The following is a 114372-nucleotide window of genomic DNA, read 5'->3' as shown; positions in this document are numbered from 1 at the left end:
AGGGATGAGGGGATGGCGGTAGCCGCAGCGGCCGGCCACCCAATGGCCGACGGGTTCCCGGGCCGCGTCGAGACCAGGTGGTCCGCGTTTCCTCCGCATGTGAAATCCTCGATGGCAAATGACCTCGAACGTGGGAGACCCATCGAGGTCGCGTGGCTTTCCGGGCGCATGCATCAACTGGGAATTGAGTTGGGTGTCGCCACGCCAGGCCACACGGCGGTTTTTCGGGCGCTGCATCTGCATGCACTGGGGACGCAGCGCCAGAATTCCAATCTCTGATCACGCTCATAGCCGAATCTATTTGGAGGACGTCATGGCAGGTTCCTCGAACGAAACAACGTTAGTCAGGGCAGGCGACGACGCTGTCGGCTCCCAGGACATGTTCAACAAGGAACTGCAAACCTATCGCAAGATCGTTGGCGCGAATCTCATGTTCCATCGGGAGGTCTACGGCGTCCTTCGCGATCTGCTTGTCGAGCATGCGCCGGCGTCATTCCGGTTTCTCGACATTGCCTGTGGAGATGCCAGCGCCTCCGCCGCAATGCTGAAGACGATGGCGATGGAAATTACGTCGGCATCGACTTGTCTGAGGCATCTCTGCGACTGGCGGCACGAGAGCTCGACGGTATGCCATGTCCGGTCGAGTTGCAGTGCAATGATTTCGCCCAGGCCATGGCGAAGTGGTCTGAGCCTGTCGATGTAATCTGGATTGGGATGTCGCTGCATCACCTGCCTGCCACGGGCAAGGCACAGCTGATGCACGACGCCCACCGCTCTCTGGGCGGGAAGGGCATGTTTATAATTTGGGAGCCGGCGCTGTTCGAAGGAGAGGAGCGCTTATCCTGGCTGGCACGATTTTCTTTGCTGCGCGACGAATGGTCGGCAGTTTCAGATGAGGAATTCGCTTCGATGGAAAGGCACATGCGACTTGCCGATTTCCCGGAGACGGTCGGCACATGGCTCGGCATGGGCACGGACGCCGGCTTCTCCCAGGCGGAGGAGATTTTCATGATGCCTAACGAAATGGGTAGGGTGTTTCGATTCTCAAATTGAGTCTGAGCCGAGAATAGCCGCCGTCATCTTCGGCACGACCACACAGAGCTAGGCGACTATTTTGGACGAGATGCGCCGAGCTACCGATCAAAACCTCGAACTCGTCTTGTAAACAGACCGTCGGCTTGCGGCCCCAGCGACATCAGCAGAACATCGCGTGGGGAATGCCACTCGAAGCGCGAGCAGACAACCGATCCAACATCGGCATGCGTCGCACTTTTTCCCGCAAGCCTGCCACAAGCTTGTTCAGTCATGTTGCGGATAACAAAACCGGCAAAGGGCGGACTTTCTTGGCCATTTCCCCACCCAGCGACATCGTCATGGACGTTGCCCGCGCAGCGGAGCCGGCCGATGTCGAAGCCGCGCGCGCGGCGCTCGCAAGAAGGGCGAATGGCACTTCGGCACCGTTCTCTGTCGATCCGTCCGCCACGGTCGATGCCGGCTCCGTGCTCTCGCGCGCCACTGCCGACAAGGTGGAAGCCGCCAATCCCGCGAAGAAGTTCCAGCGCTTCGAGGCGATGGTGCTGACGACCTTCATCCAGAACATGATGCCCAAGGACGCGGAGGGCGTTTACGGCAAGGGCCTTGCCGGCGACATGTGGAAGTCGCAGCTCGCCGAGAAGGTAGCCGATGTCATGGCCGCGCATGGGGGCATCGGCATCGCCCGATCCATGCTTGCCGACCATTATCTGGATGGCAAGCGCAAGGTGCCGGTCGGCCCCGTTGCCGGCGGACCGCAGAAAACCGAGATAGACCAGCAAACCAGGCTTTCGACCTCGATGGTCGAGGAGCTTGAGCGCAAGGCCGCACGGTCGATGACCGGCGACGACACAACCATAAAAATGGACATCAATATCTAGGGACCTACATGGCCGACCAGACGGACCTTTACAACCTTCCCGCTCGCGCCAATGCATCGGACGCGCCTGCCGCCGCACGACCCGGCAACCTCGCCGCCATCATCGGCCGCATCGAGGAAGTCGTGGACGAGGAGACAGCCGGCATCCGCAGTGGAACGGCCTATGACCTCAAGGCCTCGAACGCGCGCAAGAGCCGGTATCTTTACGAGCTCAACCGGGCGCTCAAGGGCGCCAACGAGATCGAGTTCCTCGAGCAGCATCGCGAGGGCCTTTTGCGGCTGCGCCAGAAGCTGGCCAAGAACGAAGCGGCGATCCTTGCCCATCTCAACGCCGTCAACGAGGTCGCCACGCTTCTGAGGAACGCCATCCAGCGCGCCGATACGGACGGCACCTATTCGGCCGCCGAGTTCGGCATGGCCCGAGCCTGATGGAGATGATCTGGGCGCAAGGAAAGACCCGGTGATAAAGTTTGTCGCCGCCGCGCTGTGGATTTGCGCCGTGACGCTGGGCGCGGTCTTCTATTCCTTCCAGGCGGCCAGCCAACGCGGCGCGGCCGAACCGCCGAAGCCGATGCTGGGCGGCCTCGACTACGTCAAGACCGACATGATCTCGGTGCCGCTGCTGCGCGATGGCACGATCGACGGCTATTTCCTCACCAAGCTCGTCTACACGATCGAGCCGGAGCAGATGAAGAAGCTGTCGGTGCCGGCGCAGGCGTTGATGACCGACCAAGTCTATTCCTATCTCTATTCCAATCCGCAGATCGATTTCACGAAGAAGGAATCGATCGATCTCGACGCCTTCCGCAAGTCGATCCGCGATACCATCAACACCCGCATTGGCGTCGAGCTGGTGCACGACGTGCTGATCGACCAGGTCAACTTCCTCTCCAAGGACGATATCCGGGACAACGCGCTGCGCCGTCGCAGGGGCGCCGGGGAAACCGCGGCGGCAATGACCAAGGCGTTCAAGGCCGCGCCGGAACATTGATCGCCCGGCACGGATGCCTAGCCGCGCTTACCCCTGTTGCGACATGACGCATGGTGACCGCGTTGACGTTTACGTCAACTCGAAGCTATATGCGCGGTGACAGGCGACCGCGCAGGCGCGGCGCATCTACCTCGCCCAGCGGCCAAGCGCCGGTGCGCGTCAACGCAACCAACGAGGAGAACAGCCATGGGCGTTCAGGAGATTGCCGACAAGATCAGGTCGCGCGTGGCAAGCGCGGGCTTCGAGCATTCGGTCAAGTTCGACACCGGCGGCGACGGCGTCATCGTCATCGACGGTGCGACCGTCTCGACCACCGATGCGCCGACCGACTGCACCGTGAAGCTGTCGCTCGACGATCTGGATTCGCTGATCGCCGGCGACCTCAACCCGACCATGGCCTTCATGGCCGGCAAGCTAAAGGTCGAAGGCGACATGACGGTCGCCATGGCGCTCAGCCAGCTGCTCGGCTGATCGTTCGCAAGAAACAAGGCCGCCCATCGGGCGGCCTTGTTTCTGTCGAATAGTAGGCGTCAGGCGACAAAGCCCGGCGCCTGCCCCTTGATCTTGCGGCCGGCGGCCTTGATCGTGCCCTTGACGCCATCCAGCGTGCCGTCCTTCAGCTCCAATGCCAGAAGCCGGTGCCGCTCGTAGGGGCCAGGCATGGCAAGCGTTCCGGTGCGGTCGGCCGAGAAGCCGAACCGTCCGTAATAGGGCGCATCGCCGACGAGCAGGATCGCGCCATGGCCGAGCCGCGCGGCCTCGGCGATCGCATGCCGCATCAGCGCCGAGCCGATGCCGCCGCTCTTCAAGCCAGGCTCGACCGCCAGCGGGCCAAGCAGAAGCGCTGCCGGACCGCCCTCGCCCAGCCTCACATCCCAAAGCCGCACCGTGCCGACGACCACGCCCGACGCATCGCGGGCGACGAAGGCCAGTCCCTCCGAGGGCCGGCGGCCGCGCCGCAGCTTTTCGGACGACTTCTTCTTGCGCTTCGGCCCCATGGCGCGGTCGAGCAGCGCTTCGCGCGCCGTGGTGTCGGCCGCGCTTTCGCCGACGATGACGAAGGCAGGCGCCTCGACGGCCCCCTCGTCCGGCGCGCCGCGCGAGCCAGCCTGTGCCCGCAGGGCAAGGGAGGGCGCCAGCGCATTTTCAGGCGAAGTGGAAACCGGTTCGCCGTAAGAAAATGCGCCACGAAGCACTGCCGCAATCGGGCTCTTCTCCCCCGCGGAGAAAAGCTCATCCGACGGTCCGGACGAGGGGGCAATTTCGGTGGCCGCGATGGCCGATTTGATCAGGTATTCCATATCCGCGATCCTTCACGAGCGGAGATCTGTTCCACAAGCGAGCCTGGGCGGGCGACAGGCGCCCGCGCCGGTCGATCTGAGCGGTTCTTGCGAACGGCTCAGATCACGTAGGATCGGAGAGGCTCGAAGCCGTTGAAGGCGACCGCCGAGTAGGTGGTCGTGTAGGCCCCGGTGCCTTCGATCAGCACCTCGTCGCCGATGGTCAGCGACAAGGGCAGCGGATAAGGCGTCTTCTCATACATCACGTCGGCCGAATCGCAGGTCGGGCCGGCGAGCACGCAAGGCGCGGTCTCCGAGCCGTCATGGCGGGTGACCAGCGGATAGCGGATCGCCTCGTCCATCGTCTCGGCGAGACCGCCGAACTTGCCGATGTCGAGGAACACCCAGCGCACATTGTCATTGTCGGCCTTCTTGGAGATCAGCACGACTTCCGACTTGATGACGCCGGCATTGCCGACCATGCCGCGGCCCGGCTCGATGATCGTCTCGGGCAGCGCATTGCCGAAATGCTTGCGCAGCGCCGAGAAGATCGCCTGGCCGTAGGCCTGGGCCACTGGTACGTCCTTCAAGTAACGGGTCGGGAAGCCGCCGCCCATATTGACCATCTTGAGCACGATGCCTTCCTCGGCGAGCGTCGCGAACACCTTCTTGGCGTCGCCCAGCGCGCGGTCCCAGGCCGACAGGTCGGTCTGCTGCGAGCCGACATGGAACGACACGCCATAGGCGTCGAGGCCGAGGCCCTTGGCATGGCGCAGCACGTCGACGGCCATCGCGGGCACGCAGCCGAACTTGCGCGACAGCGGCCACTCGGCGCCCTCGCCGTCGGTCAGCACGCGACAGAACACGCGCGAGCCGGGGGCGACGCGGGCGATCTTCTCCACCTCCTCCACGCAGTCCACGGCGTAGAGGCGAATGCCGAGCTGGTAGGCGCGTGCGATGTCACGCTCCTTCTTGATGGTGTTGCCGAAGGAAATGCGATCGGCCGGCGCGCCGGCATCCATCGCCATCTCGACCTCGGCAACCGATGCGGTGTCGAAGGACGAGCCCATCGCAGCAAGGAGGCGCAGTATCTCCGGCGCCGGGTTTGCTTTCACCGCATAATAGATCTTGGAATCGGGCAGCGCCTTCTCGAAGGCGCGGAAATTGTCGCGCACGACATCGAGGTCGACGACGAGGCAGGGACCGTTCGGACGTCGGGTGGCGAGGAAGTCAAGGATGCGCTGGGTGGCCATCGGGGTCTCTCCATAACGCCTTTCGGCGCGCACAAAGGCTGCGGAACGCGGGCGCTCAGCCTCGCGAACTCGCGGTCAAACAAAGGCGGGACGTCAAATCCATGGAACCAGCCGGTGGAGACCCCGGAACCATGAAATGCCGTCTCGCGGCGATGAACCTTGGCCTTGCCCGGCCTCGGTTCGCTTTGTCTGCCTTGGCTTGGATGGGAGAGCCCCGTCCGCACTGCCGGCAATGAAGGTGTGCCTCTTTAGTAACCCCGGTCTTTGGACAACCGGAAGAGAACCAGAAAGGCCCGCACCGTCGTTGCTTCAAGGTGTCCTCGGTCTTGTGGTTGGCCACTGACCGACTGGAGGGGTTGGCTCCAGTTACCTTACCGATTGCCCTCACCATTCGAGGATCGGCGGACACCCACAGGCACGTGCGACTTTGGGCAAGCGCGATATAGGAGCGAAGGGTTTCACAATCAACAAAAATCGTAAGCCCAGGTTGTAAAATTTCTGGCATCGAACAATGTTGGTCCGACTGTATCCGGAAATCGAACGATGCCAGGAACTCAAGGACCGCTGAACGCCTTCCTCAATCTGCGCCAAATGCCTGTGGAGGATGCGGAATTGGGCCCGCTCGCCGGCCTGCGCCTGGCCGTCAAGGACATCTATGACGTCGCCGGCTACCGCACCGGCTGCGGCAACCCGCAAAAATACGAGGAGGCGCATGCCGCCTCGCGCACGGCGCAAGCGGTGCAGGCCATCCTCGACGCCGGCGCGCGATTCGTCGGCAAGACCCAGACCGACGAGCTGGCCTTCTCGCTGTTCGGCCAGAACGCGCATTTCCCATACCCGGTCAATCCCGCCGCGCCCGATCGCGTCACCGGCGGCTCCTCTTCCGGCTCGGCGGCCGCGGTTGCCGGCGGGCTGGCGAACATCGCCACCGGCTCCGACACCGGCGGCTCGATCCGCGCGCCGGCGAGCTTCTGCGGCCTGATCGGGCTACGCACCACCCATGGCCGCATTTCGCTCGACGGGGCGATGAAGCTGGCATCGAGCTTCGACACGTTCGGCTGGTTCGCCGACGACATCGAGACCTATGAGACGGTCGGCAAGCTGCTGCTCGGCCGCGACCTGCATCAGCACCCGCTCAACCGCCCGCTCTCGATCCGCTGGCTGGACGCCTTCGTCATGGGTCCGGCGGAGGCCGCGCAATATGCGCGCATGAAGGCGCTGGCCGCCGCTGTCATAGGCCAGCCCGTGGAAACCGAATACGCCTTCGCTTCATTCCCCGACGAGCTTTACTGGTGCTTTCGCCGCCTGCAGGCCTTCGAGGCCTGGCGCGAGCATGGCCCGTGGATCTCGGCCGGCGGTCGCCTCAGCCCGGGCGTCGAGGAGCGTTTTGCCTTCGGCCGCACCATAGATGCCAAAACTGCCGCCGCCGAAGCGGCGCGGCGGCTGGCTTTCCGGGCCGAGCTCGGCGCCCTGCTTGGCAATGACGGCTTTCTCGTCCTGCCCACCGTTCCCGGCGCGGCGCCGCTCGCCGCCAGCACCCCGGAACAGTTCCAGGCCTACCGCGAAAGGGCGCTGCATCTCTTATGCCTTTCGGGTCTTTCGGGCTTTCCGCAGATCACCTTGCCGATCGGCTCCGTCGACGGCGCGCCCTTCGGCCTGTCGCTGCTTGGGCCTTCCGGCAGCGACGTTGCCCTGATACGGCTCGGCCGCAAGATTCTCGACGCGGCACGAAAGGTCTGACCATGGATACATTGACCCGCATGCGCGCCTTCATCGACGTGGTCGAGGCGGAGGGCTTTTCGGCCGCGGCGCGCAAGATCGGCCGCTCCAAGGCGCTGTTGTCGAAATATGTGCGCGAGCTGGAGGACGAGCTCGGCGCGCTGCTCTTGAACCGCACCACGCGCCAGTTCTCGCTGACCGAGGCCGGCCACACCTATTATCAGCGCGCCTCGGAGATCGTGCGCGAGGTTGACAGCCTTGCCGAGGCGGTGCGCCAGTCTTCCGGCGACGTCCGCGGCAGGATCAAGCTGTCGGCCGCCCGCACCTTCGCCGACGCGCCGATCGGTCAGTCGCTGGTCGACTTCGCCAGGCAGCATCCCGACATCGTGCTCGACATCCATCTCGACGACCGCTTCGTCGACCTTGTCGAGGAAGGCTTTGACCTTGCCGTGCGCATCTCGCGGCTGGAGAACTCCTCGCTGATCGCCAGGCGGCTGGCGCCGTTCTCGGTCAGGCTGTGCGCGTCGCCGGAGCTGATCGCCAAGCATGGCGCGCCGACGCGCCCGCAGGATCTCGCAAACCTGCCCTGCATCGTCGACACCAACGGCCGCTCGCTGGCCAACTGGCGCTTCAAGGGCGAAGGCGAGGAATCCATCAGCGTCGCCGTTTCCGGGCCTATCGAGGTCAACAGCCCGATCGTGGCGAGAGCCGCCGCGCTCTCCGGCCTGGGCTTTGCCATGCTGCCCGATTTCATCGCCGCCCCCGACCTCGCGTCCGGCAAGCTGGTCACCGCGCTCGACGATCGCATCCTGGCCGGCACCGGCATCTTCGCCGTCTACCCGCACCGCCGCTATTTGCCGGCCAAGGTGAGGGTCTTCGTCGACTTCCTGGTGCACTGGTTCAGGACGCGCGACACGGGCGCCTGAGCGAGCGTCCCAATTTCGCCCCCTTTCTGCTAACTCTGGGCTCGCTCCCGAGAGCAATTCCAGGAAAAGTGCGTAGCGGTTTTCCGTCCGGAATTGCGCAAAACAAATTATTAGAGCGGGTCAGCGTGGAACGCAGAACCGCTCTAAGTCAATGGAATCGCGGCACGGAATGCATCTGAAACGGCAAGCAACCATGCTGGCTTCGGCCCTTGCGGCCATATTGGCCTCGGTAGAGCAGGCTGAAGTCCATCCGCATGTCTTCGCCGAAGCCCGGCTCGACGTCATCCTCAGCCAGGATCACCAAAGTGTGACGGCGCTGCGCCACCTTTGGCGCTTCGACGACCTGTTTTCGAGTACAGTGATGATGGAGTTCGACAAGAACTCCGATCTGAAGCTTGACGACAAAGAGCTCAAGGAAGTGGCCGACACCGTCCATTCCTCGCTGGCCGAGTTCAACTACTTCCAGCTCGTCACCCAGGACGGCAAGGACGTGCCCATGGTGCCGCCGCCGCATCTGATGGCGAATTTCGACAACGATCAGTTGATCATCCTGTTCGAGTCGCAGCCGAAGACGCCGATCAAGCTTGCCGGCAAGGTCGACATCGGTGTCTACGATCCGACCTTCTACACCGCGATCGACTTCACCGACGACGCCAACATGACCGTCGAAGGCCTGCCCTCGACCTGCACCAAGAAGGTCATCCGTCCGGATCCGGACGAGGCGATCAAGGAAAACCAGAAGACCCTGACGGACGCGTTCTTCAACGATCCGACAGGCACGGACATGAGCAAGATCTTCGCCACCAAGCTCGAATTGGACTGCCCGCCGGAAGGATGATTTGGTGATGAAACCGTCGTTACGCGCAAGCAGGTTCCGCAAAAGTGTCGCACGGTTTTGCGATCGGAACCTGCGGCAGACAAGGGAATCCAAGCGGATATTCGTGGGGCATCCCACGAATATCCGCTTGGCGCTTGGCCTGCTGGCCGCCACATTGGTGATCGCCCACCTGCCCGGCGCCGCGCATGCGCAAAGCTCGCTCGGCATCGGCACCAATGACGGCATGGCGCCGACCACCACAGGTCCGTTCGCCCATATCCTGATGTGGATCAATCTCAGGCAGCAGGAATTCTATCACTCGCTGGCGGCGGCCATGAAGGCGATGCGTCAGGACGGCAGCAAGCTCTGGCTGCTGATCGGCCTGTCCTTCGCCTATGGCATCTTCCATGCCGCCGGCCCCGGCCACGGCAAGGCGGTGATCTCTTCCTACATGGTCGCAAACGAAGTGGCGCTGAGGCGCGGCATCCTGCTTTCCTTCGTTTCGGCGCTGCTGCAGGGCCTGACGGCGGTGGTCGTCATGGTGCTTGCCTATTTCGTGCTGCGCGGCACCGCCATCTCGATGACCGACGCCGCCTGGTTCCTCGAAATCTCCAGCTTCGTGCTGGTCACCTTGTTCGGCGCCTGGCTGCTTTGGCGCAAGCTCGGTCCATCGGCGCTGCGCCTGTTCGGCAGAGCGCCCGCCTACAGCCTGTCGGCCGCCCATGCCGGCCATTCGCATGGCGGGCACTCCCGCGCGCACGCTCACGCGCATTCCCACGCTCACGCGCATTCCCATGCCGGCCATGCTCATGCGCACGCGCACGCCGCGCATTCCCATGCCCTCCACGTGCATGACGATCATGATCATGACCATACACATAGCCATGATCACGGCGCGCACGATCTCCATCATCACGACCATGCCGCGCACAGTCACAGTCATGAACATCAGCATCACGACCATGGCCCGGGCGAAGTCTGCGAGACCTGCGGCCATTCGCATGCGCCGGATCCGGCGATGCTGTCAGGCGACCGCTTCGACTGGAAGACCGCCTGGTCGGCGGTGGCCGCCGTGGGCATCCGCCCCTGCTCCGGCGCGCTGATCGTGCTGAGCTTCGCGCTGCTCAACGGACTGTGGCTGGGCGGGCTGCTGTCGGTGCTGGCGATGTCGATCGGCACCGCGATCACCGTCTCGGCACTGGCGACGATCGCCGTGCTGGCGAAGAACTGGGCCGTCTACTTCGCCGGCGACGGCCGCATCGGCAACCATATCCATTCCATCGTCGAGATCGGCGGCGCCGCCTTCATTTTCATCGTCGGCTTGCTGCTTCTGTCGGCCAGCCTGTCGGGCGGCGTCTGAAGTGCCGACGATGGAGGAAGGACGCGCGCGGCCGTCAATGTCAGGCTGGCCGATCCCGAAGCGGTCGCCGGACTGGCGGTAATCGCGTCTATGGCCTGAACAGCTTCGATGTCATCCGGTTGCGCGAGCGGAACAGCTGTCGGTATGCAACGCAATAATGGAGGGGGCGCCTTCGCGCGGCGTCCGGTCCAACTCAGAGCCAGCCCATGCGCACGGCGGCGGCAATTCTTTCATTATCGCCATTGGCCAGAAGGTCGATCAGCAGGCCGCGTATCGTTGCGAGTATACGGGTAGCCCGCGCCTCGGCCTCGGCTCGCGGGAGCTGCGTCTGGGTGTCGATCAGCAGGTCCAGCCAGTCCTGGGCCGCTTCCGCCGCGAATCCCGCCCACGGACCGGGCTTATGGCTGAAAGAAAGCAGGAACGCCTCATAGGTGAGCCTGACCATCGGACGTTGCTCGGGCGCGGACATCCATGCCCACAATCGCCCGGCCGTTTCTTCGAGGCCATGGCTTCGGCCCTCGGCCGCGAGCGCGACAGTCAGTTGCGCGATCTGTTCGGTGCGCGCCCGGACCAGCAGTTCGCGCAGCAGCTTCTCCTTACTGCCGAACAGATAGAGCAGCACACGGGGACTGGAGCCAATGGCGGCCGCCAGCGGGCGCAACGACAATCCATTGAGACCATGGTCGAGCACATAGGCATAGCTGGCATCGAGCAGTTCCGCCCGGCGGAGGGAGGGTTCGGCAGTCACTGCTTCATGCCCGGCCATCTTGCGCTCCTTTCATGCCCGCTGTAATACCTAACTGAAACGGTCGTTTCAGTCGAGGTATTCGATGGCGTGCAGCATGAGCTTCTCGCTTGCCGGCCGAACCGCCCTGGTGACAGGATCGGTGCGTGGGCTCGGGCTCGAGATGGCGCGCGGCCTGGCCGAAGCCGGCGCCCGCGTGATCCTGAACGGGCGCGAGCCCGCCACGCTCGAGGCAGCCATCGCCGGAATGCGGGACCAGGGCCTGGATGCGCATGGCGCGCCGTTCGACGTCACTCGGCGCGACGCCGCGCAGCAGGCGCTTGCCGGGCTGGGCGACATCGACATCCTCGTCAACAATGTCGGCCGTCGCGATCGCCGCGGCTTCGACGCCATGTCGCCGGAGGAATTCGGCGCCATGCTCGACGGCCACCTGGTTTCCGCCTATGCGATGAGCCAAACGGTCGCCCGTGCCTTGATCCGCCGCGGCGCGCCGGGCCGGATCATCAATGTTTCCTCCGTCATCGCGCAACTCGGCCGGGCCGGAGACGTCGCCTATCCCGCGGCCAAGGCCGGTATCGACGGCCTGACCCGGGCGCTCGCCGTCGAACTCGGCGGCCACGGGATCACCGTGAACGCCGTCGCCCCCGGAACCTTCGCGACCGAGGTGAATGCCGGCCTCGCCGAGGATCCGGATTGGGCGCGCTGGCTGAAGACACGCACGGCACTCGGCCGCTGGGGAAAGCCGGAGGAGATCGCCGGCATCGTGGTTTTTCTCGCCAGCGACGCGGCTTCCTTCGTCACTGGCCAGACAATCGCCGTGGACGGTGGCATCACCACGACATTTTGACAACGCAGGTGACTGGGCGTTCCTTCGCCTTCACTCCCTACGATCGAATTAATTGCAGAGAGGCGGGTAAAGGTTATCTCGGGAAAGCTGTGACCCCTTAGAGTTCACCTAAGCGACCGTTTTGCCGAGCTCATCTTCGATATGAGCTTGGATGATCTCGTCGAAGTTCTTCTCGGCGGCAAAGCCGAGCTCCCGCGCCCGCCTTGCCTCGAACCGTGTCGGCCAGCCTTTGACGATTGCCCAGATGGTCTCGTCGGGTTGCTCGCGGATCCGCTTCGCGACTTCGGCGCCGGCAATGCGCTCCAGCGCCTCGATCTGCTCGCCGACGGTGACGGCGACTCCGGGCATGGTGAGGTTGCGACGCGGTCCGACCTTGTCGCCGTCGATTTCGGCCGCATGGATCAGGAAATTGACCGCCGAGCGCGGGCTGGCATGGGTGTGCAGCACTGAGCGCGGCACCGGCAGGATCGCCTCCTGCCCGGCGAGCGGCTCGCGGATGATGCCTGAGAAAAAGCTGGAGGCTGCCTTGTTCGGCTTGCCGGGGCGCACGCAGATCGTCGGCAGCCGGATGCCGATGCCGTCGAAAAAGCCGCGCCGCGTGTAGTCGGCGAGCAGCGCTTCGCTCATCTGCTTCTGCGTGCCGTATGAGGTGAGCGGCGTCGGATGGAACTCGTCCGGAATGACATCCGGAAAGGGCGCGCCGAAGACCGCGATCGACGAGGTGAACACGAGGCGCGGCGCGAAGGCCGCCAGCCGCACCGCGTCGAACAGCGCGCGCGTGCCGTCGAGATTGACCCGGTAGCCGAGATCGAAATTGGCTTCCGCTTCGCCCGAGACGATGCCCGCCAGGTGGAAGATCACGTCCGGGCGCGGAGCCACGAGGGCCGCCATGGCGCCGGGCGCGGATAGATCGCCGGTGTGGATCGAGACATCGACGCCTGTGAGCGCCGGCGGCTGCGGCGCCACGATGTCATGCAGGTCGAGCGCCGTGATCTTGCGCCCGCGCAAGGCGCTGTCCTTGGCCAGCCGCGCTATAAGCTTGCGGCCCACCATGCCGGCCGCGCCCGTGATCAGAATTCTCATCTTCAGAGACCTTTCTTGCGTTGGCTGCGTCCGCGCAGCCATAGGACGACGAACAGCCCGACCATGAAGACCACCGCGATGACGGCCGCCAGCACCGTCGACACCTTGCCCGCGGCCAGCATGATGGCCGGCAGGAAATAGGCGGCGAGACCGAACACGAGCAGTATCACAGCCGCGGCAATCGCCGCGTTGCGTGTGTCACGATCCATCAGCAGACTTTCCTGGCTTCGAGGCTGTTAGGCATAATCCTGATCAGTGATAGTGCCGGCGATCGGCAGGCGCGCCATGCGTATGATCGCGATCATGGTGATGGCCATGCTCGTCATGACTGTCGGCGCATTGCCCGAATTCCGGTTCGACGGTGGCATGATCGATGCCGTGCTTGGCGGCAAGCCGTTTCTTGATGGCGCTCACCGCCACATGCGGATCGACGCCGTCATTCAGGCAGGCATGCAGCGTCGCCATGTTGGAGGTGCCGTCGAGCGACCAGACATGCATATGATGCACCTCGCGCACGCCCTTGACCGCGCCTTCGATGTCCTTGGCGATCATATCGCGATCGAGGCTTGCCGGCACGCCTTCGAGCAGGACATGCGCCGCCTCGCGCATCAGCGACCATGCCGTCGACAGGATGAGCAGCGACACTAGGACGGAGAGGACAGGATCGATCGGCGTCCAGCCGGTTGCCAGGATGATGAGGGCTGCCGCGATTGCCGCGGTGGAGCCGAGCAGGTCGCCCAGCACATGCAGGATCGCGCCGCGCATGTTCAGGCTCTCGCGGTCGCCGCCATGCAGCACGAAGAAGGAGGCGATGTTGACCAGCAGGCCTGCCACCGCCACCACCAGCATCGGCCCGCCAAGCACGGGCGCCGGGTTCATCAGCCGCCCCCAGGCCTCGTAGACGATCCAGAGCGCGATGACGAAGATGGCGATGCCGTTGGTGTAGGCGACCAGCGTCTTCACCCGGCCGAAGCCATAGGTCAGACGGCCGGTGGCCGGGCGTCCGGCGAGATGGAAGGCATACCAGGCAAGACCGAGCGCGATCGAATCGGCAAGCATATGGCCGGCGTCCGCGAGCAGCGCCAGCGATCCGGTGAGCAGCCCGCCGAGCGCCTCGGCGACCATGAAGCCGCCGGTCAGGCAGGCCGCGATCAGCACCCGTTTCTTGTCGGTCGAGCCATGCACATGCCCAGCGCCGTGGCTATGACCGGCGGAACCGTGATCATGCGAACCGTGCGCCATCGTCAAACTCCTGTTACCCTCCGAAGTCGGCGCGAAAATCCTCAAGCCGCCGCTTCTGGCCGCCTTCGTCATCGAAATTCGCTGGATCGAGCCAGCCCTCATAGGCTTTGCGCAAGGCCGGCCACTCCTTGTCGATGATTGAATACCACGCCGTATCGCGGTTTTCACCTTTGACCACAAGGTGCTGGCGGAAGATGCCTTCGAACTTGAAGCCGAAGCGCTCGGCAGCGCGCTTCGAGGGCTCGTTGCGGTTGTTGCACTTCCACTCGTAGCGGCGATAGCCGAGATCGTCGAAGAGATATTTCGCAAACATGAACTGCGCCTCGGTCGCCGCCGGCTTGCGCGAGATCAGTGGACCCCAGTAGATGTTGCCGATTTCCCCGACGCCGTTGGCGACGTCGATGCGCATCAGCGTCTGGCGCCCGGCGATCTTGCCGCTCGCCTTGTCGATGACGGTGAAGAACAGCGGATCCTCGCTCGCTTCCGCCTTGTCGAGCCACGGCTGGAAGGCGGCGCGGGTCTCCGGCGGGTAGTCGGGCAGCCAGGCGAAACGTCCGCCGACATCCGAAACCGACGAGGCCTCGTAGAGGCCGTCGCCGTGCTTTGCCGCGCTCAGCGGCTCGAGCCTGACTGTGCGTCCCTCGATCGCCTTGCGTTCCGGCCGTGGGCGCGGCTGCCAATTCTTCAGATCTTCCGACACCGACCACTCCAATCCGTTGACTTTTCCCAGCGGACGGTCACAAAAACGCTCGCTCACAGAAAGAACCACAGGGACGGGAAAAATGCTCCACACGATCGCGGCCATCGACCGCCTTGGCGAGGAAAATGCCTTCGCGGTGCTGGCCAGGGCCACCGCGCTTGCCCATCAGGGCCGCGACATCATCAATCTCGGCATCGGCCAGCCCGACTTCAAGACGCCGCAGCACATCGTCGAGGCGGCGATCAAGGCGCTGCGCGACGGCCACCACGGCTACACGCCGGCAAACGGGCTGCTCGCCACCCGCGAGGCCGTCGTGCGCCGCACGCTGACCACCACCGGCGTCGAGGTGTCGCCTGAGAATGTGATGATCCTGCCCGGCGGCAAGCCGACCATGTTCGCCGCGATCCTGATGTTCGGCGAACCGGGTACTGAGATCCTCTACCCCGATCCCGGCTTTCCGATCTACCGCTCGATGATCGAGTTCACCGGCGCCACGCCGGTGCCGGTGCCGATCCGCGAGGAGAACGGCTTTGCCTTCTCGGCCGACGAGACGCTGGCGCTGATCACGCCCCGGACCAGGCTGCTCATCCTCAACTCACCCGCCAATCCGACCGGCGGCGTCACGCCGCGCGCCGAGATCGAGAAGCTGGTCAAGGGCCTGGACAAGCATCCTGAGGTCGCCGTCATGTCCGACGAGATCTACGACGTCATGACCTATGATGGCGAGAAGCACTGCTCCCTGCTCAACTTCCCCGAAATCCGCGACAGGCTGATCGTGCTCAACGGCTGGTCGAAGACCTGGGCGATGACCGGCTGGCGCATGGGCTGGTCGATCTGGCCGAACGGCGACAAGGGCGCCCATCTCTACGACAAGGTGCGCAAGCTGGCCGTCAATTGCTGGTCTTGCGTCAACGCGCCGAGCCAGTTTGCCGGCATCGCCGCGATCGACGGTCCGCAGGACGATGTCGAGAAGATGATGCGCGCCTTCGACAACCGCAGGAAAATCGTCGTCGAGGGCCTGAACGCGCTCCCCGGCATCTCCTGCATCACGCCGAAGGGCGCCTTCTACGCCTTCCCCAACGTGTCGAAGACCGGCTGGAAGGCCAAGAAGCTCGCCTCGGCGCTGCTGGAGGATGCCGGCGTGGCGCTGATCGGCGGCCCCGATTTCGGCGTGCTCGGCGAAGGCTATATCCGGCTTTCCTACGCCAATTCCGAGGAGAACATCCTGCGCGCGCTGGAGCGGATCGAGGCATTTCTAAAGAAGTGAGCCGTCAGGCGCTTATCCGCGCCCGACAAACGGCATCTTCGTCGCCATCACCGTCATGAACAGCACGTTGGCGTCGAGCGGCAGGCTGGCCATATGCAGCACCGCGTCGGCGACGCGTTGCACGTCCATCACCGCCTCGGCGGCGATCGAGCCATTGGCCTGCGGCACGCCCACCGTCATCGGCTGCGCCATCTCGGTCAGCGCATTGCCGATATCGATCTGGCCGCAGGCGATGTCGAAGGGCCGGCCGTCGAGCGCCAGCGTCTTGGTGAGACCGGTGATGGCGTGCTTGGTCGCCGTATAGGGCACGGAACCCGGGCGCGGCGCATAGGCCGACACTGAGCCGTTGTTGATGATACGGCCGCCCATCGGCTTCTGCCTCCGCATGGCGCCGAAGGCGGCGCGCGCGCACAGGAACGCGCCGGTGAGGTTGACGCCGACGACATCGTTCCAGACCTCGACCGGGATCTCGTCGATCAGCGTCGACTTGTAGCCCATGCCGGCATTGTTGAAGAGCAGGTCGACGCGGCCGAAGGCCTCGAGCACGGTCTCGAACATGTCGTCGACTTCCGCCGCCTTGCTGATGTCGCAGGCGACTGCCAATGCCTTGGCTTGCGTCTTGCCCGCATCGGCGATCGCCTCTTCCAGCACCGTCTTGCGCCGGCCGCAGAACACCGTGTTCCAGCCTGCCTGGAGCAGCGCGGTGGCGACGCTCTTGCCGATGCCGGTGCCGGCTCCGGTAACGATGGCGGTCTTCTCTGCTATGGCGGTCATCGTCGTCCTCCCGGTCATGCTCGGAAAGACGTGGCATCGCAAATGCCGGGGATCATGGCAAGCCGCTATTGGCGACAAACAAGAGGCCAACAAAAAGGGCGGCCATTGGCGACCGCCCCGATCTGAACCGCGCTTGGGAGGAGGAAAAGCCGGTCCGACTGATTAGAATGATGCGCTTGCTGAGTTAACGAGGGATTAACGACCGGCAAGGCGGTGCGCAGCGGCGTTTACCAACATGGTTCACCACGGCGAGCTAGGCGCGCTGCCGGCCGGCACCTTTGCCGCCGAGACAGTCGCCTCGACATGATCGACCAGGGCATCCGGCAGGCCGAGCCGACCGGCAAGCAGGTCGAGATAGCCGCGCTCGGCGCGCGTGTCGGGATCGATGGTCAGACGCGAGGCGGTGTAGAGTTCCAGCTTCTGCGCATCGGTCTTGGCGCCGGCGACCAGCGTGTCGAGATCGAGTGGCCTTTCGAGCTCGGCAAGCAGGAACTTTTCCGCTTCCGCGCCGATGCCGGCGAGCTTGAGCTTGTCGGCGATCTTCTTGCGCTCTTCGTCGTCGATATGGCCATCGGCCTTCGCCGCCGAGATCATCGCTCGGACCAGCGTCAGCGTGAACTCGGCCTCGCCTTGCGGTGCCTGTGCAGGATCGAAAGCGGTATCGGCCGGCGGCGGGAGCAGTTCAGGCTCGCCGGACGCGGGCGCCTGCGCCGGCTCGTTGCCGGCCTTGTAATTCTGATAGGCCTTGTAGGCGAGGCCGCCGATCGCCGCCAGGCCGCCGAGCTTGATGGCCGCGCCCGTCACCTGCCGTCCGGTGCCGGTGCCGAGCAGCACGGCGGCAAGCGCTCCGGCAGCCAGCGGATTGTCCTTCGCCATCTGCGCCGCCTGCCCCGCCTTGTCGCGAACGGTCGAGCCCGTGCCGGGAATCTGCGATCCGAGAAGGTCGTCGAGCAGCTTCTTGGGGTCGAGCATCAATGCCTCCAGAATTGGCCCGGCCGAATGGGCGGGCATGGTTTCGGACCGGCAACAGGTAGGCCCCGCGGTTTGACATTACAATGACGGAGCAGGTTTTGCGCGTGAGGCTTTAGCTGCCGATATGGCGCTTGCCGCCGCGCGCCTGCGCAAGTTCGACCTGACGGTGGCGTTCGGCGTAGCGCTCGCGGTCCGCATCGGACCGCGTTTCGAAACAATGCGGGCATGAAACGCCGGTCGCGTATTTCGGCGACAGCCGGTCCTCGACCGTCAGCGGATGCCGGCAGGCGCGGCAGAGCTCCGCCTCGCCCTCGGTCAGGCCATGCGAGACGGACACCCGCTCGTCGAACACAAAACACTCGCCCTGCCACAGGCTCTCTTCGGCCGGCACCTCTTCGAGATATTTCAAGATACCGCCCTTGAGATGGAAGACGTTCTTGAGGCCGAGCGACTTCACATAGGCTGTCGCCTTCTCGCAGCGAATGCCGCCGGTGCAGAACATCGCCACTTTGCGGCCTTCGAGCTCTTCACGGTGCTCTTCCACCCAGGCCGGGAACTCGCGGAAGCTGGAGGTCCTCGGGTCGACCGCGCCCGTGAAGGTGCCGAGCGAGACTTCATAGGCGTTGCGCGTGTCGATGACGACGGTGTCGGCGTCCGAGATCAGCGCATTCCAGTTGGCCGGCGCGACATAGGTGCCGGCGCTGGTTGCCGGATCGATATCCTCGACGCCCATGGTGACGATCTCCCGCTTCAGCCGCACCTTCATGCGGTGGAACGGCATCTCGGCGGCGCTGCTGTATTTGACTTCCAGCCCGGCAAGGCCTTCGATGGCCTGCAGATGGTCCACAAGCGCGGCAATCGCTTCCTCGCTGCCGGCAACGGTGCCATTGATGCCTTCATGCGCCAGAAGCAGTGTGCCCTTGATGCCGCGCCCGCAACAGAAGGCGGCGAGCGGCGCGCGCAGGGCCTCGTATCCGTCGAGCCGCGCGAATTTGTAAAGCGCGGCGACCTGGATGGGCTGAAATTCCTTGGTTGTCGTCATGGCCATGCCACTAGACTGTGGTCAAAGCGGTTTCAAGGCAAAGGAAGTTCAGGCGACGCACGATCCGCCGCGCGGCATCGCGACACGCCGGGCTTCGTGGACTTGGACGGACCCTTCTGCTAATCGGTTTAAAACATAGAAACGGAGACCAGCACATGACCAGCAAGACCGAAAAGCTCCTGTCGCTCCTCAACGGTCAGCCGGTCATCCCGGTGCTCAAGATCGCCAATGTCGCCGATGCCGTGCCGCTCGCTCGCGCTTTGTCGCGCGGCGGGTTGCGGGCCATCGAGATCACACTGCGCACCGCCGACGCGCTGGAAGCGATCCGACGCGTCGCGGCCGAGGTCGAGGACGCGATTGTCGGCGCCGGCACCATCCTCGATGCCAGGCAGTTCGAAGAAGCAGCCCGCGCCGGCTCGACATTCATCGTCAGCCCCGGCATCACCAGCCAGCTTCTCGAGGCGGCCAAGGACAGCCCCGTGCCGCTGCTGCCCGGCGCGATCACGCCCGGCGAGATCATGGCCGCGCGCGAAGCCGGCCTGCGCTTCCTGAAGTTCTTCCCGGCCGAGCAGTCCGGCGGCATCGCTTCGCTGAAAGCTTTCGCCTCGCCGCTGGCGGACGTGAAATTCTGCCCGACCGGCGGCATAATGGCCAAGAACGCCGCCGACTATCTGAGCCTGCCCAACGTCATCTGCGTCGGCGGCTCCTGGGTGGCGCCCGACGATCTCATCAAGGCCGGCAAGTGGGACGAGATCGAAGCGCTGGCGCGTGACGCGAGCAAGCTCAAGAAGTAATCAACTTACCAGGGCAGCGGGCCGTTCTCATCGAAGTAACCGCCTGTCGGTCCACCAGGCTCCAGCGTCGCCAGCCGCACGATGATCTCGACCGCCTGCTGCACCGTGCGGCCGCCTCTGTGGGCGTTGAGGTCCGTCGCGGTGTAGCCGGGAGCGGCGGCATTGACCATGATGCCGTGCGGCGCAAGTTCCCTGGCGAAGGCGAGCGAAATGGCGTTGAGCGCGGTCTTCGAGCTGCCATAACCCATGACGTTGGGCGACTGGCTGTTGCCGGACGCGCGCGCCAGCGATCCGAGATAGCTGCTCACCATGACGATGCGGGCGGCGGGAGATGCCAGGAGCAGCGGCAGGAATGCCTGGGTGACCCGCACCGACCCGAAGACGTTGACGTCATAGGTAGCTTTCATGTCCGCGATGTGCTCCTGGCTCGGCGGTGGCTGATAGCGACCGTCCGGGGCCAGCGCCTCGACATAGCCGGGTGCGATGCCGGCATTGTTGACCAGCACATCCAGGCCGGGCGCCCGCGCTGCGACAGTCTTGGCCGCGGCCGCCACGCTGTCGTCGATGGCGACATCGAGCGCGAGCCACTCGACATCAAACCCCTCATCACGCAATGCCTGCGCCGCGGTCTCGCCACGTTCGGCGTCGCGCGCGCCGAGCCACACCTTGTAATCCAGTGCCGCCAGCCGCCGGACGGTCTCACGACCGATGCCCTTGTTGGCGCCGGTCACCAGCGCGTTCTTTCTCGTCGTCATGTCCATGTCTCCTTCGATGACCCAGAGATGACGTGAACCGGCTCGCTTCGCGCGCCAAAAGCTCTCAGCCTCTTGCCTAATCCTCTCAGGTTCGTGTCTTCGCGGGCGCGTCAGCGCCTCGCTTGGTTGCTTGGCCGCGATGGATCGGCAATGCTGGAAAGATGAGTGACATATTGCAGGAATTGGTCGCCATGGCCGGGCGCCACGCGCGGGGGCGGCGGACGAAGACGGCCATTCCGCGCGTCACCATCGGCCGCAGCGAGCTTCCGACGCCGCCGCTGCCCGAGCTCTGCCAGCCGACCGCGCTTCTGGTCCTGCAGGGGACCAAAACGGTGCTGATCGGCGACCGCACGCTTGCCTACAGCGCCGGCAGCTATTTCGTCTACGCGGTGGAGGCGCCCGCCACCAGCCAGTTGATCGAAGCCAGCAGAGCCTGTCCCTACATGGCTCTCGCCTTCGCCATCGATATCGAGCTGATCGCCGGGCTGCTTATCGACCATCGACCGGCGATAGACGGCGACAGCTTCGTCACCAACCCGGCCGATGACGACTTGCTCGACGCCTGGCGACGGCTGCTGCGGCTGCTCGATCGGCCGGAAGAGATTCCGGTTCTCGCGCCCATGCTCGAACGCGAGATCGCGTTCAGGCTCTTGCAAGGCCCGCAGGGCGAAAAGCTGCGCCAGCTCGCGCGCGCCGATGGCCGCCTGTCGCAGATCCGCCGCGCCACCGCCTGGATCCGGTCGCATTACAACGAGCCGATCGATGTGACGCAGCTGGCCGAGCTCTCGCATATGAGCAACGCCGCCTTTCATCGCCATTTCAAGGCGGCGACCGCGATGAGCCCGATCCAGTATCAGAAGCAGCTCCGCCTTTTGGAAGCGCGCCATCTGCTGATTGCCCAACCGGGCAGCGCGGCGCAGGTTGCTTTCACCGTCGGCTACGAAAGCGCCTCCCAGTTCAGCCGCGAATATGCGCGCCAGTTCGGGCTGCCTCCGGCGCGTGACGCCGCGCGGCTTCTGGCCATGGGCGAAGCGGCCGCGCTGGAAATCGACTGAACATTAAAATACGGCCGGCTGGGCGCCCACCTCCTCACGGGAAGTTCAAGCCGATGCAGCTTGCGCAATGCCAGATAACGCCAACCGATGACTGGTTCCCGCTCATGGATTCGAACCACGATTCACGCCTTCAAAGGGCGCTGTCCTACCATTAGACGAAGCGGGAGGCTGACGGTCTGGGCGCGACATGAAAAACAAAAGCCGCGCTTCAAGTCCAGCGCGGCTTCTCTTCGGTGTCTCTCAAATGGCTACTTCGTCTGGAAACGGGCGACCGAGAGGAACTTCACCGCATTGCCGCTGAAACGGCTGGCATCTTGCATCTCGCCACTCGTTTGGAAGCCGGCGGTGTACACTTCGCTCGGTGGCGTATGCACGATGTTGTAGGCATAGCGCGGCGCCGTCGTCGGATCGGAAACCGAAGCAATGTTCACGCCGCTGCCCAGCGCCCAGCGCGCGGCCTGCGGCGCTGCCGCCACCACCACGGCCTTCGGTCCCGGCTTGAGGTCGCGCGACGACGCTCTGCCTTCCTTGGCCGTCGTCTTCACGCCGGCGCCGATCGCATTCGTGGGATCGCTGCCTGCCGGAAGGGCGGCGATGGCCTGGCGTGGCGAGGCAGCATCGGCCCTCGACGGATCGTTGAACGCCGAGCGCGGCTCCGGCTGCGTCAGCGACGCAAGCTGGTATTCGGCGCCGGCGCCGCCAGCCTCGACGGTCGCGTTGGCCTGTTCGAGAAGGGCCTTGACCTCATCCTGCTTGCCGGGCTGCGGCCGGGCGGTCGGCAGCACGGAGAACGCGTCGGTCGCGCTCTTGTCCTGCGAAGCCGTTTCGGCCAGCGCCAGAAGCACGTTCTTATCCTTCGACGCCAATTCGGCCGGCGTCGAGCGATCTGGGCGCCAGGTCGGAAGCGGGATGTTGTTGACCGCCACCTGCGCCGGATCGGTGCCAGCGGCCTCGGCCGCGCTGGCGGCGCCGAACGGAACCTTGTCAGGCAAGGGCGTCTGCGCCGTCGAAACCACCTGCTCGGTCGTCGCCGAGGCATCCGCCACGGCAAACGGCACATTCTGTGGCGCCTGCTGGCCGACATCGACCTTCGGACGCGGCGCGAAGTCGGGCAGCGGGACTTCCTTGGGCGGCAGCGCCGCGATGATCGTCTCGGGCGTATCCTGCTGCGGCTGCTGCTGATCGTCGGCGCTGTCATCCGCGATCTGCGGGACGTTGGCGCGCTTGGCATCCTTCGGCGAAACGATCGCGATACCCGGGAGGTTGCTGTTGCGGGCCGTCGCGGCGCTCGCGACCTGAACCTGCTTCACGGCTTTCTGCTGAGGCGCCGGAGCGCTTTCATCGGCCGCGTCATCGGCCTCGTCGGCGCCACCGCCGAACAAGGCGGCAAGCAATCCGCCGGACCGCTTGGTCGAGCCGCCGGCGCTGGCCAGTTCGATGTTCGGGGTGCCGGCGCCCTTGCGCGCCTGATAGGCGGCCAGCGCCTGCTCATAGCCAGGCAGCGGACGCCCGTCGCTCGGCACATGCAGCGTCTTGCCGTTCGGGAACAGGCTGACCAGTTCCTGGCGGCTGATGCCCGGCCAGTGGCGCACATTGCCGACATCCATATGGACGAAGGGTGAGCCGGAGGTCGGGTAGTAGCCGACGCCGCCGCCCTGCATCTTGAGGCCAATGTTGCGCAGCTTCTTCAAAGGCACGCCGGGAATGTAGAAGTCCATCGCCTTGCCGAGCATGTGCTGGCTTTTCTCGGCGACGCCGCGGCTGCGCGAACGCAGCATCGCGTTGGTCGACGGCGAACGATAGCCGCAGACGACCTGGATGTAGTCGGTCGCGCCGGCTTCGCGATAAGCTTCCCAGACGAGGTCGAGCAGCCGCGGGTCCATCTTCGTCGGCTCGTTGCGGCGCCAGTCACGCAGGATGATGTTGATCTTGCGCAGGCCTTCCGGATCGTAGCGGCCATTGCGCTTGTAGACGATCTCGGCCTTCTCGTGCGTGTGCAGGTGATAGAGCTTGAGCGTACGAACCTCAGCCCTGGCGCCCGACATTGCCGCGGACAGAAACCCGACAGCCAAAATCACAAACGTCAGCCACCTCGGCCAGACGCTCATGTGAAAATGCCGCCCGTTTGTGTGTCGTTCGACTTTGTTCAAATCAACTGGCTTTCAGGCTGCCGTTTGTCCCCGGATTTGACCAAACGGATGCGTCGTTTTCACATCCGAATATCGATCCTAATGGTTAATCATCGTTTATTGAAGCCGAAATGCGGTAACACCGTGGCGATATCCCGTCAAAAATGATGCACAGCATTTCGTGGTAAACCGCTGGTTTAGATCAAGAATCCGGCCCCGGCCAGAACACGATCTGTTACCGTTAGCGTTAATGCGTGATCCTCGGCAACGCCAACCGCTGAAAACCCTGCGTTTTCACGTCAAAAGCGACAATTTGACTCGGATTTTAGGCGCGCAAGCTGTTCGAGGCCTGCCTGTCACGAGGCAAGCCGGTCCACGCGACCAGCTTCGGGATCAATGCCATATTCCTTCAACTTGCGGTAGAGGGTTGAACGGCCGATGCCCAAACGGCGCGCGACTTCGCTCATCTGGCCATTATAATGATCGATCGCCAGCTTGATCATCTCGAGCTCGACATCGGCCAGCGCCCGTACATTGCCGCGCTCGTCCAGCGCCCGAAGCGTTCCGAACCGCGGCTGCGGCCGCGCCGGTGACTCGCCGTCGGCAAAGGCGGACCCCATTTTCTCGGCAATCGCCTCATCCGCCGGATTGGACGCACCCTCGACCGTTTCGGCGACGGTGGATGTCGTTTCCGCTGCGAGATCGACCGTGCCTTCCACCTGGGCCCGGATCTGCGGGAACTCCTCCTCGGTCAGCACGTCGCCCTCGGCAAGCACCGACGCGCGGAAGACTGCATTCTCCAGTTGGCGGATGTTGCCCGGCCAGTCATAGGCCTGCAGCATCGCAAGCGCTGGCGCCGATATGCCGGCAAGGCGCCGGCGCGGATCGGCCGGCGCGACCTTTTCCATGAAGTGCCGGACCAGATAGGGAATGTCGTCGCGGCGGTCGCGCAGCGGCGGCACGAAGATCGGATAGACGTTCAGCCGGTAGAACAGGTCCTCGCGGAACTTGCCGTCCTTGACCTGCTGCAGAAGGTTGCGGTGCGTGGCCGAGATCAGGCGGATGTCGACCTTGACGGTCGAGCGGCCGCCGACCGGATCGACCTCGCCCTCCTGCACGGCGCGCAGCAGCTTGACCTGGACGTCGAGCGGCAGATCGCCGATCTCGTCGAGGAACAGCGTGCCGGAATTCGCCTCGACGAATTTGCCCGTATGCTTCTCGGTAGCGCCGGTGAAGGACCCCTTCTCGTGGCCGAACAGGATCGATTCGACGAGATTGTCCGGGATGGCGCCGCAATTTACGGTGACGAACGGCTTCGAACGGCGATCGCTGCTGCCCTGAATGGCGCGCGCCACCAGTTCCTTGCCGACGCCGGATTCGCCCTCGATCAGGATCGGGATGTTGGACGCCGCCGCCTTCTGCCCGAGGCGGATCACCCGGTCCATTGCCGGGCTGCGCGTGATCATGTCCTTGAAGGTGAGATGGCCGCCGCCGCGTCGCCGCGACGCGCGCTTCATCTCGTCCTCGACGGCTTCCACCTTGAGCGCGTTGGAGATCGCGGTCTGCAGCCGGTAGGGCGACGCCGGCTTGACGACGAAGTCGAAGGCGCCGTGCCGCATCGCCGAAACGACCGTCTCGATGCCCCCCTGCGCCGTCTGCACGATGACGGGAATGTTGATGCCGCGCTCGCGCATCGCCTTCAGCACACCGATGCCGCCTAGGCCGGGCATGACAAGGTCGAGAATGACGACGGAGACCTCGCGCGCGTTCGGCCCGTCGAGCACGTCGAGGCCGGCCTCGCCGCTATCGGTGACGATCGCGGTGTGCCCGAACTTGGTCAGCGCGGTCTCGACCAGCCTGCGCTGCACCGGATCGTCATCGACTATGAGTATGGAACCTGTCATGACTGTTTGAGTTTTCCGCCCGAGAAAATCCCCATGGATCATCTTGGCACAGGGTTCTAAATAAGGTTTCAAAAAACCCGGTGAACGAATTCCTTAGGATTTGACCGGCTTCCTCCTTCCCTCTGATTTGGCACCGATTCAAAGAAGGTATTGCTGATGCGCATGGAATTTGGTCATCGGCTTGCGGCGCCAGCGTCCGGACACGGCGCGGCGGAGCTTGGCGATCTGCCGGAGTGGAATCTCGCCGATCTCTATTCCGGCATGGAAGCGCCCGAATTGAAGCGCGACATCGCCAAAGCGGCCAGCGACGCCATCGCCTTCGAGACCCGCTGGAAAGGCACGCTGGCCACGGAAGCCGGGCGCGGCGGCGCCGGCCGGCTGGGCGAGGCGCTGCAAGCCTATGAGGCGCTCGAGGAACTGATCGGCCGCATCGTCTCCTATGCCGGCCTCGTCTATGCCGGCAACACCGCCGATCCGCAGCGCGCCAAGCTCTATGGTGACGTCCAGGAAAAGATGACGGACGCGAGCGCCCATCTTCTGTTCTTCGCGCTCGAGCTCAACCTGATCGACGATGCGGCGATCGAAAGCGCTCTGGCCGCCGACAAGGCCTTCGGCCACTACCGGCCCTGGGTGCTCGACCTCAGGAAGGACAAACCCTACCAGCTCGAGGATCGCGTGGAGCAATTGTTCCACGAGAAGTCGGTCACCGGGCGCGGCGCCTGGAACCGCCTGTTCGACGAGACGATGACCGATCTGCGCTTCGACGTCGACGGCGAGGAGCTGACGCTTGAGCCGGCGCTCAACCGGCTGCAGGATTCGAATGGCGAGGTGCGCCGCCGCGCCTCCGAGGCGCTGGCCGCCACGTTCCGCAAGAACCTGCGCACCTTCACCCTCATCACCAACACGCTGGCCAAGGACAAGGAAATCTCCGACCGCTGGCGCGGCTTCCAGGATATCGCCGACTCGCGCCACCTCGCCAACCGCGTCGAGCGCGACGTGGTCGACGCGCTGGCCGCGGCAGTGCGCGAGGCCTATCCGCGGCTGTCGCACCGCTACTATGCGATGAAGGCGCGCTGGCTCGGCATGGAGGTGATGAACCACTGGGACCGCAACGCGCCGCTGCCGGAGACGCCGAAGGCGGTGATCCGCTGGGACGACGCCAGGGACACGGTGCTCTCCGCCTACAAGCGCTTCTCGCCCGACATGGCAGAAATCGCGCGCGGCTTTTTCGATCGCAGATGGATCGACGCGCCGGTGCGGCCGGGCAAGTCGCCCGGCGCCTTCGCCCACCCGACGGTGCCGTCGGCGCATCCTTACGTGCTGCTCAACTATATGGGCAAGCCGCGCGACGTGATGACGCTGGCGCATGAGCTCGGTCATGGCGTGCACCAGGTGCTGGCCGCGGGCCAGGGCGCGCTGATGGCCTCGACGCCGCTGACGCTGGCCGAGACCGCCTCCGTCTTCGGCGAGATGCTGACCTTCCGCTCGCTGCTCGAACAGACCAGTGACAGACGCGAGCGCAAGGCCATGCTCGCTCAGAAGGTCGAGGACATGATCAACACGGTCGTGCGCCAGATCGCCTTCTACGAGTTCGAGCGCAAGGTGCATACCGAGCGCAAGAACGGCGAGCTGACCTCGGACAGGTTGGGCGAATTCTGGCTGGAGGTGCAGGCCGAAAGCCTGGGACCGGCGATCAAGCTGCGCGACGGCTACGAGGTCTTCTGGACCTATATCCCGCACTTCATCCATTCGCCCTTCTATGTCTATGCCTATGCCTTCGGCGACTGCCTGGTGAACTCGCTCTACGCCGTCTACCAGAACGCCGAGCGGGGATTTCAGGAGAAGTATTTCGAGATGCTGCGCGCCGGCGGCACCAAGCATCACTCCGAACTCCTGGCTCCCTTCGGCCTCGACGCCACCGATCCCGCGTTCTGGCAGATCGGCCTTGGCGTGATCGGTTCGCTGATCGACGAGTTGGAGGCGCTGGACAAGTGAACAGCAACGAAGCGTGCATCGATAGCTATAGTTTAGCCGAGACGCATATTAGCCGGACTCTATTCTTGCCCTAAATAGCTGTTCTTGAATAACTCTCCGGCGCATTTTCAACTGGCTTTCGACGAGCCATATGATAGCGTCCGGCCTCAAGCTCAGCTGGACGCATCGCGCAGGCCAGAGATGCCTGCCGCTCCGCTACGGCGAATGCGATGATGGCCGTCGGTCCGGACAAGACCGAACGCCGATGGCTCGATTGAAGCCGGCGGTTCCACCGAACACGGAACCTTTGACGATTCTTGACGGCAAGCGTGCCCTCCCAGCCGCGGCCGACGGACCGGACTGGAGAGGGAAATGAGCACTTTCTTCTACATGCTCCTGGCGTTCGTTGTGGGTATCCTGGCTGGCTGGTTCATCTGGGGCCGCCTGCGCGGCGAGCTCGACAGTCTGCGTGGCGATCTCGACCGCACCCGAAGCGAGCGCGACAGGCTGCGCGCCGATAACGACCGGCTCAAGGGCGAGCTCGATGCCTGCGGCAGTGCCCGCGCCAATCTCGAAAGCCGGCTGCGTAACGCGCCTGCCGCCAAGGCCGGCGCCGACAAGGCCGCCACGCCGGCGCCAGCGGCGCTCGTGTCGACCCCGGTGAGCGCGAAGGCCGCTCCGGCGAAGCCCGCCGCCGCGAAGAAGCCGGCGGCCGCGAAAACCGCGGCAGCGAAGCCCGCGGCCAGGGCAGCCGCGCCGAAGAAGACGGCTCCCGCCAAGAAAGCTGCCGCGCCGAAGGCCGCGGCCGGCAAAGCCGACAATCTGCGTCGCCTCATCGGCATCGGCCCGGTCAACGAAACGCTGCTCAAGGGCCAGGGCGTCACCACCTACGCCCAGATCGCAGCCTGGACCGACGCCGACGTCAAACGCATCGAGGAGGTGCTCAATTTCGACGGCCGCATCGCGCGCGAGAAATGGATCGAGCAGGCGAAATTACTGGCCGCCGGCGACGAGGCCGGGTTCGCGCGCCAGTTCCCGACAGCCGGTACCGTAAGCAACACCTGAATATCCGTCTGGTTGGTACGAGGCGCCCGCATGGGGCGCCGTCTTTATTTTGGCCAGCCGCCTTTGCGTCGCTCGACGCCGTTCCCTCGATTGCGCGTCCCCGGGCCCCCATATAGACCGGTCGACTGAATTGTCCGCTTCCGAGGCTCATGCCCCTGCCCGCAGCCATATTCCGCAATGACGAGAGCGCGCGTCAGCTGGTGTTCGACCGGCCGCACGAGATCATTCTCGCGCGCACTGCGGAGGAGTTCGCGCCGGCGCTCGAGCGAGCCCAGGCTGCTTCCGACGCCGGCAAATGGCTGGCAGGCTATTTCTCCTACGAGGCCGGCTACCTGCTCGAGCCTAAACTGGTGCCGCTGCTGCCCGAAGGCCGCCGCGCGCCGCTGGTCTGTCTCGGCGTCTTCGATGCGCCCGACGAGCAAGAGGTCCCGCAATCGCGGGCGTCCGCCAGCAACGGCCCGATCTTCGATGCCAGGGCAACGTGGTCCGCCGAGGACTATGCCGGCCGCTTCGCGCGCCTTCACAACCACATCCGCAAGGGTGACTGCTATCAGGGCAACCTCACCTTCCCGGTCCGCGCGCAATGGTCCGGCGATCCGCTTGCCGCCTTCGACGCGCTGACCGAGCGCCAGCCGGTCAAATACGGCGCGCTGATCTCGCTCGGCGATCCGATCGTCCTGTCGCGCTCGCCCGAACTGTTCTTCCGGATCGACGCCGACGGCATGATCGAGACGCATCCGATGAAGGGCACCGCGCCGCGCGGCGCGACCAAGGCCGAGGATGCCCGGCTGAAAGCCTTCCTGCGCAACGACGAGAAGAACCAGGCCGAGAACCGGATGATCGTCGATTTGCTGCGCAACGACATCTCGCTGATCAGCGAGGTCGGCACACTGGAGGTGCCGGAACTGTTCCGCATCGAGACCTATCCGACGGTGCACCAGATGGTGAGCCGTGTGCGGGCGAAGCTGCTGCCCGATATCGGCATCCGCCAGGTCTTCGCCGCGCTGTTTCCTTGCGGCTCGATCACCGGCGCGCCGAAAATCCGCGCCATGGAAATCCTGCACGAGCTGGAAGACGCGCCGCGCGACGTCTATTGCGGCGCCATCGGCTGGATCGCGCCGGCCGGCAGGATGCGTTTTTCGGTGGCGATCCGCACCATCTCGCTCTTTGCCGACGGCGAGGCCGTCTACAATGTCGGCGGCGGCGTCGTCTTCGATTCCACAGCCGAGGAGGAGTATCGGGAGTGTCTGTTGAAAGCGCGCTTCGCGACGGGAACGGTGCCGGCTTCGAGCTGATCGAGACCATGCGCTGGGAGCCGGGTTCAGGCTTCCTGCGCTTCGAGCGCCATCTCGCCAGGCTTTATGCGTCCGCCGCCGAGCTCGGCTTCGCCTGCGATCCCGAACGGATCGGCGAAGTGCTGTCGAACACCGTCAACGGACACGGGATTGCCTTGCGCGTGCGCCTTGCCTTGCGGCGCAATGGCGAAGCGACGGCTGCCGCTCAAGCCTATGAACCGCTGCCCGTGGACAAGGTCTGGCGGCTGCAGTTGGCGCGGATCCGTCTCGATTCCACCAACACGATGCTGCGCCACAAGACCAGCCTGCGTCAGGTCTACACGCATGCCCGCGCGGAATATCTCGCCACGCGCGCCGACGAAGTGCTTTTAGCCAACGAGCGCGGCGAGATCTGTGAGGGCACGATCACCAATCTCTTCGCCGATTTGGGCAACGGTCCGCTCGCCACGCCCCGCCTCGACTGCGGCCTTTTGCCTGGAATATTGCGCGGCGAGCTTCTGGACGAAGGCCGCGCCGTGGAAGCGATCTACAGCTTCGACGACCTGAAGGCGGCGAAGGCGATCTTCGTCGGCAACTCGCTGCGCGGACTGATCCCGGCGCGGCTTGGCTGACCACGCTGGAGACACAAACTGGATAACACCCAAACAGGCATCCGCCACCCGACCCATACACCCTATGACGGGTCCTCGAAGCTCTTCAGCATCGGGCTGAAGCCGCTCGACTTCGACCGCTGGATCGAGGTCGACGAGTTCCTGCTGCCCCATCTCGCCGAAAAGCAGCGGCTCTACGCGGAAATTCCGGAAAGGGTCTTTGTCGAGGAAGACTGCACCCGTGACGCTCAGCGCGAAGTGCTCGACCTGCTCGTCGCCCATCTCGAAGCCGCGCATCCCGTAACCCACCACCGCAACGGAGCCGACGTCGAGCCGGTCGGGTTCGAGGGTATGACCGACCGGCTGCCTCCTGCCTTGCGCGAGGCACCGCTGGCAAGGGCCTCGCTGCTTGTCCAGGAAGACCTGATCCTGATGCGCCGCGACGAACGCGGCTGGCGGTTGGCTGCCGGCTCGCTATGCTTCCCTTCATCGTGGTCGCTGCGGGAAAAATTCGGCAAGCCGCTGCAGGAGATCCACGAACCGGTGCCCGGCTTCGGACCAGGCACTCGGCCGGCTGAGCTCATCAACCGCATGTTCGACGGCCTGCAGGGCCAGGCGGTCGAGCGCTTCAACTGGTCGATCCAGGCCGATGACAGGCTCTACCATCCGCTTTCCAATGTCGAGCGCATCGACCGCGCCACGAACCGCCCGAGCCGCTTTCCGGACGGCGACGTCAACGCCCACGCCTTCATCCGCGTCGAACGCCAGACGCTGCGCAAGCTTCCAGTGTCGCGCGACATCCTCTTCACCATCCGCATCCACCTCGATCCGCTCAAGCTGCTCGCTGACCATCCGGACCGGGCGACATTGGCGGCCTCCTTCGCGGAGCAGCTCCTGGCCCTCGACCAGCAACAGCTCGACTACAAGGGCCTGACTGCCGACCGCGACCGGCTGGTTGCACTCCTCGGCCGCATGGCCGGATCGGCTTAACCACACGCCCAGAACGGCCTAGCCGGCGGTTGGCGCTTTTCGCTGGTTTATGACAATGATCTGTGGTGTAGCGCTTGGCCGTCGGGCCAAAGGCGCCCGGTTTTGCGCGTGTTTGAAGGAGTGTGCGAAAAAATGGCGAATGAAAACTGGCCCGTTTACGGTGAAATCACCGGTCCCGTCGTGATGATCGGCTTCGGCTCGATCGGGCGGGGAACGCTGCCGCTGATCGAACGCCATTTCAAGTTCGACAAGTCGCGCATGACGGTCATCGACCCTCTCGACACCGACCGCAAGCTGCTTGACGAGCGCGGCATCGCCTTCATGCAGGACGCTGTGACCGAGAAGAATTACAAGAAGCTGCTGACGCCGCTTCTGACCAATGGCGGCGGCCAGGGCTTTTGCGTCAACCTGTCGGTCGACACCGGTTCGGTCGACCTGATGAAATTGTGCCGCAAGCTCGGCGTGCTTTACATCGACACCGTCGTCGAGCCGTGGCTGGGCTTCTATTTCGACGCCGAGGCCGACAATGCCAGCCGCACCAACTACGCGCTGCGCGAGGCGATGATCAAGGAAAAGCAGGACAAGCCCGGCGGCCCGACGGCGGTCTCCACCTGCGGCGCCAATCCCGGCATGGTCTCGTGGTTCGTCAAGAAGGCGCTGGTCAACCTCGCCACCGATCTCGGGCTCGAGTTTTCGGAGCCCGCCCAGGAAGATCGCGAGGGCTGGGCCAGGCTGATGAAGAAGGCCGGCGTCAAGGGTATCCACATCGCCGAGCGCGACACCCAGCGCACCAAGAAGCCAAAGCCGATGAACGTGTTCTGGAACACCTGGTCGGTCGAAGGCTTCATCTCGGAGGGCCTGCAGCCGGCCGAGCTCGGCTGGGGCACGCATGAAAACTGGATGCCGAAGAATGGCAAGAAGCACAAGCACGGCTCCAAGGCGGCGATCTATCTGGAGCAGCCCGGCGCCAACACGCGCGTTCGCAGCTGGTGCCCGACGCCGGGCGCGCAATACGGCCTGCTGGTGACCCATAACGAGTCGATCTCGATCGCCGACTTCTTCACCGTGCGCTCGAAGAAGGGCAAGGTCCAATACCGTCCGACCTGCCATTACGCCTATCATCCCTGCAACGACGCCTTGCTGTCGCTGGACGAGATGTTCGGCGCCGCCGGCAAGCCGCAGCCGGTCCACCACGTGCTGGACGAGAACGAGCTGGTCGACGGCGTCGACGAGCTCGGCGTGCTGCTCTACGGCCACGACAAGAACGCCTACTGGTACGGTTCGCAGTTGTCGCTGGCCGAGGCGCGCAAGCTCGCCCCTTACCAGAACGCCACCGGCCTGCAGGTCACCTCGGCGGTGCTCGCCGGCATGGTCTGGGCGCTTGAGAACCCGGCGGCCGGCATCGTGGAAGCCGACGAGATGGACTACCGGCGCTGCCTCGAAGTGCAGTCGCCTTATCTCGAGCCGGTCAGGGGCTACTATACCGACTGGACTCCTCTGGACAACCGCCCGGGCCTCTTCCCGGAGGACCTGGACAAGGACGACCCGTGGCAGTTCCGCAACATTCTGGTCCGATAGAGCCGGGACTGACCAGTGGCAGCGCCTTGCAATCGCCCGGAAATCGGGCGATTGAGAGGGTGCGGACTGAGGAGAGGATTTTCAAGAATGACCATTGCGCGCAAACTGCTTTCGGCAGGCGCCGCGGCAAGCCTGCTGGCTGCGGCCGCCTGCACCACCACCGGCCCATCGGAACCACCGGGCGCAGCTGCGCCGAAGGGCGTCGAGGGCAACTGGATCGACGCCAAGGGCACCGGCCTGTCGACCTTCGCGGCTGGCAGCTTCACCACCGTTGCCACTGACACCGGCCAGAAGCTGTCGGAAGGCAGCTACACCTTGACCGGACCGACCTCGGTCGAGATCCACGGCACCTCGCTGATCCGCCAGACGCCGGTCAGCTTCAACTGCCTGATGGTCTCGATCAGCCAGCTCAACTGCACCAGCGCCAGCGGCCAGAATTTCGTGCTGACGCGCCGGGCCTGAGGCTCGCAGACATCCATCCAAAAAGGACGGCGGCGCAAACCGCCGTCCTTTTTTGTGCCGGCAAACATCTCCCCGATTTGTGCTTGCATCGGCCGGGACCCGATGTGAACATGACCCGAGGCTGACTGTTATTTTCCAGTCAAGCGAAGGCGTTAAGCACTGTCGAAGTCAGCTTATCCGGGAGACGAAGATGAAGAAGATTGCCGCCATCCTAGCCCTTTCCGCTTCGACGCTTGGCCTGTCGGCCGGCGTGTCCTTTGCCGACTACACGCTGAACATCCTGCATTTCAACGACTGGCACAGCCGCATCGAAGGCAACAACAAATACGAGTCGACCTGTTCCGCCGAAGAGGAGACCAAGGGCGAATGCATCGGCGGCGCCGGCCGGCTGATCACCGCGATCGCTGGGGAGCGCAAGAAGCTCGAAGGGCAGAACGTGCTGCTGCTCAATGCCGGCGACAGCTTCCAGGGCTCGCTCTTCTACACCACTTACAAGGGTGCAGTAGAGGAGGAGTTCCTCAACCAGATCAAGCCCGACGCGGTGACGCTCGGCAACCACGAATTCGACGACGGCGAGACAGCACTGGTGCCTTACCTCGACAAGGCTAAGTTTCCGATCGTCAGCGCGAATGTCATGCCCAACGACAAGTCCGGCGCGTCGGGCAAGATCAAGTCCTCGATCGTCGTCGAGGTCGGCGGCCAGAAGATCGGCATCATCGGCGCCGTCACCAACGACACGCCGGAACTCGCCTCGCCCGGCCCGAACATCGCCATCGCCGATGACGTCAAATCGATCACGGCCGACGTCGAGAAGCTCAAGGCGCAAGGCATCAACAAGATCATCGCGGTCACCCACATCGGCTACAGGCGAGAACGCGACGTGATCGCCAAGATCCCGGGGATCGACGTGGTGGTCGGCGGCCACAGCCACACGCTCCTGTCCAACACCGACCCGAAGGCCGAAGGCCCCTACCCGACCATGGTCGATAACCCGGACGGTTCCAAGGTGCCGGTGGTGCAGGCGGCGTCCTATTCGAAATATCTCGGCGAGTTCAAGGTCGTGTTCGACGACAACGGCGTGGTCAAGGAAGCCAGCGGCGCCCCGATCTATCTCGACAAGTCGATCACGCCCGATCCCACTGTCCTTGCCCGCATCAAGGAGCTCGGCGCGCCGATCGAGGCGCTGAAGAACAAGGAAGTGGCCGAGACCACCAAGGCGATCGATGGCAGCCGCGAGAATTGCCGCGCGCGCGAATGCGAGATGGGCAATCTCGTCTCCGACGCCATTCTCGACCGCACCAAGGGTCAGGGCGTCGAGATCGTCATCTCGAACGGCGGCGGCCTGCGCGCCTCGATCGACCAGGGCACGGTGACGATGGGCGAGGTGCTGACCGTGCTGCCGTTCCAGAACACGCTGGCGACCTTCAAGATTTCGGGCAAGGACCTGGTCGCGGGCCTCGAAAGCGGCCTCAGCCAGGTCGAGGACGGCGCCGGCCGCTTCCCGCAGGTCGCAGGGCTGAAATATTCCTTCGACAAGTCGGTCGCGCCCAATGCCGGCCGCGTCAAATCGGTCGAAGTGATGGAGAACGGCGCCTGGGCGCCGATCAATCCCGACAAGCAATATCTGGTCGCCACCAACAACTATGTCCGCCAGGGCGGCGACGGCTACAAGGTCTTCGCCGAGGGGGCCAAGGACGCCTATGACTACGGCCCCGGCCTGGAGCAGGTCGTGGCCGACTATCTCGGCGCGCATCGGCCCTACACGCCCAAGCTCGACGGCCGCATCACCGAGATCGCGGCGCCGACGGCGGCGGCTGAGCCGGCCAAGCCCGCGGAACCGCCTGCTGAAACCGCTCCGGCGAACGCCGAGCCTGCCATGCCGGCTATGCCTTCCGGCTCCAGCGACATTGCCGGCACACCTCCGGCCGTTCCGGCTGAAACCGCTCCGGCGGCTCCCGCCGAGACCGCGAAGCCGGCTGAGACGGCGCCGGCGGCGGAACCGGCAAAGCCTGCCGAGGCCGTCCCGGCATCGCCTGCTCCCGCCGCCGAGCCGGCCAAGCCCGCTGAAACCAAGCCGGCGGACACCAGCCATACCATCGCCGCCGGCGATACCTATTGGGACCTGGCCAGGAAAGCCTATGGCGACGCCACCAAGTGGAAGCTCATCTCCGAGGCCAACAAGGACTTCAAGCCGCGTCGCCTGCCGCTTGGCGCGACGCTGACCATTCCGCCGGCGGCGAAGTAAGCGGCAGCCCGGAATTCGTGGCACCCGCCCGGAAACGGGCGGGTGTTCCTTTTCCGGTGCCAAACACGGTAAGGTGCGGCCAGACGCAGCATTGAAAACCGGCAGGGCATCGCTAGTTTCCGCGGCGCTACCGGAGACCGTTGATGACGCTTGCCAGCCCCACCGATGTCAAGACCGCGAAGACCGCTGGTCCGCTGCCTGCCGGCCACCCGGCGGTGAAGCAGGGCAAGGTCGGCGTCATGCTGATCAATCTCGGCACACCCGACGGAATCGAATTCGCGCCGATGTGGCGGTATCTCAGGGAATTCCTCTCCGACCCGCGCGTCATCGAGCTCAACAAGGCGATCTGGTACCCGATCCTTTACGGCCTGGTTTTGACGACCCGGCCGAAAAAGTCCGGCGCCAACTATGCCCGAATCTGGAACCGGGAGAAGAACGAGTCGCCGCTGCGCACTTTCACCCGTTCCCAGGCAGAGAAGCTCGCCAGTGCCCTCGCCGATCAGTCGAACGTCGTGGTCGACTGGGCGATGCGCTACGGCAATCCTTCGACCGCAAGCATCGCGCAAAAACTGGTCGAGCAGGGCTGCGACCGTATCCTGTCCTTCCCGGTATATCCGCAATATTCGGCAACGACGACGGCGACCGCCAACGACCAGTTGTTCCGCGCGCTGATGAAGATCAGAAACGCGCCGGCGATCCGCAGCGTGCCGCCCTATTACGATGAACCGGTCTACATCGAGGCTCTCGCTCACTCGATCGAGCGGCATCTTGAGACGTTGGACTTCAAGCCCGAGGTCGTTATCGCGTCCTATCACGGCATCCCGAAGCCGTATTTCGAGAAGGGCGACCCCTACCATTGCCACTGTCTCAAGACGACGCGGCTGCTGCGGGAAAGGCTCGGCTGGGACGAGAAGAAGCTCATCACCACCTTCCAATCGCGTTTCGGCGCGCAGGAATGGCTGCAGCCCTACACCGATGTCACGGTCGAGAAACTGGCCAAGGACGGCGTGAAATCCATCGCCGTCGTCAATCCGGGCTTCTCCGTCGACTGCATCGAGACCCTGGACGAGATCGGCCGCGAGGCGGCCGAAACCTTCCATCACGCCGGCGGCAAGAACTTCGCCCATATCCCCTGCCTCAATGATAGCGCCGAGGGCATGGCGGTCATCGAGGCGCTGGTCCGGCGCGAGCTTTCCGGCTGGGTGTGACCGGCTTCACCGACAGACTCGAAACGGTGCGCAAAACCCGCCGCTAACCGATATCCGAGCATGATGCCGAAAAGTGTGAGCGGTTTTCGGATCACATCATGCTCTTTCTATTGACCCAGAGCCGGATGATTTCAGGTCGATCCGGCCTGAAATCATCCGGCTCTGGCGATCACCTGATTGTAACGTTGCGGAAACACACTTAAGTGATTCCGTGAGGTCGCCGCCTTTGAGGGAGAAGCGAAATGGGCTTTAGCGGTTTCGATATTGCCATCATTGTTCTTGTTTTCCTGGTCATCATTCTGCTTTTCAAGGGCATCAGGACGGTGCCGCAAGGCTACAACTACACGGTGGAGCGCTTCGGCCGTTACACCAAGACGCTGACACCCGGCCTCAACATCATCAACCCGATCTTCGAGCGCGTCGGCGCCAAGATGAACATGATGGAGCAGGTGCTCGACGTCCCGACGCAGGAGATCATCACCCGCGACAATGCCATCGTCGGGGTCGACGGCGTCGCCTTCTACCAGGTGCTGAACGCCGCCCAGGCGGCCTATCAGGTCGCAGGTCTCCAGAACGCCATCCTCAACCTCACCATGACCAACATCCGTACCGTCATGGGCTCGATGGACCTCGACGAATTGCTTTCCAATCGCGACGCGATCAACGAGCGCCTCCTGCGCGTCGTGGACGAGGCGGCGCATCCGTGGGGCATCAAGATCACCCGCGTCGAGATCAAGGACATCAACCCGCCAGCCAATCTCGTGGAATCGATGGGCCGCCAGATGATGGCCGAGCGCGACAAGCGCGCCCAGATCCTGGCCGCCGAAGGCCTCAAGCAATCGCAGATCCTTGAAGCCGAGGGCCGCAGGGAAGCCGCTTTTCGCGACGCCGAGGCGCGCGAGCGCTCGGCTGAGGCCGAAGCGAAGGCGACGCAGGTCGTGTCGGAAGCCATCGCCAAGGGCGATGTGCAGGCGATCAACTACTTCGTCGCGCAGAAATACACCGAGGCCTTGGCCAAGATCGGTTCGTCGAGCAACAACAAGATCGTGCTGATGCCGTTCGAGGCCTCGTCGCTGATCGGTTCGCTCGGCGGCATCGGCGAGATCGCCCGCGAAGTCTTCAAGGGCGATACCCCATCGGGCACGCCGCGCCAGGGTTCGCGCCCGCCGATCGTGCGGCAGACCGACGGCTGATCATCTAACTCTGTGGGAGACCGTCAATGATCGACCGCATCGTTTCGGAACTCGGCCCGTGGAACTGGATGGTTCTCGGCATCGTGCTCCTGGTGATGGAAGTCGTGGCGCCAGGCGTGTTCATGCTGTGGATCGGCATCGCGGCGCTGATCGTCGGCGCGGTGTCGCTGGCGATCTGGGACGCGGCGTTCTGGACCTGGCAGGTCCAGGTCCTGGCCTTCCTCGTGCTGGCCGTGATCTCCGCCTATGTCGGTCGGCAGATCGCCGTCAGCCGGCAAGGCAGCGTCGACCAGCCGCTGCTCAACCGCCGCGGCGCGCAGATGGTCGGCCGCACGGCAACGTTGGCCGAGCCGATCAAGAACGGCCGCGGCCGCATCCGGCTCGGCGACACGCTGTGGCGCGTCTCCGGTCCCGACCTGCCGGTCGGCGCGCAGGTGCGCGTGACCGGGGCGGCGGATACCGATCTGGAGCTGACTGTCGAGGCAATCTGAGCCGAGACAGATCAAAATATCGGGCCGATTCGGCCTGAAATCTCACGCGTTAAGCTGCGCCGATGCGCAGCAGGTCGTGGAAGTGAACCACGCCCACCGGCATTTTGTTTTTGATCACGACCAGCGCGCCGATATTGTGCTCGTTGAGCATGGCGATCGCCGTGCCCGCTAGCGTCTGCGGATCGATCGTCTTGGGGGTGCGGGTCATCACCTCATCGACGGTGACGTCGGCGAGATTGCGATGCAGATTGCGTGCGACGTCGCCGTCGGTGACGATCCCGACCAGTTTGCCGCTGGCATCGACGATGCAGACACAGCCAACTTTCTTTTGCGAGAGCGTCATCACCGCTTCCGGCATCTTGGTGCCGAGCAAAGCAAGCGGCACCTGATCGCCGGTCCGCATGATCTCCGAAACCAGGGTCAGATTGGCGCCAAGCTGCCCGCCGGGGTGCAAGGTTCGGAAGTGATCGGATGTGAAGCCACGCGCCTCGAGCAGCGCGATCGCCAGCGCATCGCCCATGACGAGTTGCAGAAGCGTCGACGTCGTCGGCGCCAGCCCGTGCGGACAGGCCTCCGGCACGATCGGCAGCAGCAAGACCACGTCCGCCGCTCGCGCCAGTGCAGAGTTCTCGCCCGAGGTGATGGCGATCAGGGGAATGGAAAAGCGCCTGGAATAGGCGACGATGCCCATCAGTTCCTTGGTTTCGCCCGACCACGACATGGCGATGATGGCGTCGTCACGGGCGATCATGCCGAGATCGCCGTGATTGGCCTCCGCCGGATGGACGAAAAAGGCCGGCGTGCCGGTCGAGGCCAGCGTCGCGGCGATCTTGGAGCCGATATGGCCGCTCTTGCCGACGCCGGTGACGATGACGCGGCCCGCGATCCGCGAAATCAGGTCGATGGCCGCCGCGAAGGGCTCGGCCAGCCCATCTGCGAGTGCGGCGGCCAGGGCCGCCATGCCGGCCTGCTCCGTCGCCACCGTTCTCAGCGCCGATTCGATCGCAGCCTGCCTGTCCGGCTGCTTTCTTTCTGGGGACCCCGCATGCATGGCAGAAGCCATTAGCGCCATGTCGCCCGCCTGTCCAACGGAATTGCCGTTTGCCCTCGTTTGCGGGCAACCCAGGCAGTCAGTCTCAACCCTCCGTTAACCATCCGCATTTACGGTTCGGTAAGTATGGCGCAACCGCGCCGCGCAAGCAGTGGTGACGATGTCCGGGGGCCAGCCTGAAACGAAAATCGGTCGAAGGGGCATTGCCGTTGCAGCACTGCTGACGGCAAGCGCGCTTGCCTTGCTGCGCCCGGCGCCTGCATTTTCGCAGGAAACCGAACTGCGCGGCGAGGTTTCCGAATCGGCCATACTTGCCGACCAGCAGCGCAAGGCCAGGCAGTTGCGGGCGCAAGGATCGCAGGATCAGAACGCTCCCGCCGCCGTCCAGGACACGGCGCCGACAACCTATCAGCCGGCAAGCCCAGGCGCGGTTCCGGATGACGACCAGACGGCTGGTGCGTCGGACAGCATCTTCGACCAGCCGCCGGCAGCCAACGACCCGCTGGCCGACACGGCGCCGGCAAAGCCGCGCCGGCCTTCGACGGCAAGGCAGCGCACGCAGGACGCCAAGGCCGACACGAAGGCCAGCACCAAGACTGCCGATAAGAAAAAGACCAAGAAGAAGGCGGGCGAGGCAACCGACAACACGACCACCGCCGCAACCGCCGCCACCGGTGATCAGGCCGATGCTGCAGCGACTGCCGGCGACGGCGGCAACCGCCGCGCCGTCACCATCGACAGCGTCGACAAGCAGAAGCTCGACCCGGGCCAGGAGCGTACCGGATCGATCGATGGACAGAAGGCCAAGCCGGAGGAAGATCCCTTCGCCGCTCCCGGCGTAAGGATCGGCACCTTTGTCTTCCGTCCGACGCTGGAGCAAGGCTTCACCGCCACGTCGAACGCCGATTCCAGCAGCACTGGCAAATCGGCCGTCCTGTCGGAGACAGCGCTGCGTTTCACCGCGACCTCCGACTGGCGCGAGAATTCGGCTCTGATCACCGGTTACGGCCAGTTCCGCAACACCGTCTCGGGCCAAAAGATCAACGATGCGCAGGGCCGCATCGAGGGCCAGCTCAATGTCGATCTCGACAACGAGCTGCGCGCCATCGCCAAGCTCGGCTACGAGGCAGCGCCGGAATCGGCCTCCTCGCCAGATGCGATCGCCGGTGTCACCCAGCAGCCGCTGCGCCAGACTGTGGACGGCAGCCTCGGCATCGAAAAAAGTGTCGGCAAGATGCGTTATGCGCTGACCGGCTCGGTCTCCCATGATTTTTACGGCGACGCCGAGCTCTCGGATGGAACCAGCATTTCGCAGAAGGATCGCGACAACACGCTCTACACGGCCACCTTGCGCACCGGCTATCAGATTTCACCGGCGCTGACGCCCTTCACGGAAGTCGAGGCCGGGCGGCGCATCTATGACCTGCGCGTCGACACCGACGGCTTCGAGCGGTCCTCGACCAGGCTTGGCGCGCGTGCCGGCCTCGAGCTCGACATGGGCGAGAAACTTTCAGGCGAATTCGCCGTCGGCTGGCTGCGCGAGGCGATCGACGACAGCCGCCTGCCGGCGGTGGCAGGGCCGAGCATCAACGCCGACCTCAAATGGTCCCCCGAGCGCGGCACCACCATCGGCCTCACCGGCAAGACCAACGTCGAGACGACAACGACGGCCGGCGAGAGCGGCGATATCCTCTACTCCGGTCGTTTGACCGGCGAGCGTCAGATCCGCGCCAACCTGACGGCGAACTCGGCGCTTGGCCTCGATTGGCGCGATTACACCGGCTCCGACGGCCACGACCTGATCCTGAGCGCCGAAGCCGGACTGACCTGGTGGCTCAACCGCTATGCCGGCCTCACCACGAGGATGCGGACGGAGAAGCTGACCAGCAACCTGCCTGGACGCGACTATACGGCCAACAGCGTCTATCTTGGTCTGAAGGTCCAGCGCTGAAGAGTAGCGGCAATGGCCCAAGCCTATGCCGAGATTCAGGGGTTCCGAGAGGCTAGAACGCGGCGCCGCGGCGCTCCACCGGCCGCACCTCGTCCAGCAGCGTGCGGATGACGCCGGCCATGCTTGCGTTCATGTCGCTGCGCCACAGCGCGAAGGCGACATTGGCCTCGACGAACCCTTCCGGCGAGCCGCAGTCGAAAGTGCGGCCCTTATAGTGGTAGCCGTAGAAGGGCTGCTTCTTCTCTAGCTTCAGCATCGCGTCGGTCAGCTGGATCTCGTTGCCGGCGCCGCGTTCCTGGCTTTCCAGGATGCCGAAGATTTCCGGCTGCAGGATGTAGCGGCCGTTGATGTAAAGATTGGAGGGGGCGGTGCCCTGTTTCGGCTTTTCCACCATGCCGGTGATGCGGAAACCGTGATGCGTGTCCTCGCCGCGCCCGACAATGCCGTATTTGTGCGCTTCCGCTGGGTCGCATTCCTGCACGGCGACGATGTTGTTGCCGGTCTCGGCATAGAGCTCGACCATACTTTTCATGCAGCTCTTTTCCGACTGCATGATCATGTCCGGCAGAAGCAGCGCGAAGGGCTCGTCACCGACCAGCTCGCGGGCGCACCAGACGGCGTGGCCGAGGCCCATCGGCACCTGCTGGCGCGTGAAGCTCGTCTGTCCCGGCGCCGGCTGCAGCCGCTGCAGGCGGGCGAGCTGGTCGTCCTTGCCGCGCTGGGCGAGCGTGTCGTAGAGCTCGAACTGGACGTCGAAATGGTCCTCGATGACCGCCTTGTTGCGCCCGGTCACGAAGATGAAATGCTCGATGCCGGCCTCGCGCGCCTCGTCGACCACATATTGGATGACCGGCCGGTCGACGACGGTCAGCATTTCCTTCGGGATGGCCTTGGTGGCCGGAAGGAACCGCGTGCCGAGGCCGGCGACCGGGAAAACTGCCTTGCGAACGCGCTTCATGCTGACACCCCTGCTTTTCGGCCAATTATCCGCTCGGCGGCACGCTCCGCAATCCCCCCAAACATTTTCACGCCGGAATGTTGGGCTATCGGACGTCCAGGTTGAATGTGAGAGCTAGAAGCCGCGACACCTCTTTTCGTTCCCGGCGGCGCCTATGGTAAACTAAATACTAACCCGGTTCGGCGTTGAATGATCCTTCCTGATTTGACGAAGGAGGAAATGATGTCCGTTCGCAACACCGCGAGGCGCCTGACGGCACTGGCGACCGCAGCCGGCCTGACCTTGGCCCTGCTGATGCCCGCCGGACCCGCTTTCGCCGATGCCGGGTTCCGCCAGTGGGTCGCGGGCTTCCGCGCCACCGCGGTGGCGGGCGGCGTTTCGGGCGCTGTCTACGATCAGTCCATGAGAGGCATCGAGCCCGACCCGGTCGTGCTGGAAAAAGCCCGCACCCAGCCCGAATTCACCGCGCCCGCCTGGGACTATTTCGACAACCGCGTGCACGACCAGGCGGTCGCCAACGGCCAGGCGATGGCACGCAAATGGAAGCCATGGCTCGACCGCATCGAGGCGCGGTTCGGCGTCGACCGCAACATCCTTCTGGCCATCTGGTCGATGGAATCGAATTATGGCGAGACGCTCAAGCGCGACGACATCATGCGCAACGTCATCCGTTCGCTGGCCACCCTTGCCTATGGCGATCCCAAGCGCTCGAAATATGCCAGCACCCAGCTGATCGCGGCGCTGAAAATCCTGCAGAGCGGCGACATCGACGAGAGCCATCTGATGGGCTCCTGGGCCGGCGCGATGGGCCAGACCCAGTTCATCCCGACCAGCTATCAGCGCTATGCGGTCGACATGGACGGCAACGGCAGGCGCGATATCTGGAATTCGATCCCCGACGCGCTGGCGACTTCCGCCAATCTGCTCAAGAAGAACGGCTGGCAAGCCGGCAAGACCTGGGGCTATGAGGTCACCATACCGGCCAGCAAGCTGCCCGGCGGCGCAAAGACGATCGCGCAGTGGCAGGCGCTCGGCGTCGTCAGGGCCAGCGGCAAGCCGTTCAAGAACCTGACCGACAAGGCGACGCTGAAAGTGCCGGACGGCCGGGGCGGCCCCGCCTTCCTGATGATCCGGAATTTCTCGGTGATCAAGGCCTACAACAATGCCGACAAATACGCTTTGGCCGTCGGGCTTCTGGCCGATGAGATCGCCGGCGGCACCGGCCTGGTGCAGGACTGGCAGCGGCCCTTCACCAAGCTCAGCTTCGAGGAGCGGCAGGAGCTGCAGAAGCGGCTTTCCGAGCACGGCTATTACGACGGCAAGTTCGACGGCAAGATCGGCGACGGCTCGAAGGCCGCCATCATGGCCTACCAGGCAAAGGTTGGCCTGACCCAGGATGGCTATCCGAGCCTGGAAGTGCTCAAATGGCTCCGCAAGCGGTAGCAGAGCCGCTCTAATGCATGTCGCCCAAAAGTGCGCAGCGGTTTTGGGGGAACGACATGCATCAAAACAAAGACTTAAAGCGCGTCGACTGAATCCATTTCAGCGCGACGCACTTTAGGGCGCCAGGCATCCTTTCAAAGACGGCAAGGATGCGGTAGCGCTTCGGCTTGCGCATGACTTTCCCGCGTTTGCCTGGTCATGCGCCAAGGGATGGAGAGGTGTTTGGTTTCGGTCGCGCGTATCAGGCAGGGTATTCGCCGGGCGCCGATCCTGATTCTCGCCCTTGCCGTGCTTGTCGTCACCGCCGCCGGCGTGTTCCACGCCCCTGCGTTCGCGCAGGAGGAAAGCCGCGGCTGGTCGCTGCGCGACCTTCTGTTTCCCCGCCGCAGCGAACGCATCGAGCCGCCCGTCGAAGTCCAGCCAAGGCCGAAACCCAAGAAGAAATCCAAGCCACGCCCGCCGGCGGAGCCCGAAACGCCGATCGTCGAGAAGACCAACGATGCTCGCGTCGTCCTGGTGGTCGGCGATTTTCTGGCGAGCGGGCTTGCGGAGGGGCTGGACACGGCCTTTGCCGACAATCCCGCCGTCAGGATCGTCGCCCGCTCCAACGGTTCCTCCGGCTTCGTTCGCGACGACGTCTACAATTGGCCGGCCCAGATAAAATCGCTGATCGAGACCGAGAAACCGGCGGTCGTGATCGTCATGCTGGGCTCCAACGACCGGCAGCAGATGAAGGTCGGCGAAGTGCGCGAGCAGCCGCGCTCGGAGAACTGGACCAAGGAATATGAGCGCCGCACCGATGCGCTGGGCAAGGCTCTTCAGGAGACCAAGGTGCCATTCCTGTGGGTCGGCATGCCGGCTTTCGGTGTGTCGAAGATGAATTCCGACATGCTCGCCTTCAACGACATCTATCACTCGGTCGCCCAAAGCAATGGCGGCGAGTTCGTCGATGTCTGGGACGGCTTCGTCGATGAGAACGGCGCTTTCGTCACCTCCGGCCCCGACATCAACGGCCAGCCGGTGCGCCTGCGCTCCGACGACGGCATCAACGTCACCAAGGCCGGCAAGCGCAAGCTCGCCTTCTACACGGAAAAGCCGCTGGCCAAGATCCTCGGACTGGCGGCGCCGGGAAGCATCACCACCGTGTCGGCGCCGGCCGGCGCTCCGGTCGAGGCGCCGAAGCCGGCCGCCGCGCCCATCATCGTCGACCGCACCGCGCCGATGCTGCTCGGCGATCCCGCGCTCGACGGCGGCACTGAACTGCTGGGTGCCGCGCAGCCTGCCAGGGCCGATCCGAACCTGCCCGGCGAAAAGCTGATCCTGGAAGGCAAGGCGCCGGCCGCCTCACCCGGCCGCGCCGACGATTTTTCCTGGCCGCCGAAGCCGACCGCCGCCGCTCAGCCCGATACGGCGGCGGGCGTCAATCAGTAGCTCATCGGCTCGGAGACCGTTTTAGAAATTCGCTCCTGCGAGTCAGATGGTGGTGTTTTCGAGAACCGGACCGGAGCGTACGTTGACGTACGTGAGCACCGGAAGCGCAGAAAACGCCGGCAGTTGACCGTAGGAGTAGAATTTTAAAACGGTCTCAGCGCGGAAGAACCGTCGATCCCATCAACGCTTCGTCGATCGAGCGCGCCGCCTGGCGGCCCTCGCGGATCGCCCAGACCACCAGCGACTGGCCGCGGCGCACGTCGCCCGCGGCATAGAGCTTGTCGACGCTCGTCCTGTAATCGCTGTCGTTCGCCTCGACATTCTTTGAGCGGCGGCTGTCGGTAACGACCTTGATCTTGCCGTCCAGCTCCTTCATCAGGCTGTCGCCCGCCGGGCCGGCAAAGCCGATGGCGATGAAGGCGAGGTCGGCGCGGATGACGAATTCGCTGCCGGCGATCGGCTTGCGCTTCTCGTCCACCTCACAGCAGCGCACGCCGGTCAACTGGCCGTCCTCGCCGATGAATTCGAGCGTCGCCACCTGGAATTCGCGCTCGGCGCCCTCGGCCTGCGAGGAGGACGTGCGCATCTTGGTCGCCCAATAGGGCCATACTGAGAGCTTGTCTTCCTTCTCCGGCGGCTGCGGACGGATGTCGAGCTGCGTCACGCGCACCGCGCCCTGGCGGAAGGCGGTGCCGATGCAGTCGGACGCGGTGTCGCCGCCACCGACCACGACCACATGCTGGCCGCCGGCGATGATCGGGTGTGAGGGCCAGGCAACCGACTGGATCGGCTCGCCGCCGACGCGGCGGTTCTGCTGCACCAGATAAGGCATGGCGTCGTAGACGCCGCTGAGATCGGCCCCTGGAATGCCGGCCGGACGCGGCGTTTCCGAGCCGCCGCAATAGAGCACGGCGTCATATTCCTCGAGCAGATCGGCCACCTTCGTGTCGACGCCGACATTGACGCCGCAATGGAAGGTCACGCCCTCGCCCTGCATCTGCTCGATGCGCCGGTCGATATAGTGCTTCTCGATCTTGAAGTCGGGGATGCCGTAGCGCATGAGGCCGCCGGGGCGGCTTTCGCGCTCATAGACATGCACGTCGTGCCCGGCGCGGCCGAGCTGCTGGGCGGCCGCCATGCCGGACGGGCCGGAGCCGATCACGGCGACACGCTTGCCGGTCTTCTTCTCGGGCGGATAGGGCCGGATATGGCCGGTCTCATAGGCCTTGTCGGCGATCGCCTGCTCGACCGTCTTGATGGCGACCGGAATGTCTTCGAGGTTCAGCGTGCAGGCTTCCTCGCAGGGCGCCGGGCAGATGCGGCCGGTGAATTCCGGGAAATTGTTGGTCGAATGCAGGTTGCGGATCGCGCTATCCCAGTCGCCATTGTAGACGAGATCGTTCCAGTCCGGGATCTGGTTGTGGATTGGGCAGCCGGTCGGCCCATGGCAGAACGGAATGCCGCAATCCATGCAGCGCGCGGCCTGTTTCTCGACCTCCTTGTCCGACATCGGCAGCGTGAATTCGCGGAAATGCCGGATGCGGTCGGAGGCCGGCTGGTACTTGTGCACCTGCCGGTCGATCTCGAGGAAGCCTGTTACCTTGCCCATAGTCCAGTCCCTGCTGTCCGAAGGCACGCTTTTGTCGCGCACCCGTTAACCCCATAAGGCCGCCATGGCAACCGCACCTTGCTGGAGCATGACCTTCGCCGAGTTCCCACTTTGCGGGGTCATGCTCTCGGGGTCAGGATTGTTGGTGAGGATGCCGGCCGGAAAGTCATCTTTCCGGCCATGCCCGATGCCTATTCCGCCGCCACGCTCATGCGCATGCGTTCCATCTCGATCAGGGCGCGGCGATACTCCACCGGCATGATCTTGCGGAATTTCGGCCGGAAGTTCTGCCAGTCGTCCAGGATCTCGCGGCCGCGCACCGAGCCGGTGTAATGCACGTGGTTCGAGATCAGCTGGTAGAGCCGTTCCTCGTCATGGCTGGTCATGTCGCCCGACACGTCGACGCGGCCCTTGTGGTCGAGGTCGCCGCCGTGATGGAGCAGCTTCTCCATCAAATCGTCCTCTTCCGGGACCGGCTCCAGCTCGACCATCGCCATGTTGCAGCGTTCGGCGAAATCGCCCTTCTCGTCCAGCACATAGGCGACGCCGCCCGACATGCCGGCCGCGAAGTTGCGCCCGGTCTTGCCGAGCACGACGACGATGCCGCCAGTCATGTATTCGCAGCCATGGTCGCCGACGCCCTCGACGACAGCCGCCACGCCCGAATTGCGCACGGCGAAGCGCTCGCCGGCCACGCCGGCGAAGTAAGCCTCGCCCTCGGTGGCGCCATAGAGCACCGTGTTGCCGACGATGATCGATTCCGCTGCGACGATCTTGGCTTCTTCCGGCGGGCGGATGACGATGCGGCCGCCCGACAGGCCCTTGCCGACATAGTCGTTGCCGGCGCCGACCAGCTCGAACGACACGCCGCGCGCGAGAAACGCGCCGAAGGACTGGCCGGCCGTGCCGGTGAGCTTCACCTGGATCGTGTCTTCCCGAAGGCCCTTGTGCTTGAAGCGTTTGGCGACCTCGCCCGACAGCATGGCGCCAGCGGAGCGGTCGACGTTGCGGATCGGCAGCTCGATGGTGACGGGCTGTCTGGCTTCGAGCGCCGGCTTAGCCAGCTCGATCAGCTTGCGGTCGAGCACGTCGTCGATCGGATGCTTCTGCCGCTCGGTCCAGTGCAGCGCCTCATGCGGCGCGTCGGGCTTGAAGAACATCTTCGAGAAGTCGAGCCCGCGCGCCTTCCAGTGCTGGATCACGTCGCGTTTTTCCAGGAGGTCGCTGTCGCCGATGATCTGGTCGAGATGGGTGAAGCCCATTTCGGCGAGCAGTGCACGCACCTCTTCCGCCACATAGAAGAAGAAGTTGATGACATGCTCGGGCGTGCCCTTGAAGCGCTTGCGCAGCACCGGATCCTGCGTCGCCACGCCGACCGGGCAGGTGTTGAGGTGGCACTTGCGCATCATGATGCAGCCCGCCGCGATCAGCGGCGCGGTCGAGAAGCCGAACTCGTCGGCGCCGAGCAGCGCGCCGATGATGACGTCGCGCCCGGTGCGCAACCCGCCATCGACCTGCAGCGCGACTCTGCTGCGCAAGCCGTTGAGCACCAGCGTCTGATGCGTCTCGGCAAGGCCCATTTCCCACGGGCTGCCGGCATGCTTGAGCGAGGTCAGCGGCGAAGCGCCGGTGCCGCCATCATAGCCGGAGATGGTGATGTGGTCGGCGCGCGCCTTGGCGACGCCCGCCGCGACCGTGCCGACGCCGACTTCCGACACCAGCTTGACCGAGACGTCGGCTGCCGGATTGACGTTCTTCAGGTCGTAGATCAGCTGCGCCAGATCCTCGATCGAATAGATGTCGTGATGCGGCGGCGGCGAGATAAGGCCGACGCCCGGCGTCGAGTGCCTGACCTTGGCGATGGTGGCGTCGACCTTGTGACCAGGCAGCTGGCCGCCCTCGCCGGGCTTGGCGCCTTGCGCCACCTTGATCTGCATGACGTCGGAATTGACCAGATACTCCGCCGTGACGCCGAACCGTCCCGAAGCGACCTGCTTGATCGCCGAACGTTCCGGGTTCTTGCCGCCGCCGGGCAGCGGCAGATAGCGGTCGGCCTCTTCGCCACCTTCGCCGGTGTTCGACTTGCCGCCGATCTGGTTCATGGCGCGCGCCAGCGTGGTGTGCGCCTCGCGTGAGATCGATCCGAACGACATCGCCCCGGTCGAGAAGCGCTTCACGATCTCGGCCGCCGGCATGACATCCTCGATCGCGACCTTCTTGCGGCCGGTTTCTTCGGCCAGCTTGATCTTGAACAGGCCGCGGATGGTTTGCGCCCGCGCGGTCGCGCTGTCGATCTGCGCCGAATACTCCTTGAACGTGTCCCAGGACCCCTGCCGCACGGCATGCTGCAAGGTAGCGACTGCATCCGGCGACCACATATGCGCCTCGCCGCGCATGCGGAACATGTATTCGCCGCCGACCTCCAGGCTGTTGCGCAGCACCGGATCGCTGCCGAAGGCGTCCGCATGGCGGCTGAGCGTCTCGGCGGCGACCTCGTCCAGTCCGACGCCTTCGATCAGCGTCGCGGTGCCGGTGAAATACTTCTCGACGAAATCGGACTTCAACCCGATCGCGTCGAAGATCTGCGCGCCGCAATAGGACTGGTAGGTCGAGATGCCCATCTTGGACATCACCTTGAGGATGCCCTTGCCGATCGACTTGATGTAGCGCGAGACCACCTCGTATTTGTCGACCTCGGCCGGCAGCTCGCCGCGCTTGTGCATGTCGAGCAGCGTGTCGAAGGCAAGATAAGGGTTGATCGCCTCGGCGCCATAGCCGGCGAGGCAGCAGAAATGATGCACCTCGCGCGGCTCGCCGGACTCGACGACGAGGCCGACCGACGTGCGCAACCCCTTGCGGATCAGGTGGTGGTGCACCGCCGCCGTGGCCAAAAGGGCTGGAATGGCGATGCGGTCGGGGCCGACCTGACGGTCCGACAGGATGATGATGTTGTAGCCGCCGGCGACCGCCGCCTCCGCGCGCTCGCAGAGCCGGTCGATGGCGCCCTGCATGCCCGCGGCGCCCTCGTTCGAGCCGTAGGTGATGTCGATCGTCTTGGTGTCGAAACGGTCCTCGGTGTGGCCGATGGAGCGGATCTTTTCGAGATCGCCGTTGGTCAGGATCGGCTGGCGCACCTCGAGCCGCTTGCGGCGCGATGTGCCGACCAGGTCGAAGATGTTCGGCCGCGGCCCGATGAAGGACACCAGGCTCATCACCAGCTCCTCACGGATCGGGTCGATCGGCGGGTTGGTGACCTGGGCGAAGTTCTGCTTGAAATAGGTGTAGAGCAGCTTCGACCTGTCCGACATGGCCGAGATCGGCGTGTCGGTGCCCATCGAGCCCACAGCTTCCTGGCCGGTGGTAGCCATCGGCGCCATCAGAAGCTTGGTGTCTTCCTGCGTGTAGCCGAAGGACTGCTGGCGATCGAGCAGGCTGACATCCTTGCGCAGCGCGCGCGGCTCGACCGGCTTGAGGTCTTCCAGGATCAACTGCGTGTTGACGAGCCAGGTCTTGTAGGGATGCCTGGTCGCGATCTCCGACTTGATCTCCTCGTCGGAGATGATGCGGCCCTTGGCGAGGTCGATCAGCAGCATGCGGCCGGGCTGCAGCCGCCACTTCTGCACGATCTTTTCCTCCGGCACCGGCAGCGCGCCGGCTTCCGACGCCATGATGACGCGGTCGTCGTCGGTGACGATGTAGCGCGCCGGGCGCAGGCCGTTGCGGTCGAGCGTGGCGCCGATCTGGCGACCGTCGGTGAACACCACCGCCGCCGGACCATCCCACGGCTCCATCAGCGCCGCATGATACTCGTAGAAAGCCTTGCGGTCGGCATCCATGAGCTTGTTGCCGGCCCAGGCTTCCGGTATCAGCATCATCATGGCGTGGGTGAGCGAATAGCCGCCCTGGAACAGGAACTCCAGCGCGTTGTCGAAGCACGCCGTGTCCGACTGGCCCTCATAGGAGATGGGCCACAGCTTCGAGATGTTGTTGCCGAACAGCTCGGAATCGACCGAGGCCTGGCGCGCCGCCATCCAGTTGTTGTTGCCGCGCACGGTGTTGATCTCGCCGTTATGCGCGACCATGCGATAGGGATGCGCCAGCTTCCACGACGGGAAGGTGTTGGTCGAGAAGCGCTGGTGAACGAGGATCAGCGCCGTTTCGAAGCGCGGATCCTTGAGGTCCTTATAATAGGCGCCGACCTGGTAGGCCAGGAACATGCCCTTGTAGATGATGGTGCGCGCCGACAGCGACACGCAATAGGCGCCGATGTCCTTGTTGTCGTTCTCAGCATAGATGCGGCCCGAGATCACCTTGCGCAGCAAATAGAGCCGCGCCTCGTATTCCTCGTCATCCGGGATGTCGGCCGTACGGCCGATGAACACCTGCCGGTGGAAAGGCTCCGAGGCCTCGATATCGGGCGCCTTCGACAGCGACGAATTGTCGACCGGCACGTCGCGGAAGCCGATGAGCGGCAGCCCCTCCGACTGCGCCGATTCGGCGATGATCTCTTCGATATGGGCGCGAAGCGCCGCGTCCTGCGGCATGAACCAATGGCCGACGCCGTATTGACCTGCAGGCGGCAGTTCGACGCCCTTGGCCGCCATTTCCTCGCGGAAGAAAGCGTCCGGGATCTGCACCAGCACGCCGGCGCCGTCGCCGACCAGCGGGTCAGCGCCGACGGCGCCGCGATGGGTGAGGTTTTCCAGCATCGCCAGACCGTCCTCGACGATCCGGTGCGACTTCACGCCCTTCATATTGGCGATGAAGCCGACGCCGCAGGCGTCATGCTCGTTGCGCGGATCGTAGAGGCCCTGGGCGGCCGGGCCGCCGGAAGTTCGGAGGGCTTGGGTCCGGACGGTGTTTTTAACGGCTGCCGCTTTCGTCTGCGCGGCCTGGCCGTAGATCGCAGATGGCGTCAGTTCCGTCATCGTCCTATCCTCCGTTCTCCACCTTGGCCCCGACTGTCTCAGGGCGCTGGCTTGCCTTGGGAAGCACAAGGCTTCCCCTTGATCCTTGCTGCACGTCTTGCGAAATCCATCGAACCATACGGCTATACGCCCGGTTCGCATCCGGTATCGTACAGGCCAGAGCCGGGCCGTCTACCCGCCGCTCGCGACAATGGCCGGAATGGCAGCAATGATACGCCAGTCCAGCCTGTTTTGTGCGACAAAATAAGACAGCACTACTGTCCTAAATTTTTATGGCAGAAATCAGGGGACCATACAAGACCGATTCACAAAAAACTTGGGCGTGACGCGACACAAAATTTCGTGACGAGTACCGGCAACGCAAGCTTCGATCCGGGTCTTTCGAGGCTAGGCGCTGGCTTCACCGCTTTGCCGGTGATTGGCCCTTGCGCTTCTCCCGCCTAAGCGGTCAAGTCCCGCCGCTTTTGGTAATCACGATACGGATCTCTCGATGTTCTTTGCTTCCGACAACTGGGCGGGCGTCCATCCCGACATTTCGGCCAATCTGTCGCGCCATGCCGACGGATCCGCTGTCGCCTATGGCGACGGCGATCTGGACCGGGCCGTCTATCGCCGCTTCAACGAGATTTTCGAGCGGGAGGTGCAAGTCTTCTTCGCCGCGACCGGCACCGCGGCGAACGCGCTTTCGATGGCCGCGTTGAACCGTATCGGCGGCATCGCGCTTTGCCACTCCGAAGCGCATATGAATGTCGACGAGTTCGGCGCGATGGGTTTCTACACCGGCGGCGCGCGCATGGCGCCGGTTCCCGGGCCGCTGGGGCGCATCAATCCGGAAGCGCTCGACCGGGCTATCAAGCGCTATTCGCAGGATCTGGCTCCCGCCGGTCAGCCGATGGCGGTCACCATCACCCAAGCGACCGAGGTCGGCACGGTCTATAGCGTCGACGACGTCAAGGCGATCGCCGAGGTCAGCCGCCGCCACAAGCTGCCGCTGCACATGGACGGCGCGCGCTTCGCCAATGCGATTGCCGCGACTAGCATCAGCCCGGCCGAAATGACCTGGAAGAGCGGCGTCGACGTCATCTCCTTCGGCGCCACCAAGAATGGCTGCTGGATGGCCGACGCGGTGCTGATCCTCAATCCGGATGTCAGTAAGGACCTGCGCCTGCACCGTCAGCGCGCCGGGCAGACCTTCTCCAAGGCGCGCTTCATCTCGGCCCAGTTCGAAGCCTATTTCACCGACGACCTGTGGCTGAGGATGGCCGGGCACGCCAATCAAATGGCAGCGCGTCTGGCCGAGACGATCGAGGACGCGCCGACGGGCAGGCTCGCCTGGCTGCCGCAAGCCAACGAGGTCTTCGCGGTCCTCGACAGCGCCACGGCTGAAAGGCTGCGGGCGGCTGGCGGCAAATTCCATGAATGGGGCGTGCCTTCAGGATTCGACGGCCATCTCGGCGACAATGAAGCGATCTACCGCTTCGTCGCCAGCTTCGCGACCACGACCGAGGAGATCGACCGCCTGGGCCAATTGCTCGGCTGAGCGTCCTGCCATGACCAAGCCGCCGCTCGGCTCGACGATGAGGCTGGTTCACCAGGGGCCTTCATGCTCCGCCGCAGCTTCAAAAGAGGTCAGAAAGGCCCGTAGGCGGGCGCACCCAATAAAAAGCGGCGCCTCGCAGCGCCGCTTTCGTCTCGGGAGGGAGACGTCGTCTGGAAAAGTCCGCGGATTACGCGGTCGCTTTCGCCTCGATCTGCTTGGCCTTGTCCGAAGACTGGGTAATCGCGATCTTGCGCGGCTTCAGCTCCTCGGGAATGTTGCGCTTGAGGTCGACGAAGAGCAGGCCGTTCTTCAGCGTGGCGCCCTCGACCTCGACATGGTCGGCGAGCTGGAAGCGGCGCTCGAAAGCGCGCGAGGCAATGCCTCGGTAGAGCAGCTCGGAACCCTCGCCATTGCCCTCTTCCTTGCGCTCGCCCTTGACGGTCAGCACGTTGCGGTGGGCTTCAATCGAGATTTCGTCTTCCGAGAAGCCGGCAACGGCCATCGAGATGCGATAGGCGTTCTCGCCGGTGCGCTCGATGTTATAGGGCGGATAGGTCTGCGCGGTCTCGGGCTGGCCGAGCGAATCGAGCATGGTGAACAGCCGGTCGAAGCCGACGGTCGAACGATAAAGTGGGGAAAAATCAACGTGACGCATGAGGTGTTCTCCTGTTGAGCAACATGGTTTGCGTGTGACCCGGTACGAAACCCTCGAAAGGCGTTCCGGATAGGCCAGCGACCCCGACAATCGGCTGCCGCAAACTTCATTTGGGAAGCGGAGAAAGCCATTTCAAGGCTTTTTGATCGACGCAAAACCGCCATGTTGATGAACGGCGGATGAACCGCAGCTTCGGCATCCGTTCAGCCGCTCGGCACTAGGCTTTGGTCAAGTTGGAGCAATTCCAAGAGAAGCGCGAGGCGCTTTCCGACCGGAATTGCGCAAGACAAAGAGACAAGCGGTGCTTTGATCCCGGCGCCGCCGAGGCCGAACCGGGTGCAACGTCCCTTCCTCCCGGATCGACAGAGGCCGGAAGTGCGCCGCAGGCACTTCCGGCCTTCCCATTTCAGGGCGGTTGCGTAAATCCTCGCGGCGCCTTTGCTTTTGCCGCCTGGCCGTCTATCACCATGCCGACGCCTTGCCCGCTCGGGCAAAGAACAACCAGCGACTCGCCGAATGACGGATCTTTTCCATCTGACCGAGGACAATCCCGCGCCGCGGAATGCCGCGGGCGGCTTCTTCACAACGCCCGACGGCAAGAAGATCCGCTACGGCGTCTTTGCCGCCGTCGCCCGCCCGCTGCTGGGCACGGTGGTTCTGCTGACCGGGCGCAACGAGTGCATCGAGAAATATTTCGAGACCATCCGCAATCTCGCCGATCGCGGCTTCGGCGTCGCCATCCTCGATTGGCGCGGCCAGGGCGATTCCAGCCGCCTGCTGCGCGACCGCCAGCGCGGCCATGTCCGCAGCTTCCGCGACTATGCGCGCGACCTGGAGCAATTTTTCGAAGAGATCGTGCTGCCCGACTGCCGCGGCCCCTATTACATCCTCGCCCACTCGACCGGGGCGGTGATTGCGCTGCTTGCCTCGCCGTCCATGGTCAATCGGGTGCGGCGCATGGTGCTGCTGGCGCCTTTTCTGGAGGTGCCGGACATGCCGGTCTCGATCGCCACCGTGCGGCGCGTGTGCGCGATCTTCTGCGCGCTTGGCCTCGGCTGGCTCTACGCGGCGATCGGTCCACGCCCGAAAGTGCCGCCGGCTTTCGAGGTGAACAAGGTGACCTCGGACCCGGCGCGCTACCGCCGCAATGTCGGGATCTATGAGGCCTGGCCGCAGCTCGCGCTCGGCGGCCCGACCATCCGCTGGCTGAAGGCCGCAGCCGCGGCCGCGGAAGCCGTCAGCGATCCGGATTTCATGGCAAGGGTCAAGGTTCCGATGCTGATCGTCGCCGCCGGCGCCGACCGGGTGGTCTCGACCAAGGCCGTGGAAGCCTATGCCAGGAAATTGCGCGTCGGCTCGCTGTTGATGATCGACGGCGCCGAGCACGAAATCCTGCAGGAGAGGGACATCTACCGCGAGCAGTTGCTCGCCGCCTTCGATGCCTTCATTCCAGGCACCGGCGACGCTCCCTGAACGCGCCCGATCAGCCGCGCAGCGCCGCCATTGCCGCGGCGTGCAGCTCCGGCGTCGCCGCAGCCAATATATCGCCGCCCTTCTCCGCCGGGGCCCCTTCGAAAGTGGTGACGACGCCGCCGGCCTTCTCGATGATCGGGATCAGCGCGACGATGTCGTAGGGCTTCAGGCCCGGATCGGCGACGATGTCGACACAGCCCGCCGCCACCATGGCGAAGGCGTAGCAGTCGGTTCCGTAGCGGGCGAGTTGGACTTTCGTTTCGAACTGGTCGTAGCGCTTGCGCGCTTCGCCCTTGAAAAGCGCCGGCGTGGTCGTGAACAGCGTCGCTTGCGCGAGGTCGGTGGTCTTGCGGGTCGAGAGCCTGCGCGGGCCGCCCGGTCCTTCATAGTGCGAGCCGGAGGCGTTGGCATAGAACAGCTCGCCGGTGAAGGGCTGCGACATCATGCCGGCAACCGCGTCGCCGTCGGCGGTCAACCCGACCAGCGTTCCCCAGACCGGAAGGCCGGAAATGAAGGCGCGGGTGCCGTCGATCGGGTCGATCACCCAGACATGCCGGCTGGTGATGTTCTGGCTGCCATGTTCTTCGCCGAGAATGCCGTGCTCGGGATATTCGGCGGAGATCAGCGCCCGGATCGCGCGCTCGGCTTCGCGATCGGCCTCCGTGACTGGGTCGAAGCTTCCCGCCTCCTTGTTGGCGACCACCCCCTGGCTGCGGAAGCGCGGCAAGGTTTCCGCTGCGGCGGCATGCGCTATGCGCCGCATGAAATCGGTGCTGATATCCAAGTCGCTCTCCCCATCGCGGCTCTTGCCAGCCGCTCTTTCTCGCAGAACAGGCGCGCTGAATACCGGTCAGGCGCCCGCTTTATGTTGCCTTAATGCCACAACTGAACCGCCGAAGCGGAATTTCCACATCATATTGAATTAAAAAATCCAGCTGTCGATTGACATTTGTGCGCCGCACAATAATTTTGTCGTCGGACAGGTTTTCCTGTCCATGCCCTCCTTGGGCGTTTCCTCCCTAGACTTCGACCGTGTCGTGAAAACGATGCGGTCTTTTTTTCGAGCAATTCCAGGAAAAGCGTGACGCGGTTTTCCATCCGGAATTGCGTTTATCAAGAACTCGGGCGCGCCGTCATTCGGCCGCGAGCGGCAAATCGACGAAATGATGATCGGGCATCGACATCAGATCGGCCGAGAAGCGGGTCAGGTCGCAAGCCAAGGCATCGAAGCCGGCCGACTTCTGGAACGTCCGCTCGTCCATGTAAAGCCCGCGATTGACCTCGATTTGCAGCGCATGCAGATGCCGCGCCGGTCGGCCGTAATGCTCGGTGATGAAGCCGCCGGCATAGGGCTTGTTGTGCGCGACCGTGTAGCCCATGCCGACAAGCAGGCTGATCGCCATCTCAGTGAGCGCCGGCGAGGCCGAGATGCCGAACCGGTCGCCGATGATGAAGTCGGGCCGAACGCCATTGTCGCCGACGCGGATCGAGGCCGGCATCGAATGGCAGTCGATAAGCACGGCATAGCCGAACCTGGCATGCGTCCTGGTCAAAAGCCGCTTCAGCGTCTCGTGGTAAGGTTTGTACACCGCTTCGATGCGCGCGACGGCCTCGGACAAAGGCAGCCGGCCGGGATAGATGTCGAGCCCCTCGCCGACCAGTTTCGGCACGGTGCCCAGCCCGCCGGCGACACGCGCCGAACGGATATTGCAGAAGGACGGCACCGGCTCCGCGAACATGCGCGGATCGAGTTCCCAAGGCTCGCGGTTGACGTCGAGATAAGCGCGCGGAAAGTTCGCCGCCAGCAGCGGCGCGCCGAGCGGCACGGCGCCGCCGAACAGCTCCTCGACATAGCAGTCCTCCGACCGGCGGATGGCGTTGCGGTCGAGCCGCGCCATGGCCAGGAACCGCTCCGGATAGTGGCGGCCGCTATGCGGCGAGTTGAACAGGAAAGGGACGCGCTGCTCGGCGCCCGATCGGATTTCGAAGGGTGGAACGACCGAAAAATCCTCGGCTGCCGTCTTCAATTTTTATGAACCAGGATGAAGCACTGCGTCATGACGCAAAACTTGCCACCTTGCGTGCGGCATGTCCAGCATTTCAGGCGGCAAAACCGCGCCGCGAACCACATCTGGCATGCCCTTCATTCACTTGATGTTTACCGGCTCCATCTCATATACAGGATGGTTAACGGCCTAGCCCGGCGGCAGGCTTGGGGCGGGTGATTCGGACGGGACATGATGGCACGCATTCTGCTGGCGGAAGACGATGACGATATGCGCCGCTTCCTCGTCAAGGCGCTGGAACGCGCCGGCTACCAGGTAAGCGATTTCGACAATGGCGCCAGCGCCTATGAGCGGCTGCGCGAGGAGCCTTTCTCGCTGCTGCTGACCGACATCGTCATGCCGGAGATGGACGGCATCGAGCTTGCCCGCCGCGCCACCGAGATCGATCCCGACCTCAAGGTGATGTTCATCACCGGCTTCGCTGCCGTCGCGCTCAATCCCGATTCCAAGGCCCCCAAGGACGCCAAGGTGCTGTCGAAGCCCTTCCACCTGCGCGATCTCGTTAACGAGGTCGAGAAGATGCTGCAGGCCGCCTGAGCCGCCTCCAGCCCGGATCGGGCCCTGCATCGGCAGGCGCTTCGCCGATGCGACAAACGGAAGCCGTCTTTCCACATTCCCGCTATTGACGTGCCGGATCAAAAGTGGTGTATGCGCGGCGTCGGATGGGCGTGTAGCTCAGCGGGAGAGCACTGCATTGACATTGCAGGGGTCACAAGTTCAATCCTTGTCACGCCCACCATCCTTTCAATAACTTAGCCGTCTCCGCCACTTTCTGGCACAGGAACCCCGTTTTTCGTTGCGTCCGACGCTCACGGTGTCGGAAGCAATCTCTCGGGACGCATCCACCAGCGCCACTGTTGCCGCTGTGTTACAGCGCACCCCTGAAACCCGTGCTATCAACCCATGGATGCAATGGCGGACCGGAGCGATAGGCGGGTTATGAGGACGGCTCTACTCACATCGGCAATGCTTGTTGGGTTTTGTTCGTCAGCCTTTGCCGCCGACGCATTGTCAGTCGAGCCCTCGTCCTACAATTGGACAGGCGCGTATATTGGCGCAGTGGCCGGGGTCAATTTTCTCAAGGGTGATGTGAGGATTCCCAATGATGATCCCAGCGGATATGATGGCGACAGCACATCGGCATCGATTGGCGGCCAAGTAGGCTACCAGTACCAGTTCGACAACAATTTCGTTGTTGGAGCGGAGGCCCGTCTGGTTGCCGTGTTCAACAAGAAGACCGTGCCGACGATCGACAGTGAAACATTCGAGACCGCTGCCGATTGGCAGGGCGATATCGTCGCCAAGGCCGGATACGCGATGGGCAATTTTCTCCCCTATGTTAAGGGCGGCGTGGCCTTCCTGCACCTGCACGATACCGGATATAGCGTTCTCGGTTTTGGAGATACGAAGTTTGACCGGACTTATACCGGCTGGACGATCGGTGTTGGCGCAGATTACGCGCTCAATGACAAATGGGTTGTCGGCCTTGATTACGCCTACGCGCATTTCTCGGATCATAATTTCGAAGACGACAGCGTGTTGGTTGGCCCAACATTCGTCAAGCCTAGCACCCATACGGTTTCGCTGAGCCTGAACTACCGCTTTTGACCTCACGTGAATCGTTGCGGGCCGCCCATCGGTCGGCATGGCTTTTTTGCCTCAGTGGGAAAAATTCTCTCGCCTGAGCAGCCCGTCGGCCCATCCGCTTTTCTACCCCAGATCCCCTTCGAACATCACCAGCGTACGATTCGACGCCTTCAGCGCGAAGCGCATGGCTTCCTCATAGGCCGGGTCGGCGTAGCAGGCCTTGGCAATGTCCAGCGACGGAAATTCCACAAGCACCATGCGCTTGGCGTCACGCGCCTCGACGAGCAGCGGCGGCTGCTTTGTCGTGTTGGTGCGTGCCTGGTATTTTTCGCCGATCGGCTTCCAGAGCCGGGCATATTCGGCCTGCGCTTCCTGGTCCGAAATCTCGGTTCCGACGATGAGCCAGTATCCCTTCACGCCGACGCGCCCCCTTGCCGATTGCGGTCCTACACCATGAACTCGCCGCCGTTGACGTGCAACAAATGTCCGGTGACGAACTTGCCCATGTCCGATGCGAGATAGAGGCAGGCATTGGCGACGTCCTCGGCGGTCCCCAACGTCCTGAGCGGCACCGTGGCTCTCACATGCTCGTAGGTCTTCTCAAGATCGGGATACCACGCCGCGTTTCGGTCGGTGTCCAGCCATCCAGGCGCGATGCTGTTGGCGGTCACCCCGTCCGGCCCACATTCCAGAGCCACGGCCTTCGCCAGGCCGTGCATGCCGTGCTTCGCGGCGACCACATGCGCCCTGTTTGCCAGCGGGAAAAGGGCGTCCGTGCCCGCCATGTAAAGCAGGCGGCCATACTTCCTCCTGCGCATGTGCGGAAGCACCGCCTGGGTCAGGATGAAAGCCGATCCGAGATTGGTGTTCATCACCTTCTGCCAGTCCTGAAGGGTGATCTCCGCGATCGGCTGATGCGGTCCTATCCCGACGCAGGATACCGCGATGTCGACGCCGCCGAGTTCCGCGACCGCCCATTCGATCAAGGCGTTCATGGCAGTCTCGTCGGTGCCGTCGCAGACGGAGGCCACCGCCTCGACGCCTAAGGATCGCGCCTCATCCGCCACGGCCTCGATCTTGGCCAGATCGCTGCCGCCGGTAATCACGATGTGCGCCCCCGCTCGAGCGAACGCCAGGGCGACGGCCTTGCCGATGTTCTGGCCGGCCGCGGTAATGACCGCCACCCGCCCCCTCAAGCCGCAGGGCTGTCCGGGGAAAGTTAGACATAGTCGAGGCTCATCTGATCGGGAGAGCAGCGGGGGTACCTTCGACTTGGATTGACGGGCGGCGGTTTGTCGATGGCGGCGATGTGGCGCCGCTCGAACAGGCATCGTGTCACCAGGTCGGTGAAGCGCAGGATCGGCAGTGCAACGCGATATGCGCGCGCTGCAATGCGCAACAGCGCATAGGCGATCATGGCGGCGAAGAGCTGCAGGCGGATGGCGTTGTCATTGTTGCCGAGGAACTTACGGATCTTGAGGTGCTGCTTGATCCAGCGGAACAGGAGCTCAATCTGCCAGCGCCCCTTGTAGAGGGCTGCTATGTCGGCGGCCGAGCGCTCGAGATCGTTGGTCAGCAGCGTGATGGTGTCGCCTTCGTCTCGCTTCACGATGATGCGACGCAAGCGGATCGGCAGTTTGGAATCGCCTTTGCTGGCAAAGCTCACCTCGGCATCCTCAAGCACGGTGAAGCCATCGCCGTGCATGGCTGCGAGGGGACGATCGCACACCAGCTTGAGCCCCATGTTGGTTTTGGGCCGGGTGACGAAGAAGGCTTGCGCCGCCGCGATCGCCGTCCACCAGCCGTAGTGGCAGTAACCCTTGTCGAACACGTAGGTCGCACCGTCTTCGATAGAGATGGTGCGGCCGATCTGGGCGTCGTTGACGTTGGCATCGGTGATGTCGAGGACGCGCGGACAGTCGCTGTCTGGATCATAGACGATATGCAGCTTCATGCCGCGGATGCGGCCGTTCGACTTGGCCCAGTCGCAAAGCTTGCCGAGCGGGATGGGCGTGGAATCGATCAGCCGCAGCATGGCACTGCCTTCGCGACGCATCTGCCGGTCGAGTTGGCCTGCAAGCAGGGCGAACGTCTCGGCGAAGACGGCTACAGGGCGGCGCCGGTTGGCGTCCGACAAGGTCGAGCGCCGCAACAGGTCGCTGCCGAGGTGGTAATGGTGCTGGCAGTTGGCGTTCCAGCCGGCTTGCAGGCTGCGAAGGCTCGTCGCGCCGCTGAGCTGAGCATAGATCAACACCACGAGATGGTCCCAGCTCTTGAACGACTTGTCATACGCATCCCCGTCATGGCTATCCACAATCGTCTGGAAGCGGCGACGATTGATCGGTTCAACCAGCTTGCCAAGAATGCTAGGCGTAAAGCGCATGCCCCGTTCCCTTTCTGAGTCTCGACAACCAGAAGGTAGACGGAAAATCCCCGTCTTACGGGGCATGCACATGCGGCATTTCGATTCACCCGAACCTTTCCCCGGACAGCCCTGCTCAAGCCGGGAACTTCCATCTGCTCACCCGTAGTCCGCCTTGGTGCAACGCGATTTTGGCAAGCGAATACAGGTTTGCCGGCGGAACGCAAATCGCCGCCGGGCGATCGGTTCAGATGCCGGCCGTCGCCAGCAGGCTCTTCATCCTGGCGGAGGCAAGATCGGGATCGGCCAGCAGGCCTGCCTGGTCGGCTAGGCGGAACACGTCCGCATAGTGGCATATGCCGCGCGCCGACTGCATGCCGCCGATCATGGTGAAATGGTCCTGATGCCCGTTCAACCAAGCCATGAAGACGATGCCGGCCTTGTAGTATTCGGTCGGCGCTTCGAAGATTTTTCGCGACAGCGGCACGGTCGGCGCCATCAGCGCGTCATAGCCGGCCTTGTCGCCTTCAGCCAGCTTCGCCAGCGCGGCATTGGCCACGGGCGCGATGGCGTCGAAGATGCCGAGCAGCGCGTGCGAATGCCGCCTGCCGTCGCCGGCGATCAGCTCCGGATAGTTGAAGTCGTCGCCGGTGAACATCACGACACCCTCGGGCAGCCGGTCGCGCAACTGCACTTCCTTCTCGGCATCGAGCAGCGATATCTTGATGCCCTCGACCTTGTCTGCATGCCGCTCGATGATGGCGACGACCGTATCCAGTGCCGCGTCGAAATCGCTGCTGCCCCAATAGCCCCTGAGCGCCGGATCGAACATGTCGCCGAGCCAGTGCAGGATGACCTTGCCGGAGGCCTGCGACAGGATGCGGTCGTAGACCCGGGTATAATCGTCCGGCCCTTTTGCCACCGCCGCCAGCGCGCGGCTCGCCATCATGATCGCCTTGCCGCCCTCGCCTTCGATGAAGCCGAACTGCTCCTCATAGGCGCCGATGACGTCGTCGAGCGTTTTGACCGCCGCCGGCGCCAGGTGATCGGTCCCCGCCCCTGAAGCAAGGTCGGCGCCCGGCACTGTTCTGGCCTCGGCGACCGAGCGGCGGATCAACTCCTTGGCGCTCGCCCAATCGAAACCCATGCCGCGCTGAGAGGTGTCCATGGCCTCGGCGATGCGGAAGCCGAGCCGCCACAGATGATGACGGAACGCCATGGTCTTGTCCCAGTCGACCGCTGGCCGCGACCACGGATTGGTCATGGCGATGGGGTCGGCGACGACATGGGCGGCGGCATAGGCGATGCGCGAAAAATGCGCGTTCTTGCTCGGCTCGACCGGCTTGCCGACGAGCCGGTAGCCGATCTGGTCGCCGTTTGCCGCAGGCAAGATGATGTCCATGGAACTCTCCCGTTGCGGCTCCTATAAATGGAACGTTCCAATAAATCAAGAAGCTCTATGATCTTGGGATTCGAGCCGTCAGGGCATAGTCCCGCCGTGGAGAAACGCCCGCATTAATGGGCTTCTGAACCGCACCAATCAATTTTTCAAATCCCGCGGGAATCACGATTGACTCTGATTTGGAACGGTGATTAGAACGTTCCAATAAAATTTGCTCAAAACCGTGGAGGACGGAACGAGGATGGCCAGCCGGGCCAAGGCGACGATCCTGGACATCGCCCGCGAGGCCGGCGTATCCAAATCGACGGTGTCGCTCGTACTGCAGGGCAGCGGGCTGATCCGGCCTGAAACCGCGGTCAAGGTGCGCAAGGCGATCGAGGATGTCGGCTATGTCTACAACCGCGGCGCCGCCAATCTGCGCAAGGCCCATTCCAACGTCATCGGCATGGTGATCAACGATCTCACCAACCCCTTTTTCGCCGAGCTTGCGGTCGGCATGGAGCGCGTGTTTCAGGCGGCAGGCGTCGTCCCCTTCATAGCCAACACGGCGGAGAACCCGGTACGCCAGGAAGAGGTGCTGAAATCGATGATGGAGCAGGGTGTGGCCGGCCTGATCGTCTCGCCGGCGCGCGGCACGACGCCTGGGGCTTTCCGGCGCATCGAAGCGGCTGGCGTGCCCGTGGTGTTCGCCATGCGCAGGCTGCCCGAAAGCCGCATCCCGGCGATCGCCCCCGACAATCGTCGCGGCGCCTGCCTTGCCACCGAGCATCTGATCCGCAAGGGCCATCGCCGCCTCGCCTTCTTCGGCGGTTCGTCCGACCTCGTCGTCTATCAGGAGCGTCTGGGCGGGTTCCTCGAAGCCTGCGAGGCGTTCGCCATCCCCGTTGCAGACCGGACGATCGTCGAGGGCGAGACCAGCCGCAAGGGCGGCATGGCCTGCCTGGAGACGGCGCTGGTCATGCCCGAACCGCCGACGGCGGCCCTTTGCTTCAACGACGCGGTTGCCTTCGGTGTCATGCTGGCATTGCGCAAGCGCGGCCTCGAGGCGGGAGCGGACTTCGCCGTCGTCGGCTTCGACGACGTCGCCGAGGCCGAGCATTACAGCCCGGCGCTGACCAGCGTTGCCGTCGACACCGCGGGGCTGGGCGAGCGCGCCGCCCACGTGATGCTGAAGATGATCCAGTCGCGCACCACGCGCGCCGAGGACCATATCGGCGCCGTCAGCCTGGTCGTGCGGGAAAGCAGCGGGCCAAACCGCAACAGCCAGGTGGGAGACGCGGCATGAGCACGCGATGGGGACTAATCGGCGCCAGCACGATCGCCAAGCAGTTCATGATCAGCGCCATCCGCGCGCAGGCCAATGGCGAGATCGCAGCCGTGATGAGTTCGAACGCGGAGCGCGCGGAGGCCTACGCCCGCGAGAACGGCATTCCGGCCGCCGTCTCGACCCTCGACGCTCTGCTCAACTCGGACATCGACGCCGTCTACATCTCCACCACCAACGAATTGCATCTTGAGCAGGGCATGGCCGCGATCAAGGCGGGCAAGCATGTGCTGTGCGAAAAGCCGCTGGCGCTGACTAGCGCCGATGCTAAGACGATGGTTTCGGCAGCGAAGAACGCCGGCATCGTCTTCGGTACCAATCATCACCTGCGCAACGCCGGCGCTCATCGCGCCATGCGAGAGGCGATCGCCGCCGGCCGCATCGGCAAGCCGATCGCGGCGCGCGTCTTCCACTCGGTCTTTCTGCCGGAGAACCTGCAAGGCTGGCGTATCACCAGGCCCGAGGCCGGCGGCGGCGTGGTGCTCGACATCACGGTGCACGATGCCGACACGCTGCGCTTCGTGCTCGGCGACGATCCGGTCGAGGTTTCGGCCTTCACGCAATCGGCCGGCATGGCTGGAAGCGGGCTGGAGGACGGCGCCATGTGCATCTGGCGCTTCAAGTCCGGCGTCATCGCCCAATCGCATGAGGGCTTCACCACGAAATATGCCGGCACCGGCTTCGAGGTGCACGGGACGGAAGGCTCGCTGATCGCCGCCAATGTGATGACGCAGAAGCCGATCGGCTCGGTGCTGCTGCGCACCGCGAGCGGCGAGGAAGAGCTGAGCTTCGACCGCGAGGACCTCTATACCCGCTCGGTCCGCCAGTTCCACGCCGCGATCCGCGGCGAAGGCCAGCCTTCCGCCACCGGCGAGGACGGCATCTGGTCGCTGGCTTCGGCCGAAGCCGCGCTGCAATCGTCGAAGACCGGCAAGGCTGTGACCATCGACCCGCAACTTGGGAGCCTCGATTGAGCAAGCTCGTCTCGGCGGCATACGCCGCCAGCCTGATCAAGGACGGCATGGTCGTCTCGGTATCGTCGTCGAGCGGCCTCGGCTGCCCCGACGCCGTGCTTGCCGCGATCGGCGAGCGCTTCGACGCGGAAGGCCATCCGAAGGCGATCACGACGCTGCATCCGATCGCCGCCGGCGACATGTATGGCATCAAGGGCATCGACCATCTCGCCAAGCCCGGCCTGTTGAAGCGCACGCTGTGCGGCTCCTATCCGTCCGGCCCCTCCTCCGCCGAGCCGCCACAGATCTGGAAGATGATCGGCGACAATTCAGTCGCGGCCTACAACGTGCCGTCGGGCATCCTGTTCGACATGCATCGCGAGGCTGCCGCCAAGCGCCCCGGCGTGCTGACCAAGGTCGGCCTCGATACGTTCGCCGATCCGCGCCACCAGGGCTGCGCCATGAACGCCGCCGCCAGCGAGCCGATCGTGTCGGTTGAGCAGTTCGACGGCGAGGAATGGCTCTACTTCCGCTCGATCGTGCCGAATATCTCAATCATCCGCGCCACCTCCGCCGACGAGCGCGGCAACCTCACCTACGAGCATGAGGGTGCCTATCTCGGCGGGTTGGAGCAGGCGCTTGCCGCCCGCAACAATGGCGGCATTGTCATTGCGCAGGTGAAGCGCGTCGTCGAGAACGGCACGCTGAAGCCGCACGACGTCCGCGTTCCCGGCGTGCTGGTCGACCATATCGTGGTGGCGCCCGATCAGTTGCAGACGACGCAGACGCCTTACGACCCGGCGATCTCGGGCGAGATCTTCCGGCCACTGTCGAGTTTCCGCACGCCGGAGGTGAACATCCAGAAGGTGATCGCGCGCCGCGTCGCCATGGAATTGCGCGACGGCATGGCCGTCAACATCGGCTTCGGCATCTCCGCCAACGTGCCTCGCATCCTTCTCGAGGAAGGCCAGCACGGCAAGGTCACCTGGGTGATCGAGCAGGGCGCGGTCGGCGGCGTACCGCTGCTCGACTTCAAGTTCGGCTGCGCCTCGAATGCCGAGGCGATCATGCCCTCGCCGCACCAATTCATCTATTTCCAGGCCGGCGGCTTCGACGCCTCGCTGCTCTCCTTCCTGCAGATCGACCGCCACGGCTCGGTCAATGTCTCGAAACTTTCGGCGCGGCCCCATGTCACCGCCGGCGCGGGTGGCTTCGTCGACATCACGGCGCGGGCGAGGAAGATCGTCTTCTCCGGCTTCTTCAATGCCGGCGCGAAACTCTCGCTGGCCAATGGCGCGATCCGCATCGACCAGGAAGGCAAGGTCAAGAAAGTGGTCGAGGAGGTCGAGCACATTTCCTTCTCCGGCAAGAGGGCCGTCGCGCAGGGACAGGACATCACCTATGTCACCGAGCGCTGCGTCATGAAGCTGACGCCCGACGGCTTGATGGTCACGGAGCTTGCCCCTGGCGTGGACCTCGAACGCGATGTGCTGGCGCAGGCCGAGATCCCGCTCTCCGTCGCCAACGACCTCAAGGTCACGCCTGCGGCGCTCTATCAGAACCGGCCGATCGGTCTGTCGCTCAACGGCGGTGCTTCGCTCGGAGGCGCGCATGGCTGAACTCGTAACTTTCGAGCAGGATGGCGCGATCGGCATCGTCACGCTGCGCCGGCCGGAAAAGTTCAACGCGCTCGACATCCCGATGCTGCGTGCCCTGGAAGCAGCGCTCGACGAGGCGGAGCGGGCCGAGGGCGTCCGCGCCGTTCTCATCCGTGGCGAAGGCAAGGGCTTTTGCGCCGGCGGCGACGTCGAAGCCTGGGGCGCGATGAGCGCCGCCGATTTTCAGGTGCAATGGGTGCGCTATGGCCACCGCGTCTTCGACCGGCTGGCGCGGCTCCGGCAACCGACCATCGCGGTTCTGTCCGGCCATGCGCTGGGTGGCGGGCTGGAGCTGGCGGCCGCTTGCGATTTCCGCGTCGCCGAAACGCAGATAAAACTCGGCTTCCCCGAAACCTCTATCGGCGTCGTTCCCGGATGGTCGGGCACGCAACGCGCCGTGCGCCGCTTCGGTGCACAGATCGTGCGCCGGATGGCGATTGGCGGCGAGATTTTCCTGGCGGCCGACGCGCTGGCGGACGGCATCGTCGACCGGCTGGTCGAAACCGGCAAGGCTTTCGACGAAGCCAGAAGCTGGGCCGAAAAGATCGCCGAGCGCGGCCCGCTGGCGACCGAGGCCGCCAAGCTGATGATCGGCGTTGCCGAGGGCGAGGAAGACGCAGCCGCGACCGAGGCGCTGGCCAGCGGCTTCATTGCGCTGACGGGCGACCTCAAAGCCGGCGTCGGCGCCTTCAAGGCCAGGCAGAAGCCGGCCTTTTCGAGATCCTAGAGAAGACATGATGAACGCACCGCTCAACATTGCCATGCCGGCCGAAGCGTCCCAGGCGCCGCAGCCCTACAAGCTCTTGATCGGCGGCAAGCATGTCGACGCCAGCGACGGCCGCAGCATCGAGCGCGCCAGCCCCGGCCATGGTTTTGTCGTGTCCCGCTATGCCCAGGCCGGCGCCGCGGAAGTCGAGGCCGCTGTGCAGGCCGCGCACAGGGCCTTCGAAACCGGACCCTGGCCGCGCATGAAGGCCTCGGAGCGCGCCGCGGTGCTGCTCAAGGCCGCCGACCTGATAGAAAGCCGGCTGGAACAGATCGCCCGGCTCGACGCGCTGGAATCCGGCAAGCCGATCGCCCAGGCGCGCGGCGAGATCGGCGGCGCCGTCGATATCTGGCGCTATGCCGCCTCGCTCGCCCGCACGCTGCATGGCGAAAGCTACGCCAATCTCGGCGACGATATGCTGGGCGTGGTGCTGCGCGAACCGATCGGAGTCGTCTCGATCATCACGCCGTGGAACTTCCCCTTCTTGATCGTCAGCCAGAAACTGCCCTTCGCGCTCGCCGCCGGCTGCACGGCTGTGGTGAAGCCCAGCGAAATGACGTCGGCCTCGACCTTCGTGCTTGGCGACATCCTGCTCGAAGCCGGCTTGCCCCCCGGCGCCGTCAACATCCTCGCCGGCTACGGCTCGGATATCGGCGCGCCGATGGTCAGCCATCCGCTGGTCGAGATGGTCTCCTTCACCGGCTCGACCCGTGTCGGCAAGATGACGATGGCCGCCGCCTCCAATTCGCTTAAGAAGGTCTCGATGGAACTCGGCGGCAAGAACGGCCAGATCGTCTTCCCCGACGCCGACCTCGAAGCGGCGGCGGACGCCGCGGTGTTCGGCGGCTTCTTCAACGCCGGCGAATGCTGCAATGCCGGCAGCCGCCTGATCGTGCATGAGGCGATCGCCGACGACTTCCTTGGCGCAGTCAAGGCGCTGGCTGAAAAGGTCCGCGTCGGCGATCCGCTCGACAACCGCACCAAGGTCGGCGCCATGATCTCGGCCGATCATATGGAAAGGGTAGCCGGCTATGTTGCGGCGGCGCAAACTGACGGCGGCAGCGTTTTCGCCGGCGGCACCCGGCTTCAATCCAACGCCGGCCAATATCTCGATCCGACTATCGTCCGTAACGTCACGGAAGACATGGCGATCGCGCGCGAGGAAGTGTTCGGTCCGGTGCTGTCCGTGCTCACTTTTGAAACGATTGAAAAGGCATTGCACATTGCCAACAACACGCCCTATGGTTTGTCTGCAGGGGTGTGGAGCGCCAGCATCGACACATGCATGTCGGTGGCGCGCGGTGTGCGTTCGGGGACGGTCTGGGTGAACACGTTCATGGAAGGTTACCCAGAGCTGCCTTTCGGGGGTTACAAGCAGTCCGGTCTGGGACGCGAACTCGGCAAACGCGCTGTCGAGGATTATACCGAGGAAAAGACCATCCAGTTTCATCGCGGCCAGCGTACCGGTTGGTGGGTCGGCTGAGTTGGGAGACGCCGGCGGACACCCGCCGGTTATGTGTATGCAACAAGGGAGGTAGTACATGTTGCGCAAACTGTTTATCGGAACGGCTCTTGCGACGAGCTTTGCGTTCTCGGCGCATGCCGCGGACGTCAAGGAAGTGCAGATGCTGCATTGGTGGACCTCGGGCGGCGAAGCGGCAGCTCTGAACGTGCTGAAGCAGGATCTGGCCAAGGAAGGCTTTGCCTGGAAGGACGTGCCGGTGGCCGGCGGCGGCGGCGACGCCGCCATGACCGCGCTGAAGGCGATGGTCGCGGCCGGCAACTACCCGACCGCCTCGCAGATGCTGGGCTACACCGTGCTCGACTATGCCGCCGCCGGCGTCATGGGCGACCTGACCGAGACCGCCAAGAAGGAAGGCTGGGACAAGTCGGTTCCGGCCGCCCTGCAGAAATTCTCGGTCTATGACGGCAAGTGGGTGGCCGCACCGGTCAACGTCCACTCCGTCAACTGGCTGTGGATCAACAAGGCGGTGATGGACAAGATCGGCGGCACCGAGCCGAAGACCTTCGACGACTTCGTGGCGTTGCTCGACAAGGCCAAGGCTGCGGGCGTCATCCCGCTCGCCCTGGGCGGCCAGAACTGGCAGGAGGCCACCATGTTCGACTCCGTCGTGCTGTCGACCGGCGGGCCGGAGTTCTACAAGAAGGCGATGAACGACCTCGATGAGGACTCGCTCAAGTCCGACACGATGAAGAAGTCGTTCGACAACCTCGCCAAGCTCGTCAAATATGTGGACCCGAACTTCTCGGGCCGCGACTGGAACCTCGCCACCGCCATGGTCATCAAGGGCGACGCGCTGGTTCAGGTCATGGGCGACTGGGCCAAGGGCGAGTTCCACGCCGCCAACAAGACCCCTGACACCGACTTCCTCTGCTACCGCTTCCCGGGCACCGACGGCTCGGTGATCTACAACTCCGACATGTTCGGCATGTTCAACGTGCCGGAGGATCGCAAGGCCGCCCAGGTCGCGCTGGCCACCGCCACCTTGTCGAAAAGCTTCCAGTCGGCCTTCAACGTGGTGAAGGGTTCGGTCCCGGCCCGCACCGACGTGCCGGACACCGACTTCGACGCTTGCGGCAAGAAGGGCATCGCCGACCTGAAGAAGGCCAACGAAGGCGGCACGCTGTTCGGCTCGCTGGCGCAGGGCTACGGCGCTCCGCCCGCCGTCGCCAACGCCTACAAGGACGTCGTGTCGAAATTCGTCCATGGTCAGATCAAGAGCTCCGACGAGGCCGTGACCGAGCTGGTCAAGGCGATCGACGACGCCAAGTAAGGATCGCTTGAACTCAGGTCTCCCCCGCTTCGGCGGGGGAGGTCTCCTGTCGACAAAAGGTGTGGGACAACCCTGGTGCGTTTTCGCGCCGGGCGGTTTCCGACCAACCGGAACTGGACAAGCCGATGAGCACAGTTGCCGAAACCCAGATCAAGCTGACACCGGAGCACGACGCCCGTCCCGGCGCGTCGGTACGGTCGCGGCTGCAGGATTTGTTGCCGAAGATCGTTCTGGCGCCGAGCTTCGCGGCGACGATCGTCTTCGTCTACGGCTTCATCCTGTGGACGATCTATCTGTCCTTCACCAATTCCAAGACTTTCCCGTCCTACGCCATCACCGGTCCCCGCGCCTATCAGCGGCTGTGGCGCTGGACCTTCGAGAGCGATCCGCCGTCGAGCTGGTACACCTCGATCACCAATATGGGCATTTTCGGCTTCCTCTATATCCTGATCTGCCTGGCGCTCGGCCTGTTCCTGGCCATCCTTCTCGACCAGAAGATCCGCGGCGAAGGCATGCTGCGGCCGATCTATCTCTACCCCATGGCGCTCTCCTTCATCGTCACCGGCGTCGCCTGGAAATGGTTCCTCGATCCCGGCCTCGGGCTGGAGCAGACGCTGCACCAATGGGGCTGGACGAGCTTCCATTTCGACTGGATCAAGAACAAGGATTTCGTCATCTACACGGTCGTCATCGCCGGCGTCTGGCAGGCTTCCGGCTTCATCATGGCGATGTTCCTGGCTGGCCTGCGCGGCATCGACGGCGAGATCATGAAGGCGGCGCAGATCGACGGCGCATCCACCTTCCAGCTTTACCGCCGCATCGTCATTCCGCTGCTGCGGCCGGTGTTCCTGTCGGCCTTCATCGTGCTCGCGCATCTGGCCATCAAGTCCTATGACTTGGTCGTCGCGCTGACCAGCGGCGGCCCCGGCGGCTCGGCCTGGCTGCCGTCCAATTTCATGTATGAGTTCACCTTCAAGCGCAACGAGATGGCGGTCGGGTCGGCCAGCGCCGTGATCATGCTGATGACCATCACGGCCATCATTGTTCCGTATCTCTATTCCGAGCTCAGGGAGAAGTCGCGATGAGCGCCGTCACTTCACCCGCCCGCCAGGCTTCGAGCGGCCTGAGCAGCAAGGCGATCAATCGCATCGTCATCTACGGCCTGCTGGCCCTGTTCGCGATCTTCTACCTGATGCCGCTCTTCGTCATGCTGGTGACCTCGTTCAAGACCATGGACGAGATCCAGAACGGCAACATGCTATCGCTGCCGCATGCGCCGACTTTCGCACCATGGATAAAGGCGTGGAGTGAAGTTTGCTCGGGTCTGACCTGCGTCGGCATGAAAGGCTATTTCTGGAACTCCATCAAGATGGTCGTGCCGGCAGTGCTGATCTCGACGCTGCTTGGCGCGCTGAATGGCTATGTGTTGACCAAATGGCGCTTCCGCGGCCACACGCTGGTCTTCGCAATGATGCTGTTTGCTTGTTTCATCCCGTTCCAGTCGGTGCTATTGCCGATGGCGACGATCCTCGGCAGCCTCGGACGCTTCGGCGTCACGCTGCAGAACGCGACAGGGTTCAATTTCGGCCTCGGCAATTCGACGGTGAACCTGGTCTTCGTCCACGTCGTCTATGGACTGGGCTTCACCACGCTCTTCTTCCGCAACTATTACGAGGCCTTCCCGACCGAGTTGATCAAGGCGGCGCAGGTCGACGGCGCCTCCTTCTTCCAGATCTTCCGGCGCATCATGCTGCCCAATTCGCTGCCGATCATCGTTGTGACGGTGATCTACCAGTTCACCAACATCTGGAATGACTTCCTGTTCGCTTCCGCCTATGCCGGCTCCGGCGACGTGATGCCGATGACTGTGGCGTTGAACAATGTCGTCAACACCTCGACCGGCGTCGTCGAATACAATGTCAACATGGCGGCGGCGATGATCGCCGCGCTCCCCACCCTGATCGTCTATGTCGTCGCCGGCCGCTATTTCGTGCGCGGGCTGATGGCCGGCGCGGTCAAGGGCTGACCCCATTCGGAAGGAACGACCATGGCTTTTCTGGAAATTGATGGGCTGAAGAAGCGCTTCGGGAGCGTCGAGATCCTGAAGGGCATCAATGTCGAGCTCGAAAAGGGCGGCTTCCTGGTGCTGGTCGGCCCGTCCGGCTGCGGCAAATCCACGCTGCTCAACACCATCGCCGGTCTGGAGCAGATCACCGAGGGCGAGATCCGCGTCGATGGCCGCGCCATCAACGATCTGCACCCTTCGAAGCGCGACATCGCCATGGTGTTCCAGAGCTACGCGCTCTACCCCAACATGACGGTTGCCGGAAACATCGCCTTCGGCATGGAGATGCGCGGCGTGCCGGCGGCGGAGCGCCAGGCGGCGATCGACAAGGTCGCCAAGATCCTGCAGATCGGCCACCTGCTCAACCGCAAGCCCAGCCAGCTTTCCGGCGGCCAGCGCCAGCGCGTCGCCATGGGCCGGGCGCTGGTGCGCGACCCGAAACTCTTCCTGTTCGACGAGCCGCTCTCCAACCTCGACGCCAAGCTGCGTGTCGACATGCGCATCGAGATCAAGCGCCTGCATGCCACCACCGGCACGACCATTGTCTATGTCACGCACGACCAGATCGAGGCGATGACCTTGGCGACCAAGATCGCGGTGATGCGCGACGGCGAGGTGCAGCAATTCGGCACGCCGGCCGAGATCTACAACAACCCGACCAACATCTTCGTCGCCGACTTCATGGGCTCGCCGGCGATGAACCTGATCCCGGCCAAGATCGACGGCAATGGCGCCGGCCTTTCGGTGGTGCTGGACCGCGAGTCGCGCCAGCCGATCGTGCTGCCGATGCCCGGCGCGCCCGCCGGTCTGTCGGCCTTCAAGGACAAGCAGGTCATCTTCGGTGTCCGTCCCGAAGCGCTGACCGATCCGGAAGGCGCGGAACGCAACGGGTCCGCCATCGCCACCGCCGACTGCCATATCGAGGTGGTGGAGCCGGCCGGCTCCGACACCTTCGCCGTCACCAATCTCGGCGGCAAGGGCGTGGTGGCGCGGCTGAGAGCCGATGCCAGGATCCAGCCCGGCACCAGCACGCCCTTGGCCTTCAACCTCAGCAAGGCGGTGTTCTTCGACCCGGCGACCGAGAAGCGCATACTTTAAAAGCTATGACAAACGCGGATATCGTCATCATCGGCTCCGGCATCGGCGGCGCCACGATCGCCTCCGGCTTGGCCGGCAGCGGTGCCTCGATCCTCATCCTGGAGCGCGGCGAGCCGCTGCCCGCGACACCGCATGCGCGCTCGACGCGATCGATTTTCCTGGACGAGCACTACCGGCCGAAGGAGATGTGGCGCGAGGCCGGAGGCGCGCCCTTCAACCCCGGCAATTACTACTATGTCGGCGGCAATTCGAAGTTCTTCGGCGCCGTCCTGATCCGCTACCGCAAGGAGGATTTCTCCGAGCTCGAGCATTTCGGCGGCGTCTCGCCGGCCTGGCCGTTTTCCTATGACGAGTTCGAGCCCTGGTATTCGAAGGCCGAGCAGCTCTTTCGCGTGCGCGGCGCGCTCGGCGAAGACCCGACCGAGCCGTTCCATTCAATCCCCTATCCCTTCAAGCCGGTGCCGGACGAGCCGCCGATCGCCCGCGCCCGCGCCGAGTTGAAAGGTCTCGGTCTGCATCCGGCATCGCTGCCGCTCGGCGTCGACATCGAGACCTGGCTGAAGGAAGGCAAGACCGGCTGGGACGCCTTCCCCAACACCGGCCAGGGCAAGATCGACGCGCAGACCGGCCCGCTGGCCGAGGCGCTGACGGATCCGAACATCCGCCTGGAAACCGGCGCCCATGTCGACTGGCTCGAAACCGCGCCGGACGGCAAGACGATCACCGCCATCCACTATACCCAGAACGGCGCGCAAAAGACGCTGTCGCCGAAGCTCGTCATCCTCTCCGCCGGCGCGATCAACTCGGCCGCCATCCTGCTGCGCTCGCCCTCGGCGAAAGGCAAAGGCCTCGCCAACAGCTCCGACCAGGTCGGACGCAATTTCATGAACCACAATTCGAGCGCCATGCTGGCGATCGATCCGCGCCGCCGCAACAATAGCGTCTACCAGAAGACGCTGATGCTCAACGACTACTATCTGTCGGACGGCAAGGGCGGCAAGCCGCTCGGCAATGTGCAACTGCTCGGCAAGATCGACGGCAACATGCTCAAGGCCAATGTGAAGACGATGCCGAAATTCGTGCTCGACTTCATGGCCGGCCACGCCGTCGACTGGTACCTGATGTGCGAGGACCTGCCCGATCCCGAAAGCCGCATCATGGTCGACGGCAAGGAGATCGTCATGCAGTGGCGGCGCTCCAACATGCAGTCGCTGGAAGGCCTGACCAAGGTGATGCGCGAGAACCTGCGCGCCTGCGGCTATCCAATCGTGCTGTCGCGCCCCTTCGACAAGCGCACGCCCTCGCACCAATGCGGCACGGTGAAGATGGGCAACGACCCGGCCACCTCGCCGCTCGACCCCTTCTGCCGCGCCTGGGATCACCGGAACCTGTTCATCGTCGACGGCGGGTTCCTGCCGACCTCCGCCGCGGTCAATCCGGCGCTGTCGATCGCGGCGCAGGCGCTGCGGGTTGCTGATTACCTTCGAAAGACGGAGCTTGCGGCATGACTCGCCCGGCAGCCATCGTCACCGGCGGCGCGCGCGGCATAGGGCTCGCCTGCGCCGAGGCATTGGCGGATGCCGGCTTCGACATTCTGGTGGCCGACCTTGCCGAGAGACCTGCCGACGGCCTTGCCGACACGATCGTGGGGCGGGGCGCGAATTTCACTTACGCCCAATGCGACATCGCGGATCTCGCCGGCCATTCGAAACTGGTCGAGGCAGCCATGCGCGCCTTCGGTCGCATCGATTGCCTGGTCAACAATGCCGGCATCGGCGCCGTTGTCCGCGGCGACCTGCTGGAGCTTAAGCCGGAGAATTTCGACCGCGCGCTGAATATCAATCTGCGCGGCACGGTGTTCCTCAGCCAGGCCATCGCCAAGGCTATGCTGGCGGCATCTGCCGGCTCAGCCAGATCGATCATCACCATCACTTCAGTCAGCGCCAACATGGCTTCGCCGGAACGAGCCGACTACTGCATTTCCAAAGCCGGCCTTTCAATGTGGGTGAAGAATCTGGCGCTGCGGCTCGCGCCCGAGAACATCGGCGTGTTCGAGGTACGGCCGGGCATCATCCGCACCGATATGACCGCTGGCGTCTCCGCCAAATATGACGCGCTGATCGAGGACGGCCTGGTGCCGGCAAAACGCTGGGGCGAAGCCGCCGACATCGGCGCCGTGGTTGCGGCGCTCGCCTCCGGCAAATTCGGCTTTTCGACCGGATCGGTCATCGATGTCGACGGCGCGCTCTCGGTGCCACGCTTGTGAGGAACAATGGCTGACTACATCATTGTTGGCGCCGGCCCGGCCGGCTGCGTTCTCGCCAACCGGCTGAGCGAGGATCCGGGCAATTCCGTCCTGCTCCTGGAAGCCGGCGGCAAGGATTGGCATCCGCTGATCCACATGCCGGCCGGCTTCGCCAAGATGACAAAGGGCATCGCCTCCTGGGGCTGGTCGACCGTGCCGCAGAGAAACATGAAGGACCGCGTCTTCTGGTACACGCAGGCCAAGGTCGTCGGCGGCGGCTCGTCGATCAACGCCCAGATCTACACGCGCGGCAATGCCCGCGACTACGACGCTTGGGAGAAGGAAGAGGGGGTCGCCGGCTGGGGCTATCGCGACGTGCTGCCCTATTTCAAGCGCGCCGAGAACAACCAGCGCTTCGCCAACGATTTCCATGGCGACCAGGGTCCGCTCGGCGTCTCCAATCCGATCTCGCCGCTGCCGATCTGCGAGGCCTATTTCCGCGCCGGACAGGAAATGGGCATACCCTTCAACCCGGACTTCAATGGCGCTGCCCAAGAAGGCGTCGGTTACTACCAGCTGACCCAAAAGAACGCGCGGCGCTCGTCCGCCTCCGTCGCCTATCTGAAGCCGATCCGCGCCCGCAAGAATTTGACGGTGCGGACGGACGTTCTCGTCACCCGCGTCGTCGTCGAGAAGGGCCGCGCTATCGGAGTCGAGGTCGTCGACAGGCCAGGTGGCGAAAAGACCATCCTGCGCGCCGAACGCGAGGTGATCGTCTCGTCAGGCGCGATCGGCTCGCCCAAGCTCCTGATGCAGTCGGGCATCGGCCCGGCCGATCATCTGAAATCGGTCGGCGTCACGCCGGTGCATGACCTGCCAGGCGTCGGCTCCAACATGCAAGATCATCTCGATCTCTTCGTCATCGCCGAATGCACCGGCGACCACACCTATGACAATTACGCGAAGCTGCACCGCACCCTATGGGCCGGGCTGCAGTACCTCTTACTCAAGAAGGGTCCCGTTGCCTCGAGCCTGTTCGAGACCGGCGGCTTCTGGTACGCCGACCCGACGGCCGCCTCGCCCGACATCCAGTTCCATCTCGGTCTCGGCTCCGGCATCGAGGCCGGCGTCGAGAAGCTGAAGAACCCGGGCGTGACGCTGAACTCCGCCTTCCTGCGTCCCCGCTCGCGCGGCACGGTGCGGCTGAAGAGCGCCGACCCGGCCGACCACCCGCTGATCGATCCGAACTACTGGTCCGACCCGTATGACCGCGACATGTCGATCAAGGGCCTCAGGCTGGCGCGCGAGATCATGCGGCAGAAGGCGCTGCAGCCCTATGTGTTGCGCGAGGTGCTTCCGGGTCCGAACCTGCAGAGCGACGCCGATCTCTTCGATTATGCCTGCCGCACCTCCAAGACCGATCATCATCCTGTCGGCACCTGCCGCATGGGCCATGACGCGATGGCGGTGGTGACACCCGATCTCAGGCTGCGCGGCATCGAGGGCTTGCGCGTCTGCGATGCGTCGGTGATGCCGCGAGTCCCCTCTTCCAACACCAATGCGCCGACCATCATGATCGGCGAAAAGGGTGCCGACCTCATCCTAGGCCGCGAGCCGTTGCCGCCGGCCGTGTTCAAGGGCAATCAGGCGGCTTGAGGCATCAACGATGATCCGCCACTGCGTCTTTGTCCGCTTTCGCGATGACGTTCCTGAAACCGAACGCGCGGCGATCCATGCCGACCTCGAAGCGCTGCGCGCCGTCATCGACGGCATGGGCAAGGTGCATTTCAGCGCCAATGTCAGTCCCGAGCCTTTCGCGCGCGGTCTAACGCACGGTTTCACCATCGACTTTCGCGATGCCGTCGCCCGTGACGCCTATCTCGTGCACGAGGCGCATCAGCGCGCCGGCGCGCGCCTTGTCGCCGCGCTTGAACACGGCACCGAGGGGCTGATGGTCATCGATCTCGAGGTGACGCAAATGTGACCGCTCGCCGGCTTAAAACCGGCAGCTGTCCCGTTCTCCTTTGCCCGCCGTGGAACATATCGCTCCTTTTGGGGACACAAAAGGAGGACCGCCTTGAACCTCACCAGCGAGCGCGGCCAGGTGATGACCGTGTTCGGGTGAATGGCAATCAACCCATTCTCAGCGCGACGACACCGGCGACGATGCCGAGCGCGGCCGTGGCGCGCCAGGCGGTCATCTTCTCGCCCAGCGCCAGCACCGAGATCAGCATGGCGAACAGGATCGAGGTTTCACGCAGCGACGCAACTGACGCGATCGGCGCTTTGGTCATCGCCCACATGACGATCCAGTAGGCCGCGCCGCTGAGCACGCCGGTGAACAGCCCAGCCTTCCAGTCGCGGGCCAGCACCGGAAGCGATTGCGATCCGCGAAAGACGATGCACAGCACCAGCGCCCACGTCGCATCGCAGACGAACAGCCAGGCGGCGTAGCTCGTCGCGGTCGCCGCCAGCCGCGCGCCGCTGCCGTCGGAAAGCGTGTAGCTGGCGATGAAGATCGATGTGCCAAGCGCGAAGCCGACGGCGCGCAGATTGAGCCTTTCCAGATGCGCGCCGCCGCGAAACGACATGACCAGCGTGCCGATCGACAACAGCACGATGCCGAGGATGGCAAGCGGCGCAGGCACCTCCCCGACCAACACAATGCCGCCCAGCGCCGAGAGCAGCGGCGCGGTGCCGCGCGCCAGCGGATAGGTCTGGGCGAAATCGCCGGCCTTGTAAGCGCCGATCAGGAATGTCCGGTAGCCCATGTGGAAGAAGACCGAGGCGAGGATGAATGGCCAGACCTCGGCCTTCGGCATCTCGACAAAGGGCAGCACCACGAGCGCCGCGGCGCCCATGCCGAGCGTCATCAGCGTGATCGACAGGAAGCGGTCGAGATGCACCTTGACCAGCGCGTTCCAGATCGCGTGCATGGCTGCCGCCGAGAGCACAGCCAGGAAGACGAACAGCGTCATGCCCGCCTCACCTGCCCGCCAGACTTGAGCCGATGCCCGGCGTTTCCAGGTCGATCTCGACCCTTAGCGGAAAATGGTCTGATGCCACCGCGCCGATATCCGCTGTCACCGAACGGACGCGCCTGGCCAGCATGCCGCCGACGAAGCAATGGTCGAGCCGGCGTTTCGCCAGCCTGCCGTCGATGATCTTTTCATGCGTGTGGAAATCCGGCCCAGGCTCGCTGGCGACGGCGGCGGCATCGACGAAGCCGTCGATATAGGCCGCGCCGGGATGATACGGCATGCTGCCGGTAATACGCCGGTATTCGGCGCTGCCCGGCTCCATGTTGAAATCGCCAAGCCAGATCGCCGCCTGAGGGTTTGCGGGCTCCGCCTGGCCGTTCGACCAGTTGCGCTGCGGCTCGTCGTCGGCGCCGCTCCACGGGCCGCCATCGGATGGCGCTCGACGATGCTCGGCCAGCAGATAGTCGATCTGCTCCAGCCGCTCCTCGGCGGCGATATGGGCAAGATGCAGGGAAAGCACCCGCACCGGCCCAGCCGGCGTGCGGATCATGCATTCCAGCGCCGCGTTGCGGGTGTTGAGCGGTCTCAGCGTGCGGCGCATCGGCAGTGCATGCAGCCGCGACCAGACGATCGGCAGCTTCGACAGCACCATCGTGCCGAACTGCCGCCGGCGGTTGACGACGCGACCGTCGCGCTTCTCGCTGGCGTCCATGTCGAAGGCGGGGCCATAGACCCAGTAATAGTCGGGCAACAGCCTTGACAGGACCTCGGGCTGGTCGTCCTCATTGGTTCGCAGCCAATGCCGCTCGACCTCCTGCAGCGCGATGATGTCGGCGCCGTCCACCAGCCTGGCGGCGCGGGAAAGATCATAGCGCCCGTCGCTGCCGTAGCCATACTGGATGTTGTAGCTGATCAGCTTCATTGATTAACCGGCTCACTTCTGAGGATCGCAGTAGCCCCTCGCCGTCAGCGTTTCAATGGACCGCGAGGACGAGCGGAATAGTCCAATGCTGCCTGCGAACCACGTTTGCCAAACCGTTTCGCTTTCCCACGGAGGCGATCCGCTCTATCTCCGTGTGCTGATGCAATCCCGGGCAGGCGCTGCGGTGAATCGCCACCGCAAACGCCCACGCTTTCGCTGAAATCCGTCAGGTGGTGAGCGGCTGGAAGCTTCCGGCGGGAGCCGCCGCCAGTTCTGACCAGTCGATCTCCTCTTCCAGCCGGTGATAGGCCTCGTCGCCGATCGTGCCGTTGCTGCGCAGCTCCTCCAGCCTGTCACGCTGCCGCTTGATGGCGTAAAGACGCAATCGGTCGTATTCCGTCGCGGCTTGCGCATCGTCCGGATTTTCGGCGATCCGGCGTTGCGCCTCGTATTGTTCACGTACGACCGCGGCAGCGGACGAGGTCTTGCGGCTCAGCACATCAAGCGCCGCCTGCATGATGGCCACCCGGGCCTCGGCCACTTCGCGGTCGATCGAGGTATCCCGTTCGAAGTTGAGCCGGCGCAGCAGCGGCTTCAGGCTCATGCCCTGCAGCACAAGCGTTCCGAGCACGACGGCGAAGGCCGCCAGCACGATCGGGTCGCGGCCGGGAAAGTCGGCGGGCAAGGCGATGGCCACCACCAGCGTCACCAGCCCGCGCATGCCGCACCAGCCGACAAGCACCGCGCCGCGAAACGTCGGCGCATCCCGCTTCTGCCCTTCGCCGTCGAAACGCTTAAACTGCTTTATCACCGCAACGTAGCCCATCACCCAAACGAGACGCGCAACGATGACGACGGCCAGCACGGTGGCAGCGAAGAGGAAGGCCTCGCCTTGCCCGTCGCCGGAGAGCCGGCCGACGATTGATCGAGCCTGCAGGCCCATCAGCACGAAAGCTAAGACATTGAGCACGAAGACGGCCGACTCCCAGACCGAATAGGTGCTGACGCGCCGCCTCGCGGACATCCGGCGTGGCGCGGTCCGCGCGATGGTGATCGCATAGACGACGATGGTGATGATAGCGGAGAGACCGAGCTTGTCGGCAATGATCCAGACGGCGAAGGTTCCGGCGAACTGCACCACGGTGCTGCTTGCCGCATCCTCGATGCGCGTCAGCGCGAGCAGCGACACTCGGCCGAACACATAGCCGGCGACGACGCTGCCGATCGTCGCAAGCAGGATGACGGGCACTGCGTCCTTAAGCATGACCGAGCCGATGGCCGCCGAAACCGATATCCGGTAGATCAGCAGCGCGGTGGCATCGTTGAGCAGGCTCTCGCCCTGCACAATGGCTGTGATGCGGTGCGGCACCCTGAACTGGCCGAGCACGGCACTCGCCGCGACCGCGTCCGGCGGAGCGACGATGGCGCCTAGCGCGATCGCCGCCGCGATCGGAAGGCCGGCCATCTTCCAGCCTACGAAGGCAACCACCACGGTGGTGAACACGACGGCGCCGAGCGCCAGAAGCAGCAGCGACAGCCGGTAGCGTTTCAGGTCGCGCAGCGAGGTGTCATAGGCGGCGTCGAGCAGCACCGGCGCGATGAACAGCGCCAGCGCCAGTTCCGGATCGATCTCGATCGTTGGTGCGCCCGGCACGAAGGCCAGCGCAACGCCTGCAAGCGCCAGCAGCGACGGATAGGGTATCTCGAGACGGCGCGACAGCGCCGTCAGCGCGACGGCGATCAGAAGCAGGATGAGGGTGAGCTCGAAGAGGGCCATGGCTCATCGTAACGATGAAACACGAGGCTTGGCAGTACCTCGAGCTAGGATACTGTTGATTTGTCAGGCCAGAAGCGCAGGAGACCGCCATTTGCAGGCCGGCCTCACCTGAATATCAACACAGCCTAGTGCAGAACCAGCATATCGCCCGACGAAAACGAAATGTCCGCCTTGTCGCCGACGACCGGCGGCGGCGTCGTCGAATTGTTGAATGTGTCGAGCGACACCGTGTTGCCGCCGATGCCGACGCGCACGCGGATCACAGAGCCGAGGAAATGCACTTCGGCGATTTCGCCGGACAGGCTGGCGTCATGCCCGGGCTGCCGCCCCAGTGAAATCGCTTCCGGCCGCAGCGCGAGCGACAGTGTGTCGCCGGACTTGGAGCCGTTGAGCTTGCCCTTTAGCGAGACTTCCTGGCTGTTGACCTGCACCTTGCCCGAGGCGGCGTCGGTGACCTTGCCTTCCAGCACGTTGAGCGTGCCGACGAAATTGGCGACGAACTTGGTCGCCGGCCGGTTGTAGATCTCGAATGGCGTGCCGACCTGCTCGGCCCTGCCGCCATACATCACCGCGATGCGGTCGGAGATCGACAACGCCTCTTCCTGGTCATGCGTGACGAAGATTGTGGTGATGCCGAGCTTCTTCTGGATCGAGCGGATTTCCTCGCGCAGCGACACGCGCACCTTGGCGTCGAGCGCTGACAGCGGTTCGTCGAGCAGCAGCAGTTTGGGTTTCGGGGCAATCGCCCGCGCGAGCGCGATGCGCTGCTGCTGGCCGCCCGAGAGCTGGTAGGGATAGCGGTCAGCCATCTGCGGCAGCTTGATGATGTCGAGCATCTCGGCCACTCGGGAATCGATGGCCGGCTTCGACATGCCCGCCACCTTGAGGCCGAAGCCGATATTCTGCGCGACCGTCAGGTTCGGGAACAGCGCATAGGCCTGGAACACCATGCCGACATTGCGCTGGTTGGGCTTCAACCGGGTGATGTCCTTGCCGCCGACGACGATCTTACCTCCCGACGGCTCCTCGAAGCCGGCGACCATGCGCAGCACCGTCGTCTTGCCGCAGCCGGACGGGCCGAGGAAGGAGACGAATTCACCCGGCTCGACGTCGAGATTGAAATCCTCGACCACGGTCGTGGCGCCGAAGGATTTTCGCACATGCTGGATGGAGAGGAACGGCTCGGCCATGGCTTTTGCTTTCAGTTCGGTCGGTTCGCCGATTTCGGCGCGAAGCGGGACAGGATCTGGATCAGTGACATACAGCCCCAGGTAATGGCAAAGGCGATGATGGCAAGCGCCGCCGGTTCATAGGCGCGGTTGGCGCCGATGTTCTGCAGATAGGGGCCGAAGGCCGGACGATTGAGCAGGCTGGCCATCGTGAACTCGCCGATGACGATGGCAAAAGTCAGAAAGGCGCCGGAGAGCACGGCGATCAGCACGTTTGGCAGAATCACCCGAGTAATGATAGTGGGCCAACCGGCGCCGAGGATCTGCGCCGCTTCCGTCAGCGTGCGCACATCGATGGTGCGAAGGCCTGTATCGACCGCCCGATACATATACGGCAGCGACAACGTCGCGTAGCCGATCACCAGCAGGGCGTTGGTGGCCGTATCGTTCGCCAGGAACGGCAGCGGCGAATTCGAGCCGTACATCCTGATGTAGCCGAACACGATGACGATCGCCGGGATGACAAGCGGCAGCAGCGTGATGAACTCGACGATCGGCCTGAGCTGCGGCAGGCGCAGCCGGATCCAATAAGCCGCCGGCACCACCACCAGCACGCCGAGGATGATGGTGAATATGGCGGCAACCACCGAGTACATGAATGTCGCCTGGAAGCGGGCGTCGCCAAGCACGATCTGATAGGCGTCGAACGAGTAGGCGCCGCGACGCATGCGCATCGAGAATTCCGCAGTCGCGATCAGCGGGATAAAGAAATAGGCCGCGCCAAGGATGAAGACGACCCAGGCCCAGAAGCGTCCGGTCTTCATTTCAGCCACCTCTCCGAACGCGTCCGGAACCAGATGTAAAAGACATTGGCGAGGCCGGTGATGACAATCATGCCGAAGGCGATCGCATACCCGAGATGCGCGTTGTGAAGCACGTCGCCGCGGATTTGCGCGTAGAGGAGGATGGGCACGATGTTGAGCGACGAGCCGGTCAACGCATAGGCGGTGGCAATCGCTCCGAAGGCGTTGGCGAACAGGAGGATAACGGTGCCGAGGAAGCTCGGCCAGATCACCGGGATCACGACCATCCGCCAGTACTGGGCCGTCGTCGCGCCAAGTGTCGCGGCAGCCTCGCCCCATTCCTTCTTCAGTCCGTCTATCGCTGGCACGATAATGACCACCATCAGCGGAATCTGGAAATAGACGTAGGTCAGCGTGAGGCCCCAGAACGACAAGATGTTGAAGCCATGCGCGTAGATGTTGAGGCCAAACACGGCGTTGAGGATCACCGTGGCGAGGCCGAGGCGTCCAAGCGTTGCGAGGAAGGCAAATGCCAGAGGGACGCCGGCAAAATTGGAGGCTACCCCGGAAAAGGTCAGTGTCGCCGACCGTATCCAATTGGGCAAGCCGCCGCGCACGATGGCAACGGCGATAGCCAGGCCGGCGAAGGCTCCGATGAGCGCCGATGCCAGGCTGACCTTGATCGAAATCAAGTAGGCCGCAACGATATTTGGCTCCGACAGGGCGATGAGATTTTCCAGCGTGAACTCACCAGCCTCATTCTGGAACGCGCCCAGCATCAGGTAGAGCGTGGGCAGGATGAGAAACATGACCGCGAAGATGAAGAAGGGCGCAACGCCGATCCATTGCGTCGGCAGCCGCAACGCGCGCGCTTCGCTGGGCGGTGCGGTCTTTCCCGCAATTGTCTGGTTGGAGAGCGAGAGGTCGGTCATGCGCAGGCTACCGTCTGGGAGAAGCGCCGGGCGGCCAGAGCCGCCCGGCCATTTCATTCCGTTACTTCACGTTGGCGCCGACAGTGGCGTCCCAGTTCTTGGTGATCGCCTCCTTGGCCTTACCCTGCTCGTCGAGGGTCGGGAACACGGCCGACGCGTAGGCTTCGGCCGGCGGCAGCTTGGCCATCACATCGGCCGGAAGCTTGCCGTTCTTGGCGAGGTCGTTGAACCGGATCGGATGGCAGTAACCCTTCAGCCAGCCAATCTGACCTTCGTCGGAGTAAAGGTACTCGAGCCAGAGCTTGGCGGCATTCGGATGCGGCGCGTAAGCGCTGATCGCCTGCACATAGACGCCGGCAACGACGCCGGTCTTAGGCACAACGACGTCGACCGGCGGATTGCCCTTCAGCGTGTCGCGGCCGGCAAGCGCGTTGTAGTCCCAGGTGACCAGGATCGGGGTCTGACCTTGGGCCAGCGTGGCTGGCTTGCCGATGACCGGCACAAAATTGCCAGCGGCATTGAGCTTCTTGAAGAAGTCGAGACCTGCTGTGCCGGCTGCTTCACCAGCAGCGGCACCACCGGACAGGCCGGCGGCGTAGACCGCCTGGATCGCTTGGTTCGAGGCACGCGGATCCCCGGCGAGGGCGACGGTGTTGGCATAATCTGACTTCAGCAGGTCTGCCCAGTCAGCCGGAGCTTCCTTCACAAGATCCTTGTTCACCAAGAACGACAGCACGCCGTAATAGTCGCCCGTCCAAAAACCATCGGCATCCTTGGCGCTGTCCGGGATCGAATCCCAGGTCGATACCTTGTAAGCTTGAATCAGACCGTCTTTCTTGGCGGTCGGACCGAAGGACAGGCCGACGTCGATGACGTCAGGGGCCTGTGGGCCCTTGTTGTCCTTGTTGGCCTTGATCGCCTCGACCTCGTCGCCAGAGCCGGCGTCGGGGTTGAGTTCGTTGATGGTGATTTCCGGATACTTAGCCTTGAAAGCGTCGATCACTGCCCCGTAGCCGCACCAGTCATGCGGAAGCGCGATGACAGTGAGCTGGCCTTCCGCCTTCGCGGCCTTGACGAGATCGTCCATCGAAGCGGCGGACGAAATCACCGTCGACGCGAAGAGCGCCGCGGCCGAGAGGGAAAGCACTTTCCCCATGAACTTGAACATGTGTTCTCTCCGTTGAACTGGCGCGCTAAGCGCCTGCGATGCGGGTATCGTTTTCGTGTGACAGCCAGATGAAGGCTTTTTGAAACCGGAGCCCCACAGCGAAAAAAGTTAACTCTTTTTAACGGACTGTAGCAATTAGCCCGCGCTTAATTTTCCGGCTAATGGTTAGCTGCCTTGATTTTGCCCCTCCTCCCTTTTTCTCGAGTGTTCCCTTATTCAACTCCTCGGCATCGAGGCCGGCTTCTCAGACGGAGCCGGCGATGGCATTTTCGAGCAGCGTCAGCGCTGCTTTCTTGGTGAGCTTCACGGGGTTGCCGCCGGCGGTCGGGTCGACCACCGCCATATCGGCGATCAGGGTCTTGCGCTTCTTGTCCATGTCGAGCCCCTTGATCAGGCCGGGCAGCGCGTGCGGCACCTTGAGCTCCTTACGCAGCTTGATGATGGCCTTGGCGAAGCCGTCGAAGCCGCCCTTGATGCCGCAATAGGCGGCGAGCCGTGCGATACGATCCTCGATCGCCTCGCGGTTGAAGGCCAGCACATAGGGCATGAACACCGCGTTGGTCATGCCGTGATGGGTGTCGTAGAGCGCGCCGATCGGATGCGACAGCGAATGGATGGCCCCAACCCCTTCTGGAAAGCGGTGGCGCCCATGGCCGCCGCGCTCATCATATGGGCGCGCGCAACCAGATCCTTGCCGTTGGCGAAAGCCTTCGGCAGGTTCTCGAACACTAGCCTTATGCCTTCCACCGCGATGCCGTCGGCCATCGGATGATAGCCCGGCGCGCAATAGGCCTCCAGGCAGTGCGCCAGCGCGTCCATGCCGGTGCCGGCCGTGATGAAGGGCGGCATTCCGACCGACAGTTCCGGATCGGCAATGACGATCGCCGGCAGAAGCTTCGGATGGAAGATGACCTTCTTGGTATGGGTCTCCTCATTGGTAATGACGCCGGCGCGGCCAACCTCGGACCCCGTGCCCGCCGTGGTCGGCACCGCGATGATCGGCGCAATCAAGTCCGAATTGGCCCGGGTCCACCAGTCGCCGATATCCTCGAAATCCCAAACGGGCCGTGTCTGCCCGGCCTGGAAGGCGATGAGCTTGCCGAGGTCGAGCGCGGAGCCGCCGCCGAAGGCGATGACGCCGTCATGCTTGCCCTTCTTGAACACCGCGATGCCGGCGGTGAGATTGGACTCCACCGGGTTGGGCCTCACCTCCGAGAAGACGCCGTATGGGATCTTGGCATCGTCGAAGATCTTCAGCGTCGAGGCGACGACGGGCAGTTTCGCAAGGCCCGGATCGGTGACGAAGAGCGGCCGCTTGATGCCCGTCGCATTGAGCACATCAGGCAATTCCTTGATGCGCCCGGCGCCGAAGCGGACGGTGGTGGGGTAGTTCCATTTGGAGATCAGCTTGGACATTTTTGTCTTTCGAAAGGTCAGATCGTTTCGCGCAGGTGATAGGATTTCGGCCGGGTCAGATTGTCGTAACCGATGGCCGAGAGCGCCGCGCCCTTGCCGGTGTCCTTGACGCCGGTCCAGACCAGCGCCGGGTCCAGATAGTCACAGCGGTTCATGAACACGGTGCCGGTCTCGACGCGGTCGCCGATGGCGATCGCGCGCTCGGTGTCGCGTGTCCAGATCGACGCGGTCAGCCCATAGGGGCTGTCGTTCATCAGCGCGATCGCCTCCTCGTCGTTGCGCACCTTCATGATGCCGACGATCGGCCCAAAACTTTCCTCGCGCATGACGCTCATCTGGTGGTCGACTTCTGTCAGCACTTCCGGCGCCAGATAGGGCGAGCCCGCCCTGTCGTTCTCGACCCTCATGTTGATATGTGCGGTCGCGCCTTTGCGCAGCGCCTCGGCCTTCTGCTCGCGGATCAGGTCGGCGAAGCGCGCCTGCGCCATCGGGCCCATCGTGGTCGCCTGTTCCAGCGGATTGCCGACGACATACTTCTTCGTCTCGGCGACGAAACCTTCGACGAACTCGTCATAGACCTTCTCGTGCACATAGACGCGCTCTATGCCGCAACAGCACTGGCCGGAATTGTAGAAGGCGCCGTCGACAAGATTGGCGACCGCATGGTCCAGCTTGGCGTCGGGCAGCACATAGGCCGGATCCTTGCCGCCGAGTTCGAGGCCGAGCGTCATGAAGGTGCCGGCCGCCGCCTCCTCGATGGCGCGGCCGCCGCCGACCGATCCGGTGAAGTTGACATGGTCGATCTTGCCGGAGCCGAGCAGCTTCTCGGTCTGGGCATGGTTCATGACGAGGTTCTGGAACAGCCCCAGGGGCAGCCCCGCTCTGTCGAAAGCCTGCTGGAAGCGTTCGCCGACGAGCAACGTCTGTGCCGCGTGCTTGAGGATGACGGCGCTGCCGGCCATCAGCGCCGGCACGATGGTGTTGACGGCGGTGAGATAGGGATAGTTCCAAGGCGCGATCACCAGCACGACGCCGAGCGGCACCTTCTTCACATAGCGCCGAAAACCCTCCTTCGGATTGGAGGCCATGACCGGCTTGAGTGCCTGTTCAGCGATCTCGACCATGTAGTTGGTGCGTTCCTTGACGCCGCCGAACTCGCCGCCGTAGCGCACCGGCCGCCCCATCTGCCAGGCGATCTCCGGCACGATCTCGTCGGTCATGGCGAACAGCGCCTCGAGCATCGCCAGCATGTATTTGCCGCGCTCGACGACCGGCGTTTCGGCCCATTTCTCCCGCGCCGCCCTGGCGCGCTCGACCGCCGCGTTGATCGCGTGGTCGGTCGCGACCGGCCGCTCGGCATAGATCGAGCCGTCGATGGGGGATTTCAGCTTGACCGTTTCGGTCATTTTATAAGTCCTCGCAGTTTTACAACAATCGATATGCGCATGGCCTGCCCTCATCCGCTTGCCGGCACCTTCTCCCGCATAGTGACGGGGAGAAGGGAAGCGTTCCGACGCCCGCTACCCCTCTCCTCGTCCTCACGGGAGAGGTTAAGGGTGATGGGCAGTGCCGACGCTGACGCGGCAGCTTAATACCGCTCGAAGCCCCGATGCAGTTCCCAATCCGTGATGCGGCGGTCGTATTCGAACTGCTCCCAGCGGGCGGTGTGCACATAGTGCTCGATTACCTCCTCGCCGAAGGCCTGCTTCAGCATCTTCGACTTGGCCAGCGTCTCGGTCGCGTCGCGCAGCGTCTTCGGGATCTCGGGAAGTCGCGAGGCCTGGTAGGCATCGCCGACGAAAGGCTTCTGCAGTTCCAGCTTCTCGTCAATGCCGGCGAGGCCCGACGCGATCAGCGCCGCGAAGGCGAGATAAGGATTGAGGTCGGCGCCGCCGATGCGGCATTCCATGCGGATGCCCTTGGTGCCCTCGCCGCAGAGCCGGAAGCCTGCGGTGCGATTGTCCTCGCTCCACATGATCTTGGTCGGCGCGAAGGTGCCTGCCTGGAAGCGCTTGTAGGAGTTGATGTAGGGCGCCAGGAACCAGGTGAACTCCTTGGCGTATTTGAGCTGGCCGGCCGCCCATTGCTGGCCGAGGCTCGACAGCGTCCACTCGGCCTTCTTGTCGAAGAACAGCGGCGTCTTGCCGTCGGCGCTCCACAGCGAATTGTGGATGTGGCTGGAATTGCCGGCGAGCCCGTAATTGTACTTGGCCATGAAGGAGATGGCCTTGCCTTCGGAATCGGCGATTTCCTTGGCGCCGTTCTTCAGGATGACGTGGCGGTCGGCCATGTCGAGCGCTTCGGCATAGCGCACATTGATCTCTTCCTGGCCGGGGCCCCACTCGCCCTTGGAGTTCTCGATCGGAATGCCGGCCGCCTCCATCTCGTTGCGAAGCCGGCGCATGACGCCTTCTTCCTTGGTGGTGATGCCGATCTGGTAGTCGCCGATATAGGGCGAGGCGCTGTCGAGCCCCTGCCAGTGCTTCTTGCGGGCCGACTCGTAGGTTTCGCTGAACAGGTACAATTCGAGCTCGGAGGCGAAATAGCCGATATAGCCGCGCTCCTGCAGGCGCTTGACTTGTTTCTTGAGGATCGCGCGGGGTGAGTGCCCAAGATCCTCATGCGTGTGATGGTCGAGCACATCGCAAATAACCAGCGCCGTCTTCTCCAGCCACGGAATGCGCCGGAGCGTCGACAGGTCGGGCTTCATGACGAAGTCGCCATAGCCCTTCGACCAGCTCGCCGCCTTGTAGCCCGGTACCGGCTCCATATCGATGTCGCAGGCGAGCAGATAGTTGCAGCCATGCGTCTCGCCATGCGCGGAATCGACGAAATACTGGGCCAGGAAGCGTTTTCCCGAGAGCCGGCCCTGCATATCGACGATGCAGGCCAGCACCGTGTCGATCTCGCCGTTCGAGACCGCCTTCTTCAACTGATCGAACGAGAAATTCCCGGCCATTCCTTTGGCGCTCCAGTGCTGTCGATTTGAAAGGGAAAAAACGAGACCATGGCCGGCATTGCGCCGGCCATGGTCATGAAGCGAAGGTCAGTTGCCGGTCTCGCCGACCGCCTGCTCGGCCGCCTTGATCGCCGCCTGGCGCGCCGCTATCTGCTCACCGATCGGCGGACCCTGGAAGCGGCGGTTCTCGAAGCCGAACCAGAGCACGGCGGTCAAGATGATGAAGCCGATGGTGATGTAGAGCACCTTGTCGTTTGGCGGTTGAACCGCGATGTAGAAGATGATCGCCATGCCGATAATCGACAGAATGCAGAACAGCTTGAAAACGCCACCGCCGAGGTTCCACGGGCCCGGGTTCGGCCACTTCGAAGTTCCGAAAGCCATCATGCCGAGCACGATCGGAATGATGAAGGACAGGAACAGGAAGACCAGCGTCGAATTGACGACGATGGTGTAGATGTTGGTGCCGCCAATCGAGATGAACTGGGCAAGGAAGACATAGATGATCTCGAGGACCGCAGCGGTCCAGATCGCGTTGACCGGCGTGCGCCAGGCTGGGCTGACCTTGGCGAGCCCGGCCGACCCGACCGGCATGCCGCCGTCGCGAGAGAAGGCGAACAACATGCGCGAGGCCGAGGTCACCGTGGCGAGACCGCACAGAAACTGCGCGATCAGGATACCCAGATAGAGCAGCTCCTTCAGCCATACCGGCAGAATCGCGTCCATCGTGGCGAAAAAGACGTTCCAGCCCTGCTTTGCGCCCGCCGCCAGATCCGGGATCGCCAGAACGATGGCGCATAGCATCACCCAGCCAATCAGTGAGGACCAGACCACGGATGAAACAATCGCCCGCGGAACCGAGTGCGCGGCCTTCAGTGTCTCTTCCGATGTGTGTGCCGAAGCATCATATCCCGTGATGGTGTAGACCGGCAAAAGCAGGCAGAGCAGGAAGAGATAGCTCATAGAGTCGGTCTGCGGAAAAACGCCGCCGCCAGCGTCACCTGAATAGTTGGTGAAGGTCCAAAGCCGGGTGACGTCGATCGCCGGGGCAAACACCAGGCAGGCCACGATCAACACCGCAGTTGTGCCGAGAATGATGAAGCCGGAAGCATCGGTCAGCAGGGCTGTCAGCTTGATGCCAAAATGATTGAGCAAAGCCTGCAGCACGGTAATGAAAGCGACGAACCCGACAATTTCCCCCGGCGTTCCGGTCATCCCGAACCAGCTCCCGAATGTTCCGGTGAAGAAGAACGCTGTGCCGATGTTGATGGCGCCTAGCACGGTGATCAGGCCGAGCAGGTTGAGCCAGGCGGTGAGCCAGCCGGTGAACCGGTTGCCGAGGATCGAGGCCCAATGATAGAGACCGCCCGCTGTCGGGAACGCCGAGGCGATCTGCGCCATGGCAAGGGCGAAGAACCCGGAAACGGCGCAGCCGACGATCCAGCCTATGCCCGCGCCGGCGCCGCCGATCGAAGACGTCGCCTGGGCGAAGGAGTTGATGCCGCCTGAAAGAATGCAGATGATCGAGAAGGAGATCGCGAAGTTCGAGAAGCGGCTCATGCTTCGCGACAATTCTTGGGCATAGCCCATTCCGTGGAGGACCTTTAAGTCCTCGTGCTTGTCGTGTTCCGTATAGTCTTGCGCTGACATTTTAGTCCCCTGTTGGTTCTTAACTGGCCGACTGTACTGACTTTCCCATTGCGCGTTGTCGGGAGCCCCTGGCCTCCTCAGGCTCCAGATTCGAGAATATGCCTGTGAGCAGATCCGCCCATTTCCGCTGCCCGGTGTCGCCGGCGATTTCGTCGTTGCGGATTTCGATCATCGCGCAGGCAAGGCCGCGCGTGCGCGCATGCCGCTCCAGCGTGAAGTAGACGCGGTCGGCCGGCGAATAGGGTTCGTTGACGCCGACGGTGACGCCCGAAAGCCGCTGCAACGCCGATATCAGCGGCGCCGCCAACCTGCGGTCGTCATCATGGATGATGCCGATATGCCAGGGCCGGCTCTTGCCCTTGTAGACCGGCGTGAAGGAGTGCACCGAGACCAGCCGCGTCTCCTGTCCACGCGCCAGCCGCCGGTCGACGATCCCGGAGATGGCGTCATGAAACGGGCGCCAGGCAAGGTCGACCCGCGCGGCGCGCTGCTTATCGGACAGGCCGGAATTTCCCGGAATGACTGTCGTCTCGCTGACCGGCGGCACGAGGTCGGGCGCGTCGAGCGGCCGGTTGCAGTCGATGACGAGGCGCGACACACGGGTCTCGACCAAAGTGGCGTCGAGCGCCTCGGCCATGCGGCTGGCGACGGGCAGCGCGCCGGGATCCCAGGCGATGTGGCGGGAAAGGTCTTCAAGGGACAGCCCCAGCGTGCCGAATTCGGCTGGCAGGAAGTTCGAGGCGTGGTCGCAGGTGAAGACGAAGGGGCTCGAGCCGCCAGGGTTGGTCACCCTTACGGTCTCCGACGGTGCAAGGCTGGCGGGCCATGCTTTCTCCATACTGCCGTCCCCTCGGGAGCGCTGTATCTTATGTTACGTATTTTGCCTCATTGCGTCCCGGTGAATGATTTCATACAGTTTGACCGGCTTTGTCAAACGCGAATTCGGGAAAACGGCGGCGACGGGTCAACGGGTGGGGGAAAACCATGATTTCCAGCATTGCCGAACTGATCTCCGACCGCATCGGCGCGATGCCGGCCGGCGAGCGCCGCGCCGCCCAGACGCTGATTGCCAACTATCCTATGACCGGGCTGAAGACCGTCGCCGAATTCTCGGCCGCGGCCGGCGTGTCCTCGCCGACGATCCTGCGTTTCGTCGCCAGGCTGGGTTTCCAGAACTACCCCGAATTCCAGTCGGCGTTGCAGGATGAGCTGGCCGCGCAATTGCAGTCGCCCGCCTCGCGCACGCTCAATCCGGGCTCGGCCGGCGGCGCCGTCTCGCCGATGCTGGAGGCGACGCTCGACAATTTGCGCGAGACCTTCCGCCACCTCACCGACAAACAGCTGGCCGACATCGCGGCGCGGCTTGCCGAGCGGCGCGGCAAGACATTCCTCATCGGCGGCCGCTTCACCGATCCGCTGGCGCGCTACATGGCCGCCCATCTCGCCATCATCCAGCCGGATGTCTATCACCTCGCCGGCCAGGAGAGCATCTGGCGCGACCGCCTGATCGACATGGGCAAGCGCGACGTCCTGGTGATCTTCGACATCCGCCGCTACCAGGAAAGCCTCGTCCGCTTCGCCGAGAAGGCGCATCACCGCGGCGTGCAGATCATCCTCTTTACCGACCAATGGCTGTCGCCGATCGCCCGCTTCGCCCGCCATGTGATCGCCGGACGCACTGCCGTGCCTTCGGCCTGGGATTCGTCCGCCGCTCTGTTCGTCGTCGCCGAAACCCTGATTGGCGCTGTGACGAGGCAATTGGAAGCCGCCGGCGCCAAGCGCATCCGCGATCTGGAGAGCTTGCGCTAGCGCGTCGCGTCTGAACGGCCTCAGTGCTTCAGCTTGTTGTTTCTATGCATGTCGTGGTCCAAAACCGCTGCGCACTTTTGGGCGACATGCATTAGGCCTTCACGAAAGTGCGGCAGGGATCGGGACCGCGTCCGGCGCAGACAGATTAATGGATCGGGTCCCAACATCCAGCCGGCCGGGCAGCGAAGTCCTTGGACTCACCTCAACAACCGCCCCTCGATCGACCAGCGCGCGGCCAGGAAATTCAGCACGGCCGCCACCACGACGCCGATGATCTTGGCCGGCCACACGCCGATGGCTCCTGCCAGCGCCGCGATCGAGAGACTGGAAACGCCCAGCGAGATCAACGCGCCCAGCGACACGAAGCGCAGGAAGGAATGGTGCAGCCGTATGTCCGGGTCCCGCTCGAACGACCAGAAGCGGTTCGCAACGAAGGAAAAGAGAACCGCGACGAACCAGGCGCCGACATTGGCGGCCAAAGCCGGCGCCGTGAGCTTGAGCAGCAGGTAGAATGCGGTGAGGTCGATGCCGGTGTTGACCAGTCCGACAAGAGCGAAGCGGACGATCTTGTTGCCGGTCGAACGCTGCGGCTGGCCGGCATTGCTCATGCGCTACCATCCATGACGTGGGCTCCGGCCTTGTCGAGGATGTCGCCGAAATCCTGCGAGGAAAGAACCGCGTACTCAACCTCGCGCGCGGCCTGCATCGGGTCTCGCGCCCGCAAAATGTCATCGACATGGCCCGGATGGCACATGAACACCCCTTGTTCGGGCAAGGTCTTGATCGCGGCGCGCAGCGTTGAAGCGAACCTCTCCGGCTGCCGCCAGTCATAGATCCCGGAAAGCGGCGTCAAGACGCTAAAGCCGGCCCGGCGCATCGCTCCGTTGAACCCTGCGGCCAGAGCGGCGACCGCCGCGACCTTCGCCGCCGCAGCATCCATGCCCGGAAGTCCCGGCGCCCCTCGCAGCGCCGGTTTGCCCGCGCTTGCCCCGAACCGCGCGAGCAGCCAATTCCGTACCACGGGAAGAAAATGCACATGCTGGTGTCCGTCGATATAGTCGGGCGGGCCTTCCAGCGCTTCGACGAAGCGGTCGTACTGGGCGTCGAGCTCGGCATGAACGTCCGGCTCGTCGATACGCCCGCGCCGCACCGGCAGCGCGAGGGAGGCGAGCCCCGGCAGCCTGCCTTCCGGCGCCAGGCTCGACGAACTGGTCGCGGCGGCCTGATCGGTGAGGGTCAGATGCAGCCCGACGGCAGCCCGACGGCGGAACGGCCTGATGCGCGCCGCCGCCTCTTCCCATTCGGGAAAACCGGTCATGCATCCGGTTCCGGTCAGGCGGCCGCGCTCGATCAGGTCGAGGATCGCGCTCGAGACTCCCGGCGCCAGCCCATAATCGTCGGCGATCAGGCGGATCGACCTGGTCATCTGTCGGGAGCAACCTGCTCGGCGGCATTGCCATGCAGCACGTCGCGCACGATGTAGACGGGCCGGTCCTTGCTTTCACTGAGCGTGACCCAGACATATTCGCCGATCAGGCCGAGCAGCGCCAGGTTGAGGCCGCCCAGCAACACGACGGCGACCATGATGCTTGGATAGCCGGGCACGGCGATGCCATAGAACAGCACCTCGAAGACCACTTTCACGCCATAGGCGAGACCGGCAAATGCCGCCAGCAATCCGATGAGGCTGATGATGCGCAGCGGGATCACGGAAAACGAGGTGAACCCTTCGAGCGAGAACGCGATCAGGTTGAACCGGCTCCATTTCGACGTGCCGCTGGCGCGGCTTTCCGGCGAATAAAGCACCGCCTTCTGGCGAAAGCCCGCCCAGGCGAACAGGCCTTTGTTGAAGCGACGCTTGTCGCGCACGCTGGTCAGGGCGCGCGCCACGGCGCCGCGCATGACGCGGAAGTCCCCGGCATTTTCGGGGATATCGAAGCGCTGGCTGCTGTTGATCAGCTTGTAGAAAAGCCGCGCCAGCTGGCTGCGCCGCCAACTGCCCTCCCGCCGATCGTTCTGCGCATAAACGACATCGATCTCCGGATCGTCGACCAGCTCGCCGATCATCTTCAGGCTGATGTCCATGGAATGCTGGAGGTCGGAGTCCATGATCAGGACCAGGTCGCCGCGGGAATGGTCGAGCCCGGCGAGCACCGCGGCTTCCTTGCCGAAATTGCGGCTGAGCCGCACGATCTCCCAGGAACCTGACAGGGCCGCCGCGAAAGTCTCGGCGCTGCCGTCGTGGCTGCCGTCATCGACGAGGATCTTGCGCACCGTCAGGCCGAAGCGCTCCACCACGGCAGCCTCGAGCCTGTCGAGCAGCCCGACGAAGGCAATCGCGGATTCGGCCTCGTTGAAGAACGGCGCGATGACGTCGAGCCTCTCAGCCACGGGCGACGGCTCCCGCGGCTGGCGCCTTCTGTCTGCCTCGCGTCCAGAGCCAGCCGATGAGCACGCAGGCAATTATGCTGACGCTGAGCGGTCGGAACCACAGATGGAAAAGGTCGTGCAGTCGCAGATCGACACTGGTCAGTCCGGTGACGAAGAGGAGCGTTGCCAGGAACCAGCGCACGGCACCGGCTCCCTTTTCCCGCCAAAGCAAGGCGATGGAGAGACCCGCGGGCACTGCCACCATGGCATAGGTGTTCTGCTCGACACGCGGATTGAAGACGCACATGTAGAATGCCGCGGCGCGGAAGATGGCGAGTCCGCCGAGGTTGGAGTCCAGCCTATCGAACTGGAGCACCAGCCAAAGTGTGAGCAAACCGGCGACGACGCGCAGGATCGTCGCCACGGATTCAGGGATCGGCATCCCAAACCGCGTGAACGGCGCCGTGAAGTCGGCCGGAACGAAGGGGCCGGTTGGATCGACCGTCATCGAAGTCAGCAGCCGGAAGAAATCGTGATATTGCGCGTTGATATAGTCCGTCGATGCAAAGCCATAGGGGATGGCGAGCACGACGAGGACCGCCAGCACCAGCGCCGGTATCAATCTGGGGCGCAGCGCTCCCGCCAGCAGCAGCATGATGATCGCGGTCGGCTTGGCGATGATCGCAAGCATGGCCCAGAAGAAGCATTCGGCGCGGCGCCCCTCGAGTGCCGACAGCGTCAGAAACCAGCACGCCCCGGTAAGCAGGATCGTCGCCTGGCCGTTGCGAAGCGCTGCCAGCGAAACCGGCAGGGCGAGGAAGAGACCGAAAGACAGGAGCCATGTCTGCTCCTCGCCGCCCACCTTACGGACCTGGCGCATCGCGGCAAAGGTAAGCACCCCGAAGCCCAGCATGTGCCACAAAACATTGCCCAGATACGGCCCGAGCTTCAGCAGCGGAACATAGAGGACAGCGAAGGCGGGAGCATATAGGTACCCCATGGCGACTTCGACCTGATACAGCGGTTCTCCGCCGAGAAAAGCTTCGCTGCCATGTCTATAGATATGGACCACCGAACGCGCGTCGGGCGACCACAGCGCCAGGCTAAGCACAATCAGAAACGACCCGACCCAAAGCCAAAACCCCAAACGGTCGAAAACCGGCTTGGTTACCATCATAGCGCACCCCGCATTCCGACCAGAACGGCTTTCCCATCGCCGTTTGGCCTCAAGCGCCGGCCAGATATCACATCGAAATGAAATAGAACATCCGAGCGTGACCGTTGCCAGCGCGTGGCAACGGAAGGCGAGACAACGGCGTTTTTCGGCCGCTCCCTTGCCGATCACAGCTTTGTGTTCAAATCGGCGCCCAGCAGTTTAGGGCCTGATGAACACCTTTCCGTTGGGCTTTGCGAGCTCCGCCGGCAGCCGTGCCATCGCCTCGTCCAGCGGCACGACCGCCGTGACGTCGGTCGACCAGCGTCCGTCGGAAAAGCGCTTCTCCGCCTCCAGCACCGCCGGCCCCAGCCTGTCGCGGAACTGGCGCATCCATTCAGCCAGCCAGAAACCCTCGACGCGTTTGTGCTGGAAGATCAGTTGCCCCGGCTCGCGGATTACCGTCGGCTCGGCGTCGAGCCGGCCATAGACGATCCAGCGTGCCCGCTTCGGCATGGCACTGAAGATAGTTGAAGCCAGCGGGCCGGTGACCGCGTCGAGGAAGATGCGCGGCTGCTCGGCCTTCATGGTTTCGCGCAGCACGGCCTCGAAATCCGCCGCCTTCTCATTGAGCACATGGGCGGCGCCGAGGTCCTTCAGCAGTTGGATCTGCTCGTCACGGCGCACGGTGACGATCGGCCGGAAACCCGCCTCTTTCGCCAGCCCGATGATCAGCTTGCAGAGCTGGCTGGCGCCTGCGGTCATGACGAAGGCCTTTTCGCCCTCCTCCCTGACGATGTCGAACATGGCCAAGGCGGTCAGCGGATTGACGATCATCGCGGCGCCATCCTCGTCGCGCACCGTGTCGATGAGCGGGATGCAGGACGCGGCCTCGGCAACCGCATACTCCGCCCACGCCCCCCAGTTCGACACGCCAGTGGCGAAGGCGACCCGCTTGCCCGTCAGGCTTTTTGCGTACGGGACGTCGCCGGTGGCGACGACCATGCCGACGCCCTCGAAACCTGCCGGACGGCCCTTGACCCGCGGCTGGCCGTACTGGCCCTTGATGAAGGCAATGTCGGAGGGGTTGATCGAGGCGAGGCTGACCTTGATCAGCGCCTGTGTCGGCCCCGGCTCCGGCACGGCTATGCTGCCGGGCTCAAGGTAAGGCTCCATCGCTTCCAGCGCGGCCGCCGAAGGCGTTCTGGTGTAACCGTCGCCGACAAGCAGCAGACCTCGCATTTGCGATGGAAGCGTCATGGCTGTCAGACCTTTTCCTGCGTGTATTTCTTCAGTTCCGTGCGCGCCACCTGGCGCCGGTGCACGGCGTCCGGCCCGTCCGCCAGCCGCAGCGTCCGCAGATGCGTCCACGAGCGGGCGAGCGGCGTGTCCTGGCTGATGCCTTGCGCGCCGAACATCTGCACCGCCTCGTCGGTGACCTTCAGCGCGACGCGGGGCGCCACCACCTTGATCTGGCTGATCCAGGGGCGGCCGCGCGCGCGTCTCCCTGGTCGATCATCCACGCCGCCTTCAGGCACAAGAGCCGCGCCATCTCAATCTCCATGCGGCATTCGGCGATGATGTCGAAATTGGCGCCGAGCTTGGCCAGCGACTGGCCGAAGGCCTCGCGCCGCACCGAGCGCTGGCACAGCATCTCCAGCGCCATCTCGGCCTGGCCGATGGCGCGCATGCAATGATGGATGCGGCCCGGCCCCAGCCGCCCCTGCGCGATCTCGAAGCCCCTGCCCTCGCCGAGGATGAGGTTCGCCGCCGGCACTCGCACATTCTCGAATCTCAGATGCATATGGCCGTGCGGGGCGTCATCGTCGCCATAGACCTGCATCGGCCGCAATTTGGTGACGCCCTTGCTGTCGGAAGGCACCAGGATCATCGAATGCCGGCGATGCTGCGGCTCCTCGTCCGATCCGGTCCTGACCATGACGATATAGATGGCGCAGCGCGGATCGCCGGCGCCGGACGCCCACCATTTCTCGCCGTTCAGCACATAATCGCCGCCCTGTCGCTCGCAGCGCATCGAGATGTTGGTCGCGTCCGAGGAGGCAACATCCGGCTCGGTCATCAGATAGGCCGAGCGGATCTTCCCCTCGAGCAGCGGCTCCAGCCAGTCCCGCTTGTGCGCCTCCGAGCCGTAGCGCTCCAGCACCTCCATGTTGCCGGTGTCGGGCGCCGAGCAGTTGAAGGTCTCGGCGCCGAGATGCGCCTTGCCCATCTCCTCTGCCAGATAGGCATATTCGACGGTGGAAAGACCGTAGCCGCGTTTGGAATCGGTCAGCCAGAAGTTCCACAACCCGCGCTCCCGCGCCGTCTTCTTCAAGCCTTCGAGGATTTCGGTCTGCCTGGCGGTGTAGGCCCAGCGGTCGCCCTCCTTGCCGATTTCGGCCAGAAACTCCTCCCCGAGTGGCGCGATCTCGTCGCGAACCATAGCCGCTACACGCTGGTGGATCGGCTTCAGCCGCTCGGTCATGCCGAGATTCATGTCCGCCATCGCTTCCGGTCCCTTTCGCAGATAAATCTTTACCCGTGGCAAGGATGACCGTACTTCGGCTAGCCTTGTCAACGCGAGTCCCCTCGCCGGTTTGACCGGGGGTGCGGAGGAATGCAATGAGCTATCTGGACAAGCTGTTCTCGGTCGCCGGCAAGACCGCGCTGGTGACGGGCGCGGCGACCGGCATTGGCCGCATGGTGGCGACCGGCTTGGTCCGCGCCGGCGCCCATGTGATGATCGCCTCGCGCAAGGGCGAGGATTGCGCAAAAGTCGCTAACGAATTGAACGCGCTCGGCGGCTCCGGCCAGGCCGAGGGCTTTGCCGGCGACGTGTCCAGCGAAGCTGGCATCGCCGCTCTTGTCACTGAGGTGAAGGCGCGCACGGAGCGCCTGCATATCCTGGTCAACAATGCCGGCATTTCCTGGGGCGCGCCGCTGCAGGATTTCCCCTATCACGCCTGGGCCAAGGTGTTCGGCGTCAATGTCACCGCGGTCTTCCACCTGACGCGGGAGCTTTTGCCGCTGCTTGACGCGGCGGCAAGCGACGAGGATCCGGCCCGCGTGATCAATCTCGGCTCGGTGATGGGCACCCAGCCGCTTGCCGACGACGCCTATTCCTACGCCGCCTCCAAGGCCGCCGTGCATCATCTGACGCGCACGCTGGCGATCGAATTCGCCGCCCGCCGCATCACCGTCAACGCCTTTGCCCCCGGTCCTTTCCAGAGCCGTATGACGGCCTTCGCCACAGCGACCGAGGAGCAGGCGAAACATGTTGGTAACCATGTTCCGCTCGGCCGCATCGGCGTGGCGGATGACATTGCCGGCGCAACGCTTTATTTGTGCAGCCGTGCCGGAAGCTATGTCACCGGCGCCATCCTGCCTATCGACGGCGGCCAGTCGGTGCAGCATGGAATGACGTTGTTCAAGGAGTAAGACGCCCGATTCAAGGAATCCGGGCGGGGTTCAAGGAATAAGATGCCCGGTTCAAGGAATCCGGGCGGGGGTGCGGAGGACATGAGCGTGGAACCGATCAGTCTCGATACGCTTCTGGCAAGCGTCGGCAAGGAGGTCGGCGTCTCGCCCTGGCGAACGGTGACACAGCGCATGATCGACCAGTTCGCCGATGCGACCGACGACCACCAGTTCATCCATTGCGATCCGGAGCGCGCCGAGCGCGAGACGCCGTTCGGCGGCACCATCGCGCATGGCTTTCTGTCGCTGTCGCTTTTGTCGGCCATGACCTTCGAGACCATGCCGCCGCTGGAAAACACCAAGATGGGCGTCAACCACGGCTTCGATACGCTGCGCTTCCTGGCGCCGGTGAAGACGGGCGCCCGCATCCGCACCCGTTTCGTGCTGGCCGACGTCAAGGTGAGGCCATCCGGCTGGGTGCAGACGGCGCATGACGTGACCATTGAGATCGAAGGCTCGAAGAAGCCGGCGCTGACGGCTCGTTGGCTGACGTTGACGCTGATCGAGCGTCAGCCTGAGAACGCATGAGCGGCGAGGCCGGTGCCATAGACAAGGCGGCGCTTGCGCCCTATCTCGAGGCGCATGTCCCGGGTTTTGCCGGTCTGTCCGCCATTGAAAAATTCAAATCCGGACAGTCCAATCCGACCTATCTCCTGACCGCCGCCAGCGGCCGCTATGTCCTGCGCGCCAAGCCGCCGGGACAATTGCTGAAATCCGCGCACCAGGTCGACCGCGAATTCCGGGTGATGCGGGCGCTTGCCGGCACGGCTGTGCCCGTGCCGCGCATGCTGCATCTCTCGGGCGAGGAATCGCCGATCGGCCGCATGTTCTATGTCATGGAATATCTCGACGGCCGCGTCTTCTGGGATCCGTCGCTGCCGGACGCTTCCGGCAATGACGAGCGGGCAGCGATCTACGATGCCATGAATGCCACGCTCGCCGCCCTGCACGATGTCGATGTGGACGCGGTCGGCCTTGGCGATTTCGGCAAACCCGGCAGCTATTTCGAACGCCAGCTTGCGCGCTGGGCCGGCCAGTACCGGGCCTCCGAAACCGAAACCATAGCCGATATTGACAGGCTGGTTGCGTGGCTCGAGACCCATATGCCGACCGATGACGGCCGCGTTTCGCTCGTCCATGGCGACTACCGGCTGGACAACATGATGTTCGCGCTCGATGCGCCGAAAGTCATCGCGGTGCTCGACTGGGAGCTGTCGACGCTCGGCCATCCCTTCGCCGACCTCGCCTATCAATGCATGCAGTGGCGGCTGCCGCATGCCTCGGGCTTTCGCGGCCTCGGCGGCGTCGACCGCGTCGCCGCCGGCCTGCCGTCCGAGGAGGCCTATGTCGCGGCCTATTGCAAGCGGCGCAGCCTTGACGAGATCGGCAACTGGACCTTCTTCCTGGCCTTCTCATTCTTTCGGCTGGCGGCGATCTGCCAGGGCGTCTATCGCCGCGCGCTGGACGGCAATGCCTCCAATCCCGAGAGGGCCAAGACCTACGGAGAGGCCGTCAAACTGCTTGCCGCGCTGGCGGTGGAGCTGATCGACAAGAAGAGCTGAAGCGGAGAGCGGACAAATGGGCCGTTTCGATGGGATGACGGTGCTGATCACCGGTGCGATAGGCGGTCTCGGCAGCGGCGCGGCAAAGGCCTTTGCCGTCGAAGGCGCGCAGCTGGTTCTTTCCGACCTCAACGAGGCCGCGCTTGCCGATTTCGCCGCAACCCTCGACGCCCAGACCGCGATCCTTGCCGGCAACATCGCCGATGAAAAGCTCTCGGAGGATCTTGTCAAACTGGCCGTCGAAAAATTCGGCCGGCTCGACATCGCCGTCAACAATGCCGGCATCGTGCACAACTTCGTACGTCTGCCGCAGGTCACGTCCGAGGAGGCGCGCCGCGTGGTGGAGGTCGACCTGCTCGGCGTCTTCTACGCCATGAAGCACCAGATCCCTCGGATGGAGCGGCAGTTCAGGGAAAACGGCAAGGGCGGCGTCATCGTCAACATCGCCTCCGTCGCCGGTCTCTCCGGCGCGCCCAAGCTTTCGGTCTATGCCGCCGCCAAGCATGGCGTCGTCGGGCTGACGCGCTCGGCCGCCGTGGAATATGCCAGCAAGGGCATCCGCATCAACGCCGTCTGTCCCGCGCACACCAGGACGGCGATGGTCGACGGCTTCGTCCGCTTCACTGGAGCGCCCGAAGCCGAAGCGCTTGCCGAGCTCACGCGCGGCGTGCCGATGAAGCGTATCGGCGAGGTCGACGAGATCACGACCGGCATCCTGTTCCTCGCCGACCCGGCCAATTCCTTCATGACCGGCCATGCTTTGGCGCTCGACGGCGGCATCGGGGCGATCTGAGCAATTCCAGGAAAAGTGTTTTGCGGTTTTCCGTCCGGAATTGCGTCTGACAAAGCGCAATTCCAGGAAAAGTGCCTCAGCGGTTTTCCGTCTGGAATTGCGTTTAACAGAGGTTGGAGCGCACGCAAGGGAACCAGCCTGCTCTCTTGTCCGTTTCCGTACAGCGTATATAATTTCGTCAGGCAACCAACGACAAAAGGCAGCGCACATTGACGCTGAGCGTTCAGAAACGCCGCGAAAAGCAGAAGGCTGAGCTTCGCTCCGAGCTGGTCGCGGCAGCTCACAAGCTTGTTCAGGAGGAGGGCTACGAAGGCCTGACCATCCGCAAGCTTGCCAAGCGCGTCGGCTATGCGCCCATGTCGGTCTATTCCTATTTCGCCGATAAGCAGGACATCCTGTTCGCGCTCGCCGAGGACGCTTTCGAAACGCTCGCCCGTCGCATCGAGGAACACCCCGCCGACGATCCGATCGAGGCGCTCAAGGCGGTGATGACCGAATATGCCGCTTTCGGCCTTGGCAATCCAAACGAATACCGCACCGTCTTCATGACCGAGAAGACCCGGCTGCCCGAGGGCCGCAGCTACGAGGACATGGAAGCGGGCAACCCCGCCATGAAGGTGCTGATCAAGCGGGTCGAGGCCTGCGTGGCCGCCGGCAAGCTCAAGGGCGATCCGCGCGCTATCGCCACCATGCTGTGGACCGTCGGCCACGGCACGATTTCGCTGCTGATCACCTTCCCCTTCTATCCGTTCGGTGATCCGCAGGCGTATGTGAAGCGGATGTGCGACTTCATGCTGGCCTCATTGTCGGTGCAGGATATCCCCTCGCTGACCGAAACACCCGTCAACTGCTGACCGCCGGTTGCGGCGCTTTTCCCTGATAGCCCATCGCCTGGATTCGCGCCGACGAATTCTTACGTTCAAGAAAATTTATCGTACACGTACAAATTCCCTCTTGAATTCAGTTTCCGTTAACCGTATTTGTACGCTATATCGTACATGTACGACTGGAGACGGAAAATGAAGAAGATCATCCTCACCCTGGCTGCCGTTCTGGCTTTCTCGGGCGCCGCCTTTGCCGGCGCGAGCCAGCCGGCCAAGCATGCCCCGGCTGCTTGCACCCAGACCAATGCCAATGTGACCCTCGATTGCACCGCCACCGGTTCGGTCGATAAGGCGGACACCGCCAAGACCCAGCCGAAGAGCCCGAAGCTTGGCATCGACGTAAACCCTTGGTTCGTGCCCGGCCTGTAAGCGCCACTGGTAAGATTTCATACGAAAACGGGCGGCACTTGGCCGCCCTTTTTCGTTTTGCCTATAGCCTCGAGCGATCGGCCCAGGCTTATTTCTTGCGCGGTTTCGTTCCTGGCACGGCCTTGGCCGGCTTTGCCGGCCTGCCGGGGATGGAAGTGCTCGTGATCGACACCGGGTCGCTGGCCGGAAACGTGTCCTCGAGGCCTTCCTCGAGTTCTTCTTCCTCGATCTCGTGCCTTTCATGCTCCAGCGAGCGGACGGCCGGAGTCTTCTTGGGCGATTTCGGCGCGGTTTTGGACGGCATCGGCAATCTCCTCGATAAGCAGTTCCAGGAAAAGTGCGCAGCGGTTTTCCGTCCGGAACTGCTTCAGAGCAATATTTTGAGCGATTGGGCGTCTTGCCAAACGCTCAATCGCTCGAATCGTGGAAACGAGGCGGACCGGCGATGGTTCCTCGCACCAATTGCTGCGAGGATCAGTTCGCCGCGTCGCTCGCCGCTTCCGACAGCAAAGTAAAGACATAGTCCGAGAAGGAACGCCAGCATTCCACGCGGAACGCATCGGCTGCGGTGCGCAGCAGCACGATCTCGGATTTGCCGAGAATGGTGCGCGAGGCAGCACCCACCGGAAAAACCTCGAGCGACAGGTCTTGCGGACAGCCCGAATTGACCGTCGCCGCGGCAGCAGGCCCGGAAACCGAAATCCCGACATTGCGATGCGAGATGCCGACCGCCGAATGCAGCGCCGTCACCTTGGCGCAGTCGGCGAGCGGATCGTTGCCGGCCTCGTCGATGACCAGCCATTCGTCCGGGCCGAGCCACAGCGCCGTGCGCCCGTCCTTCGTCGCCGAGCTCTTCGGCTTGACCGGCAGCGTCACGCCGAGCGCCTTGGAGAGCGCGGCGAGCGAAGCCTGTGGCGCGCGCAGCGAGATGCGTTCGGCCGGCGGCAACATCTCCACCTTCACGCAGGGCGCCGACAACGTGCGGCCGGCAAGCGCGGGACGCCGTTCGACGGAAGCGGATGCAGCAGCTTTTGTCTTGGCAGCAGCCTTAGCCATTGAGGCGTTCTCCCTTCTCGTCGACGAACACCATACCGGTGACTTCCACCTCGATCGTGCCGTTCGGCATCGGCACATAGAGCGTCTCAACCATGCGATCGCGGCCGCCGGCAACCAGCGCCAGCGCGATGGAACGGCCGCAATTCTCCGACCAGTAGCTGGAGGTGACGTGGCCAATCATCTTCATCGGGATCGGCTGCTTCGGATCCGCGACAATCTGCGCGCCCTCTTCCAGCACGACTTTCGGGTCCTTGGTCTTCAGCCCGACAAGCTGCTTGCGGCCCTTGGCCACCAGGTCCGGCCGGGTCAGGCCGCGAATGCCGACGAAGTCGGTCTTCTTCTTGCCGACCGCCCAGTCGAGCCCGGCATCGTTCGGCGTCACCGTGCCGTCGGTGTCCTGGCCGACGATGATATAGCCCTTCTCGGCGCGCAGCACGTGCATCGTCTCGGTGCCGTAGGCGGTCGCGCCATGCTTCTGCCCTTCGGCCCACAGCGCTTCCCAGACCGCCTCGCCGTAGTCGGCCGGTACGTTGACCTCGAAACCGCGCTCGCCGGTGAAGGACATGCGGAACAGCCTTGTCGGCACGCCGCAGATCTTGCCCTCGCGCACCGACATATGCGGCATCGCCTCGTCCGACATGTCGATGCCTTCGACCAGCGGCGCGATGATGTCGCGCGACTTGGGCCCCTGCACCGCGATCACCGCCCATTGCTCGGTGATCGAGGTCAGCCAGACATTGAGATGCGGGAACTCGGTCTGGAGGTAATCCTCCATATGGTTCATGACGCGCGGCGCGCCACCGGTCGTCGTCGTCACATGGAAACGGTCCGGTGCCAGTCGACCGACGACGCCGTCGTCATAGATGAAGCCGTCCTCGCGCAGCATGATACCGTAGCGGCAGCGGCCAGTTTCCAGCTTCTCCCACGGATTGGTGTAGAGCAGCTCCATGAATTTCGCCGCGTCGGACCCGACCACCTCGATCTTGCCGAGCGTCGAGGCGTCGAACAGGCCGCCCACCTTGCGCACCGTCACGCATTCGCGGTTGACGGCGGCGTGCATGTCCTCGCCCGCCTTGGGGAAATACCAGGCGCGCTTCCAGTGGCCGACATCCTCGAACACCGCACCTTGGCGTACCGCCCAGCAATGCGTCGCCGTGCGCCGGGTCGGGTCGAACAGCGCGCCGCGCGCGTGCCCGACGATCGAACCGAAAGTGACCGGCGTATAGGGCGCGCGGAACGTGGTGAGGCCGACCTGCGGGATCGGCTTGCCGAGTTCCTCTGCGGCGATCGCCAGGCCATGCATGTTGGACGTCTTGCCCTGGTCGGTCGCCATGCCATTAGTGGTGAAGCGCTTGACGTGCTCGATGGAGCGCATGCCTTCATGCACCGCCTGGCGGATGTCCTTGGCGGTGACGTCGTTCTGGAAATCGACGAAGGCCTTGACCGTGGTGCCTTGCCCGGCGCCGGGGGCAGCGCCCAGCATGCCGCGCGACCAGCTCTCGCCGGCATCGACCTTTGGCTTGGCGCCTTTTCCGGCCTTGCCGCCGGCTTCCTTCGCCGCCTTGGCGCCGGCCGCATAGGCCTCGTCTACCGTCGCGTCCAGCCCGTCCGTGCCGTTGCAGGCGCCGACCGAGACGCAATCCTGCGCGTAGGTGCCGGGCACGAAGCGCTTGGTCTCGTCGTTGAAGGCGACCTTGCCGCGCGACTGCGAGAACAGATGCACCGACGGCGTCCAGCCGGCCGACATCAGGATCGCGTCGACCGGGATGGTGCGTCCGCCGCCGCCATTCTTCGGCTGCACGGTCATGGACGACACGCGCAATTTGCCGCCGGCGCTCACCACCGCGCGGCCGAAATTGATCTCGATGCCGAGCGCCCTCGCCTCGTCGATCACCGGCCCCGACGGATTGTCGCGCAGGTCGACGATGGCCGCGATGTTGACGCCGGCCTTTTTGAGATCGATCGCCGCAGCGTAAGCGGAATCATTGGCCGTATAGACGCCGACATTCCTGCCCACCGCGACGCCATAGTGGTTGAGATAGGTGCGCGCCGCCGAAGCCAGCATGACGCCCGGACGGTCGTTGTTGGCGAACACCATATGGCGCTCGATGGCGCCGGTGGCGATGACGACGCGATTGGCGCGCACCTGCCACAGGCGTTCGCGCGCCAGGTCGTGGCCGGGATTCTTCAGGTGATCACTGACCCGCTCTACCAAGCCGACGAAGTTTTGCGCGTAATAGCCGAAAGCCGTGGTGCGGGAGAGCACCCGCACATTGTCCATCGCCTTGAGCCTGGCGATCGCGGCTTGCGCCCAGGCATAGCCATTCTCGCCCTCGATTTTGGCGCCGCTCTCGAAGCGCAGGCTGCCGCCGAATTCGGCCTGCTCGTCGGCGAGGATCACCCGCACGCCCGTTTCGGCGGCGGCAAGGGCAGCTGCAATGCCGGCAGCGCCCCCGCCCAACACCAGCACCTCGCAATGCGCGTAGCGCGCGGCATAGTGGTCCGGGTCCGGCTTGTCCGGAGAAACGCCAAGGCCGGCCGCGGCGCGGATCTTCGGCTCGTAAAGGCTCTTCCAAGCGGCCTTCGGCCACATGAAGGTCTTGTAGTAGAAGCCGGCCGAAAATAGCGGCGAGGCGATGTCATTGACGGCGCCGACGTCGAAGGAAAGCGACGGCCAGCGGTTCTGCGAATGGGCGGTCAGCCCGTCATAGAGCTCCTGGACAGTGGCGCGCACATTCGGCGTCTTGCGAGCATCGTCCCGCACGATCTGCACCAGCGCGTTCGGCTCTTCCGCGCCGGCCGACAGGACGCCGCGGGGCCGATGGTATTTGAACGATCGCCCGACCAGATGCACGCCGTTGGCGAGCAGCGCCGAGGCGAGCGTGTCGCCCTCGATGCCGACATAGGACTTGTCGTCGAAACTGAAGGAGGCGGTCTTCGCCTGGCTGAGGCGACCGGCGCCGGAAATGCGGAACATGGCGTTCATTTCGCGGCTCCGGGCAGCTTCGCGGGCTTCGGCTCGCCGGCCTTGTAGGTCATGACGAACTTGTCGGTGACGGTGTCGCGCACGGCGTTGAAGAAGCGCGCGCAGCCATGGATGTGGCGCCAGCGCTCATAGATGACGCCCTTCGGGTTCGCGCGGATGAAGAAGAATTTCTCGAAATCGTCGTCGCTCTCGGCGGCAATGTTCGTCGGGCGCGCGATATGCGCCTCGCCGGCATTGCGGAACTCGAGTTCCGGGCGCTCTTCCTCGCAATAGGGACAGCGGATGAGAAGCATCTGGGTGATCCTAAAACTTGCCGTGACCGACGCGCGCGTCGGCCTGTTGATCGCAATGCGACTGAGCCATCATCAGTGCGCCACCGCCGCCGCCGCGGCCTCGTCGATGAGGCGTCCGGTGCGGAAGCGCTCGAGGGTGAAAGGCGCGTTGATCGGGTGCGGCTCGTCCTTCGCGATCGTGTGCGCGAAGACATTGCCCGAGCCGGGCGTCGCCTTGAAGCCGCCGGTGCCCCAGCCGCAATTGACGTAAAGCCCCTTGACCGGTGTTTTCGCCAGGATCGGCGAGCGGTCGGGCGTGACGTCGACGATGCCGCCCCAGGAGCGCAGCATCTTCATGCGGGTGAAGATCGGGAACATCTCGCAGATGGCGTCCAGCGTGTGCTGCAATATGTGCAGGCCGCCGGTCTGCGAATAGGAGACATACTGGTCGGTGCCGGCGCCGATGACGAGCTCGCCCTTGTCGGACTGGGAGATATAGGCATGCACGGTGTTGGACATCACCACGCAGGGCACCACCGGCTTGACCGGCTCCGACACCAGCGCTTGCAGCGGATAGCTTTCGAGCGGCATGCGCACGCCGGCCATGTTCATGATGACCGAGGAATGGCCGGCCGCCACCACGCCGACCTTCTTGGCGCCGATGAAGCCGCGCGTCGTCTCCACGCCGCTGACAGCGCCGTTCGCCGCCCGCTTGATGCCCGTGACCTCGCAGTTCTGGATGATGTGCACGCCGCGCGCCGAAGCGCCGCGCGCATAGCCCCACGCCACCGCGTCATGGCGCGCCGTGCCGCCGCGCCGCTGCAACGCGGCGCCCATTACCGGATAGCGCGCTTCCTTGGAGATGTTGAGCGGCGGGCAGAATGCCTTCGCCTCTTCCGGCGTCAGCCATTCATTGTCGATGCCGTTGAGGCGGTTGGCGTGGATATGGCGCTTGAACACCTGCACGTCATGCACGTTGTGCGCCAGCATCATGACGCCGCGCGCCGAATACATGACGTTGTAGTTGAGCTCTTGGCTCAATCCATCCCACAGCTTCAGCGCACGGTCGTAGATGCCGGCGCTTTCATCATAGAGATAGTTGGAGCGGATGATTGTGGTGTTGCGACCAGTGTTGCCGCCGCCGAGCCAGCCCTTTTCCAGCACCGCGATGTTGGTGATGCCGTGCTCGCTCGCCAGGTAATAGGCCGTCGCCAGGCCGTGCCCGCCGGCGCCGACGATGATGACGTCGTATTCCTTCTTCGGCTCGGGCGAGGTCCACTGCTCTTTCCAGCCCTTGTGGCCGCGCATCGCCTCGCGGGCGATGGCGAATACCGAATATTTCTTCACGTTATAGCCTCGCGCCAAAAATCGCGGATGTCGTCCGCCCGTCACGCGAGGAGTATCACTAGCGAAACCGCGATGTCATCCTTGCGCTGTTTGCGACGGCGCTTGCCGCTTTGCGCCATGCCGAAAGGATGGCGTCCGGGCTGGTAGCCGCGGCCGCGATCGGCCATACCGGCTGCTCCGAGACCTACAGGATCAATATGGGCAACGCCTGGTGGAATCTGACCCTGCGCTTTCTGCTGGAACTTGCTGCGCTGCTCGGGCTCGGCATGGCAGGCTGGAGCCTGTCCGAAGGATGGTGGCGCTGGCTCTTCGCCTTGGCCTTGCCGCTTGTTGCGGCTGCACTGTGGGGAACCTTCGCGGTTCCTGACGACCCAAGCCGGTCAGGCCGCGCGCCGGTTCCTGTGCCGGGCGCGGCGCGGTTGGCGCTGGAACTCGTCATCCTGTTCGGCGGCGCCGCCGGATTCTATCTGGTCGGTCATGCGGCCGCGGGCATCGTCATGGCCCTGCTGATCGCCCTCACCTACGCCTTCTCCCTGGACCGGCTGGGCTGGCTGTTGCGGCAGTAGGGGCAACAGCAGCCTTTGCCGCGGCCGAAGCCGGACGCTTCGATCAACCGGACGTGATCCGTGAGGCGGACGGCGGGCACACTCATCCGCTGAAATATCGCGATACGGCCTTGCATTTCGGCCCGTTTTGACGATTTTCGTTTCCCGTCGAAATCGGACCGGAACGATGCTGCTGATCAGGACCTATGTTGCGCAGAGCGCCATCGAGGGCGTCGGTGTCTTCGCTGCCGAGCCGATCCGCAAAGGTGCTTCGATCTGGCGGCTCGATCCCGATTTCGACCGCCTGATTCCGATGGAAAAATATGAAGCGGCATCCCCTCATCTGAGGGAACTGCTCGACCGCTATGCCTATCCGAGCCCGGACAAGCCCGGCTTCATGGTCTATGAGGTCGACAATGGCCGCTTCATGAACCACTCCGAGCGGCCGAACACGGATTTCTCGCAATATGGCGGCGCCACCGCCATTCGCGACATCGCCGCCGGCGAGGAAATCACCTGCGATTACGGCGAGTTTTTCGAGGATTTCGCACGCCTCCATCTGGCGGCGGTGGAAGATTGAATCGCGGCCTAGCGCACTGCTCCGGTTTTTGATCGCGCTTTCCCGCAATCAGCGGTGGACATCCCGGCCTGATTCTGCTATCAGCCGCCACAATTCGCGGTGCAACTCGCCGCGGAGGCATCTCGGCTATTGCCGATTGCCTAACGATTTCAAACCCGAAGACAGGATTGCCCGTGCAGGTACTCGTCCGCGACAACAACGTTGATCAGGCGCTTCGCGCGCTGAAGAAGAAAATGCAGCGCGAAGGTATCTTCCGTGAAATGAAGATGCGCGGTCACTACGAGAAGCCGTCCGAGAAGCGTGCCCGCGAGAAGGCGGAAGCCGTGCGCCGCGCCCGCAAGCTGGCCCGCAAGCGCGCCCAGCGCGAAGGCCTGCTGCCGATGACCCCGCGTCCGGCTCCGGCCGGTGCTGGTGGCGCGCCGCGTTCGCCGCGCTCATAACGCCTATTTTTCGTCCTTTTCGAAGGATACCGAAGGTGGCGCGATGCGGAATCGCCGCCACCTTTTTGTTTATAGATTCGAGCCGGTCGGAGAGGGAACGGACTGACGGCGCTGCGGCAGTGAGGACAAAGATGAACGCTATTACCGTGGAGCGTGGAACCGGTTTTCGCGGCTTCGCCCTGACGGCGGCCCTGCTTTCGGGTCTGATGCTTGCAGCATGCCAGACGGCCCCGACAGGTGAGTTCAACTCGATCGACAAGGCGCAAGGCTCAAGCGAGAACATCTCCTCGCTCTCGGCGGTCATTCAGCGCAATCCGCAGGATCCCGAGGGCTATAATGTGCGCGGCTCGGCCTATGGCCGCGGCGGCCAGTACCAGGCGGCGCTCAAGGACTTCAACCAGGCCATCCAGCTCAATCCGAACTTCTACCAGGCCTACTCGAATCGCGCGCTGATTCAGCGTTTCCTCGGCAATCAGGAAGCCGCTCTGGCCGACTACAACCGCTCGATCCAGATCAACGCCAACTACGATGCCGCCTATATCGGCCGCGGCAATCTCTACCGTAAGGCGGGCCGCACCCAGGATGCCTTCAACGACTTCCAGAAGGCGATCCAGCTCGACACCACGGATGCGCGCGCCTACCACAATCGCGGTCTGATCTATCAGAGCCAGGGCCAGCACAAATTCGCCATCGAGGACTTCTCGACCGCCATCTCGCTGGCGCCGGACGCCGCCGAGCCCTACAACGGCCGCGGCCTCTCCTATCTTGCGACAGGCGACGAGGACAACGCCTTCTCCGACTTCAACATGGCCATCAAGCTCGACGGCAAGAATGCCGAGGCCTGGGCCAACCAGGCGCTGATCTACGAGCGCCGTGGCGACAAGGTCAGGGCCGCCAAGTCCTACCGCGAGGCGATCCACCTCGACCCGAACTACCAGCCGGCCAAGGACGGCCTGTCGCGCACCGGCGGCAACGCCAGCTGAAGCCTGTAACGGAAGGGCATCTCGCGCCAGGCGCGGTCGCCGCCGGCGGCCGCAGTGTTGCGCCGTGGCGACGCCGATAGCGATCCGTTAACCGCCCAGGGCAGTGCGTTAACCTTTGCCATGTTCGCGCCAAGTTTTCGGCGGAACGCTCCTTGCACCTCGACCGTTTAAGCCGGGGCCAAGATTTTCGCGAAAGGACCTTTCCAATGATCAAATCCCTTGCCTGTGCCGCTGCCGCGCTTGCCGCCACGGTCCTCGCTTCCCCAGTCAGCGCCGGCACGCTCCGGCTCGGCACGCTCGATTGCACGATCGACGGCGGCGTCGGCTATGTCATCACGTCCAACAAGGGCGTGTCCTGCACCTTCCGTCCCTATCATCACGATCCGGCCGAGCAGTACACCGGCATGATCTCCAAGCTCGGCGTCGACATCGGCCAGACGCATCAGGGCCAGCTGGTCTGGGCGGTGCTCGGCGCCACGCGCCATCATGAGGCGGGCGACCTCGCCGGCAGCTATTACGGCGTCAACGCCGAGGCTTCCGTCGTGACCGGCGGCGGCGCCAATCTCCTGGTCGGCGGCCTCGACGGCGCCTTCATGCTGGAGCCGCTCAGCGTGCAGGCGCAGACCGGCGTCAACCTGGCCGTCGCGGTGGCGTCGCTGGACCTCGTCCACTCCTACAAATAGGCGCTCAGCCGCTAACGACATCCGCCTATACGCGCGGCCCGGAACAGGACATTGTAGCCGTTCCGGGCCGCATGCTTTTGAGCAATTCCAGGAAAAGTGAGACACGGTTTTCCGTCCGGAATTGCGTCAAAAAGAAGAGGGGGGACATATGTCGAGGATCATCGCCGCAGCCGCGATGGCGATCGTTGCACTGGCCGGGCAGGCCCGAGCGGAGACCGGCGGCGTTGAGCTCGGCGTCTTGGATTGCGCCATCGGCGGCGGCAGCGGCTTCGTCTTCGGCTCAAGCAAGGATCTGAGCTGCACCTTCATGCCGGCCGACAAGACCTTCGCGCCGGAAGCCTATTTCGGCGCCGTCAACAAGTATGGTCTCGACATCGGCACGACCAGCCAGAGCGTGATGCGCTGGCTGGTGCTGACGCCGATGAACAACATCTACGCCCCGGGTGCGCTTGCCGGCGACTATGTCGGCGCCAGCGCCGAAGTGACCGCCGCGGTCGGCGCCGGCGCCAATCTCCTGGTCGGCGGCACCGGCAACGCCTTCACTCTGCAGCCGCTCAGCGTCCAGACCCAGACCGGTCTCAACATCGCCATCGGCGTCAGCCAGTTCCAGCTGCGCAGCACAGCGAACTGACTGACCACCAGGGCCGGTGGAGCCTTCCTTCCACGACAAGCGAAAAAGCCTCTTGAGCTCAACCGCGCTTGAGGTTCTACAAGCCCTGCCGAACTGGACCTGGCGCCCATTCGCAATGCGGATGAGGCTGCGGATCGCAAGCAGGAGATCGACGTGACGGCAGCAAGCGGCAACAAGGCAGGTGGCGACAAGATAGATTGGCCCGCGCTGTGGGCAAATGGCGACTTGGCACGCTTCTGCTTCATCAGCCTCGGCATCCTGCTCCATGCCACCAATGAGACGATGATCGCGACGGTCATGCCGGCGATGGTCGGCGATATTGCCGGCGTGCAGTTCGTCGGCTGGTCGCTGGCCGTATACGAACTCGGCGCCATCGTCGCGGGTGCCGCCGCCGGCCGGCTGGTCAGCTTCGTCGCCCTGCGCACCAACATGATAGCCGCAGCCCTTCTTTATGCCGCTGGCGCGCTGGTCTGCGCCACCGCGCCATCGATGCCGGTCTTCCTGGCCGGGCGGCTGGTCGAGGGCCTGGGCGGTGGTGCGCTCGTCTCGCTCGCCTTCGTCTCGGTCGAGCGCCTGTTCCCGCGCAATATCTGGCCGCAGCTTTTCGGCATCATCTCGGCGATTTGGGGTGTCGCCG

The 114372-nt window shown here is 64.0% G+C and carries 106 protein-coding genes, 2 tRNA genes and 2 pseudogenes (2 of these 110 only partly in view); 61 read left to right on the top strand and 49 right to left on the bottom strand.

Annotation, left to right across the window (positions count from 1 at the left end):
* The 7 genes from EJ072_RS23375 to EJ072_RS23350 form a co-directional block, all read left to right on the top strand.
* Positions 1–279 carry the final stretch of a 2-dehydropantoate 2-reductase gene (locus EJ072_RS23375; protein ID WP_245466959.1) on the top strand. 654 nt of this gene lie to the left of the window's left edge, so 279 of the gene's 933 nt are visible here — the last part of the coding sequence; its start codon lies beyond the left edge, outside the window; the stop codon is at positions 277–279.
* A 34-nt stretch (positions 280–313) separates the two neighbouring features.
* Positions 314–703: a hypothetical protein gene (locus EJ072_RS36985; protein WP_245467398.1), complete on the top strand. Its 390-nt coding sequence runs from the start codon at positions 314–316 to the stop codon at positions 701–703.
* On the top strand, positions 598–1053 hold the full coding sequence (locus EJ072_RS23370) for a class I SAM-dependent methyltransferase (protein WP_245467378.1): 456 nt from the start codon (positions 598–600) through the stop codon (positions 1051–1053). The genes EJ072_RS36985 and EJ072_RS23370 overlap by 106 nt, the downstream gene beginning before the upstream one ends.
* 290 nt (positions 1054–1343) lie before the next feature.
* Complete coding sequence (locus EJ072_RS23365) at positions 1344–1913, top strand: rod-binding protein (RefSeq protein WP_245466958.1); 570 nt, start codon at positions 1344–1346, stop codon at positions 1911–1913.
* A gap of 8 nt (positions 1914–1921) precedes the next feature.
* Positions 1922–2341 (top strand): hypothetical protein, encoded by a 420-nt coding sequence (locus EJ072_RS23360; RefSeq protein ID WP_126081498.1) that lies wholly within the window; start codon positions 1922–1924, stop codon positions 2339–2341.
* Between the two features lie 31 nt (positions 2342–2372).
* A complete protein-coding gene (locus EJ072_RS23355; RefSeq protein ID WP_126081497.1) occupies positions 2373–2903 on the top strand; it encodes a hypothetical protein in 531 nt (176 codons plus the stop codon).
* A 186-nt stretch (positions 2904–3089) separates the two neighbouring features.
* Positions 3090–3374: an SCP2 sterol-binding domain-containing protein gene (locus EJ072_RS23350; RefSeq protein ID WP_126081496.1), complete on the top strand. Its 285-nt coding sequence runs from the start codon at positions 3090–3092 to the stop codon at positions 3372–3374.
* A gap of 59 nt (positions 3375–3433) precedes the next feature.
* Here EJ072_RS23350 and EJ072_RS23345 read toward each other — a convergent pair whose 3' ends face one another.
* Together EJ072_RS23345 and odc2 are read right to left on the bottom strand one after the other, a co-directional pair.
* On the bottom strand, positions 3434–3958 hold the full coding sequence (locus EJ072_RS23345) for an N-acetyltransferase (RefSeq protein WP_245463442.1): 525 nt from the start codon (positions 3956–3958) through the stop codon (positions 3434–3436).
* A gap of 344 nt (positions 3959–4302) precedes the next feature.
* On the bottom strand, positions 4303–5436 hold the full coding sequence (odc2, locus tag EJ072_RS23340; protein ID WP_126081495.1) for an ornithine/lysine decarboxylase: 1134 nt from the start codon (positions 5434–5436) through the stop codon (positions 4303–4305).
* A 543-nt stretch (positions 5437–5979) separates the two neighbouring features.
* Between odc2 and EJ072_RS23335 the strand changes: the two genes are divergently transcribed.
* The 4 genes from EJ072_RS23335 (at position 5980) to EJ072_RS23320 (ending at position 10258) form a co-directional block, all read left to right on the top strand.
* Positions 5980–7176 (top strand): amidase, encoded by a 1197-nt coding sequence (locus tag EJ072_RS23335; protein WP_126081494.1) that lies wholly within the window; start codon positions 5980–5982, stop codon positions 7174–7176.
* A gap of 2 nt (positions 7177–7178) precedes the next feature.
* Entirely contained in the window at positions 7179–8081 is a 903-nt protein-coding gene (locus tag EJ072_RS23330) for a LysR family transcriptional regulator (RefSeq protein ID WP_042640557.1), read from the top strand.
* A gap of 169 nt (positions 8082–8250) precedes the next feature.
* Positions 8251–8919, top strand: a complete 669-nt coding sequence (locus tag EJ072_RS23325) for a DUF1007 family protein (RefSeq protein ID WP_126081493.1) — start codon at positions 8251–8253, stop codon at positions 8917–8919.
* A 103-nt stretch (positions 8920–9022) separates the two neighbouring features.
* Positions 9023–10258 carry a nickel/cobalt transporter gene (locus EJ072_RS23320; protein WP_245466957.1) on the top strand — a complete coding sequence of 412 codons (1236 nt, stop codon included), beginning with the start codon at positions 9023–9025 and terminating at the stop codon, positions 10256–10258.
* Between the two features lie 193 nt (positions 10259–10451).
* On the opposite strand, the gene EJ072_RS23315 is transcribed toward EJ072_RS23320, so the two are convergent.
* Entirely contained in the window at positions 10452–11024 is a 573-nt protein-coding gene (locus EJ072_RS23315) for a TetR family transcriptional regulator (protein WP_126081491.1), read from the bottom strand.
* A 76-nt stretch (positions 11025–11100) separates the two neighbouring features.
* Between EJ072_RS23315 and EJ072_RS23310 the strand changes: the two genes are divergently transcribed.
* Positions 11101–11850 (top strand): SDR family oxidoreductase, encoded by a 750-nt coding sequence (locus tag EJ072_RS23310; RefSeq protein WP_210211606.1) that lies wholly within the window; start codon positions 11101–11103, stop codon positions 11848–11850.
* 108 nt (positions 11851–11958) lie between these two features.
* Here the strand turns inward: EJ072_RS23310 and denD are convergent, their stop codons facing one another.
* The 4 genes from denD to EJ072_RS23290 are packed head-to-tail and all read right to left on the bottom strand — an operon-like array spanning position 11959 to position 14875.
* Entirely contained in the window at positions 11959–12933 is a 975-nt protein-coding gene (gene denD / locus EJ072_RS23305; protein ID WP_126081489.1) for a D-erythronate dehydrogenase, read from the bottom strand.
* Between the two features lie 2 nt (positions 12934–12935).
* Positions 12936–13142: a hypothetical protein gene (locus tag EJ072_RS23300; protein WP_126059583.1), complete on the bottom strand. Its 207-nt coding sequence runs from the start codon at positions 13140–13142 to the stop codon at positions 12936–12938.
* Positions 13143–13185: 43 nt separating this feature from the next.
* Complete coding sequence (locus EJ072_RS23295; protein WP_126081488.1) at positions 13186–14175, bottom strand: cation diffusion facilitator family transporter; 990 nt, start codon at positions 14173–14175, stop codon at positions 13186–13188.
* A gap of 13 nt (positions 14176–14188) precedes the next feature.
* Positions 14189–14875 carry a GNAT family protein gene (locus EJ072_RS23290; RefSeq protein ID WP_126081487.1) on the bottom strand — a complete coding sequence of 229 codons (687 nt, stop codon included), beginning with the start codon at positions 14873–14875 and terminating at the stop codon, positions 14189–14191.
* An 82-nt stretch (positions 14876–14957) separates the two neighbouring features.
* On the opposite strand from EJ072_RS23290, the gene EJ072_RS23285 reads away from it, so the two are divergent.
* A complete protein-coding gene (locus EJ072_RS23285; protein WP_126081486.1) occupies positions 14958–16142 on the top strand; it encodes a pyridoxal phosphate-dependent aminotransferase in 1185 nt (394 codons plus the stop codon).
* Positions 16143–16154: 12 nt separating this feature from the next.
* On the opposite strand, the gene EJ072_RS23280 is transcribed toward EJ072_RS23285, so the two are convergent.
* From EJ072_RS23280 to EJ072_RS23270, 3 genes are all read right to left on the bottom strand, one after another.
* Positions 16155–16916 (bottom strand): SDR family oxidoreductase, encoded by a 762-nt coding sequence (locus tag EJ072_RS23280; protein ID WP_126081485.1) that lies wholly within the window; start codon positions 16914–16916, stop codon positions 16155–16157.
* A gap of 240 nt (positions 16917–17156) precedes the next feature.
* Complete coding sequence (locus EJ072_RS23275; protein WP_126081484.1) at positions 17157–17888, bottom strand: tellurite resistance TerB family protein; 732 nt, start codon at positions 17886–17888, stop codon at positions 17157–17159.
* A 112-nt stretch (positions 17889–18000) separates the two neighbouring features.
* Positions 18001–18930 (bottom strand): rhodanese-related sulfurtransferase, encoded by a 930-nt coding sequence (locus tag EJ072_RS23270; RefSeq protein ID WP_126081483.1) that lies wholly within the window; start codon positions 18928–18930, stop codon positions 18001–18003.
* A gap of 155 nt (positions 18931–19085) precedes the next feature.
* Between EJ072_RS23270 and EJ072_RS23265 the strand changes: the two genes are divergently transcribed.
* Positions 19086–19724 carry a 2-dehydro-3-deoxy-phosphogluconate aldolase gene (locus EJ072_RS23265; RefSeq protein WP_126081482.1) on the top strand — a complete coding sequence of 213 codons (639 nt, stop codon included), beginning with the start codon at positions 19086–19088 and terminating at the stop codon, positions 19722–19724.
* Positions 19725–19729: 5 nt separating this feature from the next.
* On the opposite strand, the gene EJ072_RS23260 is transcribed toward EJ072_RS23265, so the two are convergent.
* Positions 19730–20479: an SDR family oxidoreductase gene (locus tag EJ072_RS23260; protein WP_126081481.1), complete on the bottom strand. Its 750-nt coding sequence runs from the start codon at positions 20477–20479 to the stop codon at positions 19730–19732.
* A gap of 161 nt (positions 20480–20640) precedes the next feature.
* On the opposite strand from EJ072_RS23260, the gene EJ072_RS23255 reads away from it, so the two are divergent.
* Positions 20641–21534 carry an AraC family transcriptional regulator gene (locus EJ072_RS23255; RefSeq protein WP_126081480.1) on the top strand — a complete coding sequence of 298 codons (894 nt, stop codon included), beginning with the start codon at positions 20641–20643 and terminating at the stop codon, positions 21532–21534.
* A 92-nt stretch (positions 21535–21626) separates the two neighbouring features.
* On the opposite strand, the gene EJ072_RS23250 is transcribed toward EJ072_RS23255, so the two are convergent.
* The 3 genes from EJ072_RS23250 to EJ072_RS23240 form a co-directional block, all read right to left on the bottom strand.
* A tRNA-Gln gene (locus EJ072_RS23250) sits at positions 21627–21700 on the bottom strand.
* 82 nt (positions 21701–21782) lie between these two features.
* Entirely contained in the window at positions 21783–23642 is a 1860-nt protein-coding gene (locus EJ072_RS23245) for a DUF882 domain-containing protein (protein WP_126081479.1), read from the bottom strand.
* A 377-nt stretch (positions 23643–24019) separates the two neighbouring features.
* The gene (locus tag EJ072_RS23240; protein WP_126081478.1) at positions 24020–25567 is read right to left on the bottom strand and encodes a sigma-54 dependent transcriptional regulator; all 1548 of its coding nucleotides are present in this window, start codon (positions 25565–25567) and stop codon (positions 24020–24022) included.
* A gap of 156 nt (positions 25568–25723) precedes the next feature.
* On the opposite strand from EJ072_RS23240, the gene EJ072_RS23235 reads away from it, so the two are divergent.
* From EJ072_RS23235 to EJ072_RS23185, 11 genes are all read left to right on the top strand, one after another.
* Positions 25724–27562, top strand: coding sequence for a M3 family oligoendopeptidase (locus tag EJ072_RS23235; RefSeq protein WP_126081477.1), 1839 nt, complete (start codon positions 25724–25726; stop codon positions 27560–27562).
* A 351-nt stretch (positions 27563–27913) separates the two neighbouring features.
* On the top strand, positions 27914–28606 hold the full coding sequence (locus EJ072_RS23230) for a proton-conducting membrane transporter (RefSeq protein ID WP_126081476.1): 693 nt from the start codon (positions 27914–27916) through the stop codon (positions 28604–28606).
* Positions 28607–28755: 149 nt separating this feature from the next.
* Positions 28756–29901: an aminodeoxychorismate synthase component I gene (locus EJ072_RS23225; protein ID WP_126081475.1), complete on the top strand. Its 1146-nt coding sequence runs from the start codon at positions 28756–28758 to the stop codon at positions 29899–29901.
* Positions 29850–30512, top strand: a complete 663-nt coding sequence (locus tag EJ072_RS23220) for an aminotransferase class IV family protein (RefSeq protein WP_126081474.1) — start codon at positions 29850–29852, stop codon at positions 30510–30512. The genes EJ072_RS23225 and EJ072_RS23220 overlap by 52 nt, the downstream gene beginning before the upstream one ends.
* 39 nt (positions 30513–30551) lie before the next feature.
* Positions 30552–31481 (top strand): DUF3445 domain-containing protein, encoded by a 930-nt coding sequence (locus tag EJ072_RS23215; RefSeq protein ID WP_126081473.1) that lies wholly within the window; start codon positions 30552–30554, stop codon positions 31479–31481.
* A gap of 132 nt (positions 31482–31613) precedes the next feature.
* Positions 31614–33059 (top strand): homospermidine synthase, encoded by a 1446-nt coding sequence (locus tag EJ072_RS23210; RefSeq protein ID WP_126081472.1) that lies wholly within the window; start codon positions 31614–31616, stop codon positions 33057–33059.
* Positions 33060–33146: 87 nt separating this feature from the next.
* Positions 33147–33521 (top strand): hypothetical protein, encoded by a 375-nt coding sequence (locus EJ072_RS23205; RefSeq protein ID WP_126081471.1) that lies wholly within the window; start codon positions 33147–33149, stop codon positions 33519–33521.
* 190 nt (positions 33522–33711) lie between these two features.
* Positions 33712–35766: a bifunctional UDP-sugar hydrolase/5'-nucleotidase gene (locus tag EJ072_RS23200; protein ID WP_126081470.1), complete on the top strand. Its 2055-nt coding sequence runs from the start codon at positions 33712–33714 to the stop codon at positions 35764–35766.
* A gap of 143 nt (positions 35767–35909) precedes the next feature.
* Complete coding sequence (hemH, locus tag EJ072_RS23195) at positions 35910–36974, top strand: ferrochelatase (RefSeq protein WP_126081469.1); 1065 nt, start codon at positions 35910–35912, stop codon at positions 36972–36974.
* A gap of 242 nt (positions 36975–37216) precedes the next feature.
* Entirely contained in the window at positions 37217–38167 is a 951-nt protein-coding gene (locus tag EJ072_RS23190; RefSeq protein ID WP_126081468.1) for an SPFH domain-containing protein, read from the top strand.
* A 26-nt stretch (positions 38168–38193) separates the two neighbouring features.
* Complete coding sequence (locus EJ072_RS23185; protein WP_126081467.1) at positions 38194–38658, top strand: NfeD family protein; 465 nt, start codon at positions 38194–38196, stop codon at positions 38656–38658.
* A gap of 49 nt (positions 38659–38707) precedes the next feature.
* On the opposite strand, the gene EJ072_RS23180 is transcribed toward EJ072_RS23185, so the two are convergent.
* Entirely contained in the window at positions 38708–39709 is a 1002-nt protein-coding gene (locus EJ072_RS23180) for a KpsF/GutQ family sugar-phosphate isomerase (RefSeq protein ID WP_126081466.1), read from the bottom strand.
* Positions 39710–39869: 160 nt separating this feature from the next.
* Here EJ072_RS23180 and EJ072_RS23175 point away from each other — a divergent pair, with 160 nt between their 5' ends.
* Complete coding sequence (locus EJ072_RS23175; protein ID WP_126081465.1) at positions 39870–41660, top strand: outer membrane beta-barrel protein; 1791 nt, start codon at positions 39870–39872, stop codon at positions 41658–41660.
* Positions 41661–41712: 52 nt separating this feature from the next.
* Here EJ072_RS23175 and galU read toward each other — a convergent pair whose 3' ends face one another.
* Positions 41713–42618, bottom strand: a complete 906-nt coding sequence (gene galU / locus EJ072_RS23170) for a UTP--glucose-1-phosphate uridylyltransferase GalU (RefSeq protein WP_126081464.1) — start codon at positions 42616–42618, stop codon at positions 41713–41715.
* Between the two features lie 222 nt (positions 42619–42840).
* Here galU and EJ072_RS23165 point away from each other — a divergent pair, with 222 nt between their 5' ends.
* Together EJ072_RS23165 and EJ072_RS23160 are read left to right on the top strand one after the other, a co-directional pair.
* Positions 42841–44061 (top strand): lytic murein transglycosylase, encoded by a 1221-nt coding sequence (locus EJ072_RS23165; RefSeq protein ID WP_126081463.1) that lies wholly within the window; start codon positions 42841–42843, stop codon positions 44059–44061.
* 222 nt (positions 44062–44283) lie between these two features.
* Positions 44284–45492 (top strand): DUF459 domain-containing protein, encoded by a 1209-nt coding sequence (locus tag EJ072_RS23160; protein ID WP_126081462.1) that lies wholly within the window; start codon positions 44284–44286, stop codon positions 45490–45492.
* A 154-nt stretch (positions 45493–45646) separates the two neighbouring features.
* Here EJ072_RS23160 and EJ072_RS23155 read toward each other — a convergent pair whose 3' ends face one another.
* Entirely contained in the window at positions 45647–47101 is a 1455-nt protein-coding gene (locus tag EJ072_RS23155) for a glutamate synthase subunit beta (RefSeq protein WP_126081461.1), read from the bottom strand.
* A 191-nt stretch (positions 47102–47292) separates the two neighbouring features.
* Positions 47293–52029, bottom strand: a complete 4737-nt coding sequence (gltB, locus tag EJ072_RS23150; protein ID WP_126081460.1) for a glutamate synthase large subunit — start codon at positions 52027–52029, stop codon at positions 47293–47295.
* A 490-nt stretch (positions 52030–52519) separates the two neighbouring features.
* On the opposite strand from gltB, the gene EJ072_RS23145 reads away from it, so the two are divergent.
* Positions 52520–53569, top strand: a complete 1050-nt coding sequence (locus tag EJ072_RS23145) for a low specificity L-threonine aldolase (protein ID WP_126081459.1) — start codon at positions 52520–52522, stop codon at positions 53567–53569.
* Between the two features lie 187 nt (positions 53570–53756).
* On the opposite strand, the gene EJ072_RS23140 is transcribed toward EJ072_RS23145, so the two are convergent.
* On the bottom strand, positions 53757–54224 hold the full coding sequence (locus EJ072_RS23140) for an Hsp20 family protein (protein WP_126081458.1): 468 nt from the start codon (positions 54222–54224) through the stop codon (positions 53757–53759).
* 516 nt (positions 54225–54740) lie between these two features.
* Between EJ072_RS23140 and EJ072_RS23135 the strand changes: the two genes are divergently transcribed.
* A complete protein-coding gene (locus tag EJ072_RS23135) occupies positions 54741–55697 on the top strand; it encodes an alpha/beta hydrolase (RefSeq protein ID WP_126081457.1) in 957 nt (318 codons plus the stop codon).
* 10 nt (positions 55698–55707) lie between these two features.
* On the opposite strand, the gene hisN is transcribed toward EJ072_RS23135, so the two are convergent.
* Both hisN and EJ072_RS23125 read right to left on the bottom strand, forming a co-directional pair.
* Positions 55708–56481, bottom strand: a complete 774-nt coding sequence (gene hisN, locus EJ072_RS23130) for a histidinol-phosphatase (protein WP_126081456.1) — start codon at positions 56479–56481, stop codon at positions 55708–55710.
* Positions 56482–56830: 349 nt separating this feature from the next.
* Positions 56831–57724, bottom strand: coding sequence for an N-formylglutamate amidohydrolase (locus EJ072_RS23125; RefSeq protein WP_042639392.1), 894 nt, complete (start codon positions 57722–57724; stop codon positions 56831–56833).
* 213 nt (positions 57725–57937) lie between these two features.
* Here EJ072_RS23125 and EJ072_RS23120 point away from each other — a divergent pair, with 213 nt between their 5' ends.
* The 3 genes from EJ072_RS23120 (at position 57938) to EJ072_RS23110 (ending at position 59371) form a co-directional block, all read left to right on the top strand.
* Complete coding sequence (locus EJ072_RS23120) at positions 57938–58300, top strand: response regulator (RefSeq protein ID WP_006199474.1); 363 nt, start codon at positions 57938–57940, stop codon at positions 58298–58300.
* A gap of 127 nt (positions 58301–58427) precedes the next feature.
* A tRNA-Val gene (locus tag EJ072_RS23115) sits at positions 58428–58502 on the top strand.
* 227 nt (positions 58503–58729) lie between these two features.
* Positions 58730–59371, top strand: coding sequence for an outer membrane protein (locus EJ072_RS23110; protein WP_189343082.1), 642 nt, complete (start codon positions 58730–58732; stop codon positions 59369–59371).
* 102 nt (positions 59372–59473) lie between these two features.
* Here EJ072_RS23110 and EJ072_RS23105 read toward each other — a convergent pair whose 3' ends face one another.
* From EJ072_RS23105 to EJ072_RS23090, 4 genes are all read right to left on the bottom strand, one after another.
* Positions 59474–59767, bottom strand: coding sequence for a DUF1330 domain-containing protein (locus tag EJ072_RS23105; protein ID WP_126081454.1), 294 nt, complete (start codon positions 59765–59767; stop codon positions 59474–59476).
* 29 nt (positions 59768–59796) lie between these two features.
* Positions 59797–60534, bottom strand: coding sequence for an SDR family NAD(P)-dependent oxidoreductase (locus tag EJ072_RS23100; protein WP_189343081.1), 738 nt, complete (start codon positions 60532–60534; stop codon positions 59797–59799).
* Positions 60535–60569: 35 nt separating this feature from the next.
* A complete protein-coding gene (locus EJ072_RS23095) occupies positions 60570–61733 on the bottom strand; it encodes an IS4 family transposase (RefSeq protein ID WP_126078352.1) in 1164 nt (387 codons plus the stop codon).
* 226 nt (positions 61734–61959) lie between these two features.
* Positions 61960–63114 carry a dihydrodipicolinate synthase family protein gene (locus EJ072_RS23090; RefSeq protein ID WP_126081452.1) on the bottom strand — a complete coding sequence of 385 codons (1155 nt, stop codon included), beginning with the start codon at positions 63112–63114 and terminating at the stop codon, positions 61960–61962.
* A 241-nt stretch (positions 63115–63355) separates the two neighbouring features.
* Here EJ072_RS23090 and EJ072_RS23085 point away from each other — a divergent pair, with 241 nt between their 5' ends.
* The 13 genes from EJ072_RS23085 (at position 63356) to EJ072_RS23025 (ending at position 78002) form a co-directional block, all read left to right on the top strand.
* The gene (locus EJ072_RS23085) at positions 63356–64399 is read left to right on the top strand and encodes a LacI family DNA-binding transcriptional regulator (protein ID WP_126081451.1); all 1044 of its coding nucleotides are present in this window, start codon (positions 63356–63358) and stop codon (positions 64397–64399) included.
* Positions 64396–65412, top strand: coding sequence for a Gfo/Idh/MocA family oxidoreductase (locus tag EJ072_RS23080; protein WP_126081450.1), 1017 nt, complete (start codon positions 64396–64398; stop codon positions 65410–65412). The genes EJ072_RS23085 and EJ072_RS23080 overlap by 4 nt, the downstream gene beginning before the upstream one ends.
* Positions 65409–67010 (top strand): acyl CoA:acetate/3-ketoacid CoA transferase, encoded by a 1602-nt coding sequence (locus tag EJ072_RS23075; RefSeq protein WP_126081449.1) that lies wholly within the window; start codon positions 65409–65411, stop codon positions 67008–67010. Before EJ072_RS23080 ends, EJ072_RS23075 begins: the two co-directional genes overlap by 4 nt.
* A complete protein-coding gene (locus EJ072_RS23070) occupies positions 67003–67776 on the top strand; it encodes an enoyl-CoA hydratase/isomerase family protein (RefSeq protein WP_126081448.1) in 774 nt (257 codons plus the stop codon). The genes EJ072_RS23075 and EJ072_RS23070 overlap by 8 nt, the downstream gene beginning before the upstream one ends.
* 10 nt (positions 67777–67786) lie before the next feature.
* The gene (locus tag EJ072_RS23065) at positions 67787–69298 is read left to right on the top strand and encodes an aldehyde dehydrogenase family protein (protein ID WP_126083726.1); all 1512 of its coding nucleotides are present in this window, start codon (positions 67787–67789) and stop codon (positions 69296–69298) included.
* A 58-nt stretch (positions 69299–69356) separates the two neighbouring features.
* Complete coding sequence (locus tag EJ072_RS23060; RefSeq protein WP_126081447.1) at positions 69357–70610, top strand: ABC transporter substrate-binding protein; 1254 nt, start codon at positions 69357–69359, stop codon at positions 70608–70610.
* Positions 70611–70735: 125 nt separating this feature from the next.
* Positions 70736–71695 (top strand): sugar ABC transporter permease, encoded by a 960-nt coding sequence (locus tag EJ072_RS23055; RefSeq protein WP_126081446.1) that lies wholly within the window; start codon positions 70736–70738, stop codon positions 71693–71695.
* Positions 71692–72636: a carbohydrate ABC transporter permease gene (locus tag EJ072_RS23050; RefSeq protein ID WP_126081445.1), complete on the top strand. Its 945-nt coding sequence runs from the start codon at positions 71692–71694 to the stop codon at positions 72634–72636. The genes EJ072_RS23055 and EJ072_RS23050 overlap by 4 nt, the downstream gene beginning before the upstream one ends.
* A 21-nt stretch (positions 72637–72657) precedes the next feature.
* Positions 72658–73773, top strand: a complete 1116-nt coding sequence (locus EJ072_RS23045; protein ID WP_126081444.1) for an ABC transporter ATP-binding protein — start codon at positions 72658–72660, stop codon at positions 73771–73773.
* Between the two features lie 5 nt (positions 73774–73778).
* Complete coding sequence (locus tag EJ072_RS23040) at positions 73779–75281, top strand: GMC family oxidoreductase (RefSeq protein WP_126081443.1); 1503 nt, start codon at positions 73779–73781, stop codon at positions 75279–75281.
* Positions 75278–76039: a 3-ketoacyl-ACP reductase gene (locus EJ072_RS23035; protein WP_126081442.1), complete on the top strand. Its 762-nt coding sequence runs from the start codon at positions 75278–75280 to the stop codon at positions 76037–76039. The genes EJ072_RS23040 and EJ072_RS23035 overlap by 4 nt, the downstream gene beginning before the upstream one ends.
* A gap of 6 nt (positions 76040–76045) precedes the next feature.
* Positions 76046–77674 carry a choline dehydrogenase gene (locus tag EJ072_RS23030; RefSeq protein WP_126081441.1) on the top strand — a complete coding sequence of 543 codons (1629 nt, stop codon included), beginning with the start codon at positions 76046–76048 and terminating at the stop codon, positions 77672–77674.
* 10 nt (positions 77675–77684) lie between these two features.
* Positions 77685–78002, top strand: a complete 318-nt coding sequence (locus EJ072_RS23025; protein ID WP_126081440.1) for a Dabb family protein — start codon at positions 77685–77687, stop codon at positions 78000–78002.
* 148 nt (positions 78003–78150) lie between these two features.
* On the opposite strand, the gene EJ072_RS23020 is transcribed toward EJ072_RS23025, so the two are convergent.
* From EJ072_RS23020 to EJ072_RS22965, 12 genes and pseudogenes are all read right to left on the bottom strand, one after another.
* Positions 78151–78996: an EamA family transporter gene (locus EJ072_RS23020; RefSeq protein ID WP_126081439.1), complete on the bottom strand. Its 846-nt coding sequence runs from the start codon at positions 78994–78996 to the stop codon at positions 78151–78153.
* Positions 78997–79003: 7 nt separating this feature from the next.
* Complete coding sequence (locus tag EJ072_RS23015) at positions 79004–79921, bottom strand: endonuclease/exonuclease/phosphatase family protein (protein WP_126081438.1); 918 nt, start codon at positions 79919–79921, stop codon at positions 79004–79006.
* A gap of 226 nt (positions 79922–80147) precedes the next feature.
* A complete protein-coding gene (locus EJ072_RS23010; RefSeq protein WP_126081437.1) occupies positions 80148–81698 on the bottom strand; it encodes a sodium:proton antiporter in 1551 nt (516 codons plus the stop codon).
* Between the two features lie 125 nt (positions 81699–81823).
* The gene (locus tag EJ072_RS23005) at positions 81824–82888 is read right to left on the bottom strand and encodes an ABC transporter ATP-binding protein (RefSeq protein WP_126081436.1); all 1065 of its coding nucleotides are present in this window, start codon (positions 82886–82888) and stop codon (positions 81824–81826) included.
* A gap of 11 nt (positions 82889–82899) precedes the next feature.
* On the bottom strand, positions 82900–83691 hold the full coding sequence (locus EJ072_RS23000; RefSeq protein WP_126081435.1) for an ABC transporter permease: 792 nt from the start codon (positions 83689–83691) through the stop codon (positions 82900–82902).
* Entirely contained in the window at positions 83688–84602 is a 915-nt protein-coding gene (locus tag EJ072_RS22995; protein WP_126081434.1) for an ABC transporter permease subunit, read from the bottom strand. The genes EJ072_RS23000 and EJ072_RS22995 overlap by 4 nt, the downstream gene beginning before the upstream one ends.
* Before the next feature lie 61 nt (positions 84603–84663).
* Positions 84664–85770: an ABC transporter substrate-binding protein gene (locus EJ072_RS22990; protein WP_126081433.1), complete on the bottom strand. Its 1107-nt coding sequence runs from the start codon at positions 85768–85770 to the stop codon at positions 84664–84666.
* 244 nt (positions 85771–86014) lie between these two features.
* A pseudogene (locus EJ072_RS22985) lies at positions 86015–87186 on the bottom strand (iron-containing alcohol dehydrogenase).
* A 17-nt stretch (positions 87187–87203) separates the two neighbouring features.
* Entirely contained in the window at positions 87204–88592 is a 1389-nt protein-coding gene (locus tag EJ072_RS22980; RefSeq protein WP_126081432.1) for an aldehyde dehydrogenase family protein, read from the bottom strand.
* Positions 88593–88774: 182 nt separating this feature from the next.
* Positions 88775–90145: a glutamine synthetase family protein gene (locus tag EJ072_RS22975; protein WP_126081431.1), complete on the bottom strand. Its 1371-nt coding sequence runs from the start codon at positions 90143–90145 to the stop codon at positions 88775–88777.
* An 87-nt stretch (positions 90146–90232) separates the two neighbouring features.
* Positions 90233–91795, bottom strand: a complete 1563-nt coding sequence (locus tag EJ072_RS22970; RefSeq protein ID WP_126081430.1) for an amino acid permease — start codon at positions 91793–91795, stop codon at positions 90233–90235.
* A gap of 19 nt (positions 91796–91814) precedes the next feature.
* The gene (locus EJ072_RS22965; RefSeq protein WP_126081429.1) at positions 91815–92633 is read right to left on the bottom strand and encodes an N-formylglutamate amidohydrolase; all 819 of its coding nucleotides are present in this window, start codon (positions 92631–92633) and stop codon (positions 91815–91817) included.
* A gap of 146 nt (positions 92634–92779) precedes the next feature.
* Between EJ072_RS22965 and EJ072_RS22960 the strand changes: the two genes are divergently transcribed.
* Positions 92780–93604, top strand: coding sequence for a MurR/RpiR family transcriptional regulator (locus EJ072_RS22960; RefSeq protein ID WP_126081428.1), 825 nt, complete (start codon positions 92780–92782; stop codon positions 93602–93604).
* A 197-nt stretch (positions 93605–93801) separates the two neighbouring features.
* Here EJ072_RS22960 and EJ072_RS22955 read toward each other — a convergent pair whose 3' ends face one another.
* The 6 genes and pseudogenes from EJ072_RS22955 to EJ072_RS22930 form a co-directional block, all read right to left on the bottom strand.
* On the bottom strand, positions 93802–94212 hold the full coding sequence (locus tag EJ072_RS22955) for a GtrA family protein (protein ID WP_126081427.1): 411 nt from the start codon (positions 94210–94212) through the stop codon (positions 93802–93804).
* Positions 94209–95030 carry a ChbG/HpnK family deacetylase gene (locus tag EJ072_RS22950; RefSeq protein WP_126081426.1) on the bottom strand — a complete coding sequence of 274 codons (822 nt, stop codon included), beginning with the start codon at positions 95028–95030 and terminating at the stop codon, positions 94209–94211. The genes EJ072_RS22955 and EJ072_RS22950 overlap by 4 nt, the downstream gene beginning before the upstream one ends.
* On the bottom strand, positions 95027–95995 hold the full coding sequence (locus EJ072_RS22945; protein ID WP_126081425.1) for a glycosyltransferase family 2 protein: 969 nt from the start codon (positions 95993–95995) through the stop codon (positions 95027–95029). The genes EJ072_RS22950 and EJ072_RS22945 overlap by 4 nt, the downstream gene beginning before the upstream one ends.
* On the bottom strand, positions 95988–97151 hold the full coding sequence (locus tag EJ072_RS22940) for a glycosyltransferase 87 family protein (protein ID WP_126081424.1): 1164 nt from the start codon (positions 97149–97151) through the stop codon (positions 95988–95990). The genes EJ072_RS22945 and EJ072_RS22940 overlap by 8 nt, the downstream gene beginning before the upstream one ends.
* A 198-nt stretch (positions 97152–97349) precedes the next feature.
* Positions 97350–98387 (bottom strand): zinc-binding dehydrogenase, encoded by a 1038-nt coding sequence (locus EJ072_RS22935; RefSeq protein ID WP_126081423.1) that lies wholly within the window; start codon positions 98385–98387, stop codon positions 97350–97352.
* A gap of 5 nt (positions 98388–98392) precedes the next feature.
* Positions 98393–99633 (bottom strand): annotated as a pseudogene (locus EJ072_RS22930) (acyl-CoA dehydrogenase family protein).
* A gap of 116 nt (positions 99634–99749) precedes the next feature.
* Here EJ072_RS22930 and EJ072_RS22925 point away from each other — a divergent pair.
* From EJ072_RS22925 to EJ072_RS22900, 6 genes are all read left to right on the top strand, one after another.
* Positions 99750–100565 (top strand): SDR family oxidoreductase, encoded by an 816-nt coding sequence (locus EJ072_RS22925; protein WP_126081422.1) that lies wholly within the window; start codon positions 99750–99752, stop codon positions 100563–100565.
* Positions 100566–100646: 81 nt separating this feature from the next.
* Complete coding sequence (locus EJ072_RS22920; protein WP_281035842.1) at positions 100647–101132, top strand: MaoC family dehydratase; 486 nt, start codon at positions 100647–100649, stop codon at positions 101130–101132.
* Positions 101129–102166: a phosphotransferase gene (locus tag EJ072_RS22915; protein ID WP_126081420.1), complete on the top strand. Its 1038-nt coding sequence runs from the start codon at positions 101129–101131 to the stop codon at positions 102164–102166. Before EJ072_RS22920 ends, EJ072_RS22915 begins: the two co-directional genes overlap by 4 nt.
* 16 nt (positions 102167–102182) lie before the next feature.
* On the top strand, positions 102183–102959 hold the full coding sequence (locus EJ072_RS22910) for an SDR family oxidoreductase (RefSeq protein ID WP_126081419.1): 777 nt from the start codon (positions 102183–102185) through the stop codon (positions 102957–102959).
* A gap of 209 nt (positions 102960–103168) precedes the next feature.
* On the top strand, positions 103169–103813 hold the full coding sequence (locus EJ072_RS22905; RefSeq protein ID WP_126081418.1) for a TetR/AcrR family transcriptional regulator: 645 nt from the start codon (positions 103169–103171) through the stop codon (positions 103811–103813).
* 165 nt (positions 103814–103978) lie between these two features.
* On the top strand, positions 103979–104212 hold the full coding sequence (locus tag EJ072_RS22900) for a DUF680 domain-containing protein (RefSeq protein ID WP_126081417.1): 234 nt from the start codon (positions 103979–103981) through the stop codon (positions 104210–104212).
* Positions 104213–104300: 88 nt separating this feature from the next.
* Here the strand turns inward: EJ072_RS22900 and EJ072_RS22895 are convergent, their stop codons facing one another.
* From EJ072_RS22895 to EJ072_RS37355, 6 genes are all read right to left on the bottom strand, one after another.
* Positions 104301–104516 (bottom strand): hypothetical protein, encoded by a 216-nt coding sequence (locus tag EJ072_RS22895; protein ID WP_126081416.1) that lies wholly within the window; start codon positions 104514–104516, stop codon positions 104301–104303.
* A gap of 170 nt (positions 104517–104686) precedes the next feature.
* Complete coding sequence (locus EJ072_RS22890; RefSeq protein ID WP_126081415.1) at positions 104687–105268, bottom strand: sarcosine oxidase subunit gamma; 582 nt, start codon at positions 105266–105268, stop codon at positions 104687–104689.
* Positions 105261–108254: a sarcosine oxidase subunit alpha gene (locus tag EJ072_RS22885; protein ID WP_126081414.1), complete on the bottom strand. Its 2994-nt coding sequence runs from the start codon at positions 108252–108254 to the stop codon at positions 105261–105263. Before EJ072_RS22885 ends, EJ072_RS22890 begins: the two co-directional genes overlap by 8 nt.
* Positions 108251–108547 carry a sarcosine oxidase subunit delta gene (locus EJ072_RS22880; protein WP_112126462.1) on the bottom strand — a complete coding sequence of 99 codons (297 nt, stop codon included), beginning with the start codon at positions 108545–108547 and terminating at the stop codon, positions 108251–108253. The genes EJ072_RS22885 and EJ072_RS22880 overlap by 4 nt, the downstream gene beginning before the upstream one ends.
* Before the next feature lie 72 nt (positions 108548–108619).
* On the bottom strand, positions 108620–109873 hold the full coding sequence (locus EJ072_RS22875) for a sarcosine oxidase subunit beta (protein ID WP_126081413.1): 1254 nt from the start codon (positions 109871–109873) through the stop codon (positions 108620–108622).
* A gap of 41 nt (positions 109874–109914) precedes the next feature.
* Complete coding sequence (locus EJ072_RS37355) at positions 109915–110040, bottom strand: hypothetical protein (protein WP_281059018.1); 126 nt, start codon at positions 110038–110040, stop codon at positions 109915–109917.
* Positions 110041–110070: 30 nt separating this feature from the next.
* Here EJ072_RS37355 and EJ072_RS22870 point away from each other — a divergent pair, with 30 nt between their 5' ends.
* The 7 genes from EJ072_RS22870 to EJ072_RS22840 form a co-directional block, all read left to right on the top strand.
* Positions 110071–110439, top strand: coding sequence for a YrdB family protein (locus EJ072_RS22870; RefSeq protein WP_126081412.1), 369 nt, complete (start codon positions 110071–110073; stop codon positions 110437–110439).
* Between the two features lie 166 nt (positions 110440–110605).
* Positions 110606–110998: an SET domain-containing protein-lysine N-methyltransferase gene (locus tag EJ072_RS22865; protein ID WP_126081411.1), complete on the top strand. Its 393-nt coding sequence runs from the start codon at positions 110606–110608 to the stop codon at positions 110996–110998.
* A gap of 173 nt (positions 110999–111171) precedes the next feature.
* The gene (gene rpsU, locus EJ072_RS22860) at positions 111172–111438 is read left to right on the top strand and encodes a 30S ribosomal protein S21 (RefSeq protein WP_042639546.1); all 267 of its coding nucleotides are present in this window, start codon (positions 111172–111174) and stop codon (positions 111436–111438) included.
* A gap of 131 nt (positions 111439–111569) precedes the next feature.
* Complete coding sequence (locus tag EJ072_RS22855) at positions 111570–112421, top strand: tetratricopeptide repeat protein (protein WP_126081410.1); 852 nt, start codon at positions 111570–111572, stop codon at positions 112419–112421.
* A gap of 206 nt (positions 112422–112627) precedes the next feature.
* A complete protein-coding gene (locus EJ072_RS22850; RefSeq protein ID WP_126081409.1) occupies positions 112628–113104 on the top strand; it encodes a DUF992 domain-containing protein in 477 nt (158 codons plus the stop codon).
* A 148-nt stretch (positions 113105–113252) separates the two neighbouring features.
* Entirely contained in the window at positions 113253–113735 is a 483-nt protein-coding gene (locus EJ072_RS22845; protein ID WP_126081408.1) for a DUF992 domain-containing protein, read from the top strand.
* Positions 113736–113888: 153 nt separating this feature from the next.
* Positions 113889–114372: the 5' portion of an MFS transporter gene (locus EJ072_RS22840; RefSeq protein ID WP_126081407.1), read on the top strand. Its footprint extends 968 nt past the window's final position; the window shows 484 of its 1452 coding nt (coding positions 1–484); the start codon lies at positions 113889–113891; its stop codon lies beyond the right edge, outside the window.

This window comes from Mesorhizobium sp. M2A.F.Ca.ET.046.03.2.1, assembly GCF_003952425.1.
Classification (GTDB): domain Bacteria; phylum Pseudomonadota; class Alphaproteobacteria; order Rhizobiales; family Rhizobiaceae; genus Mesorhizobium.
This window is presented reverse-complemented; position numbering and strand designations above follow the sequence as displayed.

What these genes read in the sequence shown, in the direction of transcription:
- EJ072_RS23255 (WP_126081480.1), top strand. Translation starts at nt 20,641, where the DNA reads ATGAGTGACATATTGCAGGAATTGGTCGCCATGGCCGGGCGCCACGCG.
- EJ072_RS23025 (WP_126081440.1), top strand. Translation starts at nt 77,685, where the DNA reads ATGATCCGCCACTGCGTCTTTGTCCGCTTTCGCGATGACGTTCCTGAA.
- EJ072_RS37355 (WP_281059018.1), bottom strand. Translation starts at nt 110,040, where the DNA reads ATGGCCGATCGCGGCCGCGGCTACCAGCCCGGACGCCATCCTTTCGGC.
- EJ072_RS23070 (WP_126081448.1), top strand. Translation starts at nt 67,003, where the DNA reads ATGGCTGAACTCGTAACTTTCGAGCAGGATGGCGCGATCGGCATCGTC.
- EJ072_RS23285 (WP_126081486.1), top strand. Translation starts at nt 14,958, where the DNA reads ATGCTCCACACGATCGCGGCCATCGACCGCCTTGGCGAGGAAAATGCC.
- EJ072_RS22975 (WP_126081431.1), bottom strand. Translation starts at nt 90,145, where the DNA reads ATGGCCGGGAATTTCTCGTTCGATCAGTTGAAGAAGGCGGTCTCGAAC.
- EJ072_RS23045 (WP_126081444.1), top strand. Translation starts at nt 72,658, where the DNA reads ATGGCTTTTCTGGAAATTGATGGGCTGAAGAAGCGCTTCGGGAGCGTC.
- EJ072_RS23010 (WP_126081437.1), bottom strand. Translation starts at nt 81,698, where the DNA reads ATGGCCCTCTTCGAGCTCACCCTCATCCTGCTTCTGATCGCCGTCGCG.
- EJ072_RS23280 (WP_126081485.1), bottom strand. Translation starts at nt 16,916, where the DNA reads ATGACCGCCATAGCAGAGAAGACCGCCATCGTTACCGGAGCCGGCACC.
- EJ072_RS23205 (WP_126081471.1), top strand. Translation starts at nt 33,147, where the DNA reads ATGACCATTGCGCGCAAACTGCTTTCGGCAGGCGCCGCGGCAAGCCTG.
- EJ072_RS23330 (WP_042640557.1), top strand. Translation starts at nt 7,179, where the DNA reads ATGGATACATTGACCCGCATGCGCGCCTTCATCGACGTGGTCGAGGCG.
- EJ072_RS22925 (WP_126081422.1), top strand. Translation starts at nt 99,750, where the DNA reads ATGAGCTATCTGGACAAGCTGTTCTCGGTCGCCGGCAAGACCGCGCTG.
- EJ072_RS23135 (WP_126081457.1), top strand. Translation starts at nt 54,741, where the DNA reads ATGACGGATCTTTTCCATCTGACCGAGGACAATCCCGCGCCGCGGAAT.
- EJ072_RS23300 (WP_126059583.1), bottom strand. Translation starts at nt 13,142, where the DNA reads ATGGATCGTGACACACGCAACGCGGCGATTGCCGCGGCTGTGATACTG.
- EJ072_RS22880 (WP_112126462.1), bottom strand. Translation starts at nt 108,547, where the DNA reads ATGCTTCTCATCCGCTGTCCCTATTGCGAGGAAGAGCGCCCGGAACTC.
- EJ072_RS23315 (WP_126081491.1), bottom strand. Translation starts at nt 11,024, where the DNA reads ATGGCCGGGCATGAAGCAGTGACTGCCGAACCCTCCCTCCGCCGGGCG.
- EJ072_RS22970 (WP_126081430.1), bottom strand. Translation starts at nt 91,795, where the DNA reads ATGTCAGCGCAAGACTATACGGAACACGACAAGCACGAGGACTTAAAG.
- EJ072_RS23245 (WP_126081479.1), bottom strand. Translation starts at nt 23,642, where the DNA reads ATGAGCGTCTGGCCGAGGTGGCTGACGTTTGTGATTTTGGCTGTCGGG.
- EJ072_RS23335 (WP_126081494.1), top strand. Translation starts at nt 5,980, where the DNA reads ATGCCAGGAACTCAAGGACCGCTGAACGCCTTCCTCAATCTGCGCCAA.
- EJ072_RS22955 (WP_126081427.1), bottom strand. Translation starts at nt 94,212, where the DNA reads ATGAGCAATGCCGGCCAGCCGCAGCGTTCGACCGGCAACAAGATCGTC.
- EJ072_RS23175 (WP_126081465.1), top strand. Translation starts at nt 39,870, where the DNA reads ATGTCCGGGGGCCAGCCTGAAACGAAAATCGGTCGAAGGGGCATTGCC.
- EJ072_RS23310 (WP_210211606.1), top strand. Translation starts at nt 11,101, where the DNA reads ATGAGCTTCTCGCTTGCCGGCCGAACCGCCCTGGTGACAGGATCGGTG.
- EJ072_RS23060 (WP_126081447.1), top strand. Translation starts at nt 69,357, where the DNA reads ATGTTGCGCAAACTGTTTATCGGAACGGCTCTTGCGACGAGCTTTGCG.
- EJ072_RS23360 (WP_126081498.1), top strand. Translation starts at nt 1,922, where the DNA reads ATGGCCGACCAGACGGACCTTTACAACCTTCCCGCTCGCGCCAATGCA.
- EJ072_RS23110 (WP_189343082.1), top strand. Translation starts at nt 58,730, where the DNA reads ATGCTTGTTGGGTTTTGTTCGTCAGCCTTTGCCGCCGACGCATTGTCA.
- EJ072_RS23005 (WP_126081436.1), bottom strand. Translation starts at nt 82,888, where the DNA reads ATGGCCGAGCCGTTCCTCTCCATCCAGCATGTGCGAAAATCCTTCGGC.
- EJ072_RS23055 (WP_126081446.1), top strand. Translation starts at nt 70,736, where the DNA reads ATGAGCACAGTTGCCGAAACCCAGATCAAGCTGACACCGGAGCACGAC.
- EJ072_RS23145 (WP_126081459.1), top strand. Translation starts at nt 52,520, where the DNA reads ATGTTCTTTGCTTCCGACAACTGGGCGGGCGTCCATCCCGACATTTCG.
- EJ072_RS23180 (WP_126081466.1), bottom strand. Translation starts at nt 39,709, where the DNA reads ATGCATGCGGGGTCCCCAGAAAGAAAGCAGCCGGACAGGCAGGCTGCG.
- EJ072_RS23085 (WP_126081451.1), top strand. Translation starts at nt 63,356, where the DNA reads ATGGCCAGCCGGGCCAAGGCGACGATCCTGGACATCGCCCGCGAGGCC.
- EJ072_RS23210 (WP_126081472.1), top strand. Translation starts at nt 31,614, where the DNA reads ATGGCGAATGAAAACTGGCCCGTTTACGGTGAAATCACCGGTCCCGTC.
- EJ072_RS22915 (WP_126081420.1), top strand. Translation starts at nt 101,129, where the DNA reads ATGAGCGGCGAGGCCGGTGCCATAGACAAGGCGGCGCTTGCGCCCTAT.
- EJ072_RS23000 (WP_126081435.1), bottom strand. Translation starts at nt 83,691, where the DNA reads ATGAAGACCGGACGCTTCTGGGCCTGGGTCGTCTTCATCCTTGGCGCG.
- EJ072_RS22980 (WP_126081432.1), bottom strand. Translation starts at nt 88,592, where the DNA reads ATGACCGAAACGGTCAAGCTGAAATCCCCCATCGACGGCTCGATCTAT.
- EJ072_RS23015 (WP_126081438.1), bottom strand. Translation starts at nt 79,921, where the DNA reads ATGAAGCTGATCAGCTACAACATCCAGTATGGCTACGGCAGCGACGGG.
- EJ072_RS22950 (WP_126081426.1), bottom strand. Translation starts at nt 95,030, where the DNA reads ATGACCAGGTCGATCCGCCTGATCGCCGACGATTATGGGCTGGCGCCG.
- EJ072_RS22870 (WP_126081412.1), top strand. Translation starts at nt 110,071, where the DNA reads ATGGGCAACGCCTGGTGGAATCTGACCCTGCGCTTTCTGCTGGAACTT.
- EJ072_RS23240 (WP_126081478.1), bottom strand. Translation starts at nt 25,567, where the DNA reads ATGACAGGTTCCATACTCATAGTCGATGACGATCCGGTGCAGCGCAGG.
- EJ072_RS22850 (WP_126081409.1), top strand. Translation starts at nt 112,628, where the DNA reads ATGATCAAATCCCTTGCCTGTGCCGCTGCCGCGCTTGCCGCCACGGTC.
- EJ072_RS23120 (WP_006199474.1), top strand. Translation starts at nt 57,938, where the DNA reads ATGGCACGCATTCTGCTGGCGGAAGACGATGACGATATGCGCCGCTTC.
- EJ072_RS23200 (WP_126081470.1), top strand. Translation starts at nt 33,712, where the DNA reads ATGAAGAAGATTGCCGCCATCCTAGCCCTTTCCGCTTCGACGCTTGGC.
- denD (WP_126081489.1), bottom strand. Translation starts at nt 12,933, where the DNA reads ATGAGAATTCTGATCACGGGCGCGGCCGGCATGGTGGGCCGCAAGCTT.
- EJ072_RS23040 (WP_126081443.1), top strand. Translation starts at nt 73,779, where the DNA reads ATGACAAACGCGGATATCGTCATCATCGGCTCCGGCATCGGCGGCGCC.
- EJ072_RS22900 (WP_126081417.1), top strand. Translation starts at nt 103,979, where the DNA reads ATGAAGAAGATCATCCTCACCCTGGCTGCCGTTCTGGCTTTCTCGGGC.
- EJ072_RS22940 (WP_126081424.1), bottom strand. Translation starts at nt 97,151, where the DNA reads ATGATGGTAACCAAGCCGGTTTTCGACCGTTTGGGGTTTTGGCTTTGG.
- EJ072_RS23325 (WP_126081493.1), top strand. Translation starts at nt 8,251, where the DNA reads ATGCATCTGAAACGGCAAGCAACCATGCTGGCTTCGGCCCTTGCGGCC.
- EJ072_RS23080 (WP_126081450.1), top strand. Translation starts at nt 64,396, where the DNA reads ATGAGCACGCGATGGGGACTAATCGGCGCCAGCACGATCGCCAAGCAG.
- EJ072_RS22910 (WP_126081419.1), top strand. Translation starts at nt 102,183, where the DNA reads ATGGGCCGTTTCGATGGGATGACGGTGCTGATCACCGGTGCGATAGGC.
- gltB (WP_126081460.1), bottom strand. Translation starts at nt 52,029, where the DNA reads ATGACGGAACTGACGCCATCTGCGATCTACGGCCAGGCCGCGCAGACG.
- EJ072_RS23260 (WP_126081481.1), bottom strand. Translation starts at nt 20,479, where the DNA reads ATGACGACGAGAAAGAACGCGCTGGTGACCGGCGCCAACAAGGGCATC.
- EJ072_RS22865 (WP_126081411.1), top strand. Translation starts at nt 110,606, where the DNA reads ATGCTGCTGATCAGGACCTATGTTGCGCAGAGCGCCATCGAGGGCGTC.
- EJ072_RS22845 (WP_126081408.1), top strand. Translation starts at nt 113,253, where the DNA reads ATGTCGAGGATCATCGCCGCAGCCGCGATGGCGATCGTTGCACTGGCC.
- EJ072_RS23095 (WP_126078352.1), bottom strand. Translation starts at nt 61,733, where the DNA reads ATGCGCTTTACGCCTAGCATTCTTGGCAAGCTGGTTGAACCGATCAAT.
- EJ072_RS23235 (WP_126081477.1), top strand. Translation starts at nt 25,724, where the DNA reads ATGCGCATGGAATTTGGTCATCGGCTTGCGGCGCCAGCGTCCGGACAC.
- EJ072_RS23035 (WP_126081442.1), top strand. Translation starts at nt 75,278, where the DNA reads ATGACTCGCCCGGCAGCCATCGTCACCGGCGGCGCGCGCGGCATAGGG.
- EJ072_RS23350 (WP_126081496.1), top strand. Translation starts at nt 3,090, where the DNA reads ATGGGCGTTCAGGAGATTGCCGACAAGATCAGGTCGCGCGTGGCAAGC.
- EJ072_RS23050 (WP_126081445.1), top strand. Translation starts at nt 71,692, where the DNA reads ATGAGCGCCGTCACTTCACCCGCCCGCCAGGCTTCGAGCGGCCTGAGC.
- EJ072_RS22855 (WP_126081410.1), top strand. Translation starts at nt 111,570, where the DNA reads ATGAACGCTATTACCGTGGAGCGTGGAACCGGTTTTCGCGGCTTCGCC.
- EJ072_RS23020 (WP_126081439.1), bottom strand. Translation starts at nt 78,996, where the DNA reads ATGACGCTGTTCGTCTTCCTGGCTGTGCTCTCGGCGGCAGCCATGCAC.
- EJ072_RS22895 (WP_126081416.1), bottom strand. Translation starts at nt 104,516, where the DNA reads ATGCCGTCCAAAACCGCGCCGAAATCGCCCAAGAAGACTCCGGCCGTC.
- EJ072_RS23065 (WP_126083726.1), top strand. Translation starts at nt 67,787, where the DNA reads ATGAACGCACCGCTCAACATTGCCATGCCGGCCGAAGCGTCCCAGGCG.
- EJ072_RS23295 (WP_126081488.1), bottom strand. Translation starts at nt 14,175, where the DNA reads ATGGCGCACGGTTCGCATGATCACGGTTCCGCCGGTCATAGCCACGGC.
- EJ072_RS23140 (WP_126081458.1), bottom strand. Translation starts at nt 54,224, where the DNA reads ATGCGTCACGTTGATTTTTCCCCACTTTATCGTTCGACCGTCGGCTTC.
- EJ072_RS22885 (WP_126081414.1), bottom strand. Translation starts at nt 108,254, where the DNA reads ATGAACGCCATGTTCCGCATTTCCGGCGCCGGTCGCCTCAGCCAGGCG.
- EJ072_RS22990 (WP_126081433.1), bottom strand. Translation starts at nt 85,770, where the DNA reads ATGTTCAAGTTCATGGGGAAAGTGCTTTCCCTCTCGGCCGCGGCGCTC.
- EJ072_RS22935 (WP_126081423.1), bottom strand. Translation starts at nt 98,387, where the DNA reads ATGACGCTTCCATCGCAAATGCGAGGTCTGCTGCTTGTCGGCGACGGT.
- EJ072_RS23155 (WP_126081461.1), bottom strand. Translation starts at nt 47,101, where the DNA reads ATGGGCAAGGTAACAGGCTTCCTCGAGATCGACCGGCAGGTGCACAAG.
- odc2 (WP_126081495.1), bottom strand. Translation starts at nt 5,436, where the DNA reads ATGGCCACCCAGCGCATCCTTGACTTCCTCGCCACCCGACGTCCGAAC.
- galU (WP_126081464.1), bottom strand. Translation starts at nt 42,618, where the DNA reads ATGAAGCGCGTTCGCAAGGCAGTTTTCCCGGTCGCCGGCCTCGGCACG.
- EJ072_RS23265 (WP_126081482.1), top strand. Translation starts at nt 19,086, where the DNA reads ATGACCAGCAAGACCGAAAAGCTCCTGTCGCTCCTCAACGGTCAGCCG.
- EJ072_RS22920 (WP_281035842.1), top strand. Translation starts at nt 100,647, where the DNA reads ATGAGCGTGGAACCGATCAGTCTCGATACGCTTCTGGCAAGCGTCGGC.
- EJ072_RS22890 (WP_126081415.1), bottom strand. Translation starts at nt 105,268, where the DNA reads ATGGCTAAGGCTGCTGCCAAGACAAAAGCTGCTGCATCCGCTTCCGTC.
- EJ072_RS23185 (WP_126081467.1), top strand. Translation starts at nt 38,194, where the DNA reads ATGATCGACCGCATCGTTTCGGAACTCGGCCCGTGGAACTGGATGGTT.
- EJ072_RS23225 (WP_126081475.1), top strand. Translation starts at nt 28,756, where the DNA reads ATGCCCCTGCCCGCAGCCATATTCCGCAATGACGAGAGCGCGCGTCAG.
- EJ072_RS23030 (WP_126081441.1), top strand. Translation starts at nt 76,046, where the DNA reads ATGGCTGACTACATCATTGTTGGCGCCGGCCCGGCCGGCTGCGTTCTC.
- EJ072_RS36985 (WP_245467398.1), top strand. Translation starts at nt 314, where the DNA reads ATGGCAGGTTCCTCGAACGAAACAACGTTAGTCAGGGCAGGCGACGAC.
- EJ072_RS22965 (WP_126081429.1), bottom strand. Translation starts at nt 92,633, where the DNA reads ATGGAGAAAGCATGGCCCGCCAGCCTTGCACCGTCGGAGACCGTAAGG.
- EJ072_RS22960 (WP_126081428.1), top strand. Translation starts at nt 92,780, where the DNA reads ATGATTTCCAGCATTGCCGAACTGATCTCCGACCGCATCGGCGCGATG.
- EJ072_RS23270 (WP_126081483.1), bottom strand. Translation starts at nt 18,930, where the DNA reads ATGACGACAACCAAGGAATTTCAGCCCATCCAGGTCGCCGCGCTTTAC.
- hemH (WP_126081469.1), top strand. Translation starts at nt 35,910, where the DNA reads ATGACGCTTGCCAGCCCCACCGATGTCAAGACCGCGAAGACCGCTGGT.
- EJ072_RS23165 (WP_126081463.1), top strand. Translation starts at nt 42,841, where the DNA reads ATGTCCGTTCGCAACACCGCGAGGCGCCTGACGGCACTGGCGACCGCA.
- EJ072_RS23190 (WP_126081468.1), top strand. Translation starts at nt 37,217, where the DNA reads ATGGGCTTTAGCGGTTTCGATATTGCCATCATTGTTCTTGTTTTCCTG.
- EJ072_RS22995 (WP_126081434.1), bottom strand. Translation starts at nt 84,602, where the DNA reads ATGACCGACCTCTCGCTCTCCAACCAGACAATTGCGGGAAAGACCGCA.
- EJ072_RS23090 (WP_126081452.1), bottom strand. Translation starts at nt 63,114, where the DNA reads ATGGACATCATCTTGCCTGCGGCAAACGGCGACCAGATCGGCTACCGG.
- EJ072_RS23275 (WP_126081484.1), bottom strand. Translation starts at nt 17,888, where the DNA reads ATGCTCGACCCCAAGAAGCTGCTCGACGACCTTCTCGGATCGCAGATT.
- EJ072_RS23230 (WP_126081476.1), top strand. Translation starts at nt 27,914, where the DNA reads ATGAGCACTTTCTTCTACATGCTCCTGGCGTTCGTTGTGGGTATCCTG.